This is a genomic window from Micromonospora gifhornensis, assembly GCF_016863515.1.
Classification (GTDB): Bacteria; Actinomycetota; Actinomycetes; order Mycobacteriales; family Micromonosporaceae; genus Micromonospora; species Micromonospora gifhornensis.
In genome coordinates this window covers 1-113,843 of the sequence record NZ_BOPA01000021.1, presented here as the reverse complement: position 1 = coordinate 113,843, position 113,843 = coordinate 1, and the positions used below count along the sequence as shown (strand labels likewise).

103 protein-coding genes, 1 tRNA gene and 2 pseudogenes (1 of these 106 running past the window's edge) are annotated in these 113,843 nt (G+C 70.5%); 62 read left to right on the top strand and 44 right to left on the bottom strand.

Annotated elements, in window-relative coordinates:
• The 5 genes from Vgi01_RS16265 to Vgi01_RS16245 all read left to right on the top strand — a co-directional run.
• Positions 1 to 948, top strand: the 3' portion of a protein-coding gene (locus Vgi01_RS16265) for a diacylglycerol/lipid kinase family protein (RefSeq protein ID WP_204291558.1). Its footprint begins 69 nt before the window's first position; only the last 948 of its 1,017 coding nucleotides appear in the window; its start codon lies off the left edge, out of view; its stop codon occupies positions 946 to 948.
• 39 nt (positions 949 to 987) lie between these two features.
• Positions 988 to 2,004 carry a YihY/virulence factor BrkB family protein gene (locus Vgi01_RS16260; protein WP_102660816.1) on the top strand — a complete coding sequence of 339 codons (1,017 nt, stop codon included), beginning with the start codon at positions 988 to 990 and terminating at the stop codon, positions 2,002 to 2,004.
• Positions 2,005 to 2,090: 86 nt separating this feature from the next.
• Positions 2,091 to 3,581, top strand: coding sequence for a phosphatase PAP2 family protein (locus Vgi01_RS16255; protein ID WP_204291557.1), 1,491 nt, complete (start codon positions 2,091 to 2,093; stop codon positions 3,579 to 3,581).
• A gap of 6 nt (positions 3,582 to 3,587) precedes the next feature.
• Complete coding sequence (locus Vgi01_RS16250) at positions 3,588 to 4,334, top strand: endonuclease/exonuclease/phosphatase family protein (protein WP_239089005.1); 747 nt, start codon at positions 3,588 to 3,590, stop codon at positions 4,332 to 4,334.
• 185 nt (positions 4,335 to 4,519) lie between these two features.
• Positions 4,520 to 4,900: a hypothetical protein gene (locus Vgi01_RS16245; RefSeq protein WP_204291556.1), complete on the top strand. Its 381-nt coding sequence runs from the start codon at positions 4,520 to 4,522 to the stop codon at positions 4,898 to 4,900.
• A gap of 211 nt (positions 4,901 to 5,111) precedes the next feature.
• Here the strand turns inward: Vgi01_RS16245 and Vgi01_RS16240 are convergent, their stop codons facing one another.
• Positions 5,112 to 5,969, bottom strand: a complete 858-nt coding sequence (locus Vgi01_RS16240; RefSeq protein ID WP_204291555.1) for an alpha/beta fold hydrolase — start codon at positions 5,967 to 5,969, stop codon at positions 5,112 to 5,114.
• Positions 5,966 to 6,928: a TIGR03557 family F420-dependent LLM class oxidoreductase gene (locus Vgi01_RS16235; protein ID WP_204291554.1), complete on the bottom strand. Its 963-nt coding sequence runs from the start codon at positions 6,926 to 6,928 to the stop codon at positions 5,966 to 5,968. The genes Vgi01_RS16240 and Vgi01_RS16235 overlap by 4 nt, the downstream gene beginning before the upstream one ends.
• Before the next feature lie 359 nt (positions 6,929 to 7,287).
• On the opposite strand from Vgi01_RS16235, the gene Vgi01_RS16230 reads away from it, so the two are divergent.
• The 3 genes and pseudogenes from Vgi01_RS16230 (at position 7,288) to Vgi01_RS16220 (ending at position 10,660) form a co-directional block, all read left to right on the top strand.
• The gene (locus tag Vgi01_RS16230; protein ID WP_204291553.1) at positions 7,288 to 8,664 is read left to right on the top strand and encodes a cellulase family glycosylhydrolase; all 1,377 of its coding nucleotides are present in this window, start codon (positions 7,288 to 7,290) and stop codon (positions 8,662 to 8,664) included.
• A 99-nt stretch (positions 8,665 to 8,763) separates the two neighbouring features.
• Positions 8,764 to 9,093 (top strand): annotated as a pseudogene (locus tag Vgi01_RS30690) (P-loop nucleotide/nucleoside kinase family protein); the annotation flags it as partial.
• A 358-nt stretch (positions 9,094 to 9,451) separates the two neighbouring features.
• A complete protein-coding gene (locus Vgi01_RS16220) occupies positions 9,452 to 10,660 on the top strand; it encodes a sporulation protein (protein WP_204291552.1) in 1,209 nt (402 codons plus the stop codon).
• Between the two features lie 149 nt (positions 10,661 to 10,809).
• On the opposite strand, the gene Vgi01_RS16215 is transcribed toward Vgi01_RS16220, so the two are convergent.
• On the bottom strand, positions 10,810 to 11,184 hold the full coding sequence (locus Vgi01_RS16215; protein WP_102657319.1) for a hypothetical protein: 375 nt from the start codon (positions 11,182 to 11,184) through the stop codon (positions 10,810 to 10,812).
• A gap of 320 nt (positions 11,185 to 11,504) precedes the next feature.
• On the opposite strand from Vgi01_RS16215, the gene Vgi01_RS16210 reads away from it, so the two are divergent.
• The gene (locus Vgi01_RS16210) at positions 11,505 to 11,906 is read left to right on the top strand and encodes a hypothetical protein (RefSeq protein WP_102657318.1); all 402 of its coding nucleotides are present in this window, start codon (positions 11,505 to 11,507) and stop codon (positions 11,904 to 11,906) included.
• Positions 11,907 to 12,000: 94 nt separating this feature from the next.
• Here Vgi01_RS16210 and Vgi01_RS16205 read toward each other — a convergent pair whose 3' ends face one another.
• The 3 genes and pseudogenes from Vgi01_RS16205 to Vgi01_RS16195 all read right to left on the bottom strand — a co-directional run bounded on the left by Vgi01_RS16205 (position 12,001) and on the right by Vgi01_RS16195 (position 16,934).
• Entirely contained in the window at positions 12,001 to 14,289 is a 2,289-nt protein-coding gene (locus Vgi01_RS16205) for a HelD family protein (protein WP_505843462.1), read from the bottom strand.
• A 1,062-nt stretch (positions 14,290 to 15,351) separates the two neighbouring features.
• Positions 15,352 to 16,404: pseudogene (locus Vgi01_RS31615) on the bottom strand (tetratricopeptide repeat protein); the annotation flags it as partial.
• 68 nt (positions 16,405 to 16,472) lie between these two features.
• On the bottom strand, positions 16,473 to 16,934 hold the full coding sequence (locus Vgi01_RS16195; RefSeq protein WP_102657335.1) for a MarR family winged helix-turn-helix transcriptional regulator: 462 nt from the start codon (positions 16,932 to 16,934) through the stop codon (positions 16,473 to 16,475).
• 49 nt (positions 16,935 to 16,983) lie between these two features.
• On the opposite strand from Vgi01_RS16195, the gene Vgi01_RS16190 reads away from it, so the two are divergent.
• Both Vgi01_RS16190 and Vgi01_RS16185 read left to right on the top strand, forming a co-directional pair.
• Positions 16,984 to 17,505 (top strand): VOC family protein, encoded by a 522-nt coding sequence (locus Vgi01_RS16190; RefSeq protein ID WP_102657315.1) that lies wholly within the window; start codon positions 16,984 to 16,986, stop codon positions 17,503 to 17,505.
• 65 nt (positions 17,506 to 17,570) lie between these two features.
• Positions 17,571 to 18,431: a hypothetical protein gene (locus Vgi01_RS16185; RefSeq protein ID WP_204291550.1), complete on the top strand. Its 861-nt coding sequence runs from the start codon at positions 17,571 to 17,573 to the stop codon at positions 18,429 to 18,431.
• Here Vgi01_RS16185 and Vgi01_RS16180 read toward each other — a convergent pair.
• Complete coding sequence (locus tag Vgi01_RS16180; RefSeq protein WP_102657313.1) at positions 18,406 to 18,909, bottom strand: potassium channel family protein; 504 nt, start codon at positions 18,907 to 18,909, stop codon at positions 18,406 to 18,408. The genes Vgi01_RS16185 and Vgi01_RS16180 overlap by 26 nt on opposite strands.
• Before the next feature lie 121 nt (positions 18,910 to 19,030).
• Positions 19,031 to 19,210, bottom strand: coding sequence for a DUF4236 domain-containing protein (locus Vgi01_RS16175; protein WP_013732429.1), 180 nt, complete (start codon positions 19,208 to 19,210; stop codon positions 19,031 to 19,033).
• Between the two features lie 245 nt (positions 19,211 to 19,455).
• Between Vgi01_RS16175 and Vgi01_RS16170 the strand changes: the two genes are divergently transcribed.
• A complete protein-coding gene (locus Vgi01_RS16170; protein WP_102657312.1) occupies positions 19,456 to 20,082 on the top strand; it encodes a flavin reductase family protein in 627 nt (208 codons plus the stop codon).
• Positions 20,083 to 20,095: 13 nt separating this feature from the next.
• Here Vgi01_RS16170 and Vgi01_RS16165 read toward each other — a convergent pair whose 3' ends face one another.
• Together Vgi01_RS16165 and Vgi01_RS16160 are read right to left on the bottom strand one after the other, a co-directional pair.
• Positions 20,096 to 20,551 (bottom strand): RrF2 family transcriptional regulator, encoded by a 456-nt coding sequence (locus Vgi01_RS16165; protein WP_102657311.1) that lies wholly within the window; start codon positions 20,549 to 20,551, stop codon positions 20,096 to 20,098.
• Positions 20,552 to 20,611: 60 nt separating this feature from the next.
• Positions 20,612 to 21,502, bottom strand: a complete 891-nt coding sequence (locus Vgi01_RS16160) for a helix-turn-helix domain-containing protein (RefSeq protein WP_102657310.1) — start codon at positions 21,500 to 21,502, stop codon at positions 20,612 to 20,614.
• A 190-nt stretch (positions 21,503 to 21,692) separates the two neighbouring features.
• Here Vgi01_RS16160 and Vgi01_RS16155 point away from each other — a divergent pair, with 190 nt between their 5' ends.
• Entirely contained in the window at positions 21,693 to 22,469 is a 777-nt protein-coding gene (locus tag Vgi01_RS16155) for a glucose 1-dehydrogenase (RefSeq protein ID WP_102657334.1), read from the top strand.
• A 122-nt stretch (positions 22,470 to 22,591) separates the two neighbouring features.
• Here Vgi01_RS16155 and Vgi01_RS16150 read toward each other — a convergent pair whose 3' ends face one another.
• Positions 22,592 to 23,023 carry an SsgA family sporulation/cell division regulator gene (locus Vgi01_RS16150; RefSeq protein WP_007457244.1) on the bottom strand — a complete coding sequence of 144 codons (432 nt, stop codon included), beginning with the start codon at positions 23,021 to 23,023 and terminating at the stop codon, positions 22,592 to 22,594.
• A gap of 300 nt (positions 23,024 to 23,323) precedes the next feature.
• Between Vgi01_RS16150 and Vgi01_RS31420 the strand changes: the two genes are divergently transcribed.
• Positions 23,324 to 23,998, top strand: coding sequence for a TIGR02611 family protein (locus Vgi01_RS31420; protein WP_373306970.1), 675 nt, complete (start codon positions 23,324 to 23,326; stop codon positions 23,996 to 23,998).
• A gap of 50 nt (positions 23,999 to 24,048) precedes the next feature.
• Positions 24,049 to 24,120: transfer RNA gene (locus tag Vgi01_RS16140), tRNA-Val, on the top strand.
• 75 nt (positions 24,121 to 24,195) lie between these two features.
• Here Vgi01_RS16140 and Vgi01_RS16135 read toward each other — a convergent pair.
• Genes Vgi01_RS16135 through Vgi01_RS16125 form a run of 3 tightly spaced genes read right to left on the bottom strand, consistent with a single transcriptional unit; the run spans position 24,196 to position 27,154 of the window.
• On the bottom strand, positions 24,196 to 25,416 hold the full coding sequence (locus tag Vgi01_RS16135; RefSeq protein WP_204291549.1) for a tyrosine-type recombinase/integrase: 1,221 nt from the start codon (positions 25,414 to 25,416) through the stop codon (positions 24,196 to 24,198).
• On the bottom strand, positions 25,416 to 25,613 hold the full coding sequence (locus tag Vgi01_RS16130; RefSeq protein WP_204004290.1) for an excisionase family DNA-binding protein: 198 nt from the start codon (positions 25,611 to 25,613) through the stop codon (positions 25,416 to 25,418). Before Vgi01_RS16130 ends, Vgi01_RS16135 begins: the two co-directional genes overlap by 1 nt.
• Complete coding sequence (locus tag Vgi01_RS16125; RefSeq protein WP_204291548.1) at positions 25,610 to 27,154, bottom strand: replication initiator; 1,545 nt, start codon at positions 27,152 to 27,154, stop codon at positions 25,610 to 25,612. The genes Vgi01_RS16130 and Vgi01_RS16125 overlap by 4 nt, the downstream gene beginning before the upstream one ends.
• Positions 27,155 to 28,255: 1,101 nt before the next feature.
• On the opposite strand from Vgi01_RS16125, the gene Vgi01_RS16120 reads away from it, so the two are divergent.
• Positions 28,256 to 28,489, top strand: coding sequence for a hypothetical protein (locus Vgi01_RS16120; protein WP_102657307.1), 234 nt, complete (start codon positions 28,256 to 28,258; stop codon positions 28,487 to 28,489).
• 701 nt (positions 28,490 to 29,190) lie between these two features.
• On the opposite strand, the gene Vgi01_RS16115 is transcribed toward Vgi01_RS16120, so the two are convergent.
• The 8 genes from Vgi01_RS16115 to Vgi01_RS16075 form a co-directional block, all read right to left on the bottom strand.
• Positions 29,191 to 29,841, bottom strand: coding sequence for a hypothetical protein (locus Vgi01_RS16115; RefSeq protein WP_204291547.1), 651 nt, complete (start codon positions 29,839 to 29,841; stop codon positions 29,191 to 29,193).
• 414 nt (positions 29,842 to 30,255) lie between these two features.
• Complete coding sequence (locus Vgi01_RS16110) at positions 30,256 to 30,471, bottom strand: winged helix-turn-helix domain-containing protein (RefSeq protein ID WP_239089004.1); 216 nt, start codon at positions 30,469 to 30,471, stop codon at positions 30,256 to 30,258.
• A 949-nt stretch (positions 30,472 to 31,420) separates the two neighbouring features.
• Entirely contained in the window at positions 31,421 to 31,804 is a 384-nt protein-coding gene (locus Vgi01_RS16105; protein ID WP_102657301.1) for a hypothetical protein, read from the bottom strand.
• Positions 31,805 to 31,991: 187 nt separating this feature from the next.
• Positions 31,992 to 32,387, bottom strand: a complete 396-nt coding sequence (locus tag Vgi01_RS16100) for a hypothetical protein (RefSeq protein WP_204291545.1) — start codon at positions 32,385 to 32,387, stop codon at positions 31,992 to 31,994.
• Positions 32,388 to 32,594: 207 nt separating this feature from the next.
• Complete coding sequence (locus tag Vgi01_RS30685; protein ID WP_239089003.1) at positions 32,595 to 33,758, bottom strand: polysaccharide deacetylase family protein; 1,164 nt, start codon at positions 33,756 to 33,758, stop codon at positions 32,595 to 32,597.
• 500 nt (positions 33,759 to 34,258) lie between these two features.
• Entirely contained in the window at positions 34,259 to 34,573 is a 315-nt protein-coding gene (locus tag Vgi01_RS16085) for an AzlD domain-containing protein (protein WP_102657292.1), read from the bottom strand.
• Positions 34,570 to 35,367, bottom strand: a complete 798-nt coding sequence (locus tag Vgi01_RS16080) for an AzlC family ABC transporter permease (protein WP_204291544.1) — start codon at positions 35,365 to 35,367, stop codon at positions 34,570 to 34,572. The genes Vgi01_RS16085 and Vgi01_RS16080 overlap by 4 nt, the downstream gene beginning before the upstream one ends.
• Positions 35,364 to 36,098 (bottom strand): PIG-L deacetylase family protein, encoded by a 735-nt coding sequence (locus Vgi01_RS16075; protein WP_204291543.1) that lies wholly within the window; start codon positions 36,096 to 36,098, stop codon positions 35,364 to 35,366. The genes Vgi01_RS16080 and Vgi01_RS16075 overlap by 4 nt, the downstream gene beginning before the upstream one ends.
• Positions 36,099 to 36,190: 92 nt before the next feature.
• Here Vgi01_RS16075 and Vgi01_RS16070 point away from each other — a divergent pair, with 92 nt between their 5' ends.
• From Vgi01_RS16070 to Vgi01_RS16055, 4 genes are read left to right on the top strand one after another with little or no spacing between them, the layout of a single operon-like run.
• Positions 36,191 to 36,886 carry an OsmC family protein gene (locus Vgi01_RS16070; RefSeq protein WP_239089002.1) on the top strand — a complete coding sequence of 232 codons (696 nt, stop codon included), beginning with the start codon at positions 36,191 to 36,193 and terminating at the stop codon, positions 36,884 to 36,886.
• A gap of 3 nt (positions 36,887 to 36,889) precedes the next feature.
• Positions 36,890 to 38,101, top strand: a complete 1,212-nt coding sequence (locus Vgi01_RS16065) for an NAD(P)-binding domain-containing protein (RefSeq protein WP_204291542.1) — start codon at positions 36,890 to 36,892, stop codon at positions 38,099 to 38,101.
• Positions 38,102 to 38,124: 23 nt separating this feature from the next.
• Positions 38,125 to 39,285: an NAD(P)/FAD-dependent oxidoreductase gene (locus Vgi01_RS16060; protein WP_204291541.1), complete on the top strand. Its 1,161-nt coding sequence runs from the start codon at positions 38,125 to 38,127 to the stop codon at positions 39,283 to 39,285.
• Positions 39,282 to 42,389, top strand: coding sequence for an ATP-binding protein (locus tag Vgi01_RS16055; protein WP_204291540.1), 3,108 nt, complete (start codon positions 39,282 to 39,284; stop codon positions 42,387 to 42,389). The genes Vgi01_RS16060 and Vgi01_RS16055 overlap by 4 nt, the downstream gene beginning before the upstream one ends.
• A 38-nt stretch (positions 42,390 to 42,427) precedes the next feature.
• Here the strand turns inward: Vgi01_RS16055 and Vgi01_RS16050 are convergent, their stop codons facing one another.
• Positions 42,428 to 43,123, bottom strand: a complete 696-nt coding sequence (locus Vgi01_RS16050; protein ID WP_102657286.1) for an Ntn hydrolase family protein — start codon at positions 43,121 to 43,123, stop codon at positions 42,428 to 42,430.
• A gap of 143 nt (positions 43,124 to 43,266) precedes the next feature.
• Positions 43,267 to 43,779 (bottom strand): SMI1/KNR4 family protein, encoded by a 513-nt coding sequence (locus Vgi01_RS16045; protein ID WP_239089001.1) that lies wholly within the window; start codon positions 43,777 to 43,779, stop codon positions 43,267 to 43,269.
• A gap of 176 nt (positions 43,780 to 43,955) precedes the next feature.
• Here Vgi01_RS16045 and Vgi01_RS16040 point away from each other — a divergent pair, with 176 nt between their 5' ends.
• Positions 43,956 to 45,044: a hypothetical protein gene (locus Vgi01_RS16040; RefSeq protein WP_102657284.1), complete on the top strand. Its 1,089-nt coding sequence runs from the start codon at positions 43,956 to 43,958 to the stop codon at positions 45,042 to 45,044.
• A 113-nt stretch (positions 45,045 to 45,157) separates the two neighbouring features.
• On the opposite strand, the gene Vgi01_RS16035 is transcribed toward Vgi01_RS16040, so the two are convergent.
• Positions 45,158 to 45,937, bottom strand: coding sequence for an HAD family hydrolase (locus Vgi01_RS16035; RefSeq protein WP_102657283.1), 780 nt, complete (start codon positions 45,935 to 45,937; stop codon positions 45,158 to 45,160).
• A gap of 121 nt (positions 45,938 to 46,058) precedes the next feature.
• Positions 46,059 to 49,184 (bottom strand): S8 family serine peptidase, encoded by a 3,126-nt coding sequence (locus tag Vgi01_RS31155; RefSeq protein ID WP_275409923.1) that lies wholly within the window; start codon positions 49,182 to 49,184, stop codon positions 46,059 to 46,061.
• A gap of 433 nt (positions 49,185 to 49,617) precedes the next feature.
• On the opposite strand from Vgi01_RS31155, the gene Vgi01_RS16025 reads away from it, so the two are divergent.
• Entirely contained in the window at positions 49,618 to 50,745 is a 1,128-nt protein-coding gene (locus tag Vgi01_RS16025) for an LLM class flavin-dependent oxidoreductase (protein ID WP_204291539.1), read from the top strand.
• 15 nt (positions 50,746 to 50,760) lie between these two features.
• On the top strand, positions 50,761 to 52,284 hold the full coding sequence (locus tag Vgi01_RS16020) for a GMC family oxidoreductase (protein WP_204291538.1): 1,524 nt from the start codon (positions 50,761 to 50,763) through the stop codon (positions 52,282 to 52,284).
• A gap of 546 nt (positions 52,285 to 52,830) precedes the next feature.
• Here Vgi01_RS16020 and Vgi01_RS16015 read toward each other — a convergent pair.
• Positions 52,831 to 53,304 carry a MarR family winged helix-turn-helix transcriptional regulator gene (locus tag Vgi01_RS16015; RefSeq protein ID WP_204291537.1) on the bottom strand — a complete coding sequence of 158 codons (474 nt, stop codon included), beginning with the start codon at positions 53,302 to 53,304 and terminating at the stop codon, positions 52,831 to 52,833.
• Between the two features lie 31 nt (positions 53,305 to 53,335).
• Here Vgi01_RS16015 and Vgi01_RS16010 point away from each other — a divergent pair, with 31 nt between their 5' ends.
• From Vgi01_RS16010 to Vgi01_RS15995, 4 genes are all read left to right on the top strand, one after another.
• The gene (locus tag Vgi01_RS16010) at positions 53,336 to 54,400 is read left to right on the top strand and encodes a bifunctional NAD(P)H-dependent oxidoreductase/GNAT family N-acetyltransferase (RefSeq protein WP_275409922.1); all 1,065 of its coding nucleotides are present in this window, start codon (positions 53,336 to 53,338) and stop codon (positions 54,398 to 54,400) included.
• Positions 54,401 to 54,502: 102 nt separating this feature from the next.
• Complete coding sequence (locus Vgi01_RS16005; protein ID WP_204291536.1) at positions 54,503 to 55,411, top strand: NADP-dependent oxidoreductase; 909 nt, start codon at positions 54,503 to 54,505, stop codon at positions 55,409 to 55,411.
• Positions 55,408 to 56,310, top strand: coding sequence for an LLM class flavin-dependent oxidoreductase (locus Vgi01_RS16000; protein WP_102657276.1), 903 nt, complete (start codon positions 55,408 to 55,410; stop codon positions 56,308 to 56,310). The genes Vgi01_RS16005 and Vgi01_RS16000 overlap by 4 nt, the downstream gene beginning before the upstream one ends.
• A 36-nt stretch (positions 56,311 to 56,346) precedes the next feature.
• On the top strand, positions 56,347 to 56,544 hold the full coding sequence (locus Vgi01_RS15995) for a helix-hairpin-helix domain-containing protein (RefSeq protein WP_204291535.1): 198 nt from the start codon (positions 56,347 to 56,349) through the stop codon (positions 56,542 to 56,544).
• A gap of 48 nt (positions 56,545 to 56,592) precedes the next feature.
• Here Vgi01_RS15995 and Vgi01_RS15990 read toward each other — a convergent pair whose 3' ends face one another.
• Positions 56,593 to 56,859, bottom strand: coding sequence for a helix-turn-helix domain-containing protein (locus Vgi01_RS15990; protein ID WP_102657274.1), 267 nt, complete (start codon positions 56,857 to 56,859; stop codon positions 56,593 to 56,595).
• A 73-nt stretch (positions 56,860 to 56,932) separates the two neighbouring features.
• On the opposite strand from Vgi01_RS15990, the gene map reads away from it, so the two are divergent.
• The 12 genes from map to Vgi01_RS15930 all read left to right on the top strand — a co-directional run bounded on the left by map (position 56,933) and on the right by Vgi01_RS15930 (position 68,162).
• The gene (map, locus tag Vgi01_RS15985) at positions 56,933 to 57,712 is read left to right on the top strand and encodes a type I methionyl aminopeptidase (RefSeq protein WP_102657273.1); all 780 of its coding nucleotides are present in this window, start codon (positions 56,933 to 56,935) and stop codon (positions 57,710 to 57,712) included.
• Between the two features lie 95 nt (positions 57,713 to 57,807).
• Positions 57,808 to 59,223, top strand: coding sequence for a sugar porter family MFS transporter (locus Vgi01_RS15980; protein ID WP_239088999.1), 1,416 nt, complete (start codon positions 57,808 to 57,810; stop codon positions 59,221 to 59,223).
• A 187-nt stretch (positions 59,224 to 59,410) separates the two neighbouring features.
• Complete coding sequence (locus tag Vgi01_RS15975; protein WP_013732461.1) at positions 59,411 to 59,713, top strand: urease subunit gamma; 303 nt, start codon at positions 59,411 to 59,413, stop codon at positions 59,711 to 59,713.
• Between the two features lie 32 nt (positions 59,714 to 59,745).
• Positions 59,746 to 60,204: an urease subunit beta gene (locus tag Vgi01_RS15970; protein ID WP_013732462.1), complete on the top strand. Its 459-nt coding sequence runs from the start codon at positions 59,746 to 59,748 to the stop codon at positions 60,202 to 60,204.
• A 38-nt stretch (positions 60,205 to 60,242) separates the two neighbouring features.
• Positions 60,243 to 61,961: an urease subunit alpha gene (locus Vgi01_RS15965; protein ID WP_204291534.1), complete on the top strand. Its 1,719-nt coding sequence runs from the start codon at positions 60,243 to 60,245 to the stop codon at positions 61,959 to 61,961.
• Between the two features lie 47 nt (positions 61,962 to 62,008).
• Positions 62,009 to 62,572: an urease accessory protein UreE gene (locus Vgi01_RS15960; RefSeq protein WP_102657270.1), complete on the top strand. Its 564-nt coding sequence runs from the start codon at positions 62,009 to 62,011 to the stop codon at positions 62,570 to 62,572.
• 20 nt (positions 62,573 to 62,592) lie between these two features.
• On the top strand, positions 62,593 to 63,270 hold the full coding sequence (locus tag Vgi01_RS15955; protein WP_239089011.1) for an urease accessory protein UreF: 678 nt from the start codon (positions 62,593 to 62,595) through the stop codon (positions 63,268 to 63,270).
• Between the two features lie 25 nt (positions 63,271 to 63,295).
• On the top strand, positions 63,296 to 63,925 hold the full coding sequence (gene ureG, locus Vgi01_RS15950) for an urease accessory protein UreG (RefSeq protein WP_204291532.1): 630 nt from the start codon (positions 63,296 to 63,298) through the stop codon (positions 63,923 to 63,925).
• The gene (locus Vgi01_RS15945; RefSeq protein WP_204291531.1) at positions 63,922 to 64,842 is read left to right on the top strand and encodes an urease accessory protein UreD; all 921 of its coding nucleotides are present in this window, start codon (positions 63,922 to 63,924) and stop codon (positions 64,840 to 64,842) included. The genes ureG and Vgi01_RS15945 overlap by 4 nt, the downstream gene beginning before the upstream one ends.
• Positions 64,843 to 64,859: 17 nt before the next feature.
• Positions 64,860 to 65,885 carry an urea transporter gene (yut, locus tag Vgi01_RS15940; RefSeq protein WP_102657266.1) on the top strand — a complete coding sequence of 342 codons (1,026 nt, stop codon included), beginning with the start codon at positions 64,860 to 64,862 and terminating at the stop codon, positions 65,883 to 65,885.
• A gap of 27 nt (positions 65,886 to 65,912) precedes the next feature.
• Positions 65,913 to 67,559 carry an ammonium transporter gene (locus tag Vgi01_RS15935; RefSeq protein ID WP_239088997.1) on the top strand — a complete coding sequence of 549 codons (1,647 nt, stop codon included), beginning with the start codon at positions 65,913 to 65,915 and terminating at the stop codon, positions 67,557 to 67,559.
• A 57-nt stretch (positions 67,560 to 67,616) separates the two neighbouring features.
• Positions 67,617 to 68,162: a GrpB family protein gene (locus Vgi01_RS15930; protein ID WP_102657265.1), complete on the top strand. Its 546-nt coding sequence runs from the start codon at positions 67,617 to 67,619 to the stop codon at positions 68,160 to 68,162.
• Positions 68,163 to 68,166: 4 nt separating this feature from the next.
• On the opposite strand, the gene Vgi01_RS15925 is transcribed toward Vgi01_RS15930, so the two are convergent.
• Entirely contained in the window at positions 68,167 to 68,583 is a 417-nt protein-coding gene (locus Vgi01_RS15925; RefSeq protein WP_102657264.1) for a cold shock domain-containing protein, read from the bottom strand.
• A gap of 135 nt (positions 68,584 to 68,718) precedes the next feature.
• Between Vgi01_RS15925 and Vgi01_RS15920 the strand changes: the two genes are divergently transcribed.
• Positions 68,719 to 68,841, top strand: coding sequence for a 50S ribosomal protein L36 (locus Vgi01_RS15920; protein WP_091591861.1), 123 nt, complete (start codon positions 68,719 to 68,721; stop codon positions 68,839 to 68,841).
• Positions 68,842 to 68,923: 82 nt separating this feature from the next.
• Complete coding sequence (locus tag Vgi01_RS15915) at positions 68,924 to 69,445, top strand: hypothetical protein (protein WP_204291530.1); 522 nt, start codon at positions 68,924 to 68,926, stop codon at positions 69,443 to 69,445.
• A gap of 28 nt (positions 69,446 to 69,473) precedes the next feature.
• On the opposite strand, the gene Vgi01_RS15910 is transcribed toward Vgi01_RS15915, so the two are convergent.
• The 4 genes from Vgi01_RS15910 to Vgi01_RS15895 form a co-directional block, all read right to left on the bottom strand.
• Positions 69,474 to 70,856 (bottom strand): rhodanese-like domain-containing protein, encoded by a 1,383-nt coding sequence (locus Vgi01_RS15910; RefSeq protein ID WP_204291529.1) that lies wholly within the window; start codon positions 70,854 to 70,856, stop codon positions 69,474 to 69,476.
• Between the two features lie 117 nt (positions 70,857 to 70,973).
• Entirely contained in the window at positions 70,974 to 71,399 is a 426-nt protein-coding gene (locus Vgi01_RS30665) for a carbonic anhydrase (RefSeq protein WP_233196708.1), read from the bottom strand.
• Positions 71,396 to 73,177: a SulP family inorganic anion transporter gene (locus Vgi01_RS15900; RefSeq protein ID WP_204291528.1), complete on the bottom strand. Its 1,782-nt coding sequence runs from the start codon at positions 73,175 to 73,177 to the stop codon at positions 71,396 to 71,398. The genes Vgi01_RS30665 and Vgi01_RS15900 overlap by 4 nt, the downstream gene beginning before the upstream one ends.
• A complete protein-coding gene (locus tag Vgi01_RS15895) occupies positions 73,174 to 73,764 on the bottom strand; it encodes a rhodanese-like domain-containing protein (protein ID WP_102657260.1) in 591 nt (196 codons plus the stop codon). Before Vgi01_RS15895 ends, Vgi01_RS15900 begins: the two co-directional genes overlap by 4 nt.
• Positions 73,765 to 73,931: 167 nt before the next feature.
• Here Vgi01_RS15895 and Vgi01_RS15890 point away from each other — a divergent pair, with 167 nt between their 5' ends.
• Complete coding sequence (locus Vgi01_RS15890) at positions 73,932 to 74,198, top strand: metal-sensitive transcriptional regulator (RefSeq protein ID WP_102657259.1); 267 nt, start codon at positions 73,932 to 73,934, stop codon at positions 74,196 to 74,198.
• Between the two features lie 38 nt (positions 74,199 to 74,236).
• Here Vgi01_RS15890 and Vgi01_RS15885 read toward each other — a convergent pair whose 3' ends face one another.
• Both Vgi01_RS15885 and Vgi01_RS15880 read right to left on the bottom strand, forming a co-directional pair.
• Positions 74,237 to 74,800: a GNAT family N-acetyltransferase gene (locus Vgi01_RS15885; RefSeq protein ID WP_204291527.1), complete on the bottom strand. Its 564-nt coding sequence runs from the start codon at positions 74,798 to 74,800 to the stop codon at positions 74,237 to 74,239.
• A gap of 96 nt (positions 74,801 to 74,896) precedes the next feature.
• Positions 74,897 to 80,359: an ATP-binding protein gene (locus Vgi01_RS15880; RefSeq protein ID WP_204291526.1), complete on the bottom strand. Its 5,463-nt coding sequence runs from the start codon at positions 80,357 to 80,359 to the stop codon at positions 74,897 to 74,899.
• 276 nt (positions 80,360 to 80,635) lie between these two features.
• Here Vgi01_RS15880 and Vgi01_RS15875 point away from each other — a divergent pair, with 276 nt between their 5' ends.
• The 5 genes from Vgi01_RS15875 to Vgi01_RS15855 all read left to right on the top strand — a co-directional run bounded on the left by Vgi01_RS15875 (position 80,636) and on the right by Vgi01_RS15855 (position 86,310).
• Entirely contained in the window at positions 80,636 to 81,082 is a 447-nt protein-coding gene (locus Vgi01_RS15875) for a helix-turn-helix transcriptional regulator (protein ID WP_102657256.1), read from the top strand.
• A gap of 37 nt (positions 81,083 to 81,119) precedes the next feature.
• Positions 81,120 to 83,504, top strand: coding sequence for an ATP-binding cassette domain-containing protein (locus Vgi01_RS15870; RefSeq protein ID WP_204291525.1), 2,385 nt, complete (start codon positions 81,120 to 81,122; stop codon positions 83,502 to 83,504).
• A gap of 58 nt (positions 83,505 to 83,562) precedes the next feature.
• The gene (locus tag Vgi01_RS15865) at positions 83,563 to 83,973 is read left to right on the top strand and encodes a VOC family protein (protein ID WP_102657329.1); all 411 of its coding nucleotides are present in this window, start codon (positions 83,563 to 83,565) and stop codon (positions 83,971 to 83,973) included.
• 116 nt (positions 83,974 to 84,089) lie between these two features.
• Entirely contained in the window at positions 84,090 to 84,617 is a 528-nt protein-coding gene (locus Vgi01_RS15860) for a hypothetical protein (protein WP_204291524.1), read from the top strand.
• 109 nt (positions 84,618 to 84,726) lie between these two features.
• Entirely contained in the window at positions 84,727 to 86,310 is a 1,584-nt protein-coding gene (locus Vgi01_RS15855; RefSeq protein ID WP_204291523.1) for a GGDEF domain-containing protein, read from the top strand.
• A 45-nt stretch (positions 86,311 to 86,355) separates the two neighbouring features.
• Here Vgi01_RS15855 and Vgi01_RS15850 read toward each other — a convergent pair whose 3' ends face one another.
• Together Vgi01_RS15850 and Vgi01_RS15845 are read right to left on the bottom strand one after the other, a co-directional pair.
• Complete coding sequence (locus tag Vgi01_RS15850; protein WP_102657252.1) at positions 86,356 to 86,922, bottom strand: nucleosidase; 567 nt, start codon at positions 86,920 to 86,922, stop codon at positions 86,356 to 86,358.
• A 59-nt stretch (positions 86,923 to 86,981) separates the two neighbouring features.
• Entirely contained in the window at positions 86,982 to 88,319 is a 1,338-nt protein-coding gene (locus tag Vgi01_RS15845; protein WP_204291522.1) for a glycoside hydrolase family 18 protein, read from the bottom strand.
• A gap of 209 nt (positions 88,320 to 88,528) precedes the next feature.
• Here Vgi01_RS15845 and Vgi01_RS15840 point away from each other — a divergent pair, with 209 nt between their 5' ends.
• The 10 genes from Vgi01_RS15840 (at position 88,529) to Vgi01_RS15795 (ending at position 97,702) form a co-directional block, all read left to right on the top strand.
• Entirely contained in the window at positions 88,529 to 89,296 is a 768-nt protein-coding gene (locus Vgi01_RS15840; RefSeq protein WP_204291521.1) for a (Fe-S)-binding protein, read from the top strand.
• 17 nt (positions 89,297 to 89,313) lie between these two features.
• A complete protein-coding gene (locus tag Vgi01_RS15835) occupies positions 89,314 to 90,723 on the top strand; it encodes a lactate utilization protein B (RefSeq protein ID WP_204291623.1) in 1,410 nt (469 codons plus the stop codon).
• Positions 90,720 to 91,322: a LutC/YkgG family protein gene (locus Vgi01_RS15830; protein WP_204291520.1), complete on the top strand. Its 603-nt coding sequence runs from the start codon at positions 90,720 to 90,722 to the stop codon at positions 91,320 to 91,322. The genes Vgi01_RS15835 and Vgi01_RS15830 overlap by 4 nt, the downstream gene beginning before the upstream one ends.
• Before the next feature lie 246 nt (positions 91,323 to 91,568).
• A complete protein-coding gene (locus Vgi01_RS15825; RefSeq protein ID WP_204291519.1) occupies positions 91,569 to 92,309 on the top strand; it encodes a cellulose binding domain-containing protein in 741 nt (246 codons plus the stop codon).
• 68 nt (positions 92,310 to 92,377) lie between these two features.
• Entirely contained in the window at positions 92,378 to 93,274 is an 897-nt protein-coding gene (locus Vgi01_RS15820; RefSeq protein ID WP_102657248.1) for a bile acid:sodium symporter family protein, read from the top strand.
• A gap of 175 nt (positions 93,275 to 93,449) precedes the next feature.
• Positions 93,450 to 94,823: an FAD-dependent monooxygenase family protein gene (locus tag Vgi01_RS15815; RefSeq protein ID WP_204291518.1), complete on the top strand. Its 1,374-nt coding sequence runs from the start codon at positions 93,450 to 93,452 to the stop codon at positions 94,821 to 94,823.
• 81 nt (positions 94,824 to 94,904) lie between these two features.
• A complete protein-coding gene (locus Vgi01_RS15810; protein WP_102657326.1) occupies positions 94,905 to 95,225 on the top strand; it encodes a DMT family transporter in 321 nt (106 codons plus the stop codon).
• Positions 95,226 to 95,375: 150 nt separating this feature from the next.
• Positions 95,376 to 96,290 (top strand): cation diffusion facilitator family transporter, encoded by a 915-nt coding sequence (locus Vgi01_RS15805; RefSeq protein WP_204291517.1) that lies wholly within the window; start codon positions 95,376 to 95,378, stop codon positions 96,288 to 96,290.
• A 138-nt stretch (positions 96,291 to 96,428) separates the two neighbouring features.
• Positions 96,429 to 97,085, top strand: coding sequence for a DsbA family protein (locus tag Vgi01_RS15800; protein ID WP_102657246.1), 657 nt, complete (start codon positions 96,429 to 96,431; stop codon positions 97,083 to 97,085).
• Positions 97,082 to 97,702, top strand: coding sequence for a vitamin K epoxide reductase family protein (locus Vgi01_RS15795; RefSeq protein WP_102657245.1), 621 nt, complete (start codon positions 97,082 to 97,084; stop codon positions 97,700 to 97,702). Before Vgi01_RS15800 ends, Vgi01_RS15795 begins: the two co-directional genes overlap by 4 nt.
• A 30-nt stretch (positions 97,703 to 97,732) precedes the next feature.
• Here Vgi01_RS15795 and Vgi01_RS15790 read toward each other — a convergent pair whose 3' ends face one another.
• The 3 genes from Vgi01_RS15790 to Vgi01_RS15780 all read right to left on the bottom strand — a co-directional run bounded on the left by Vgi01_RS15790 (position 97,733) and on the right by Vgi01_RS15780 (position 101,023).
• Positions 97,733 to 98,338, bottom strand: coding sequence for a DedA family protein (locus Vgi01_RS15790; protein WP_102657244.1), 606 nt, complete (start codon positions 98,336 to 98,338; stop codon positions 97,733 to 97,735).
• Between the two features lie 112 nt (positions 98,339 to 98,450).
• On the bottom strand, positions 98,451 to 98,831 hold the full coding sequence (locus Vgi01_RS15785; protein WP_102657243.1) for a YccF domain-containing protein: 381 nt from the start codon (positions 98,829 to 98,831) through the stop codon (positions 98,451 to 98,453).
• A 92-nt stretch (positions 98,832 to 98,923) separates the two neighbouring features.
• Complete coding sequence (locus Vgi01_RS15780) at positions 98,924 to 101,023, bottom strand: cellulase family glycosylhydrolase (RefSeq protein ID WP_204291516.1); 2,100 nt, start codon at positions 101,021 to 101,023, stop codon at positions 98,924 to 98,926.
• 244 nt (positions 101,024 to 101,267) lie between these two features.
• Between Vgi01_RS15780 and Vgi01_RS15775 the strand changes: the two genes are divergently transcribed.
• On the top strand, positions 101,268 to 102,461 hold the full coding sequence (locus Vgi01_RS15775; protein ID WP_102657241.1) for an FUSC family protein: 1,194 nt from the start codon (positions 101,268 to 101,270) through the stop codon (positions 102,459 to 102,461).
• Positions 102,462 to 102,492: 31 nt separating this feature from the next.
• Here the strand turns inward: Vgi01_RS15775 and Vgi01_RS15770 are convergent, their stop codons facing one another.
• The 4 genes from Vgi01_RS15770 to Vgi01_RS15755 all read right to left on the bottom strand — a co-directional run bounded on the left by Vgi01_RS15770 (position 102,493) and on the right by Vgi01_RS15755 (position 108,268).
• Positions 102,493 to 103,026, bottom strand: a complete 534-nt coding sequence (locus tag Vgi01_RS15770; RefSeq protein ID WP_233196706.1) for a DUF3558 family protein — start codon at positions 103,024 to 103,026, stop codon at positions 102,493 to 102,495.
• Between the two features lie 21 nt (positions 103,027 to 103,047).
• Positions 103,048 to 103,572: a hypothetical protein gene (locus Vgi01_RS15765; RefSeq protein ID WP_146017483.1), complete on the bottom strand. Its 525-nt coding sequence runs from the start codon at positions 103,570 to 103,572 to the stop codon at positions 103,048 to 103,050.
• Between the two features lie 112 nt (positions 103,573 to 103,684).
• Entirely contained in the window at positions 103,685 to 106,453 is a 2,769-nt protein-coding gene (locus tag Vgi01_RS15760; RefSeq protein WP_204291515.1) for a helix-turn-helix transcriptional regulator, read from the bottom strand.
• A gap of 132 nt (positions 106,454 to 106,585) precedes the next feature.
• Positions 106,586 to 108,268 (bottom strand): hypothetical protein, encoded by a 1,683-nt coding sequence (locus tag Vgi01_RS15755; RefSeq protein WP_204291514.1) that lies wholly within the window; start codon positions 108,266 to 108,268, stop codon positions 106,586 to 106,588.
• A 292-nt stretch (positions 108,269 to 108,560) separates the two neighbouring features.
• Here Vgi01_RS15755 and Vgi01_RS15750 point away from each other — a divergent pair, with 292 nt between their 5' ends.
• Genes Vgi01_RS15750 through Vgi01_RS15735 form a run of 4 tightly spaced genes read left to right on the top strand, consistent with a single transcriptional unit; the run spans position 108,561 to position 113,536 of the window.
• A complete protein-coding gene (locus Vgi01_RS15750; RefSeq protein WP_204291513.1) occupies positions 108,561 to 109,394 on the top strand; it encodes an ABC transporter ATP-binding protein in 834 nt (277 codons plus the stop codon).
• Positions 109,395 to 109,427: 33 nt separating this feature from the next.
• Complete coding sequence (locus Vgi01_RS15745) at positions 109,428 to 110,414, top strand: ABC transporter substrate-binding protein (RefSeq protein WP_204291512.1); 987 nt, start codon at positions 109,428 to 109,430, stop codon at positions 110,412 to 110,414.
• Complete coding sequence (locus Vgi01_RS15740) at positions 110,411 to 112,519, top strand: iron ABC transporter permease (RefSeq protein WP_239088996.1); 2,109 nt, start codon at positions 110,411 to 110,413, stop codon at positions 112,517 to 112,519. Before Vgi01_RS15745 ends, Vgi01_RS15740 begins: the two co-directional genes overlap by 4 nt.
• Positions 112,520 to 112,552: 33 nt before the next feature.
• Complete coding sequence (locus tag Vgi01_RS15735; protein ID WP_204291621.1) at positions 112,553 to 113,536, top strand: siderophore-interacting protein; 984 nt, start codon at positions 112,553 to 112,555, stop codon at positions 113,534 to 113,536.
• Positions 113,537 to 113,843 lie beyond the last annotated feature (307 nt).

The window sequence follows — 113,843 nt, the reverse complement described above, 5'->3', positions numbered from 1 at the left end:
CCGGTCAAGGTGGACGACCTCGACGCGCTGCGCCACACCGTGGAGGACACCCTCGCCACGGCCGGCTGGCCGGCACCGCTGTGGTACGAGACCACCATCGACGACCCCGGCCGGGGCCAGACCGAGCAGGCCGTCGCCGCCGGCGTCGACGTCGTCTTCGCCTGCGGCGGAGACGGCACCGTACGGGCGTGTATCAGCGCGCTTGTCGGCACCGAGGTGGCGCTCGCCGTGCTGCCGCAGGGCACCGGCAACCTGCTCGCCGCCAACCTGGGACTCTCCACCGACCTGGCCGCCGGGCTGGCGGTCGCCGTGGAACGCGGTCGGCGGCTGCTCGACGTCGGTGAGGTGGACGGGCAGCACTTCGCGGTGATGGCGGGCATGGGCTTCGACGCGCAGATGCTCGCCGCCACCAGCGAGACCACCAAACGACGGATCGGCTGGCCGGCGTACGTGGTGGGAGCGGTGCGACACCTGCGGGACCGGCCGATGCGGGTGTCGATCCGGCTGGACGACCAGCCGCCGCTGACCCGTCGGGCCCGTTCGGTGCTGGTCGCCAACGTCGGTCGGCTCCAGGGTGGGGTCACCCTGCTCACCGAGGCCGCACCCGACGACGGCTACTTCGACATCGCCGTGCTCAGCCCGCGTACGCTGCGGCACTGGCTCGCCCTCGGCTGGGGGGTGCTGCGCCGCCGCGACCGGGTGCCCCGGATGGAGGAGTTCCGGGCCCGGCGGGTCGAGATCACCAGCAACCGGGCCCAACCCCGCGAACTCGACGGTGACCTGATCGAACCGGGGACCACCCTGCAGGCGCAGATCCACCGGCGCGCGTTGTGGCTGTGCGTACCCCGGCCCGAGCAGGCCCCCGACCTCACCGACGACGCTGAAGCCGCTGCCGAGCGAGGTGAACAGCTCGTCGAGAGAAGTGGTACCAGTGAGCGCGAGGAGTGAGCTTGCGAGCCCCGCAGTCGCGAACGAAAGGCGACTCCGGTGAGTAGTACCAAGTTGGTGCCGGAGACCCGGCTGATGTCCGACGAGCAGCTCTGCGCCGACCACGCCTGGCAGACGTTGCGCCGGGAGGGCGGCTGGCACCTGCTGCGGGACGCCTTCACCCGGTTCCGCTACGGCGACGGGTTCAGCCACTCCCGGGCCTTCGCGTTCCAGCTCTGCCTGGCCGTGGTGCCGTTCCTTATCGCGTTGACCGGGCTGATCGCGGAGCTGGGTGCGGCCGAGGGCGGTGAGGTGGTCGCCGACACCGTCCTGGCGTTGACGCCGGGTGCCAGTGAGCAGGTGGTCGCCGAGCTGCTCGGTGACGGCGAGGGTGCCGGTGCCGAGCGGGCCGAGGACATCGGCGAGGTGGCCCTGACCCTGGGTCTGATGACCGGGCTGGTGGCGTTGACGAGCACCATGGCGCAGATCGAACGCGGCGCCAACCGGATCTACGGCGTCGAACGGGACCGGCCGGCGCTGCGCAAGTACGTACGGGCTGCCGTGCTCGCCGTGACCGCCGGTCTGCCGGCGCTGGCCGGCTTCCTGATCCTGGTCGGCGGTGGGCCGATGGGTGACTCGGTGCAGCGGCACTACGCCTGGGGCGACGTGGCCGCCGTCGGCTGGGACGTCATCCGTTGGCCGCTGAGCCTCGGGCTGACCGTGCTCGCCGTCGCGGTGTTGTTCCGGCATGCGCCCCGACGCCATCAGCCCGGCCTGTCCTGGCTGTTCTTCGGCGCTGGTATCGCCACCGTGCTGTGGTGGCTGGCCAGCCTGCTGCTCGCCGGGTACGTCCGGTTCAGTGCGGACTTCGGGCAGACCTACGGTGCGCTCACCGGAATCATGGCGCTGCTGCTCTGGGCCAACCTCACCGGCATGGCGCTGTTCGGTGGTCTCGCGTTCGCGGCCCAGTTGGAGGCGGTACGCATCGGCGTACCGGAGCCCGCCCAGCCGGACCTGTGGCAGCCGGAGGCACAACGCGACGACCTGCTCGACACCGGCGAGATGACCGCCCTGTAGCCCGAACGAGCCGACCCGCCGACGCGGCGGGTGTACGCGACACATCGACCGGGTACAGCGGCACGCCAGAGGCGAAGGAGGCTGCCGTGGGCGCGGTCAAGGACGTACTGCGTCGACCCCTGGGACACTTCACCGAACGTACGCTCGCCGGCCTGGCGCTCGTACTCGGTGCCGGGGTCGGTTTCGGGTTGGTGCTGGTGCTGGTCCGCGTGCAGTGGTCGCCGCTGTACGACGTCGACCACGGTGTGGCGCAGTGGCTCAACGCTCGGGTCTCGCCGATCGGCCCGCTGGTCACGGTGCTCAACGCGATCACCGATCTGGGTGGTCGAGCGGTCATCGTCTGGCTGGTCACCGTCGCCGTGGTGGGGTTGCTGATCCGGCGGCAGGGCCGGCTCGCCGTCTTCGTGATCGTCACCGGTGCCGGCGCGCTGATCCTCGACCCGGCCCTCAAGACCCTGGTGGACCGGTTGCGGCCCGAGGTGGCGACGCCGATCAGCTCGTACGCCGGCCAGAGCTTCCCCAGCGGCCACGCGCTCGGGTCGATGGTGGCCTATGGTGCGTTGCTGCTGGTCTTCCTGCCGGCGATGGCCCCGCGCTGGCGGAAGTTGGCGATGGTCGTGGTCGGTGTCGTGGTCTTCCTCATCGGTTTCACCCGGGTCGCGCTCGGCGTGCACTTCCTTTCCGACGTGATCGGCGCGTGGCTGCTCGGCGCGGCCTGGCTCGGCGTCACCGCGTACGCCTTCCGCCTGTGGCGGGTGGAGCGGGGCCGTCCGGCCGTGCCGTTGACCGAAGGGCTGGAACCGGAGGCGGCACACGAGGTGGCGCCCGCGCCGGACGAGGAGAAGTTGCTGCCGCACGCCCGAGCCGGCATCGCCGAGATCATCGTCGGTTGGGTGCTGGTCTTCGGCGCGCTGTATGCCTTCGGCACGTTCGTCAGCTACCACGCCAAGGGCACCTTCTTCGCCACCTGGGACGAGGTGGTGCCGACCTGGTTCGCCGCCCGGCAGACCCCGGCGCTGAACGACCTGAGCTGGTGGTGGAGCAAGGCCGGCGACACCCACGCGATTCTGCTCATCTCGATGATCTTCTGCCCGCTGGTGCTGGCCATCTGGCGGCGCTGGCGGCCGGTGCTGTTCGTGGCGCTGACCATGTTCGGCGAACTGACCCTCTTCCTCGCCTCCGCCGCCGCGGTGGACCGTCCGCGCCCACCGGTGGAGAACCTGGACGGGCCGATGCCGACCTCGTCCTTCCCGTCCGGCCACATCGCGGCCACCCTGTGCCTGTGGGTCGCCATCGCGGTCATCGTCTTCCCGCGCACCGACAGGTGGTGGCGGTGGCTGTTCGTGGCGCTGGCGGTGGTGCTGCCGGTCGGCGTGGCGGTCTCCCGGATGTACCGGGGCATGCACCACCCGACCGACTTCATGGGCGCCATCATGCTCACCGGCCTGTGGATCGGGCTGCTGTACTGGGTGCTGCGACCCAACGCCGACGTCTACGAAGGCAACCAGCCGACAATCGAATCCGAGGACGTCGACACCCTCGACGACGAGTTGGCCAGGGCCGGTCGGGCGGACTGATCCGCCGTGCTGCGCGTGCTCACCTGGAACGTCCGCAACGGCGGCCGGGACTCCGGTGGACCGGATCGACGCGACGCGCTGCTGCGGGTGATCGCGCAGGCCCGCCCCGACGTGCTCGCCCTGCAGGAGTTGCGGGGGCTGGACGTGACCGCCTTCGCCGCCCGGCTGGGCCTGCGGCCCTACGTGGCGGGCAGTTGGTTCGGGCAGCCGGTCGCGGTGCTGGTCCGGTCGACCTGGCCGGTGCTGACCGCCGCACCGGTCCGCCGCCCGTTCCACCACGGCGCGCAACGGGTGACGATCGGCACCGACGCCGGCCCGTTGACCGTGCTGAGCACCCACTTCTACCCGTACACCGGTCGACGTCGTCTGATCGAAGCCGGCTGGGCGGCCGCCGCGCTGCGCCGGGCCCGCGACGGCCTGGCGCTGCTCGCCGGTGACCTGAACACCCTCGACCCGTACGCCGACCACGCCGAGCAGATCGCCCGGCTGCCGGTGGCGTACCGTCGCCGTCACCTGCGCCGCGACGGTCGGACCCCGGACACCCGCGCGGTGGCCCGACTGCTCGCCACCGGCCTGGTCGACCTGGGCGCGAACGCCGGTCCGACCGTGCCCACCGGCTACGGCGGCGCCGAGTTCTCCGACATGCGCCTGGACTACCTGCTCGCCACCCCCGCCCTGGCCACCCGCCTGCTGACTGTCGAAGTGCTCCGCACCCCCACACCCACCAGGCCTCCGACCACCACCCCCTCCTGACCACCCTCTCCCTCACCCCCACCTCCACCTGACCCCGCGCCCCGCCCTTGCTCTCGCCCTTGTTGATCAAGAGGTTTTGGTCTCCTGGGCGGCCTGTCGTGACCAAAACCTCTTGATCAACTCGGGCTGTGGCAGAGGCTGGTCTGGTTGCCGCTGACCTGGCTGTGGCAGGGCCTGGTCTGGCTGTGGCACCACGTGTTGTGGCCCCCGCTGCGTTGGTGCGGGTGTGGGTGCCGGTGACCTGGCTGGTACGGGTGCTCACCCCGGCCCTGCAGCAGGTGGGCCGGTGGCTGGTGGTCGTGGGCGAGCACCTGGGCGCCGCGCTGTCCTGGGCCTGGTGGGCCTCCGGCCGGATCCTGTGGTGGTGCTGGGCGCTGACCCTGCGTCCACTCTGGCTGGCGACCCGCTGGCTGTGGCGCAACACGGTGGTGCCGGTGGGCCGGGCGATCCGCGCCGTCTGGCGATTCACCGTCGTGGCGCCGGCCCGCTGGCTGCGGACCAGCGTCCTGGAGCCGGTCGGGCGGGAGATCCGCGAGACCCTGTTCGCCCTCGGCCTGCTCCGCTGACCGGCGGTCGCCCGACCGGATCCGCGCAGAGCAGTCGCTCGACCGGATCCGCGCAGGACGGCCGCCCGACCAGGTTGGGCAGGACGGTCAGAGGACCAGGTTGATCAGGACGGTCAGCACGATCGAGGCGACGATCGAAACGAGGATCATCAGAAGGCAGCCGAGGCCGCCACCGGCGGGTCGGATCTCCGTGTTGCCGATACGCATGGGTTCACCTGTTCGTCAGTGTGTCGAGTCGGTCGTGGACGCGGTCGTCGAGCAGCGCCCGAACGGCGTCGGCGACCTGGCGGGGGGCGGTGCTGGCGACGTTGTGTGCCGCGCCCGGCACCGAGACCGTACGGACCTGGGGTACCAGGGCAGCTGCCCGGTCCCGCCAGGCCGGCGGCGCGATCGGATCCCGGGCGCCGGTGAGCACCAGGGTGGGGACGGTGAGTCGGGTCAGGTCGTCCTCGATCCGGTTGCGGACCGAGCGCGAGAGGGTGGCCCACACGCGCGGCGGGCGGGCGTCGGCGAGGTCACGTACCAGGACCGGGGCCTGCCACAGCGCCTCCCGGGGCAGGTCGAGCAGCAGGCGACGGAGCTGGCCGGTCCGGGACCGGGCCCGCGGATCGCTCGTCGGCCCGGCCAGCACCAGGGCGCGTACCGCGTGTCGATGGCGTACGGCGAGGGCGGCGGCGACCTCCGCGCCGAACGAGTGCCCGAACACGCACACCGGCGGCAGCCGGTACGCGGCCAGCAGCGCGGCCAGGTGGTCGGCGTGCCGAGGTACGTCATACGCCTCGGCGGGGTGGGCGCTGAGCCCGAAGCCGGGCAGGTCCGGCGCGTACACCGGGTGGTGGTCGGACAGCGCCACGGCCAGCGGGGTGAGGTAGCGGTGCGACACGGCCAGCCCGTGCACCAGCACGATCGGCGTGCCGGGCGGTGCGTCGACGCTGCGTCGGACGTGGGTGCGGATGCCGTCGACGTGTCGCCACTGACTGGTCAGCCCGGCCGCGTCGGCCGGTGCGGCGAGCGCGAGCCGCAGCAGGGCCCGGCTCGCCGTGCCCCGACCCGCTGACCCGGTGCTCACAGGTCGCGCAGGCGGGGCAGCAGCTGCTCCTGCGCCCAGTCGAGGAACATCGGCTGACTGTCGCCGCCGACCTGGACCAGCGCCACGTGCGTGAACCCGGCGTCGACGAACTTCTTGAACGCCTCGACGTGCTTGTCCACGTCCGGCCCGCAGGAGATGCCGGCCGCCACGTCCTCCTCCCGGACGCTGCAGGTGGCCGCCTCGAAGGCGTCGTTGTCGGGCAGGTCGGTGTTGACCTTCCAGCCCAGCCCGAACCAGCGGAACTGATCGTGGGCGATCTTGCGGCACTCCGCCTCGTCCGGGCCGTAGCAGATGGCCACCTGCCCGTAGCGGGGTCGTCCGGCACCACCGGCCTGCTCGTACATCTCGACCAGGCGCGCCTCCGGGTCGGTCGCGACCATGGCGTCGCCGTACTCGGCGGCGAGGGTGGCCGACTGTCGGCCGGAGGCGGCCACCGCCATCGGCACCGGAGCGTCGGGCCGGTCCCAGATGTAGGCGTCCGGCACATCGTAGTGATTGCCGGAGAAGGTCAACGTCTCACCGTTGAGCAGCGGGCGGATGATCTGCAACGCCTCCTCGAACATCTCGTGCCGCTGCTGCACGTGCGGCCAGGCGCCGACGACGTGCTCGTTGAGGTTCTCCCCGGCGCCCAGACCGAGAGTGAACCGGCCGTCGGAGAGCACCCCGATGGTGGCGGCCTTCTGCGCCACGACGGCCGGGTGGTAGCGGCGGATCGGGCAGGTCACGAAGGACATCAGCTCCGCGCGGGAGGTGGCGTGGGCGACCGCACCGAGCACCGACCAGGCGTACGGGGAGTGGCCCTGTGACTCCAGCCAGGGGTAGTAGTGGTCAGAGGTGACGATGTGGTCGAAACCGGCCGCCTCGGCCCGTACCGCGTAGTCGACCAGTTCCTTCGGGCCTGCCTGCTCACCCATCAGGGTGTAGCCGATGTTGACCATGGTGTCTCCTTCCGGGCCGGGTGGCCCGTTCCGGATACCCCGGTCCGCACGTGTCAACCCTCGCCGATGCTTGACGCCTACCGGCCCCCTGCCTACCGTTGACCTGAACCGGTTCAGGTGCTGACCTGCCGCGTGCCCTGTGGTGGGGATGGCCGCCCCCGTGACAGCTCGGTCCTGTACGCAGTCACGGGGGCGGCGCGGTTCGCAATGCGTACTGAACCGGTTGCTTTCCACCGATCCATCGGCCTACGCTGATGTCTGCCTCGCCGGGCCCTGCTTCCGCGGCTGTCGGGCTGCAGCCGCCACCCGTCACTCATCACCCCCTGGGCACGGGGGAGAAACCTCATGCGAGGAAGACCATGAGAAAGCTATTCGCGGGCGTCGGCGCCATCCTGCTGGCGACGGTCGCCGCAGTGTTCGCCTTCGGCCCGTCGGCGCAGGCGGCCTCCGGCTTCACGGTCAGCGGCGGCAAGCTCTACGACGCCAACGGCAACGAGTTCATCATGCGCGGGGTCAACCACGCGCACACCTGGTACACCCACCAGACCAGTTCCTTCGCCAACATCAAGGCACTCGGTGCGAACACCGTCCGGGTCGTGCTCTCCAGCGGCGACCGGTGGACCCGCAACAGCGCCGAGGACGTGACGAACGTGATCGGGCTCTGCAAGGCCCACCGGCTGATCTGCGTGCTGGAGGTGCACGACACCACCGGCTACGGCGAGCAGAGCGGCGCGGTCAGCCTCGACCGCGCGGTCGACTACTGGCTCAGCATCGCCAGCGCGCTCAACGGCCAGGAACGGTTCGTCATCGTCAACATCGGCAACGAGCCGTACGGCAACCAGAACTACTCGTCCTGGGCCACCGACACGAGCAACGCGATCCGGCGACTGCGCACCGCGGGCCTGACCCACACCATCATGGTGGACGGCCCGAACTGGGGTCAGGACTGGTCCTTCACCATGCGCGACGCCGCCCCGACGGTGTTCGACGCCGACCCGGCCCGCAACATCGTCTTCTCCATCCACATGTACGGCGTCTTCGACACCGCCGCCGAGATCAGCGACTACCTGGGCCGGTTCCGCAGCCGGCAACTGCCGATCGTGGTCGGCGAGTTCGGCCACTACCACTCCGACGGTGACCCCGACGAGGACGCCATCCTGTCGTACACCCAGGCCAACGGGATCGGATGGCTGGGCTGGTCGTGGAGCGGCAACGGCGGTGGCGTCGAATACCTCGACATGGCCACGAACTTCGACCCGAACCAGCTGACCACCTGGGGACAGCGGTTGTTCAACGGCACCAACGGCATCCGGCAGACCTCGCGGCAGGCAAGCGTCTACGACTCGCTCCCGCCGCCGACCACGCCCCCGCCCACGACCACCCCGCCCACCTCGCCCCCGCCGACCACGCCCCCGCCGGTCACCCCGTCGCCGGGCGCCGGCTGCACCGCCACGTACGCGATCACCAACCAGTGGCAGGGCGGTTTCCAGGGCGATGTACGGGTGACCGCCGGGCTCAACGCCATCAACGGCTGGACGGTGCGGTGGACGTACGCCAACGGCCAGTCGGTGACCCAGTCGTGGAACGCCACGGTCAGCACCAGCGGCTCGACGGTGACCGCCCGTAACGTCGACTACAACGGCCGGCTCGGTGCCGGTGCCAGCACCAGCTTCGGCTTCATCGGCGGCTGGGCCGGTACCAACTCCGTACCCACGGTGACCTGCACCGCGAGCTGACGACCCCGGTGGCCGGGTCCGGGAGGACCCGGCCACCGGCGGGGTTGCTCCCGACACCGCAACACCGCCGAGCACCGCGCCCGGTGGGGCTATAACGACATGATGGGCACAACCCCGACCCTTGTCGTCGTCAGCGGGCCGCCCGCGGCCGGCAAGACGACACTTGCTCACCTGCTCGCTCGGCGGATCGGCTGTCCCGCGATCTGCCGAGACGAGATCAAGGAAGGCATGGTCCACGCCACCGGCGATGTCACGGCGGCACCTGTCGACGAGCTGAGCCTGCGGACCCTGCCCACCTTCTTCACGGTGCTTGAGGTGCTGCTGACCGCGGGCGTCACTACGGTCGCCGAGGCAGCATTCCAGGACCGCCTCTGGCGCCCCCACCTGGAGCCGCTGATGGGGATCGCCGACGTCCGGGTGGTGCACTGCCGGGTCGCCGCGCAGACCGCCTTCGATCGTGTCCGGCGACGGCAGGACGAGAATCCGATCCGGCGGGCCCATGCCGACGCCACTCTCGGCGACGACCAGCTGACCCATGCCGTCGGCCACCACGGCTTCCAGCCGGTCCGGCTCGACGTGCCCCCAGATCGAGGTGGAGACCAGCGACGGCTACCGCCCCGGACTCGACGAAATCGTCGCCTTCGTTGGCGCCGGACGCTGAACACCGACCGCTTTTGCTGTGTGTCGTGCCGGTTTTCAGCGACCTCACAGCGGCAGTCGATAGGGTGCCAGCGTCAGCGTCCGCTCCTCAAGGGAGACCGGGCACCAGACCCCAGCGGGAGTACCGATGGTCTTCAAGAAGATGTTGAGCGCGCTCGGGGTGGGCGGCCCCAGTGTGGACACCGTCCTGGCCAATCCGCATACCCGGCCAGGGCAGCCCCTCGACGGCCAGGTCAACCTGACAGGCGGGGAAGCCCCGGCGAACATCGAGCACATCGCCGTCGGTCTGGTCACCCGGGTCGAGATCGAGAGCGGCGACAGCGAGTACGCCGGGGTCATGGAGTTCCACCGGCACCCGATCAGCGGCGCGTTCCAGCTGGCCCCCAAGCAGCAGCTCTCCATCCCGTTCCAGCTGGTGGTGCCCTGGGAAACCCCCATCACCGACGTGTACGGCCAGCGTCTGCGCGGCATGACGATGGGGCTGCGCACCGAGCTGTCCATCGCCCGTGCGGTCGACAAGGGCGACCTCGACCAGGTCAGCGTGCACCCGCTGCCGGTGCACGAGCGCATCCTGGAGGCGTTCCTCCAGCTCGGCTTCCGGTTCAAGTCGGCCGACCTGGAGCGTGGTCGCATCCACGGCGTACAGCAGACGTTGCCGTTCTACCAGGAGATCGAGTTCTTCGCCGCGCCGCAGTACGCGCAGACCATCAACGAGCTGGAGCTGACCTTCGTCACCAACCCGCACGGCGTGGACGTGGTGCTGGAGTGCGACAAGCGCGGCGGCTTCCTCAACCCGGGTCACGACGTCTTCGGCCGGTACCAGGTCTCGCACGCCGAGGCCGACCGGCCGGACTGGGTGCAGGTCGTCGACGGCTGGCTGGGTGAGACGGTCGGACGGTACGGCAGCATGCGCAGCCAGCACTTCGCTGCGCCCGGGTACGGCCCGCCGCAGGGTTACGGTCCGCAGCCGGGCTACGGCGGCGCGCCCGGCTACCCGCCGCAGGGTGTGCCACCGCAGGGGTACCCGCCGCAGGGCTACCCGGCCCCGCACGCTGCCCAGGGTTACCCGCAGCAGGGCTACCCGCAGCAGGGTTACGGTGCTCCGCCCGGATACGGCCCGCCCAACAAGTACGGCCACCCGCAGCAGCATCACCGCAGCGGCCCCGGCATGGGCGGGATCGTCGCGGGCGCGGCGCTCGGCGCCATGGGCGGCATGGTGGCCGGTCACATGATCGGCAACGCCCTGGAGGGTGGCGAGGAAGAGATCGCCGAGGCCGCCGGTGACTTCGGTGGCGAGGACTTCGGCGGCGACTTCGGCGGCTTCGAGGAGTTCTAGGAGCCGACGGCCTCCCGGTCGAGCCGGGGTGCAGATCAGGCGACAGTGGACGGTGGCCCTCCGGGATCATTCCCGGAGGGCCACCGTGCGTCATGCTCGGGGCTCAACGCCCGCTGGGGCTGTCTGCTACGCCCGCTGGGGCTTCCCGATCAACGCCCCCGCTTACGCTCCTCGGCCGAACGCTTGGGGCTACCGGCCTTGGCCAGGCCACGGCTACCCAGGTAACCCAGGGTCAGCAGGGTGATGAAGAACCACGCCTGGCCCGGGTTGTTCAGGTTCAGGCCGTTGGCCGTCGTGCCTCGCCAGAACGCTGCGATCACCACAGCAGCCACGGCCGCCGCGTAGATCCAGAATTCCGTCGTCAGGAACGACTGCTTGGTCTCCGTACCGGGTGCCTGCGCCGGCTCCCGATGACCGTCGTACGCCGGCATCTGCCGGGTGGGCATGTCCTGCATGGCCTGACGATGCTGTACGTCCTGCGCCGGACGGTTCATCGGCCTGGTGGATGCAGCCTGCGTGCTCATCTGTCCTCCTCAGGATGCGATGAGTCCTGCGATCCCTCGCCCCGCTACCGCGTTTCGGCCACGGCACGGTTCGCGTACTGGCGGGGGCACGACGGGTCTACCCGGTGGCTCGACAGCAGTAACCCCGGATCCGCCGGCCAGACCCGTCCGGTGTCCACCTGTGGCCGGCACCGCGCCGACTCCGCCGAATGTCCGGTCCCGCCTCGCGTCACCTGTCCTGCCGGTCGGGTGTGAAGGCTGTTCGAGCAGCGGGTCCGGGGTTTGTCCGGGCGGTCGCCGGGCACGCTTCAGGGATCGACACGTGAGCGAGGTGATGGATCATGCGTGAGGACGACCTGCGACAGGACGCTGCCCGTCGGGCCGAGGAGCGGCTCACCGCCGGCGTGTACGGCGAGGGTGCGCTGGACGAGGTGACGGTGCCGCCCACCGACGTGAACAGTGCCATCCAGCGCGATGACCCGGACGATCCGGCGAAGGTGCCGATCGACCCCAACGTGTTGCGTGACGGCGGTCCGACCCGCGGACAGGGTGCGATCACCACCACCGGAGGTACGGCCGGTCCGGCGAGCGTACGTCGGGTGGCCCGCCAACCGGAGCGCCACCGGGGCAAGGTGGCCCCGACCACCACGGGTGACGCCACCACCGGTGGCATGAGCACGCCACGCGGAGGCTCCACAAGCGACCAGTCGACCCCCGCCACCCACGTCGGCAACTTCGACTGACCCACCCGCCCCACCCACCCCGCCCCCCGGTACTGATCATGAGGCGGCGACGTGAAGATCGCGCCACCTCATGATCGACCGAGGGTGGGGTGGGTCAGGGGGTAGGAGTGAGGGTGGTGAGGTGCTGGGTGGCCCGGGTGAGGGCCACGTAGAGGTCGCTGCGGCCTCGGGGAGACTCGGCGACGATCTGGTCGGGGTCGACCACGATGACCGAGTCGAATTCGAGGCCTTTGGCTTCGGCGACGGTCAGGATGACCACCCGGCTCTCCAGGTCGGGTTGTTCGCCGACGGTGGCTTCGGGAAGCGCCGTGGTCACCGTCGCGCCGAGGTCGTCGACGCGGGCGACCGGCACGATCACGCCGAGGCGTCCGTCGGTGAGTGCGGCGGCCTCCGCCGTGACGATCTCGACCAACTCCGCCGGCAGCCGGTCGGCCGGAGCGCGGCGAGCGACAGGCGTACGGCCGCTGGAGCGTACGGCGCGGGGTGGTTGCAGGGTCGGGTCGATCTCGGCCAGCACCTCCGCCGCGACCGCCATGATCTCGGCCGGGGTGCGGTAGCTGACGGTCAGCTCCGTCAGCCGCCACCTGTCGGCCACGTAGGGCGCCAACGCCTGCGCCCACGACGGGGTCCCGGCCAGCGCGCCGGTCTGCGCCACGTCACCGACGATGGTCATCGACCGGCTCGGGCAGCGGCGCATCAGCAGCCGCCACGCCATCGGGCTGAGTTCCTGCGCCTCGTCGACGATCACGTGGCCGAACGCCCAGGACCGGTCGGCCGCCGCCCGCTGCGCGGTGGTCAGCCGGTCGGCTTCCTCCTGACGTTCCAGCAGTTGGTCGGCGTCGAGCAGGTCGGTCACGCCGAGGATCTCGCCACCGTCGGCCTCGTCCTCCACGTCGATCGACCGGGAGCCCCGGGCGATCTCCAGCACGCCCTCGGCGTACTCGCGTTGCAGGGCGCGCAGGCGTTCCCGGCGGGCGGCGGCGGCCCGGTCGTCCTCGCCGAGCAGCTCCGCCGCCTCATCCAGCAGCGGCACGTCCGCCGGAGTCCAGCCGCCCGGTTCGCGGTGCAGCGCGGCCCGCTCGTCCGCGGTGAGCATCGGCGCGGCGGTGGCGATCCGGTCGGTGTCGGCGTACAGGTCGGCGAGCAGGCGTTGCGGGGTGAGCACCGGCCACAGCTCGTCGAGGGTGGCGCGTACCTCGGGCTCCTCGCGTAGTTCCCGGCGGATCTCGGCGAGGTCCCCTTCCTCGAGCAGGTTCTCCCCGCCCAGCGGGTCGGTGCCGATGCGTTCGGCGACCTGGTCGGCCAGCGCGTGGATGATCTCGATGTCGAAGACGGCGCGGGCCAGGTTGTGCGGCCGGCCGCTGCGGCGGGCCCGGTCCCGGGCCGCCTGCACGGTCGCCGGGTCGAGCACCAGGATCTCCCGCTGCGGCAGTTCGATCTCCAGCGGTTCGTCGGGCACCCGCTGCCGGTCGCGTACCGCGTTGGTCAGGACCTCGACCATCACCGGCCGGCCCTTCACGGCCGCGGTGGTGGCCGGCTCCGCACGCCGCGCGTTCACCCCGGGGAACAGATCGGCCTGGGTACGCAGCAGCACGCCCGTCTCGGCCAGCGCGGGCAGCACCTGGGAGATGTAGTGCAGGAAGGTGAGGTTCGGGCCGACCAGCAGGACGCCGCGGGTCGACAGTTCCCGCCGGTGGGTGTAGAGCAGGTACGCCGCCCGGTGCAGCGCCACCGCCGTCTTGCCGGTGCCGGGGCCACCCTGCACCACCATCACCCCGGGCAGGTCGGCGCGGATGATGCGGTCCTGCTCGGCCTGGATGGTCTCGACGATGTCGCGCATCCGCCCGGTACGACCGGCGTTCAACGCGGCAAGCAGCGACGCCTCGCCGGTCAACTCCTCGTGGGCGGTGGGGGAGGCGGTGTTCAGGTCGAGCACCTCGTCGTTGAGGCCGATCACCTTGCGTTGCCGGGTCCGCAGGTGCCGCCGTCGCCGGATGCCCTGCGGGTTGGCGGCGGTGGCGAGGTAGAAGGCGCGGGCGGCCGGGGCGCGCCAGTCCATCAGCAGTGGATCGTAGTCACCGTCGGTGTCGAAAATGCCGATCCGGCCGATGTAGTGGCGTGCGCCGTCGTCGGTGTCCAGCCGGCCGAAACACAGACCGTTCTCCACCGCCGAGAACTGCTCGACCTGGTCGGCGTACATCCGTACCGCGCTGTCGCGTTGGGATCGGGCCTGCAATGTGCCACCGGTCAGCCGCAGTTCCTCGGTCAGCCGCTGCGACGCCTGCTCCCGTAGGGCGTCCAGGCGCTGGTAGAGCATCGAGACGTACTCCTGCTCGCGGCCGATCTCGTCGTCGGACGGCGAACCGTCGGAGTGCCTTGACAATCCGTCTCCCAATTGGCTAGTCTCCGAGATAGGAACGGCTTTTATCGCCGTTCTTTTTTGTTGCCTGAACGGATAAAGATACCGCGCCGGGCACCGACGAAACCAGTCGGCGGGTGGCCGTCACACCCTCGCGTGCGCGGCCACGGCCGGTGACCGTCAGCTACGGTCGGTGCAGACCTGCTCCGAGCGGGCCACCACGTCGGTGGACCAGGCGACCGCCACCGTGAAGCAGTAGTCGAGGCTGCGGTTCAACCCGTACACCACGAAGCTGTCGGTGCCGGCGGGCAGATCGGCGAACGGGCTGGGCGGCTGCCCCGCCCGGCCTCCGGAGACGATCACCGGCCCCTCGCTGCCGGCCGGGTATTCCCAACTCAACGTCACGCTGTCCCGGTTGTCGCGCAACGCGAGCCCGGTGGGCGGGGCACCGGGGGAGATGGAAGCCTGCGGTGCGGTGGTGGCCGGCGCACTGCCCGGGACGCCGCTGGTGGCGGGCGCGCCCGGGTCGGTGCCGCTGTCGAGCCGGGACATCCCGGCGATGACGGCGGCGGTCCCGAGCAGCACCACGGCCACCCCGGCGGCCACGATCGGCACCATCCGGTTGGGCTGGCGCGGGGTCGGCGGGGCGGCGCGGCGCACCGGCACCGGGAGCAGCCGCGACGGCGGCCCGGACTGCGGCGGCTCGTCGACCCGACGCAGCCGGTAGACCCCGGGTGCCTGCGGCGCGGGCCCGGTCAGGCCCACCACGCTCGGCGGGACCGAGGTGCTCCGGTCGGCGTACGGGTCGGCCGGCCCCGCCGTCCGCCCGCTCTCGTCGGCATACGGATCCGCCGCGGCATACGAGTCCCGCTCGGTGCGGTACGGGTCCGGTGCGGCATACAAGTCCGGTGCGGCGTAGGGATCCCGGTCGGTGTACGGGTCCGCGGCGGTGTCCGGGTACGGGTCGGCATACGGGTCCCGGGCGGTGTCCGCGTACGCATCGGCGTACGCGTCCCGGTCGGTGCCGGGGTACGGGTCGGGGTGCTGGTCGGTGGTCGGTGGCGTCCACCAGTCGTCCGGTGGACCGGCCGGGCCCTCGGCGGGCTGGCGTGGCGTGGGGACCGGCGAGGCTGCGCCGGCAGGTGGTGGGCTCCCCGGGTGGTACCCGTGGCTGGGGTGGTAGCCCTCGACGGGGTGCTGTTCCTCGACCGAAGGGTGGGACGTCGCCGGATCCTGCTGCGCCGGCCACCCCGAGTCGTCAGCGGGCCAGGCCGGACCGTCGGCGGGCGGACCGTCAGTGGGCCACACCGGACCGTCGGCGGGCGGGGCGGTGGCGGGCTCCGGTGGGTCGACCGGCCACTGTGGTGTCGGTGGGGTGTCGCCCGGCGGTGGGGTGCGGGCGGCCGGCACGACCGGGTCCTCGTTGCTGACCGGCGGGTTGTCGGCGCAGACGTGATCCGGGTTGGCCGCGGCGCGGGCCAGGGCCGCCACCTGTGCGGTCAGCGGGTCGTCCGGGGCCAGGTGCTGGCGGCTCAACTCGCGGGCGAGAGCGAGGTTGTCGTGTGCCTCGCTGAACTGCCCGCAGTCGCGTTGCATGGAGCCGAGCCGGGCCAGCATCTTGATTCCGCTCGGGTGGCCGTCGCCGTATACCTCGCGGTGCAGTTCCCAGGCGTCCTGCAGGCGGTCGCGGGCGACCTGGCACTGGCCGCGGGCGTACTCCACGGTCGCCAGGTCGGCGTGCGCGGCCAGCACCCGCAGTGACTCGGGGCCGTCGGTCGCGGTGAGTTCGATGATGACTTCCTGGTAGAGCCGCGCGGCTCGGGACCAGCTGCCGACCCGATGCAGCACCGCGGCGAGGGTCGCGGCGGCGGCGACCGTACGCGGGTCTGAGCGGCCGTGCAGACCGGTGGTGGCGGCGTACGCGAAGGCGGCCCAGCCTCGGGCCGAGTGTGGTTCGCCGAGCGCGACCAGGACGCGGGCATGCAGGCTCGCCGCCTCGGCCAGCTCGGGTGTGGCGTGGGCCGGGCGCGGGTCAGCGCCGGTCAACGCGTCGGCGAGCAGCCGTTGGGCGCCGGCGAGGTCGCCGGCGGAGACCAGGTCGTGAGCCTGATCAGTCAGTTCACCGAAGCCGGAAGGCACGCCCCATCGTGCTCATCCGACGACGTTATGTACAAGTCCCGCGCCGTAGCGGTTCGGTCAGGATCCGGTCATGGCTGGTTCAGGTGATCGGTCAGCGCCTCGCTGATGCGCCGCAGCTGGTCCACCTGAGCTGGGCTGAGTGCGTCGAAGAGGTGTCGGCGTACGCCTTCGACGTGGCCGGGCGCGGCGGCGGCCAGGGTGGCGAAACCGTCGTCGGTGAGCCAGGCGATCTGCCCACGTCGGTCGGTTGGGCAGTCCTCGCGGCGCACCCAGCCGGCCGCTTCGAGCCGGGTCACCGCGTGGGACAGCCGGCTGCGGGAGGAGCCGGTGACGTCGGCCAGTTCGCTCATCCGCAGCCGACGCTCGGGTGCCTCGGAGAGCCGGACCAGGATCTCGTAGTAGGCGTGCGGCATCCCGGCGTCGCGTTGCAGTTCACGGTCGAGGGTGTCCATCAACGCCCGGGAGGCGGCCAGGAACGCACGCCAGGTGCGCTGCTCGTCCGGATCAAGCCAGCGGGTCATGACCGCCATCATAGTCGAGGTAGTTGAACGCTCAATCAAATCGCGCTAATGTCATGGCATGGGAATCCACCGCCTCAACCACGCCGTGCTCTACGTGAGCGATCTTGACCGCAGCGTCGCGTTCTACCGCGACGTGCTGGGCTTCCGACTGGTCCCGATGACCCCGAAGGGCTTCAGCGGCGCCGCCTTCCTCCAGGCGCCCGGTTCCACAAACGATCACGATCTCGGCCTGTTCGCCCTCGGCGCGCAGGCCCGCCCCTCGACTGCCGGCCGCACCACCGTCGGCCTGTACCACCTGGCCTGGGAGGTGGACACCCTCGACGAACTGGCCGAGACCGCCCGCCGGCTGACCGCAGCGGACGCCCTCGTCGGTGCCTCCGACCACGGCACCACCAAGAGCCTCTACGGCCGGGACCCCGACGGACTGGAGTTCGAGATCGTGTGGCTGGTGCCCGCCGACCGGCTCGACGACGCCGCGCTCGCCGCCCGCACCCGCATCGGCCGGCTCGACCTGTCCGCCGAGATCGCCCGCTACGGCGGCACCACCCGCGGCGGTGTCGGCATCTCGGTCCCCGTCTGACCGCATCACGCCCCTCAGTGGCCCCTGACCGGCCGCAGCCGGGTTCGGTGGGGTAGAACGGGAGGGTGGTGGGTCTGCGGGTCTGGGAGCGGTATCTGGGTGGGTGGTTGACCGGGGCGTGCCAGCGCGCCCGGCGGGCCACCCTCGCCATCGTGTACGCCGGGGACGACGCCCGCCCGGCCGAGATCGCGCTGCGGGTGATCGGCGAGCACGGCGACCGGCTGCGCGGCTGCCGGCTCTCCGTGCTGGTGCTGGCCGACGGCACCGAAGACCTGCCGGCCCGCCTCGGTGCCGTCGAGGCCCAGCTGCCGCCACAGGTGGCGGTGCACCTGATGCCGGGTGCTCCCGGTGCTCCCGGTCGACTGTCGGTGGCGCTGCGGGCGGCCGGTGCCGCCGGTGCCCCGGTCCTGTCCTACCTGGGCACCGGGGGAGCGCTGGACCCGGCGGCGCTCTCCGCCGCCGCGACCGGCCGGCCCGCCGAGGCGCTGGTGTTCTCCGGCGCGGGCACGTCGCTGCGGCCGGCCCTGGCCGACGCCGGGTTCCCGCTGGTGACCGAGGTGGAATTGGTCGACACCGCAGGGCGGATCGGGTTCGGCACCGGCTCGGACCGCAACCTGGAGGCGCTCAAGGAGGCGGTGTGGGCGACCGGGGCGGCGCTGCGTGACCCGGTCGGCGCGCCGCTGCGGGCCGACCTGCCGGTGGACGTCGCGCCGCTGGCCGGTGTGCTGCTTGCCGAACTGGTCCGGCACGGCCCGCGTACGGTCACCGAACTGCGCCGGCACACGGTCACCGACACCGCCTACCGGGCGACGGACGCGGTCCGGGCGTTGACCGGACTGCTCGACACGGGGCAGGTGAGCCGCGATCCGCAGCAGGGCCGCCTCGGCGGCGACGTGCTGGTCACGGCCGTCCGGTCAACTGCCTGACCACCAGGGACACCCCGGTGGCGATCACCCCGATGCTGAACAGCATCTGCACGATGACCAGCCCTCGGGCCAGTTGACCCTCGGCGTGCACGTCGCCGTAGCCGACGGTGGTCAACGTGGTCAGCGCGAAGTAGAGCGCGTCGATCCGGGTTTCCAGGTCGACGAACTGTGCCGGGGCGGCCCGGGCCACGACGAAGTCGGCGAGGGCGAAGGCGAGCAGCCCGGCGACCAGGGCTATCGCCAGGTGCGCCAGCGACCGGGCCTCCCGGGCCGGCCCGGCGACGAGTTGGCGACGCACCTGGCTGGTCACCAGCCAGGCCACCGCGCCCACCATCGACAGGGTGAGGCCGAGGCGTACGCCGATCCGCGCGGTGTTGAGGTCGGGCTCCACCGGTATGACGAAGTAGGTCACCAGCAGCAGGGCACAGGCCAGCCCGGCCCGCCGAAACTCCTTCGGATGGTCCGGTTTCTGTGGCATCTCTCCATTGTCTGATTTGGCCTGTCGCGCATCGGGTCGATCGGTCATTTCCCCTGCCGGGACATGGAGTCCCGACAGGAAAGCGGGGCACCTGACCGGTGCCCCGCTCAACCTCGGAACCTCACGCCTGGGACTTGTCCTGTTTCCAGGACAGCGGGCCGGGTAGGTCAACCCTGTGCGCCTTGGCCCGCGAGTTCCAGGACCATCGTCCGAGCTTGATGCTCCAGGACGAGAAGCCGTTCTGGGTGAAGTTCAGGATCAGCGGCCCGAACTTCTTGCGCTTGCGGAACATCAGACCCATTGCGGGCCTCCCTTCGTCGCGTCCCCTGCGCGCTCGAAGATGCCCGTAACGCCCACGCGGCAAACGCCGCTCATCTCCAGTGGAGGCCGTCGCCTCACCACAACCCGAATATCCCATTTATCAGATGGGTTTTGCCAAGCAGTAAATGCTGCTTGGATCGATGTTGTGGGGAGCTGGCGGCATCTGTCTCACATTTTGATGGTGCCGGGAGCTCGCTCGATCTCGCGCACCGGAGAGGACCCCTCATGCAACACCCCGCACCTCTGCGCGCCAGCAACACCATCCTGCCGCGGCGCGACATCGACACCGGCGTGAGCACCGCCGGGCGGGACCGCGTCGACCAGTTGCGACCGGTGGACCGGGATCTGTTCGACCGGCTGCGGCAGCAGCAGGTCGGCACGGTCACCGTGGTCACCGCGATGGCCCGGAACAGTCGGTCCGCCTGCCTGGGCGGCCTCGGCGCGACACCACGAGCCGGCTTCACCACGACCAGCTTCACCACCGTGTCGCTGGACCCGCCACGGGTGTCGTTCAGCCACGACACCGCCGCGCCCAGCGCGCCGGTGCTGGACCGGGCCGAGCACGTCGCCGTACATCTGCTCGCCGCCAACCAGACCGAAGCGGCGACCGTCTTCGCCACACCCGGCATCGACCCGTTCGCCGCGTACCCCTACTGGGAGGCCGGCCCGTTCGGGCTGCCGCTGCTGACCGGCGTGCTGGGCCGACTGCTCTGCCGGGTGGTGCACCGGATTCCCGTCGGCGACCACACGCTTGTCGTCGCCGAGCCGCTGGCGCTCTCCGTCGGTGTCGACGGAGACCCACTGCTGCACCGGCCCGGCGGCTACGTCACGGCGGCGCCGGCCATCGGGTGACGGCGGCGGCGGATCAGCGAGGCTCCCAGGCGTCGGGTTGGGTGGTCAGCCGTCGCACGTGGGCGGGCAACCGCCCACCGAGCACGTCCGCCAGGCTCACCTCGTCGACCACCCGGCGCAGTGAGGCACGGACGGCCACCCAGAAGCCGGGCAGGTGCTGCGCCACACCCTCGTAGCTGGTCTCCTCGGGACGCAGACCCCGTACGCCGGCCAGCGGCCCCTCCACCGCCCGCAGCACCGCGCCGACGGTCACCTCCCGGGGCGGCCGGGCCAGGGCGTAGCCGCCCTCCGCCCCGCGCTGGGCGCGGACGACACCGGCCCGACGCAGGTCGGCCAGCACCGCCTCCAGGAACTTGCGCGGCATGTCCTGCTCCGCGGAGATGGTCTGGGTGGACAGCAGTGCCGGGTACGCGGCCGCCAGGCTCAGCGCCGCCCGTACCGCATAGTCGCCACGCGCGGAGATCTGCACCCTGCCATCATGCCCAATCCGTCCCGCCGGCAGCGCCGCCGGGCCGGTCGAACTCGTTCGTCACCCCTGATGACTGTCGCTCCGGGCGTCGACCGGGGTACGCGGACGGACCATCGGACCCGGTCCGCGTTGGTCGCGGGCGGCGCGGAACGAGCCCGGACTGACCCCGACCTCGCGGGTGAAGAACCGACCGAAGTTGGTCGGCTCGGTGAAGCCGAGCTGTCGACCGATCTGCGCGATCGGCTCGTCGGTGGCTGCGAGCAGCCGACCGGCCTGAAGCGCCACCCGCTCGTCGAGCACCTGTTTCGCGCTACGCCCGGTCACCGCCAGGCAGGCCCGGGTGAGCGTACGCACCGAGCAGCCGAGCCGGTCGGCGTAATCCTCGACCCGACGGCTGTGCGCGAACCCGATCTCGACCTCGCGCCGGAAACGCTGGAAGGTGACCTCCTCCGGACGCGACGGCCGCCAGTCGCCGTTCGGCAGCATGCTCAACCGCAGCAGCAGCACGGTCAGTTGATGGCGCAGCAGGCTCCGACCGGCCGGAGTGTCCCGGTGCCGGCGGGCGTCCACGGTCAACTGGCTCACCTCGTTGATGACCGCGTCCTCGTCCTCCCCGGCGAGCTGGAACCAGGCCGGCCCGTCGTCGTCGGCGACGTCCAACCCGTGCAGCGCCTCCGGGTGCCAGCGGATGACAGTGGCGTCCAGGTCGGGCAGGGCACAGCGCAGCACCTGGCCGGGGCGTACCCGCAGCAGCGTGCCGGGCCGACACGGCAGCGGACGGAAGTCGACCTCGGCGTACCCGTGACCGCTGGTCGCCAGCACGATCAGCTCCCGGTCGAGCAGCATCGGCCGGCGCCACCGTGGGTCGGGCGCGAGACTGCAGAGCGTGACCGTTTCGATCTCGCCGGAGGGATCGAGCCGGGCGGGGGAGAGGTGACCGGGAGCGACCATCACCAGCGACGTTAGCCCGACAGCCAGCGGTATGCATCTTCTCCGGCCCGCGCGTCCGCGTCTCCGCGCCGGCTTGTCGCGGCCGGACGCGACGACTAGGTTCCGATCGATAGCGATCCGGCCGCGGTGCTGCTCGCGCGGGCCCGGGTCGCCGATCCCGGCCGGCAGGCCGGCCTGCGAGAGGATGGGCATGACCGATCTGTTCTCGGTCCACGGCAAGACGGTCCTGGTCACCGGCGGGACGCGGGGGATCGGGCTGATGATCGCCCGAGGCTTCGTCGAGGCCGGCGCACGCGTGATCATTTCGTCCCGTAAGGCGGAGGCCTGCGCGGCGGTGGCCGAGGAACTGTCCGCGTACGGCAGGTGCGAGGCGATCCCCGCCGACCTGAGTCGCGACGAGGCCGCCCAGGCGCTCGCCGAGACGGTACGCGAGCGGGTCGACACCCTCGACGTGCTTGTCAACAACGCCGGCGCGACGTGGGGCGCACCGCTGGAGGAGTACCCGGAGAGCGCGTTCGACAAGCTCTGGGCGATCAACGTCAAGGCCGTCTTCCGGCTGACCACCGCACTGCTGCCGGTGCTGCGGGCCGCCGCCACCGACGACGACCCGGCCCGCGTGATCAACATCGGCTCGGTCGACGGTCTGCGGGTGCCGTCGATGGAGGTGTACGCCTACTCGGCGACCAAGGCGGCGGTGCACATGCTGACCCGCAGCCTGGCCCACCAGCTGGCCGGCGAGCGGATCACCGTCAACGCGATCGCGCCCGGCCCGTTCGAGAGCAGGATGATGGCGTTCGCGCTTGACGACCCGGGGTCACGGGCCGCCATCGAGTCGCAGGTGCCACTGGGACGAATCGGTCGACCCGAGGACATGGCGGGCACCGCGATCTACCTGGCGTCGCGGGCCGGCGCCTACCTGACCGGTGCGGTGATCCCTGTCGACGGGGGCATCACCACGCACGGCTGAGCCGGCGACCGGGCGGGGGATCCGGGTCGCGTGGACGATGGCGGGAGGCTGCCCGCGTACCGTCGGACATGCTGGGGCCGCGCGGACCCCGAAGGTCTGCGCGGCCCTGGCGTGGGTCGTGGTCAGCGCCCGGCGAGCAGCCGGTTGACCGCGGTGTCGACGTCCAGGTGCTCGGCCTCGCGACCGCGCGGGACGACGACGTAGGTGCGTCGCAGGAACCGCACCAGCACGCTGCGCGGCACCTCGAACAGGGCGTTGCCGTCCGGCGACGACAGCGCCAGCGCGACGAAGTCGCCGCGCGGAGTGGCCCATGGCCAGACCCGGACGTCGCCGATGCCGGCCGGTTCGTCGAGCCCGGTGACCAACAGCTCGCGGGCGAACGACCAACTCACCGCCTCGCCGCCGGCCGATTCGGCATGGAACAGGACATGGACCGCATACGGGTCAGCAGGGTCGTAGCGCAGACTGGCACGCACCGGCAAGGCGGTGGCGTCAGGCGCGACTAGCCTTAGCGACGTCTCGACCTCAACGGTCGTCGGTCGGATGACACTCATGGACGTTCTCCCCCCGGCACCGCGTGCGGAACGCGCGTGTCCCGCTTTTCCCATACTCAGCCGCTACTCCTGGCTACGCTCCGCCATACGCTGACTTCACCCAGTGGTGGGAAGGGGGTCGGAAAGGCCACGAGAATGTGAAAATTCATCTAGGATTTCCGGTTCTGCCCAGTGCGTAGATCCCGCCCGGCATCGGGTGGTTCAGTCGTCGACTTACTCCGGTAACGTCCAGTCGGCCGTTACAGTGACGGGCCCGCGCCACACTAGGTGGTGAAATGGCCGCTGAGTGATCCTGAGTGGATCCCACGGCACGGCGGATCCGTCGATCGTCGCGATCCGCGAGACGAACAGCGGGGGTACGGGGTGCCAGAAAAGCAGGAGGGCCAGCGCGGCCGGTCAACAGCCGAACGCCGACCGACAGGCAGCGACCGCAGCCGCCGCAATTCACGCCGCCCCGCCAACGGGCAAGCTCCCGCCCGACGGGGTAACCACCCCCTCATGCAGGATGAGCGAGTGCAGGCGAGCCGGGCCGTACGGCGCGAGAGGAGGGGAGTCACCATGCCGGAACGACGTGACCCACCCCGCTGGCGCCGTCGGATATCCACCACTCTCGCACTGATCCGATCCAACCCCACCGGCCGACTCGCCCTGCGGGTCATCATCGGGGTGCTCGGCGCCCTCGTCGTCGCCGTCGGCATCCTGCTCATCCCGCTACCCGGCCCCGGCTGGCTGATCGTGATCGCCGGCCTCGGCATCTGGGCCGTCGAGTTCCACTGGGCCAAACGCCTGCTCACCTTCACCCGCCGCCACGTCCACGGCTGGGCCAACTGGGTGAAGCGACAATCACTGGCCGTACGCTTCCTGCTCGGCGCGGTCGGCATCGTCTTCGTCGGCGCGGTGGCCCTGATCTCGATCAAACTCAGCCTGGACATCGACGTGATCGCCCAGGTCATGCACTACTTCGCGACGCACTGACCCCGGGTTCGCGGTCCGGTCGCACGATCGGGTAGAGTCATCCGCGCTGAGGGCGATTAGCTCAGCGGGAGAGCGCTTCGTTCACACCGAAGAGGTCACTGGTTCGATCCCAGTATCGCCCACGCAGCTCAGGCCACTTCCCGGCTCCGGGAGGTGGCCTTTCTGCTGCCCGTACAGCAGCGAAGTACAGCAGCTCGTCATCGGGTCAGGGATTCGCCGAGGCGCTTGAGCGCGTCCCGGGTCGCCTGCGAGGACACCTGCGTGTAGATCTCCATCGTCACGGAGAAGCGGGCGTGCCGGAGGATCTGCATGGCGACTCGCGGGTGGACGTCGAGGTCGGCCAGGAGGGTGGCGCAGGTCCGCCGCGCGTCGTGGACGGTGATCGGCTTGACTGCCGCCTTGTCGCAGCGGGTCTGCCAGGAGCGTTGGAAGTTGCGCGGCTCGATGGGCGTGCCGTAGCGGGTGGTGAACACCAGGTCGTTGTCGTGCCACGCCTTACCGGCCGCCGCTCGTGCCTCGTCGCGTTGGTGCTTGCGAAGCCGGAGTGCGGTCAGGCAGATGTCGGGCAGCGGGAGGGTGGCGTCGGACGCCTGGGTCTTGGTGTCGCGGTGCAGGAGCTTCCCGCGTACGCGTTGCAGCTGGCGACCTATGGTCAGCTCTCCGGCGTCGAGGTCGACGTCGGCCCAGGTGAGACCGAGGGCTTCGCCTTTGCGCAGGCCGGTGACGAGGACCAGGGCGTACGCGGCGTAGAGCGGATCGGCGGCGGCGCGAGCCGATTCGAGGAAGCGGCGTGCCTCGTCGCTGGACCAGGACTTGCCGCGGCGACGGCGGACGGTGGCCAGGGTGACCGGCACGGCCGGGTTGCGGGTGATGAGGTCTTCGGCCTGGGCGTGGGTGAGGGCGGCGCGAAGTGCGGCGCGGATGTCGCTGACCGTGCGCGTCGACGGGACCGCCTGGCAGCACCGGCCGACCGCGCAGCAGCGCCGCTTCTCCTGACGGCGGGCGGCGTCCTTGCCCTGGGCGCAGCACTGGCAGGTACGGGCCACCTGGTTCAGCCAGGTCTGCACATCGCGCGCCTGGAGCCGGTCGAGCCGCTTGGCCCCGAGGCCGGGGACGATGTGACGGCGGACGAACGTCTCGTAGGTGGCGAAGGTCAGCGGCGCCCGGTTCGGCTCGATGATCTCGGTCAGCCAGTAGGCGAGGAAACTGCCGACAGTCGGCACACTTGTCGCCACCGGTCCGGCCTTGGCCTGCTGGTGCAGTTTGATCCACTTGTCGTGGACGGCGTCGCGGGTCCTGCCGTAGACGTACTTGCGGGTGCGTTTCCCGTCCGGCTTGGTGACCCAGACGTACGCGGCGAAGCCGTTGCGGTACGGGAAGATCGAGCCTTCCCCGTTGGCGCGGGCGCGGGCGGGCATCAGGCGGCCTCCTGCCGTTCGACCTGCTCGCGGATGTAGTCGTCGACCCATTCGGGGAGGATGCGGCGGTACTTGCCGTCCTTGATGGAACGCAGTTCACCGGTGGCGATCTTCATCTTGACCTTGGAGATGCCGAAGCCGAGCAGGACAGCGACCTCGGCAGGGGAGTACCAGCGCGGGGTGAGGGATCGGGTCACGCCGCCACCCCCGACCACATCTCGTGGGCGAGTTCCTCCCGGCCGACGCGGCTGCGTTCCCGGCGCTCGGCGGCGGCGGTGTTGGCGAGCAGGGCGTCCCCGTCGGTCAGCCACCCGGAGCCGACGAAGGCCAGGGTGCCGACGGTGACAGAGCCGTCATCGGCGCGGCGGTAGGTGGCGCGGGTGTCGCGGAGCAGCCCGAAGGTGACCGAGTACCGGCGGGCCTTGGTGAGGAAGTGACCGCCGTACCCGAGCATGTGCGCCCACCGTCGCAGCCCGGCGTAGGGATGGGGTGTGGTGTCAAGGTCGCCTTGACGGTCTTCGGCCTGGGCGGCGGTGTCGCTGGTGCGGTGCCGGGTGGGGCGGCCGAGTCGCCAGCAGGCGTCGATGAGCCGGGCCAGGTGGTCGCCCTCCGGGTCGGCGTAGGCGTCGACGGTGTCCGGGGTGAGCCGGGTGGAGCAGTGGCCGGTGACCTCGGTGGCCTTGGTGGCGTACTTGGCCAGGTAGGCGGCCACCCTGGCGTCGGTCACGTCCCCGTCGCCGGTGCCGATGCGGCGCGCGTCGACCTGCTCGCCCCAGGCGATCGACCAGCCCTGCGGCCGGTCGGGATGCGGCGGGGTGGCGAAGGTAATCTGCCCGGCGGCGGCGTGCACGGCGGCAACGAGGTCGTCCACGGTGATCCCGGCCGGCGGCGGGACCAGGGCGTGCCGGTCACCGGGATCGACCCCGTCGAGACGCAGCAGGACGTGGAAGTGCACCGCGCCCCGGCGCTGCATCTCGGCAACCTTCCCGTGTGACACCCGCACCGGCGGCACCCGCCGAACCCGGCCGGAGTCGGTGACGACCTCCACCCTCGGGATTCCGTGTCGGCGGCAGAGGGCGGCAAGGTACCGCTCGACGGCCTGCTTGGTGCGTCGCCACAGCTCACCCGCGAAGACGTTCCAGACGACCTGGTGATCGTGGTCGTAGCAGTCCAGGCAGAGCGGCCGACCGAGCTGCGGATCGGCGGAGTCGTGACGGGCGAAGCAGACCCCGGGCCGCCCGTGCGGGCAGGTGACAGCATCACGGCGGGCATGGCAGGGGGCCGGTCGGCAGTCGCAGCGCCGTCGGTCGGCACAGGTGTGCCGGGGTACGTGCCGGTGGTGGACCGGGCCGAACGACGGCGCGGTGAAGGTGGCGAAGACGACCGGGTGCCGGGCCACCGAGACGGGGACCGTTTTGCCGCCGGTGAGACCGCAGCGGACGACCTGGAAGGCGTCACCGGCGTAGACCCAGGAGCAGTCCGGGCACTGGGCGGCACGCCGGTTGCCGCACGCCTTGTAGAGCACCCGATCGGGCAGCTCGTCGGTGTGCTGCTCGGCCAGGACCCGTCCGGTGTCCCGGTCGACGGCGGTCATGGTGCCGGTCAGCCGGATCGGACGGGCACAACCTCCGGCGGTACGGGTGTGCTCCAACCAGCCGAAGTAGTCGGGGGTGGCGGCCCGGTGCAGGGCCTGGGCGTCACGCCCGGCGGCGACGCCGGGACGGTGCAGGGTGGACACGGTCTCTCCTCAGAGCGGGTGGCAGGGACGGGCGACGAATCGCCACCGGTCGTCGGAACGCTGTCCGTCGGTGGTGTTCGTGGTGTCTCCTGGCACCGCCGTGGAGGGCGGCTGACGCCGGAGGGCGGATGAGGCTGACCGCCGTTGAGGTGTGGTCCTTCCGGTTGCCGTGCTGGGTGAGGCCAGGACGGGTGGGGTGCCTGAAGGTCGGCATCCGGCGGGTTGCCGCAGGCGAGCCCCACCCGTCGAAGAGAGCGAATCCGGGCCATCGTGACGGCGGGAAGACCGTGCTGGGCCACTCAGCGGATTCCGGGCCGACATCGCGGCCAGCGTGATCGAGAACCGGCGGGATGTGGCCCGCATCAGCGGCAGGAAGACCGCTCAGCATCTCCGAGGTCGAACCCAGCGATCCGGCAGGAAGGCCGCACTGGCGTGCTCGACGATCGCCAGAGTAGCACCGGGTACCGACTCGTCAACCCGTCGTGAACCTCGGTGCCGAACGGGTCCGGAGCGGCTACCTGCCGGGGTGGGAGGACTTTCTGTACGTCTATCAAGGCGGCCCTGAACGGGCCGCACGCGCCGCCGCCTGGGCGCGCGTCCGTCGCTCCGCTGGCGCTCCGACTCCGGCCACGCAACACGCCCGGCGGCTGGCGCGGAGAGCGGGAAGCCCGGGGGGGCCGCCGCAGACGGGACGGGTGTGGAAGTGGTAGAGATTCGTCGCCGGCAGCCGGCCGCGCCGCGCCGGGGCGACGCGGCGCAGGGGAGGGCACGCCGGGTCCGCGTGGCAGGTCGCGGCGGGCGGAGCGGTTGCGGTTACTGCGCCTCCGGCGGGGGCGCAACGACTCCAGGATGGCCGGGGCTCCGTCTGCGGGTCACGGTCCGTGGGTGGTTGCGCGGGCCATCCCGCCAGCCGACGACCCGGGCGAGCCGAGCAGACCACCGCCCGACCCGCCAGCGTCCGACCGTGCGTCAAGGTCCGCTTGACGTGGCGGGCCGGGCGGTGGCCCGCTCCCCAGACGGGCGGGTCGGCGGCAGACGGGATGGCTTGGAGGGGCGCAAGCGGTGAAGCAGATCCACGGTGGAGGCCGGTAAGATCGTTTGATGAGTCAGTACGCCTACGCCCAGCTCTTCACGTACTCCAAGGACGGCTTCCGCACGGCGGCGTTCATTGGGCCGGACGGCCGACAGGAGGAGTGGACTGCCGAGAGCTACGACACCGTTCACCTCAACAAGGCCGCCGACGACGGATGGCGCGTCATCAGCGTGCAGGCCAACGAGTCGGACAACTCCACCTACCTGCTGGAGAAGCAGGTCCGCTCGCGGCCGGGGTTCTGAGGCACACGCCCGGAGGGTGACCAACTGAGTGACTACGGCGACGAACGGCAGCGGACGTCTACGGACTCTGACGGAACGTCGCCGCAGCTACGTCACAATCGCGGGCCAGGTCCCCGGTTGCTGGTCATTCCTTCGGGACGAAGCAGCGGGCGAGGGCGGAGCCCACGCTGATCATGCGGGTTGGCCATGTCGGAGAAATCGGATCGGCCCCGCCTTGGCCACCGCCACGGCTCTCCACACACTGTCACCGTGCTGGCCACATCAAATGTAATGATCGTGAAAGGAGCTGCGGATGTCGACTGCGGCTCCTTTCGCGATCATTAGTGATGCCTTTGTCGTTCCCGGTCGACCAATCGATTAGCTCGCCGGCACCACTGTCGTGTCGATTTGCGGGAGCGATCCGGCTGGAAGCAGCACAAACACCATGATCACGGACGCAGCGAACAGCACGAGGCTGAGCGATAGCGTCACGAGGTGGAGGGCTCGATGGTCTTTGGACGCCCTAGCCCCCCGGGCACTTGCAATGGCCGCAACTAACGATACTGGCACTGCGATTACAAAGTTGACCACCAGCGTTACCGTAGCTGCGAGAACTAACGCGACACTGAGGAGCTCACCCGAACTCCACCCTGCGTTTCGTTCGACCGGCAAATCCATCGTAACCGGGCCCCCTGCTCTGGCTCACCAGGTGCTGGCAACTATTAGAGGACAGAGCATACCCGATCGCCGCTGGCCGTACCAGAAGCTGTACCCTTGGCGCGCAGGCAGTGCTCGGGATGGCTCACATCCCAGCCGCCAACGCCGAGGATGAAACGGTGCTTCGCCCAGCCGCGTCCCTGGTTGCTAATTACCTGAGCGCCTGAGGACTTGACGCCGTCATAACGCCAACCGATGGTCTTGGTCTCGCCATCTGCCTCGTGAATGCGCACGGACGTGACGGTGCTGCCTGACGCGCACCAATAAATGTTCGTCCAGAAGGTGTAGAGGGTGTTGCCGGCAGCGGCTTGCGCTCCGTCCCTTGTCCTTCCATACCAGCACCCCGTGGCAAGCGCATCGAACACCTCGTCTGCGCTTTGCCCATTGGCAGCGGCGTTACGCGCGACTGCATCGGCGGGTTCGATCTCCACTGAAAGGGTGGAGGTGACGGGGATCATCACGTGGTCGAAGGCAGCCCGCTCGGTAGGCGACAACCCACGGTAGAATGCTTCCGGATCGCTAGCGTTGAACACCCGCGTCACGACGTCCTCGGCACTGCTGACGCCAGCGTCGACGGCAGGTGCCGGATGGGCGACACCCAACACGATGGCAGTCATGGCCGAAACGGCGATGCCATACCTTCGGATGGCGGACATAATGTTCTTGCTCCTCAAAACTCCTCCTCGAGAGGGCGGATCGGGGGAGCGACGTGGTTGCGGCGTTGCTGCGCCGCAACCACACCCCGCTTTTGTCGGGTCAGCTTAGCGTTACATCGATGGGGCCACAAGATCCGGAACTGGCACAGAACGATCAAGTTCGCCTCCCGACGCCCCGATCTGTTCTGGCTGGTGGATCCACCGGTCCGTAGCTTGCCGCTGAACCCTTCCTAAACCGTGTGCGGCAGCGGCACCGACAGCAGCGCTGACAGCAACCGGCCGGGACGAGGGCAGCCGCCGGCGGCCAATCACGGACAGCCGCCCGAGGTCGCAGACGTGGACGGACCCGGCCGGACAGAGCGCCCAGAACTTACAAGCGAGGGGTCCATGCCGAGCAGGTTGGGTGTAGAAGGCTTACTCGGCGACGAAGACGCCTACGCCTGGCAAGGTCTCGGTCATTCCCTTGATCCGTAGTACCTGCATGGCGCGGTCGATCACCGGCTCGGTGACCTCGTAGTGCTTGATCAGCTCTCGGCGGCTGGGCAGCTTGGAGCCCGGTGGGAACTCGCCGGATGCGATGCGTGCGGCGAGGTCGTCGGCGATCTGCTCGTATCGGTAACGCGGTGGCACTTGGTTCTCCTCGGTTGGCAACACGAGTAGACCACCTACGTCAGCCCTTGACTACCCAACGCTACCCGTGGGAGGTTGGCGAGGAGGTCGATTCCCTCGGTTGGCGCTGTTGGACCGTCCTCGCCGACGTGGATGTCCGGCGCATCCCCCGCGTTCGGGCATCCACGTCTTCAAGCGGCTACGGCACAAGGAGGTGGCAGTGCTCCCTTCGACAGGGCCGAGAGGAACGATCATGGGCCGGGCGAGCAACGAGCCGGGCAATCGGGTCTCCTACGACGAGTACGTCCTAGCCGTCGCGCTGACCCTCGCCCGCCGACATCGGCCAGTGTGGTCCTGGCAGCGCTGGCGGCGCATCTGCCGCTGCGGAGCCGAACTGCCGTGTCGTGCGCGACATCGCATTCCGATCAATCGTGGTCACTGGCCTGGGGAGGGTGAGCAGTGACCGGCGGGCCGGAACGGACGATCCTCGCGGTACACGTGCGGGGGCTCGACGGCTTGTGTGTCGGTTGCCGGGTGTGGTGGTCGCGGCTGGTGCCGTACCCGTGCTGGCAGGTGGAGTGGGCGACCAGTCGGCAGGCTCGCGCGAGCGTGGCCCGGTTTCTCGGCGGTGTGCGGTGACCACCCACGGCCCGGTCATGCCGATCTGGAGCTGCGGCGGCTGCGACCTTCCCTGGCCGTGCCCGACGCGGCGGCGGGAGCTGCGCGCGGAGTACGCGGGCGCGCCGGTGTCTCTGGCTCTCTACCTCGGCGTCTGTCTCGTGCAGGCCGCCGAGGACATGCCCTGGGCACCGGCCGGTGCGTTGCACCGTCGGTTCATCGGCTGGGCGAGGCAGTCACCGGAAGTACAGCAGCGAAGTACAGCAACTGTGCCAGCCGAACTCGACCGGGACGAGCGTCACCAGGCCCGATGACCTCGTATCAAGCCCGATCCGACCGGCCTGCCGAGAGTTCACACCGAAGGGGTCCGGGCCTGCCGCGCCGCGAGGTACTTGCCGACTGCGAACCCGAGCGCCGCGCTGACGCAAGCGGGGATGGCGGCGAGGACCAGGACGAGGGCGTCCCCGGCGACGCTGTGGTAGGGCGAGTTCAGCCATGTGCCGGCGTAGAAGGCAGCCAGAAGCAGCACCAGCGCCGGCACAGCCCAACTTCCGTGGATCCGCCGGCCCAATACCAAGCCGACCAGCAGGCCAGCAACGCTGAGGCCGACAGCCATGACAAGGAGAGCGGCAGGGGCGCGTTGAACCGAGCCGCCAGCACCAGCCGCAAACCACCCCGCAGGCACGCCGAGCCCAACCGCCAGGATGCCTGCCCACAAGCGGCTGTCGAGTCGCATAACCGGACCGTAGCAACATGCGGAGAGTTGCCCGCCGGCTCGCTACGTGCCCGCAAGGCCGGTCAACAAGGGTCGCCAACAGCGCCTACCATCGCCGGTCCGTAGGCGCGTGGGCGGAGAGCCGACCTGGTTACCAGCACCGCCGTAAGGGCGTGCCCGAGAGCCAAGGCACCTTTCCAACTGCCGGTCAGGGCTGGTGCTGGGCTCGTCTGGCCAACACGAAGTCCGCATAGTCCTCCCCGGCAACCCCGTGGTTGACCCACCGCTCCGGGGAGGCCCCAGTGTCCCGCTCCGCCAGCTCCAACGCTTCGGCCGGGTCTTGAACGTGGCCGATCACGCGGCCATAGCCCGTGTCGTCTTCGTATTGGGGGTCGAGGGGCGGGAACATGCAGAGATCGTGGTCGTGCTCGTCGTCCAGGTCCTGTACGTCATGGACGGACACGTTGTAGCCGTCCTGCCAGGGCCAGACCGAGACCCAGCGGATGCCTCGGACGCCCGCCAGCGTGATGGGTCCGACGAACTGCTCAACTTCCTTCATGCGACCGAGCGCGCCGAGGACGAACGACCGGGTGAGGTAACGCACGCCCGGAGGCTATCCCGAATGCCCAGGAGTCGAGCTGGGTGACAACCGGGGCGCACAGCTACGGACTTCCACGGCCGCCTGCTGGTGTGCCGAGCGGGCGGGCCCGACGTGAGGTCGAGCCCGCCCGGTTTTGGTCCGGTTCTCCGGTGTTGGCCTAGCCCGCCAGGCTGTCGTCCTGACCGCCGGCGAACAGTGGATCAGCGATGGTCATCGTGCGACGAGGCTGAATCGCTGGTTGGTGCCGCCGTGGCAGTCGTAGAGCTGGATCTGTGCTCCGTTGGCGGTGCTCCAGGCGTCCAGGCAGCGTCCGGACTGGACGTTGCTGATGGTGCCGTTGGAGTTGACGTTCCATTGCTGGTTGCCTTGGCCGTGGCAGGCGTAGATCTGGACGGCGGCGCCGTTGCCGGAGCCTGCTGCGTCGAGGCACATGTTGCCGTACACCCGAAGTTGTTTGTCTGAGGTGTAGGTCCAGGCTTGGTTGGTCTGTCCGTGGCAGTCGTAGAGCTGTACCCGGGTGCCGTTGTTCTGGGAGGCGTTGGGTACGTCGATGCATCGACCCGACTGGCTGCCGACGATCTGGCTGGCGGAGCCGGAGGGCGGAGGCGTGGTCGGCGGCGGAGTGGTCGGCGGGGGAGTGGTGGGGGGCGGAGTGTCGTCCGGCGCCACCGCTCGGCCGGTGCTCGGTGAGATCATGCCGGTACAGAGGTTGCGGCTGGTCAGGTTTGCCATGATCTGCGGAATCGCGTTGCGGGTGTTCTGAATGCCGTCGTGCATCAGGATCACCTGGCCGGCCTGGAGACGGCTGGCGTTGGAGACGATCTGGCTGACGCTGGCGCCGTTCCAGTCCTGGGAGTCGACGTCCCAGATCACCTGACGCAGGCCGAGCGACGAGGCGACCGACTGGAGGGTCGAGTTGGTCTCCCCGTAGGGCGGGCGGAACAACTGCGGCCGGACGCCGGTCGCCGACTGGATCGCTGCGTTGGTCTGGGAGAGGTCCGACTGCATCTGGCTCTGGTTCATCGAGGTCATGTGCGCGTGGTTCCAACTGTGGTTGGCCACCCACATGCCCGCGTCGACCTGGGCCCGCGCGGCGGACGGGTTGCTCTGCACAGTCTGCCCGACGTTGAACATGGTCGCCCGTGCGCCGTTCGCGCGAAGCACGGACAGCAGTGCGCTGGTACTGCTGTTCGGCCCGTCATCGAAGGTGAGGGCGACGTACCCGTTGCAGACGGCGGCGCTGGACGGAGTGGCGGCGACCGCGAGACCGACGGCACTCAGCGCCACGGTGGAGGCGAGCGCGGTCAACCGGACGGCGAGACGCGATTTTCGGGGGGCGGACGGACGGCGGGAGCCGCCGATACTGGCGTACATGTGCAGGTCCTCCTTGGGACGGATGGCACCTGACGACGCATGGTTTTAATCGACAGGGCTTGATGCCATCGCGCTCGGAGTATTGCAACGGCGTTTCGAACACGTCAATGTTTTCCGGAAGTTTTCCGGAAGTTCCGGAAAGGGCTGGCTGGTCGACCGCGACCGCCCAGGCTGGCGCGCGTACGGACATTGCGACCTGTGCGCAGGCCCTGAGACCATGTGTCTGTGTCTCGGAGCAGCCTTGCCCTGATCATCGGCGGCTTCATGGCGATCACGGCCACCGTAATTTGCTGCTGTGCTCCCCTCCCCCTCCTTATGCAACCGCAGCCTCCCTGGGACGACGTCGGCGCTCAACAGTCAGACTGGGACAGGGTCGTGACGTGGCTTATCGCGGCCGGTAGCGCCCTCCTGCTTGGCGCGTATCCCCTCTTGGCCTACGGCCTTGTCGAGTGGCGGGCGAAGCGTCGAGCGTCGCGGGCGGCGCAGCAGCGTCGGTGAGGTCACATCAGCGCGTCGGCGAGCCAGTAGGTGGGCATTCCCGCGAGCATCGCCACGTAGGGCTTGCCTGTTCCTGCGGTTCCCGCGACGGCCGCGACAACAGCAAGGACGACGGGTGTGGCTGCGGAAAGTCCGGGTGCGGAAACCACCAACACGGTGAGGCTGGCTGCGGCGAGGGCGGCGAAGGCTGCTGGTGCGACCATCTCGGCGCACGCTTCCAGTCGCGGAGGGAGGATCAGCCGGTCGGTCAACGTCATGCAGATTCGCATCGCGTAACTGCCGATGCCGGCGACGAGGATGACGAGCCAGGGGTTCATAGCGGGTGCTCCTGTGTGGATGGAGCCGGCGTGGCGGTCGGGCCTGGGCGGTCCTTGAGCGACGTGAGGTATCCGGCTGCGAGTCCCGCGGTGATGCCGACGACGATGCCGAGGTTCAGCGGCGCGGCGATGCACGCGCCCGCCACGACGCTGCTGACCACGACGGCACGACGGGTTGCTCGCTGACGCAGACTCGGTACGACCTGGCCGACGAGGTAGAGCGGCATGAGCAGTTCCAGGCGAAGACCCTCGGGAACGCTGGCCCCGACGACCGCGCCGACGCCGAGCGCGGTCAGCCAGCCCACCCACAGTAGGACGGCTGCGCCTGAGTAGAAGGCGTGCGATGACCGTAGATCTCCCAAGCCCCCGTCAGGGGTCAGCCGCTGGCCGCCTTGGCGGGCTGCCGCAAGCACCCACCGGTGGTGCTCGTAGCGGCGTATGCCGACGACGAAGGACGGGTCGATGAGCAGGTAAGCGGCGAGCAGCCGCCACCACAGCGGCGTCCCGCGCCAGTATCGGGCGAGCGCCGCCGAGTAGAGCACAAGTCGCAGGTTGATGACGAGTACGGTCGCGATCACCGTGGCTGCGGCCGCTCCGCTGTCCAGCAGTTGGATCGCGGCGATCTGGGCGCTGCCGCCGTAGATCGCCGGCCCGGTGAACCAGCCGACCGCCGAAGGGAGACTCGCCTGCCCTGCGGTGACGCCGATGATGAGGCCGAACGGCGCCACCGCGACCAGCCACGGCAGCATGCTTCGCATTCCCGCGGCGACATCCCGCCCCTGCTGGAGTCTCATCTGGCTGCGGGGCTGTCCGGGACCGGCGTCGCCTCCACGAACGATTCCTGACTGACCCACCGGGTGTAGCGGGAAAGGCCCATCAGTGTGATCAGTCCGCTCGTCTGGGACGCCTGTTCGGTGAGGGCACGGAGCTTGCGGGCGAGCGTTCTGTCGTCCAGCACGAGTTCCACGGCGAGTTGGTCGTGATCCACCGCGAGCGGATATCCGTCCTGGAAGATGGAGAAATCGCGGTGGACGTCACTCCACCTGTGCGCCCAGTCGTGGCTGACGGCAGCGTGCAGCAGCCGGGTGCCGGCAGGAGCGGTCCGGCGGAATGCGCTCTCGACCCAGGCTGACACCGCCTGATGGTCCGGGTGCCCCGTGTGACCATCCGGACCGAAGGTCACGATCGTGTCGGGCCGGATCTCGTCGATCAGCTCGGACAGCCGGGCGACCGGCTCGGCTGGGGCAACGTTTGCGCATTCGCCGTCGGAGTAGCCCAGCCAATGGTGCTTCGTGACGCCGAGCACCCGCAGGCTGCGCGTCAACTCGTCCTGGCGGATCTCCGCCAGTCGATCCGGTGGCCATGTCAACGGGTCGGGCGTGCCGCGTTCACCCCGGGTGGCGGTGACGCAGACGACCTCCGAGCCGGCGTCACGGGCCATCGCCATCAGACCGGCCGACAGGTACGCCTCGTCGTCGGGGTGTGCCCAGATTCCCAGTATCGAGCCCAGCTCATCGACGTTCATCACGCACTCCAAGATTGAGAATGGTGCTCCAGCAAGCGGCTTGAGAAGGTACGAGCCGCACCTTCCCGCAACCTTCCCGACGTCCCGACCGGGTGATCAAAGAGTTGGGAAGGTTGTGGGAAGGCGGGGTTCGTAGCTTTCCCGGCGTTGCCTGCTCCGGTTGTCACCGCGACGAAGTCGGGGTCCGGAAACGGGCGACCCAGGGGAGAAGGACTGTGGGTACGACTGCGAAGCGCATTCCGCTCAACGGCGTTGACACGCCGACCCTCTTTGCCACGCTCGATGCAGTGCGGAGCCAGCCGGAGCTGGCGGAGTTCCAGTTCCGGGCGGTCAACCGGTGGGTCAGTGGCACCCACAACCGCAGCGAGATCCAGGGCTTCTACGGCGCCGGTCAGGAGGACGCGAGCCGCACCGAGCCGTTCACCTACGATTCGGACCACCCGAAGGTGCTGGTGGGCGGGGGAAACGGTCCCGCGCCGGTGGAGTATCTGCTGCACGCGATCGCGTCGTGTCTCACGTCGGGCCTGGCGAACATCGCGGCGGCCCGCGGGGTGAAGCTGAACTGGGTTGAGGCGATCGTCGTCGGCGACATCAACCTGCTCGGCATTCTCGGCATGTCCGAGGAGGTACGTAACGGGTACCAGGGGATTTCGGTGAGCTTCCGGATTTCCGGGGACGCCCCGGACGACGTCCTGCGGGGGTTGATCGAGCAGTCACGTCGCCGTTCGGCTGTCTACGACGTGTTCACCAACGGCGTACCGGTCGCCATCGACGTGACAACCGAGTAACCCGTGCCGACCACCGATACGGTCATCATCGGTGCGGGCCACGCGGGGCTGGCGGTGAGTCACTGCCTCACCGGGTACGGCATCGAGCATGTCGTACTCGAACGCGGCCAGGTGGCGCAGCGGTGGCGGTCGGGCCGGTGGGACTCATGCCGGCTACTGACGCCGAACTGGCTCTCCCGGTTGCCCGGCTGGTCCTACCAGGGCGACGACCCCGACGGGTTCATGTCTGCTGCGAGTTTCGCTGACCACCTGTCCGCGTACGCCAGGATCAGCCGGGCGCCGGTGCGGGAGAACACCACTGTCATCGGGGTTCGGGGTGACGGTGAGAGTTATCTGGTGTCCACCGACGCGGGCACGTGGCGGACGCGCTGCGTCGTCATCGCCACCGGGTACCACTCCCGGTCGCTGGTGCCGGCGCTGGCTGGCGGGTTCTCGCCGACGATCACTCAGATCGGCGCGGCCGCCTACCGGAATCCCACACAGTTGCCCGTCGGTGGCGTCCTCGTGGTGGGGGCGTCGTCGACCGGGGTGCAGATCGCCGATGAGCTGGCCCGGTCCGGCCGTGAGGTGACCCTGGCGGTCGGCGAGCACACACGGATGCCGCGGCGGTACGGCGGCCGGGACGTGTTGTGCTGGCTGGATCGCCTCGGGAGCCTGGACCGCACTCTCGACGAGATGCCCGACCCGCACCGCGCCCGCCGGGAGCCGTCGTTTCAGCTCGCGGCCGGCCGGGCGCTCGATCTGGGCGTGCTGAGGGATCGTGGAGTTCACCTGGCCGGCCGTCTGGTTCGAGTGGACGGAGGGCAGCGGGCGGTCTTCGCGGACGATCTCCAGGACACGACGACGCGGGCCGAGAACCGGTTGCGCCGGGTGTTGGGCGCGATCGATCGGTACGCCGGTTTCACCCACGCGGCCGACGTCCCGTCCCTTGTCATCGACGGCGGGGTACGACAGGTGACCGGTCTGAGTTCCGTGGTGTGGGCCACCGGGTTCCGACCCGACTACCCGTGGCTGCAGGTACCGGTGCTGGACAGCGCCGGTCACCTGCGGCACCGACGCGGGATCACCGAGGCGCCGGGGCTCTTCGCGGTCGGATTGCGGTTTCAGCACCGACGCAACGCCACTCTGGTCGACGGCGCCCGGCACGACGCGGCATATCTCGCCGAGCAGATCGCCGTGCGGCTCCGCCACCGCAACACCAATGTCGCCACGTAGCTATTCAAGTAGGGGAGGTCGGCGTGACGGAGGACTACGACGTGGTCGTCGTCGGGGCCAGGCCGGCGGGTGCCGCGACGGCACTGCTGCTGGCACAGCAGGGTCTGCGGGTGTTGGTGTTGGAGCGGGCGAAGCCCGGCGCCGACACACTCTCGACGCATGCCCTGATGCGGGCGGGCGTCGCCCAACTCACCCGGTGGGGTCTGCTGGATTCCATCGTGGCGGCCGGCACGCCTGCGGTACGGCGCACCCGCTTCCACTATCCGGGTGAGCAGGTCACAGTGTCGATCAAGCCTGCTGCCGGCGTGGAGGCGCTCTACGCCCCTCGCCGTACGGTTCTGGACCGGCTTCTCGCCGAAGCCGCCGAGAACGCCGGCGCGACAGTTCGGTACGGCGTCACCGTCACCGGCCTGGAGCGTGACCGGTCCGGGCGAATCATTGCCGTCGTGGGGCACGACCACTCGTCGGCGCCGGTGCGCGTGCGATCCTGGCTGACCGTCGGCGCCGACGGTGCCGGGTCGACCGTGGCTCGCCTGGTGGGGGCACCGAACATGCGGGTCGGAAGCGCCAGCAGCGCGATCGTCTATGGCTACTGGGACGGGCTCGGGGTCACCGACTACGAGTGGTTCTACCGACCGGGTGCAACGGCAGGAATGATTCCCACAAACGACGGCAAGGTGTGTGTCTTCGCCGGAACCAGCGCCCAGAGGTTCAATCAGGAGGTGGGTGGGGACCTGCGGGGTTCGTACCTGCGACTGCTCGCCGAAGCGACCGGTCCGGCGGCCGCCGGGCGGCTGCCCGAGTCGCTCGCGCCGCAACGGCTGCACGGGTTCCCTGGGCGTCTTGGACACCTGCGGCAGGCCCACGGGCCGGGATGGGCGCTGGTAGGGGACGCCGGTCAGTTCATCGACCCGTTGAGCACGAATGGGATAACCGATGCGTTGCGTGACGCAGAACTGCTTTCACGGCAGGTCGAATCGATTGTGTCCGGTGCTGGGGAGAATGAGGCGCTGGCCGCATACCAGACGGAACGGGATCGGCTGGCGACACCAATTTTTGACGTCGTCAATGAACTCGCCGGCTACCGGTGGGACGTGCCAACGGTACGTGAGTTGCTGCTGCGACTGAATTCCGCTTTCAGCGCCGAGGTGGAGGCGCTGACCGGCGTTACCCTTAAACGGTGAGAAATCGCGTCCAGGTACGCCTTCTTGGTGGATTCGGGGTGACGGTCGACACGGTCGCGGTGCCGGACACGGCCTGGACCCGACGCCAGCCGATCACGCTTGTCAAACTGTTGGCGCTCGCGCCGAACCGACAACTCCACCGTGAGCAGGCCATCGCGGCACTCTGGCCGGATTCCACAGTCGAAGAGGCGGCACCCCGGCTGCACAAGGCTGCCCACTACGCCCGCCGGGTCCTCGGCCCCGACAGTGTGGTCCTTCACCGGGAGTTGATCTCGCTCTTCCCGAACGCCGGGACCGAGGTCCGCATCGACGCGGTCGAGTTCGATGATCTTGCTTCGGAGGCGCTGAAACACGAGGACGCCGCGGCGGCCGGCCGGGCCGTCGACGCGTACGGCGGTGATCTTCTACCGGAGGACCGTTACGAGGAGTGGGCCCAGGGGTACCGTGAGCGACTGCGCCGCACGTACCTCGAGGTGTGTCGGCTCGCCGGGCGGTGGAGCGATCTGGTGGCAGCAGACCCGACCGACGTACGCGTCGGTGTGGCACTGATGCGTGAGCGTGCCGCGTCGGGCGACCATCACAGTGCGCTGCGCGTGTTCGAGCGTCTCGACCGGGCCCGTCAGCTCGAACTCGGTGCGACGCCCGACGCGGAGGCGCTGGCGTTGCGCGAGGCGCTGATCGGCCCGACCTCGCCGCGGGCCGCAAGCCAGTCCCTGGTCGGGAGGAGGCGGGAACGAGTCGAGTTGGAGCGGGTGATCGAGGAAGCCGCAACGGGACACGGCCGTGTGGTCCTCCTCGCCGGCGCAGCCGGCATGGGCAAGTCCACCCTCGCCGCATGGCTGCGCGAGCGGGTCGTCGCCCGTGGCTGGCGTACCGGTCAAGGTGTTGTCTCGGCGGTCGAAGGCGCCTGGCCCTTCGCTCCGGTGTTGGAGGCGCTTGCCGACCTAGCCCGCCGCCATCCCACCCTGCTCGACGGCCTCAACGACCGCTACCGGGCCGATATCGACCGGGCATTGTCCGGGGAGGTCGGGAACTGGGCCGGCCAGAACGCCACGCAGCGGTTGTTCATCGCGGTGGCCCAACTGGCACGCCTCGCGGCAGCCGGGCCCGGTCTGCTGCTCATCGTCGAGGACGTCCACGACGCGGACGAAGGCACCATGCGGCTACTGCGCTACCTGGTCCGCACCTGCCGGGACGAACGGCTGGTGCTCCTGCTCACCCACCGACGTCAGCCGACCACAGACGCCTTCGAGCGGATCCGCAACAGCCTGCTCGGCCGGTCCGGCGCGCTCGACCTCGCGCTGCCGTCACTGACCCAGTCGGAGACCGCCGCGCTCGTCGCCGCGCAGGCACCGCACCTGCCCGACGAAGTCGTGGAACACATCTGGTCGATTTCTGGTGGAGTCCCGTTCACGGTCAGCGAGCTGGCCCGCTCGGCCGTCGACGGAGAACTTCGCGCACCCGCCGAGGCGGTGCTCGGCTCGCTGGACCCACCCACCCGTGCGGCGCTGGAACGCGTGGCGCTCATGGGCTCCACCTTCGACACCGACGGGTTCATCGCGATGAGCGATCTGCCCGAGGAACAGGCGTTCGACTGCCTGGACGCCGCCCTGGCCGTCCTGGTCATCGAGCGGACCCTGACCGGCTTCCGGTTTCGCCATCCGCTCATCCGCGAGGCCCTGCTGGACGCGGTTCCGCCGCACCGGCGTCCGGCCCTGCACCGGTCCTGCGCGCGCCGCCTGATCGAGTTCGGCGCGTCACCGGCACGCGTCGGCCACCATCTGATCGCCGCAGGTGACACCGATGCCGCTGTGCCTTTCGTGCTGCGCGCCGCGCAGACCGAGGTGGCGGTCGGCGCCTTCCGAGACGCCCTGTCCCTGGTGGAGTCGATTCTCGGCGCGGCCCGCGACGAGGACCTGGTAGCGGCCCTGACCCTGCGAGCCGACGCGCTCGCCGCGATCGGCGACGTCGCAGCACTCGCCGCCTACCGTGAGGCGCTCGCGGTGGCCGACCAACGGCAGGCTCGAGTGCTGCGGGCAAGGATGGGCCAGCTCGCGGTGGTGTCCGGGGACACCGACACGGCAGCGGCGATCCTGGACGGTCTGGAGCCCGACGGCGGGCCGGACGATTCGGCCGTCCTCCTCGCCCACGGTGCTCTCGCCTACTTCACCGGTGACATCGAGGGTGCCAGGGCGGCGGTCGCCGATTCGCTCCGCGCCGATCCGGCACAAGGCTCCGCCCTGCTCCAGTCGAATCTGGTCGCCCTGCGCGGATTGATCACGCACACCCGTGGTGAATGGAACCACACGCTGCGCGCAGAGCTGATGCGTACCCGCGACGACCCCGGGCTGGCCACCACCGTCTCCGACGCGCACCTCTGCGTCGCCGAATATCTGCTCTACGGGCCCACACCCTACGAGGACGTCATCGATCTCGCTCAAGGCCTGCGCCGTACCGCCCAGTCCTCCGGCGTTCTCCGGGCTGTCGCCTTCGCCAGAGCACTGGCCGGCGAGGCGGAACTACTCGCCGGCAATCTCGACGAAGCCGAGCGCGAACTCAGCACGGCCGTCGAGCTGCACCGCGAGATCGGCGCCACCGCCGGCGAGGCCCACTCGTTGCAGCGGCTCGCGGAGCTGCACCTCACCCGCGGTCATCAGTCCACCGCGACGCGGCTACTTCGTCGAGCCCTTCCCCTGGCGCGTGCCTCAGTGCTCGCCCCCCACCTGATTCAACGGATCTACGGCACGACGGTGGCCGCAGCGGACTCGCCGGAGGCCGCCCGGACGGCCATCGACGCGGCGAAGGCCGCCATGGCCCAGACCGACTCCTGCGAGTTCTGCGCCATCATGTTCGAGGTGCCTGCGGCCATCACCTGCGTCCGCATCGGCGACCTGGACGCGGCGCGGACGTTTCTCGCGGCTGCGGAACGGTCAAGCACCCTCTGGGAGGGTACGGCGTGGCAGGCCGCCACGCTGGAAGCCCGCGCGCGTCTCCTGGCAGCCGAAGGCGACACGGAGCAGGCACGGCAACTGCGCCACCGCGCGGCAGACATTTTCGACGATGTCGCACACCCACTGGACGCGGCCCGTTGCCGCGCCGGCTGATCCCGGTGCCTCGCGGGAGCCGCCGATCATCGACGGCGTCAGTCGAACAGTCGGTCGAGCGCTTCCTGTTCGAGGTCGCACCAGCGTTGGACGTCTTTCAACGCCTTGACGATTTCCTTCTCTTCGAGGTGGTGGGCGCCCTCCTCGCGGATGCACGCAATGCTGAACGGCCTGCCGACCGACGGTGAGGTCCGCTCCAGAGCCTCCAGCACCCGTGCCACTCCCACCACGCCGTACTCGGCGGTGCGGGTGGTCATCCGGAAGTGGGACAGCAGCGCGCCGGCCTGCTGGGCCATGGGTGCGCCGGAGCCGATGGCGTGGAAGCCCACATCCTCGTAGCGGCCGATGAGCCCGTTGGGGTTGATCTCCACGATCCACGGCCCGCCCTGGCTGTAGCCGGCCGCGAGCAGGTACGCCGACACCCCGCCGCCGCTGCCCTCGCCGGGCACGTCCGGAATGTAGTTCTGGTAGTGCTTCTTGAAGACGGGCAGGACGCGCTCCTGCAACTCGTCCCCGATGTCGGGTGCTTCGAGGATGGCGGTGGCCGACTCCTCGAGGAGGGGGCGCAGGTCGTTGAGTACTCCGCGTGCGCCGCTGCCGCCCCAGGCGGCGCAGGTGCCCAGTGGGTGCAGCTTCTGGGCGGGGAAGCTCAGACCGCGGCCGCTCTCGGTGATCTGGGAGTCCGCGCCGATCACCACCCCGTCGCTGCAGACAACGGCGAGTACGACGGTCATGGGGTCCTCCTGGCAGGGGTGAGGGGTTGGGCGCGAGGTACCCGGCCGTCCGTCTGCCTACACCCCGAGTTGCAGCCAGACGCCGACGCGCTCGGTGACCCTGTGGCGCCCACCGAGGGCGTGCTGGTCCTGCAGCCACGAGGTCATGGTGTCGGATCCGCCCGGACCTCCGCTTCGAGTTCGGATTCGTCGACGAGGCCGGCCACGAAGGTTTCGAAGTCGGGGGCGAGGACCGTGATCCGGTAGTTCCACTCCTGGTCGACGTGTACGACGGCCGGCTCGCCGGCCGAACGGTAGTCGAGGGCGATCATGTCGTGGCCCGCCGACGGGCAGTCGGCGATGTAGACGCCGATGTCGGGGTAGCCCCATTCCGCGACCCAGAACGCGCTGCCGAACTCGCCGCACAAGCTGAAACGAGCAGTTCGACCGATCGCGGCGAGCATGTCCACGCCGACGTGGTCTTCCGCCCATGAGGTCGGGCTGGGTGCAGGGTGGGCGGTACGGGCGAGCGAGCCGCCGTTGTGCCGACGGGCCAGATCGACGTACGCGGTGGGCAGTTGCCGCCCAAGCTGCGCCTGCACCGACCGCAGGACCTCGTCGGTGAGCGGGTCTTCCAGCGGGCCGGCTCCGTCGAAGACGGCTTCGGGATCGAGCACCGGTCGATGGTAGTCGGTGGAAACAGCGCTTCTGTTCAGGAGTCGCGATTACCGACTTTGATACATGCCGGAGGTGATTGTTTCACGGCACCGAAACATTGGCGCTGCTGATTGTGACCCAGTCGTTACAGCTCGCACACTCCTGTGCGTCATGTTCCGGTCGAACGGAGGAACACATGCGTCTCCGATCACTCGTCAGCACAGCGCTGGCTGCGGTCCTGGCCGCCGCCGGCGCACTCATGCCGACGGCACCTGCCGCAGCCGCCACCGCTGACCGTTGGGGGTTCGCCTACGTCAACAACCCCACCGTGCCGGCCTGGACCGTGCTCGACACCACCCGGCAGTGGGGCAGCTGGAAGACGGCATTCCCGACCGCCTGGGCCCAGGGTGCCAAGCTTGCACCTGGCCGGTTCCAGGTCCGCTTTCCGCAGGTAGGCGCCGGTCCGCGGGGCGTGCCGCACGTGACCCCGGTGAACCGGAGCGGGCATTACTGCGAGGTGGTCCGCTGGGGCCAGTCCGGTGCCGACCAGATCGTTGAGGTGCAGTGCCACCGGCCCGGCGGCGCACCCGACGACACTCCGTTCACCGTGCTCTGGACCACCAGCTCGGGCGTGTTGCCGGCCGGCAACTCCTATGCGTACGTGCAGTGGGCTAGCGGCGCGTTGACGCAGTCGTACAACTCCACGGGCATGGCGAACGCGGCCGGGGCGTTCGGCGTCGGCCAGTACGCGGTGCGGCTGCCCGGGGTGGGGCTGCCCGACCTGCTCGCCGGCAACGTGCAGGTCACCGCCGTGCATCCGAACGCCAATCCCCGCCGATGCAAGGTCAACTCCTGGGGCCCGGTCAGCACCTACGTGCAGGTGGAGGTCTTCTGCTACGACCAGGCCGGCGCGTTCACCAACACCGACTTCGTCCTCTCGTACCACCGCCGACGGTCGGTGGTCGGCTCCTTCGGCCCGCCGAACTACATCGGATACCTGGGTACCGCCGTCGGCGGACCGACCAACGACAACTCGATGGCCGGTGTCGGTGCCAACACGGTGGTGCCGCTGGCGCCCACCGGCCGCTTTCTGGCGACCTTCCCGCAGCTCGGTGTCAGGGAGACGCACGCCCAGGTCGTGGCGCAGGGGCCGGGCAGCAACTACTGCCACCTCACCCAACCCTGGTCGTACACCACTGACGCCGAGGTCGACGTGATCTGCTTCGACAACGCCGGCATGGTCACCCCGCACCGTTTCCTGGCCACCTTCACGTCCCGGGTCTGACGGCGGGGCAGCGTCGGCGGTGGCCCCGGGGCAGGCCGCCGCCGACGCTGCGGCGTCCGGTTCCGCACCATCGCCGAGGTGTCGGCGCCTGGCGGGGCCGAGTAGACCCATCGTCACGTTCGGGCCGACGCTTCCCCTGTCGTTCCCCGGCTCTGGTGCAGCAGGGTGAGCAGGCCGTGGCCGTCGTCGATGCGGGCGTCCGGTCGCAGCTGGGGGTGCGGTGGTTCGTGGTCGGTGCGAGGGGAACGCATGAGGATCGCGGCAGCGGCACCGGCACGTCGGGCGCAGGCGACGTCGCGGTGCACGGTGTCGCCGATGAACCAGCACTCTCCGATCGGTACGCCCATGGCGTCGGCGGCCAACCAGGCCAGCCGCGGGTTGGGTTTACGGAGTCCGGCTTCGTCGCTGTAGAACTCGGCGGCGAACAGGTCGGACAATCCGGCGGCCGCGAGGAAGTCGCGATGCGCGGCCCCGCAGAGCGCGTTGCTGACCACGGCCATCGGCAGACCCGCAGCCGCCGCGGCGTGCAACGCCTCCGGGATCCCAGGGCGGACCTGCCAATCCGATCGCCAGGCCCAGGCGTACGCCAGTGGGGTCGCCGCCTCCTCGACCGCCGTGCGGGCCGGCGCGGGCCAGGAGTGGGTGACGAAGTCCGCCCACACCCGGGCGTGGGGCAGTTCGATGGGATCGTCGAGGTGGCCGCTGTCGTCGCGCCACCTGGCGTACGCCCTGCTGCCCTCGGTCAAATCGGTGATGATCTGCGCGACCGCCACGGTGTCGCCGACCAGGTCGGCCAGCCGCCGGACCAGGTCCGGTGGAGCCGGTGACTGTCGCGGAGCGTCGGCCAGGACGCCACCGAAGTCCAACAGAAGCGCACGAGGCGATCGCAGCATGCCACCATCCTGGCGTACGCAGGACAGAGAAGCTGCGCTCGACGCAACCGATGAAGGCGGGGGCACGGTCCTTGACGGTGGTGGGGCGGTGCGCTCGGCACCGCCCCACCCCTGCTGATGGTTACGGCCAGAAACTCTGTCGGGTGTAGACGAGGTTGCCGGGGACCGGCGTGCCGTTGACGCGGTACTCGGTGTACGCCCAGACGTCGCCCTCGGCCAGCGGCTTGTTCGGCTCCAGCGTGAAGAACACGCTTTCGCCGCGCTGCGAGGTGGAGGGCAGGGTCAAGGTGGCATCCGAGTACGTGGCGTTACGGCTGATGATGGCGTGGCGCAGTTCGAAGTCGACGACCGGGCCACCGGGTATCTGCGCGAACACGTACGCGGTGTAGCGGCCGGGCTCGGGCATGAACTTGTACGCCTGCTCCGCGCTGGTCCAGGAGCCGCTGCTGCGGTGGATCAGCGTGTCGCCCTTGTACAGGTAGAGGTCCAGGTTGGTGTTCGGGTTGGTGGTGTCGGTCTGCACGATGATGCCGGCGGTGTTCGCCGGCACGGTGAAGTCGACCTTCTTCACTCCGGTGGCGTTCGGGTCGAAGACACCGCCGACGACCCCGGCCGGCATCGAGTACGACGCGCGCCGCATCGGCGTGTAACCGGTGCTGCGGCCGGCGAGTGGCCCGGTGAACCCGGGCTGGAAGAAGCCGAAGGCACCGTTGGTGATCCGACCGAACTCCTCCCCGTCGTCACCGTACGACCGGGGGGTGATGCCCCACGGACGGGCGGCGACCGGGATCCGGGCGCTGTGGGCCTTGCCGCGCCAGGTGATCGACCCGGTCACGTAGCGGTCCCAGGGTGCGCTGCCGCGGCTCAGCGTGATGGTCACCGCGGCGGATTGACCGGGTGCCAGGGTCACCGATGCCGGTGACACGGTGACCTTCATGCCGGGCAGGCCGGAGACCGAGGACCGGTAGGTCTCGCGGGTCTTGCCCACGTTGGTCAGGGTGCGGGTGAGGCGTACCGGGCGGGTCCCGTCGTACTCGCGCAGCGAGATGGCGGGCAGGTTGAGTTCGCTGCCGTCGGGTTCGGCCGTTTCGCTGAACTCGATCAGTTCTGCCGCCGTCGGCTCGATGACCAGTCCCGGGTCGGTGGCCCGGGCCAGGTCGACCAGGCCGCTGCCCTGGTCGAGGGGGCTGCTGGTGCCGACGGTGTCGGTGGCGGTGGTGCGTAGCGCGGAGGCGACCGCGCCGGGCGACCAGTCCGGGTGCGTGGCGCGCAGGATCGCTGCGGCTCCGGCCACGTACGGTGAGGCCATCGAGGTGCCGGAGTACGCGTCGTACTCCCGTCCGAAGTTCCCCGGCGGTGCGACCGCGGCGATGATGTTCGAACCGGGCGCGACCAGGTCCGGCTTGAGTACGCCGGTGGCCACGCGGTTCGGGCCGGTGGAGGAGAAGTCCGCGACGCTGGGTAGGCCGGGGAGGCTGGACCCGTCACCGCCGGTGTGCAGTGACGCCGTCGCCGTGGTGGGGTGGCGCATCAGATAGTTGAACAGCTTGCCGGCCTGTTGTGCGGTCGGCAGGGAGATCACCGGGAAGTTGAAGATGGAGTTGATCCGGTAGTTGCCCGCCGGATCGAAGAGCACCATCGCCACCCCGCCCTTGGCCTTGATCTCGGCGGCGGCGCCGAAGATGTCGTACATGGCGCAAGCGACCACTTTGCCCTTGATCTTGGCGGGGTCGAGGCTGCCGGGATCGCAGTACGAGGCTCCCAGGTTCAGCGAGCCGGCCTGCTCGCCGAAGACCATGGGCCGCGGGCCGCCACCGGGCATGGCGTCCAGCGAGCTGCCGACCAGCTTCGTGCCGTCGTGCAGCTTGATGGTGGCCTCGTCGAGCTTCGTCACCGCAGCGCCGACCGTGGTCACCCAGGGCGACGCGTTGCTGATCGCTCCGCTCACGATGCCGGTGTTGCCCGCCGATGCCGCGACGAAGACGCCGGCCAGCGAGGCGTTGAGCAGGGCGACGCCGATGGGGGTGTTGGCCTCCCAGTCACCGAACTCGGTGCCGATCGAGAGGTTGAGCACCTGCACGCCGTCGGCGATCGCCGCGTCGATTCCGGCGATGATGTCGGCGTCGTAGCCCGCACCGGCCCAGAGCACCTTGTAGACGGCGATCTGGGCGTCCGGTGCCACGCCGGAGACGGGACCGAAGCGCTGGCCGTCGATCGTCACGCTCGACAGGGGGAGACCGGCCACGGTGGAGGCGACGTGCGTTCCGTGCCCGCTCATGTCGCGCGGAGACAGCATCTCGCCCTCGGGTACCGAACCTCGGATGGCGACCCACGCGTCGGCGAAGTACCGGGCACCGACGATCTTGCCGTTGCAGTGCTCGGCCACGAAGGCCACGCCGGTCTGGCAGGTGCCCCGCCAGGTCGAGGGGGCGGCCATCCGCTTGGCGAACGACGGGCTCTCCGGCCAGATGCCGGTGTCCAGGACGCCGATCACCATGCCCGCGCCCGTGCCAGGGCCGGGCTTGACCGGCGGACCGGGCTTGCCGGGCTTGGTCGGCGGGCCGGGCTTGCCGGGCTTGGTCGGCGGGCCGGGTTTGCCGGGCTTGGTCGGCGGGCCGGCGGCGCCGGTCGCCTCCGGCTGGTCCGCGTCGGCCGGGGTGCCGGACGGCGGGGTGGCGAGGGCGGCCGGCGTCAACGGCGTACGGGTGCCGAGCGCCTGCGAGGCGGTGACGGCCCGGACCCGCTTGTCCGCGCGCAACGTGCTCACCTGCTGGGCGGTCAGTCGTGCCGAGAACCCGTTGAAGGCGGTGGTGTAGACCGCGCTGACCTGGATCCCGGCGGCGGTGGCGACGGCGGTCCGCTGCGAGTCGAGGTGCTTGCGGTACGCCCGCGACGGCGCCGAGGTCGTGTCGATTGGGTCGCCTGCTTCAGGGCGGGTGCGGGCCAGACCTGACACACCACCGGCGTACCTGGTCAAGGGCTCCTCGGCCAGTTCGACGATGTACAGGCCGGTGCCGGCCTCGTCCACGGCCGCCTGCGGGCCGGTCTCCCGGCTGTCACCGGGCCGACGGTCGGCCCCGCCGGCCAGAGTGGCCGTCCGGTCGGCGGTGAAGTAGCCGTTGCCGTCATCCCTCGGCTCTGCGGGTGCCGCCGATCCGGGGACACCTGTGACGCCGATGACCAGGGCGAAGAGCAGCGCTGGTAACGCCAGTCTTCGGCACCTGTTCCTGCTCGTGCTGTTAGCCACGAGGCTCCTTTCAATGCTCCTTTATGGAGCTCCAACGATTGGTCGCGACCCGCCTGCGGGCAGCGTCCTCACCCAAGTGGTGAATGGTTAATCGACTGTTCGACATTTGTTAAGGTTCATTACTGAGGCGAAGATCACAATTCGCTCCGTCACTGAACCTTCACCCGGTCGGGCGCGCATCGACGCAGCTCGGCGGGGTGGTGTTCCTCGTGGTCGCCAGAGGGCCGAGGCCCGGCGGTGGAGGTTCTCGCGCGCTCGATCCGCTCATGCCCGGTGCAGCCCACCGGCGGCAGCGGTGTGTCGAGGGCGACATATGTTGTAACACCGAATATCTGTCCGGCATAACTTGTTTGGAGAAGCAGGATGACCTGAGGAGGAAGAGCGATGACCAACCACGCCGTAGTCGCCCGGCAGGCCGGAGAGAAGGTCGACGATGTCGTTTGAGATCGGGCTGATCACGTTCGGGGAGCTCACCGCCGACCCGGCCACCGGCCGGCTGCCTGAGCCGCGCCAGCACCTGCGGAGTCTCGTCGAGCTCGCCCGGGTCGCCGACCAGGGCGGCCTGGACGTTCTGGGCGTGGGGGAGCACCACCGCTCGGACTTCGTGGCGACGGCGCCGCCGATGGTGCTGGCGGCGATGGCCGAACACACCAGTCGACTCCGTTTGACCAGCGCCGTCACCGTGCTCGGCTCCGAGGACCCGGTCCGCGTCTGGGAACAGTTCGCCACCCTGGACCTGCTCTCCGGTGGCCGTGCCGAGATCATCGCCGGCCGCGGGTCGTACACCGAGTCCTTTCCACTGTTCGGCTACGACCTCGCCGATTACGCGGAGCTGTTCCGGGAGAAGCTCGACCTGCTGCTGCGGATCCGTGAGACCAACCCGCTCAGCTGGTCGGGCGGGCGCTTCCGCGCGCCGCTACAGGAGGCCGACATCGCACCCCGGTCCCTGCAGGACGAACTGCCGGTCTGGGTCGGTGTCGGCGGAACCCCGGCCTCCGCCGCCCAGACCGGTGCCCGTGGGCTGCCCATGATGCTCGGCGTCCTGCTCGGCACCGTCGACGGTCACGCCGGCATCACCGAGCTGTACCGACGCGCAGCCGAACAGGCCGGTCACGACCCGGCCACCCTGCGGGTCGGGGTCGGCGTGCAGGGCTACGTCGGCAGCACCAGCCAGGAGGCGCGGCGGACGATGTACCCGTACTTCACCGCCGGATTCCGCGACAACAACCACAAGCGGGGTCAGGGATTCGTGCTCACGCCCGAGAAGTTCGACGCCTTCACCGGCCCACGGGGAGCCCTCGTCGTCGGTAGCGCCCAGGAGGTCATCGACAAGGTCGCGGCCTACCACGAGGCGTACGGGATCAGCCGGTTGCTGCTGCACATCGGCTTCGGCGGGATGCCGCAGGGGCAACTGCTCGCGTCGGTGGAGCGGCTGGCCACCGAGGTCGCCCCAGTTCTCCGCCGGGAGCTCACCGTCCCGGCGACCACCTACCCCGGCACGACGGGCGGACACGGGACGACCGTGACGCCCGGATCGAGTGCCGAACCGATCAACAACTGACCAGACGGGGGAACAGTGACAAACATCGACAGCAGTGACGTGGTCGTCGTCGGTGCCGGCACGGCCGGCTCGGTGGTCGTCCGGCGGCTCATCGACGCGGGACATCGCGTCACCGTCCTGGAGGCCGGCCCGACGGACGGACGGCCCGAGATCGGCAGCCCGTTCGGGGCGGGAGCCCTGTTCGCCAGTGAGGTGGACTGGAAGCTGTCCACAGTGCCGCAGGCGCACGCCAACAACCGCGTTCTCTACCAGCCTCGCGGCCGGAGTCTCGGCGGCAGCACGATCCTCAACGGCATGCTGTACGTCCGCGGCGCGCGAAGCGACTACGACGCGTGGGCCGCCGCCGGTGCCACCGGTTGGTCGTGGCGGGAGGTCGAACCGTACTTCCGTCGGATCGAGAACTACGACGGACCGGGCCGGGCCGGCCGAGGCACCGACGGGCCGCTGCGGGTGCACCACAACACCGACCCGGACCCGCTCGTGACCGCCTTCGTCGACGCGGCTGTTCAGGCCGGACACCCCTACAACGACGACTACAACGCCGAGGACAGCCGGGGCGCGAGCTACGCGCAGGCCACCCTTCACCGGGGGGAGCGGGTGACCGCATGGCGGGCGTACGCGCAACCGGTCGCCGATTCCGCGTCGCTGCGGGTCATCACCGACGCGTTGGTGACGAGGATCGTCATCGAGAACGGCCGGGCGGTCGGCGTCGAGTACGTCCGCGACGGCCAGCGGCGCGTCATCCGGGCCGAGAAGGAGGTCGTGCTCTCCGCCGGTGTCTTCGGCACCCCGCACCTTCTCATGCTCTCCGGCATCGGTGCCCCCGAGCACCTACGCCAGCACGGCATCGAGGTGGTGCGGGAGTTGCCCGGCGTCGGGCGGAACCTCCGCGACCACGTGGGTAGCCCCATGGTGTGGGAGAGCCGTCTCGACGTTCCGGCGCCCCGGATGACCGGCATCGAGGCGCAGCTGATCACCGATTCGGCGGACACCGGGACGATCCAGCCCGACCGCCAGGCGGTCTTCATCTCCTTCGTCTACTCCACCATCACGGAGAACCTGCCGGACCGGGGATTCACCGCCCTGGCCCTGCTGCTGCACCCGCACAGTCAGGGCGAGGTGCGGCTGCGCTCCGCGGACCCCGCCGACGCGCCGCTGATCGACCCCGGCATCCTGTCCGACCGCCGCGACCTGGACGCGCTGGTCGACCATCTCGAATCACTGCGGGATGTCGCCCGGCAGCCGGCGCTCGACACGTGGATCAAATCCGAGGTCTATCCCGGGCCCGACCGCATGAGCCGCGGCGAGCTCCGCGACTACGTGAGGGCGTCGGTGGACAGCGGCCAGCACCAGGTGGGTACGGCACGCATCGGCACCGACCCGCTGGCCGTCGTCGATCCTCAGCTCGTCGTGCACGGCGTGGCAGGGCTGCGGATCGCCGACGCCTCGGTCATGCCCGTCACGCCCGCCGGCAACACCGCCGCACCGACCCTCATGATCGGGGAGCGGGCGGCCGATCTGATCCTGGACAACCGCTGATCCGAGAGCAGGCTCGCGGCAGTGTCCAGTTCGGACTGTAACGCGTCGATATTGACGAGCGCGACCATTCAGCGCATTACCTGCTGTTCTGTGCTCGGTTGTTGGCAAGGGGAACTGATGTGCCCTTGACGGACTGAGAAAAGAACGTGCGCTGCGTGTGTCGATCGTGAAGGCATGCGCGTACGCTGATTCACCATCACGCGGTCCCTAATTCTAGGAGGTGATCACGGTGAAGGGTGACGTTCGTGGAGTGGCCAACGCGGTCTGACGGTCAGTGAACCGGCGTCAGCGACAAGGAATTGCCTCTTGTCGCTGACGCACCGAGAGTCCTAGCCGGCAGCATCATGCTCTTGAGCTGCTGACACTCGCTGCCGGCTAGGCGCCTCGACCCGCTTGCGGACCGCGTGAATTCGATCTCCGCGGTCTGTCGAATAGCATTACGGCTCATCGACAACGAGCCAATCAGTGGCATTCTGATCCGAAGAGAGGACTGGTTCGGGCGTTCGTCATTCCGTGCCACGGGAATGTCATTATCGCCGCGCCCGATCAGCTGTCGGCTGTGGGTTCTTCCAGCTTCCGGGCGATCCGTTCGATGGCGCTGAAGTCTTCCGCGTCGAGTCGGTCGATGAAATGACGTCGTACCGACTCGACGTGGGTCGGTGCGGCCTCTTCGAGAGCGGCCAGACCCTGGGCGGTGAGGGTGAGCAGGCAGCCGCGACCGTCGTTCGGGTCGGGGGTGCGTCGCAGCAGACCGCGAGCCTCCATCCGGGTGGCGTGCCGGGACAGACGACTGCGTGACCAGCCCATCTTGTCGGCCTGCTCGCCCAGGCCGCTTGTGTGGTCGGGTCGCTCCGAGAGGGTGCTCAGCACCTCGTAGTCGGGTTCGGAGAGCCCGATCGCCGCGAGATCACCGGTGGTGCCGGTCGAGACGGCGACCATCACCCGCCGGTACGCCCGCCACGCCCGCTCCTCGTCCGGATTCAACCAGCGTACGGGCTTCGCTGCCGGCTTCGTTGACATGTAATCAATCTAGCACCTACGATTCGTTTCCATGTCAACGAGATCGATTCGTGTTCTTGCCCTGGTGTGCAGCACCCGCCCCGGCGCCCTCGGCCCGGTCGTCGGGCAGTGGCTTGTCGAAACGCTCACCCCACGGGCTGCGGGGCTCGGCGTCGAGCTCGTACCGGTCGCCATCGGCGACCTGAACCTGCCGTTCCTGGACGAGGAGGAGCATCCGGCGTCGGGCAGCTACCGGCACGAGCACACGCTGCGCTGGAGCGAGACCGTCGACGCTGCGGACGGCTTCATCGCAATCACCCCGGAGTACAACTACGGGATGCCGGCGACCCTGAAGAACGCGCTGGACTACCTCAGTCGCGAATGGGCGTGGAAGCCGTTCGGGTTCGTCAGCTACGGCCACACCTCGGCCGGCACCCGGGCGGTCCAGCACGCCAAGCAGGTGGTCACCACGTTGCGCCTGGTCCCGCTCGGTGCCACCGTCGCGATCCGTATCGGCGCGGCAATGCAGGACGGGCGACTGCGGCCCGACGCCGCCCACCACGCGGCGGGTGTCGGCCTGCTGGAGGAACTGGTCCGGGTCGCGCACGCGCTGCGGCCGATGCGGGAACGCGCGCACGTCGGATCCAGCCCCGGTCCGCTGCCTGGTTCCTACGCCAGACGACTGACGGCCGACGACGCGGGCCAGGTGACGGTGCTCCAGCGGTGCTGCTGGGTGGACGAGGCCCTCGCCAACGACACAATGGACATACCGGCCCTGCACGAGTCGCCGGAGCAGGTGCGAGAGTGGCTGACCAGTTGGCACGCCACCGGCCTGTGGCGGGACGGCCGACTACTGGGCATGGTGCGGTCCCGCCGCGTCGACACCGACTGGCACGTGGGCCGGCTCGCTGTCGCTCCTGACCTGCGCGGCCAGGGGCTGGGCCGGTGGCTGCTGCGGACCGCCGAAGCCGCCGCCGATCCCGACTGCCGTCGCATGGTGCTGTTCACCGGGGCGAGGAGCCAGCGCAACATCGACCTCTACCACAGCGAGGGGTACCGACAGGTGTCGCTCGCCAGCCCGGACGGCACCACCTGCCTGGCCAAGCCGGCAGCCTGAGGAATCGCTGCCGCGCCCCCGGTCGGCGATCGTCTCTTGACCTCACCTGTGGTTGAGGTTTGAGACTGGCTCCTGCGGCGACGGATCACGGGGAGGCCACACATGAAGGCAGTGGTGTTCAGACAGGTCGGCGGGCCAGAGGTGCTGGAGTGGGCTGAGGTCGAGACGCCGCAGGCGGGCCCCGGCCAGGTCCGGGTGAGTGTGCGGGCGGCCGGCGTGCAGCCCATCGACTGCGCGGTACGCGCCGGGTCTACGCCCGACTGGGCGCGGGCCCCACTGCCCGCGGTGCCGGGCAACGAGTTCACCGGAGTGGTCGATCAGGTTGGTGACGGGGTCGACGGCGTCGCCGTCGGTGACGAGGTGCTGGGCTTCGGCTTCATGAACGCCGCGGCCGAGTTCATCGTGGTACCCGCCGACCAGGTGACCGCCAAGCCGGCCGCCATGCCCTGGGAGGTCGCCGGAGGGTTCAGCGGCGCGGCCCAGACCGCGCACATCGCCCTCGAACAGATCCGGCCCGCGTACGGCGAAACCCTGCTCGTGCACGGCGCGGCCGGTGCCGTCGGCGCGGTGGCGGTGCAACTCGCGCTGCGGGCCGGAGCCCGTGTGGTGGGCACGGCCGGTGCTGCCAACCAGGACTATCTGCGTACCCTCGGCGCGGTGCCTGTGGTCTACGGCCCTGACCTGGTCGACCGTCTCCGCGGCCTGTTGCCGGACGGCGCCGATCTGGTGCTCGACGGTGCCGGCGGTGAGGCGCTCACCGCGTCCCTGGCCCTCTGCGCCGACCGCTCCCGGATCCTCACCCTGACCGAGCACGCCCGCGCTGCCGACCTCGGCATCCGGACCACCCCGAACCTGCGTTCCGCTGCCCGCCTCGCTGCTCTCGCCGCCCTCTATGCCACAGGTGACCTGCGCTTCCCTGTCCGTCGGACCTATCCGATGGCGAAGGCCGCCGACGCCCATCGGGAGGTGGAGACCGGCCACGGCCGGGGCAAGGTGGTCCTGGTCCGATGAAGGTCGGCGTGATCCTGCCCTCGCTGACCATCCAACGGCGAGACTCCCTCGACCTTGCCGCCGCCGCCCGCCACGCGGAGGACGCTGGTCTGGACAGCGTGTGGCACGGCGATCATCTCGCCGTCGGGATGCCCACCGTGGACTGCACGATCGCCCTGGCCGTCGCCGCGACCGCCACCGCCCGCATCCGGATCGGCGCGAGCGTCTTCATTCCCGCGATCCGCCCGTTGGTGTGGGCCGCGAAGCAGGTGGCGAGCCTGCAACTGGTCTCCGGCAACCGGCTCCTGCTCGGTGTCGGCTCCGGTGGTGGTGCCGCCCAGTGGGCGGCGGCGGGTGTCGCCTTCCGCGAGCGCGGCCCGCGTACCGACACCGCGCTGCGGCTGCTACCCGGACTGTTGGCGGGCGAGTCGGTGACCATGCCGGACGGGAGCGCGGTCACCCTCTCGCCCGGTGTCGAGGTTCCGCCGCTGTGGGTGGGCAACGCCTCGACGCTGGCGATCGACCGGGCAGCCCGGCTGGGCGACGGCTGGTTCCCGTCACTGATCACTCCCACGGCACTGGCGCAGGGCCGGGAGCGACTCAATGCGGTGGCCGCCGCTGCCGGCCGACCGGTGCCGACGGTGACCATCGGTGCCACCGGTGCGTTGGGCGACGCCCCGGGCACGCCCTCCCGTACAGAGTTGGCGGCAGGGCTGGCCGGCGCGTACCGGCACACCGCCCGCGACGCCGAGGAGCTTCCCGTCACCGGTGGGCCGGACGAGGCCGCCGCACGCCTCGCGGAGTACGCCGCCCACGGCGCGAACCATGTGGTCATCGGATTGTCCGGCCCGGACTGGCGGGCACAGGTCGATCTCCTCGCCGAGGTTCGCCGCCGGTTACCAGGACCGGGTGACGAGTGATTCGCGGGTTTTGTCCGCCAGCTTAGGATCAAGGACATGAATTCCGATCTCGACACCCTGCCGAAGATCAGTGCGCCGGCGACGCGGGCGCTGCACAACGCCGGCTACACGACGCTGCGCGATCTCGTCGGGGTGTCGCGCGCCGAGTTGGCCGAGCTGCATGGCATGGGACCGAAGGCACTCGGGATCATCGAGAGTGCGCTTGAGGAGCACAACCTGACTCTCGGTAGGTGACGCAAGGTCTGGCATGACGTGCCGGCGGGCTCACCGGTTCAACGGGGTTCAGGACGCCCGACGGGTCGGCATGTCGGCCAGCCAGACGTCCGCCAGCTCGTTGAGCGGCACGTCGAGGGCCTGGCTGAGGCAGACCACCGTGCCGAACGCCGGTGCGGGCAGGCGACCGGCCTCGATCTTGCGCAGGGTCTCGGGGGAGATGCCGGCTGCCAGGGCCACCTCGACGAGGCTGCGGCCGGCGCGCGCGGCCCGCAGCGCCGTTCCGAGGCGCTGGCCCGCCGCGATCTGTTCGGCGGTGAGCGGTTGGCGAACCATGCCAGCAGGATAGTCCGCCGACGCCCCGACCCGTCATGGTATAAAAATACCGCTTCATCGAGGGGGGGTTGTCGTGATCGAGTTGAAGTCCGCCGAGGAGATCGGCCGGATGGCGGTGACCGGCCAGTTCGTCGGCGAACTGCTCGCCGAGTTGCGCACTGTCGCCGCAGTCGGCGTCAACCTGATGGACCTCGAACACCATGCCCGTCGCCGCATCGCCGAACGCGGCGCCGAATCCTGCTACTGGGACTACGCTCCCTCGTTCGGTCGGGGGCCGTTCCGCAACGTGCTGTGCCTGTCGGTAAACGACGCGGTGCTGCACGGCCTGCCCCACGACTACGTGTTGCGCGACGGCGACCTGCTCAGCATTGACATGGCGGTCGGCATCGACGGTTGGGTCGCCGACTCGGCGCTCTCCTTCGTCGTCGGCACACCCGACCCGGCCGACCTGAGGCTGATCGAGGCCACCGAGGTCGCACTGGAGGCCGCCATCGCCGCCGCCCAGCCCGGTGGTCGCCTCGGTGACATCTCCGCCGCGATCGGCGAGGTCGCCGAGGCGTACGGCTACGGGGTCAACGCCGAGTTCGGCGGACATGGCATCGGCCGCACCATGCACGAGGCCCCGCACGTGGCCAACAACGGCCGTCCCCGCCGCGGGCTGAAGCTCGACCCCGGCCTGACCCTGGCCATCGAGCCTTGGTTCTGCCGCTCCACGGACAAGATCAGGTACGACAGCGACGGCTGGACGATCCGCTCCGCCGACGGCTCCCGCACCGCCCACTCCGAACACACCGTCGCCATCACCGACGCCGGCCCGCAGGTGCTGACCCGGCGGCCCGCGCCCGGTCACTGACAGGGACTTTTCCGTCCAGATCCGTAAACCTCTCATTCTTGCTACAAAAGGGATGAGGTGGTGATTCCGGGCGGAAGAGGTGACCGTGACAGCGGGTGACAGCGCGGCCGGTCGAACCAAGCCCCCCAGACGCAATTTCGTGGCGATCATCGCGATCGTCGTGCTGTCCCGGTGCCTTCTTCGGCTACAACCAGGGCGTCATCAGCGGAACCCTGAGCGACATCCGTCAGGCCTTCCACGCGGACACCTTCGCCGTCGAGGCGGCGGCGAGCTGGGTGACGATCGGCGCGTTGGTCGGTGCGTTGGTCGGTGGTCATCTCGCGGACCGGATAGGTCGGCGGGGCGCCCTGTGGGTCGCCGCCGCCACGTACATCCTCGGCACGGTCGTCCAGGCTGCCGCGCCGAGCATCGCCGTACTGTCCGGTGCGCGGCTGGTGCTCGGCGTGGGTATCGGGGTGGCGTCGGTCGCCGGGCCGATGTTCGCGGCCGAGGCCGCCCCCGAGCGGATCCGGGGCGGGCTGGTGGCGGTCTACCAGCTCTCGATCACCGCCGCGATCTTCATCGGCTACCTCGCCGACGAGTTGTTCACCCGATCCGGGTCGTGGCGCTATCTGCTGGGCGCCGCGGTGCTGCTGGGCGTGGCCCTGATCCTGATCACCGTCGTGATACCGGACTCCGCGATCTGGTACCTGCGCCGGGGCGACCGGGATCGGGCGCAGCGTTCGTTGGCGCGTACGGTGCCGCAGGCGAAGGTGCAGTCCCGGCTCCAGGACATGGAGCAGAGCCTGCGGGGCAGGCGGGCGAGCTGGCGGGAACTGCTGTCCGCGCAGTGGCGGCGGCCGTTGGCTCTCGGCATCGGGCTGGCGCTGTTCCAGCAGATGACAGGCATCAACGGCATCATCTACTACGCGGACTCGATCTTCGCGGCGGCGGGATTCCGGACGGCCGAGGCGCAACTGTCCGCCACGACGTGGGCGATCGGCGCCGTCAACACCGTCTTCGCCGTGGTGGCCGTCGGTCTGCTGGACCGGGTCGGCCGACGTCCCCTGCTGCTGGTGGGGCTGTTGGGCATGGCCGCCGCGCTGGTCATGGTGAGTGTGAGCTTCCTGAAGCTCGGCTCCGGGCGGTCGGGAACCGAGACGCCGGGGCTGCCCGACGCGGGTGTCTTCCTGCTGTCCGGGGTGATCCTGTTCATCGCCTTCTACGCCATGACGATCGGCCCGGCGACCTGGACCATCATCAACGAGATCTATCCCGGCCCCATCCGGGGACGGTGCGTCGCCATCGCCTCGGCGACCCACTGGGGCGCCGAGTACGTGATCACGCAGTTCTTCCTGAGCCTGCTCGACGCGCTCGGCCGGGCCGGTGTGTTCGCGCTCTTCGCCGGGCTGTGCGCGCTCGGGTTCGTGTTCGTCTGGCGGTACCTGCCCGAGACCAGGGGCAAGACGCTGGAACAGATCCAGGACATGTGGGCCGCCGGCGGCAGGGCCCACGGTCACCGAAAGCCTTAAATCCTGTCTCTCGGATCAAACCACCGCAAACCGGTCTAACTAGTCCTACAGTCGGACGTGGCATTCGGTAGGTCGATGAGCGGGAACGCCAGACGCGGCAGCAGGGTGGCTCGGCGCGAACCCGTACCGACGGGTCCGCCCAACCGGCCGGCGACGCCATCCGGCGACTGCTGAGAAGGATCAGGAAATGCATCTCACTCCGAGAGAATTCGACAAGCTCACCATCCTCTCGTTGGCGATGGTGGCCAATGCCCGGCGGGCGAAGGGTCTGAAGCTCAACCATCCCGAGTCGGTGGCGGTGATCTGCGCCGCGGCCCTGGAGGGCGCCCGCGAGGGCAAGACCGTCGAAGAGGTCATGAACGACGCACGCACCGTGCTCAAGGCCGACGACGTGATGCCCGGCGTGGGGGACATGATCCCGATGCTCCAGGTCGAGGCGGTGTTCACCGACGGATCCCGGCTGATCACCATCCACTCGCCCATTCAATGAGGCGCTCCCTTTCGTGACAGAGCGAGGCAGAAATGGCGAAACAACATCCGGGACCGAACTCCAAGCACCTGCGCCCGATCGGTGGATACAAGCTCAGCGACCAGCCGTTGGAGCTCAACGCCGGCCGTCCGGTGATCGAAGTCGTCGTGCACAACACCGGTGACCGGCCCATCCAGGTCGGCTCCCACTTCCACTTCTTCGAGGCGAACCGGTACCTCGAATTCGATCGACCGGCCGCCTTCGGCAAACGACTCAACATCCCGGCGACCACGTCGATCCGGTTCGAGCCGGGTGACCGCAAGACCGTGCAACTGATCCCGTTCGGTGGTCTGCAACGCGTGTACGGGTTCAACGGCCTGGTCCAGGGCTGGACCGGCGACGACCCGACGCCGCCGGACTACCGACCGGATCGTGCCGAGTCGCTGCACAACGCCAGGACACGCGGCTTCAAGTTCAGCGCGCAGGACCAGGGCGACAACAAGAAGCAGTAGGCGCCGACGAGCGCGTACGGAACCTGGAGCGGAAGAGAATGAGTCAGATTTCGCGGCAAGAATATGCCGGGATGTACGGCCCCACCACGGGCGACCAGATCCGGTTGGCCGACACCGACCTCTACATCGAGATCGAGAAGGACCTGCGGGTCCTCGGCGACGAGGTCATGTACGGCGGCGGCAAGACCCTGCGCGACGGCATGGGCAGCAGCAGCCAGGCCACCAACGCCGAGGGGGTGGTCGACCTGGTGATCACCAACGTCACCATCGTGGACGCGCTGCTCGGCGTGATCAAAGCCGATGTCGGCATCAAGGACGGCAGGATCGCCGGGATCGGCAAGGCCGGCAATCCGAACATCATGGACGGGGTGACCCCCGGCCTGGTGACCGGACCGGGAACCGACGCCATCTCCGGCGAACACCTGATCCTGACCGCCGGCGGCATCGACGCCCACGTCCACCTGGTCACGCCGTTCCAGGTGCAGACGGCGCTCAGCAACGGGGTGACCACCCTCTGGGGTGGCGGCACCGGCCCCACCGACAGCACCAACGGCGTCACCATCACGCCGGGCCCGTGGAACATCCACAACATGATGCGGGCCTTCGAGAACCTGCCGATCAACATCGGCCTGCTGGGCAAGGGCAACAGCAGCGGTCGCGCGCCGCTGGTGGAGCAGATCATGGCCGGGGTGCCGAGCTTCAAGATCCACGAGGACTGGGGCGCGCCTCCGGCGGTGATCCGCTCGTGCCTGGCCGTCGCCGACGAGTTCGACGTACAGGTCAGCATCCACACCGACACCCTCAACGAGAGCGGTTACATCGAGGACTCGATCGCCGCCTTCGAGGGCCGGACCATCCACACCTTCCACACCGAGGGCGCCGGCGGCGGCCACGCACCGGACATCATCAAGGTGGCCGGTCAGATGAACGTGCTGCCCGGCTCGACCACGCCCACCGTGCCGTACGGCATCAACAGCCAGTCCGAGCTGTACGACATGATCATGGTCTGTCACAACTTCAACCCGAAGGTCCCCTCCGACGTGGCCTTCGTGGAGAGCCGCATCCGCACCGAGACCATCGCGGCCGAGGACGTGTTGCTCGACGAGGGCGTCATCTCGATGATGCAGAGCGACTCGCAGGCCATGGGCCGGGTGGGGGAGACCTGGCTGCGCACCATCCAGCTCGCCGGCCAGATGAAGAACGTCCGCGGCAAGCTCGCCGAGGACTCGTCGAGCAACGACAACTTCCGAGTGCTGCGCTACGTCGCCAAGATGACCATCAACCCGGCCATCACCCAGGGCGTCTCCCACGTCATCGGATCGGTGACCCCGGGCAAGCTGGCCGACCTCGTGCTCTGGGAGCCCGCCTTCTTCGGGGTGAAGCCCAAGATGGTGCTCAAGGGCGGGATGATCGCCTGGTCGATCATGGGCGACCCGAACGCCTCGCTGCCCACGCCGCAGCCGGTCTACTACCGACCCTCGTTCGGCGCGACCGGGACCCAGGTCGCCAAGAACTGCGTCACCTTCGTCTCCAAGGCCGCCCACGAGAACGGCATCGGCGAACAGCTGGGCCTGCAACGGCAGGTCATGCCGGTCTACCAGTGCCGCAACCTGACCAAGCGGGACATGGTGCGCAACGACCGGACCCCGAAGCTCGAGGTCGACCCGGAGACCTTCGCGGTGAAGATGGACGGCGTCCACGCGACCGTGCCGGCGGCCAAGAACCTCCCGATGAGCCAGCTCTACTTCTTCAGCTGACGCGTACGCGGTACCGCCCGCGTGCGGATCGCGTGAAAGGACGACACATGATCGTGGAAGCGGTGCTCGGCAACGTGGCCGAGCCGGACTGGACCGAGCGGCTGAGCCAGGCCAAGGTCGACGACCTGGTCCTCGACCAGTGGGAGGCCCAGAAGAGTCGGCTGCGCAAGGCGACGAGCCTCGGCACCGAACTCGCGCTCTCCCTGTCCCGGGGCGTACGCCTGCGCGACGGCGACATTCTTGCCTGGGACGAACTCACCGCGACGGCGGTGGTGGCCCGCATCGCGCTCGGCGAGGTGATGGTCGTGCACCTGGACAAGTTGCACGGCGAATCCCTGGACATGGTGATCCGCTCGGCAGTGGAACTCGGTCACGCCATCGGCAACCAGCACTGGCCGGCCGTGGTGAAGGGCACCGAGATGTACGTGCCGCTGACCGTGGACCGCAAGGTCATGGATTCGGTGATGCGGACCCACTCGTTCACCGGCATCACGCACGAGTTCATCGCCGGTACGGAGGTCATCGCCTACCTCGCCCCGCACGAGTCGCGGCGGTTGTTCGGCGGAGCGGACTCCACCCCGCACACGCACCTGCCCGCCGAGCTCAACTGAAGGAGCCTCTTGTGCCCAGCATGGCCGAGGCGCTGCGGCTGCTCCAGTTCGGCGACTCGGTGTTCCCCGTCGGCGCCTTCTCCTTCTCCAACGGTCTGGAGATGGCCGTGCAGCACGGGACCGTGCACGACCGGAGCAGCCTGCAGGAGTACGTCCGGACGATCACCCGGCTCGCCGCGACGGGCGACGGGGTCGGCGTACTCGTCGGGCACCGCGGCGCGGCCCTCGGCGACCTCGACCAGATCCGGCGGGCGGACGAGGCCGTCCACCTCCGCAAGATCAACGAAGAAATGCGCACCATGTCGGTACGCATGGGTCGCAAGCTCGCCGAGGCGGCCAACCGGGTCATCGGTGAGTCTCTGCTCAAGAAGCGGGCCAGCGAGAGCGACAACCTCGTTCCGGTGACCTATCCGGTGGCACTCGGCGTGCTCTTCGCCGAACTCGGCGTCGACGAGCAGGGCGCCTTCGCAGCCCACCAGTACGGTGCGGCGTCGATGGTGTTGAGCGCGGCGATCCGGCTGCTGCGGGTGGACCACCTCGACGCACAGTCGATCCTGTTCGCGGTCAACGAGCGGGTCGACGACGACTACCAGGACATTCGCGGCGCCACCCTCGACGACATGCAGGGCTTCGCCCCGCACCTGGACATCCTCGCCGCCGCACACCAGCACGCGCACGTCCGCATGTTCATGAGTTGAACCGTTCGAGAAGGGTCGAGCAGAGATGAAGTCAGCAAGCCGTATCGGCGTGGGTGGCCCGGTGGGCAGCGGCAAGACCGCCATCATCGAGACCGTCGTGCCCCGCCTGGTGGAACAGGGACTGCGCATCCTGGTCATCACCAACGACGTGGTCACCACCGAGGACGCCAAGCACGTCCGGCGCGCGTTGACCGGGGTGCTGGTCGAGGAGCGCATCGTCGGCGTGGAAACCGGCGCCTGCCCGCACACCGCCGTCCGCGAGGACCCGAGCATGAACCTGGCGGCGGTGGAGGACATGGAGGCGAAGTTCCCCGACAGCGACGTGGTGCTGATCGAGAGCGGCGGCGACAACCTCACCCTGACCTTCAGTCCCGCGCTTGTCGACTACTTCATCTACGTGATCGACGTCGCGGCCGGCGACAAGATCCCGCGCAAGAACGGTCCGGGGATCTCCAAGTCCGACATCCTCGTGATCAACAAGACCGACCTGGCGCCGTACGTCGACGCCGACCTGGACGTGATGGCCCGCGACGCGGAGCTGATGCGCAACGGCAAGCCGTTCGTCTTCACCAACTGCAAGACCGGTGAGGGCATCGACGAGCTGGTCGACCTGGTGCGTCGCAACGTGCTGTTCGACGCCGAAGTGCTGGCATGACCGTATCCCTGGATCTGGTCCGGGAACTCGCGCCGTACCAGGATCAGCCGGCTCAGCTACCCGCTGCCGCGAACGGCAAGGTCGGGATGCTGCGGCTGGGCTTCGAACGGCGCGGCGACCGGACCATCCTGCGCGACCTCTACCGGCAGTCGCCGTTGCTGGTGCAGCGGGCGCTGTACTGGGACGAGGAGATGCCCGGCCTGCCGTGCGTGATGATCCTGACCACCTCCGGCGGGGTACTCCAGGGTGACCGGCTGTCCATGGACGTCGACCTGGGCCCGGAGGCGCAGGCGCACCTGGTCACCCAGTCCGCCACCAAGATCCAGGAGATGGACGCCAACTACGGCACCCAGCAGCAGAACATCACCCTCGCTGACGACGCCTACCTGGAGTTCCTGCCGGAGCCGGTGATCCCGTTCCGGCGCAGCCGGTTCGTCTCGCACACCCGGGTACGGCTGCCGACCAGCGCCACCCTGCTCTACGCCGAGGTGCTCCAACCCGGTCGCAAGTACTACCGCGACGGGGAACTCTTCGCCTACGACCTGTTCTCCTCCCAACTGCGGGCGGAGCGGCCCGACGGGCGGGGACTGTTCGTGGAGAAGTTCGTCATCTCGCCCGGCCAGTTCCCGGTCGACCGGATCGCGATGATGGACCGCTTCCACGTCTTCGGCAACGTCATGCTGCTGACCGACACCGACCGGGCCGCGCGCGTCTACGAACGGACCGCCACCCCCGTCTGGGACGAGCAGACCCCACTGGCCAGCGCGGTCAGCCGACTGCCCAACGACGCGGGTCTGGTCTTCAAGGTCCTCGGCCAGGAGACCGAGCCGGTCCGGGCGGCGGTCCGGGCGTTCTGCACCGCCGCCCGCGAAGAGGTGGTCGGCTGCACCTTCCCACCCGCCTTCAGCTGGCGCTGATCGGACAGGAGACCGATGTGACGGCGATCGCGCGGCGCTGGGACGGGTTGGCCGACCGCAACCCGCTCGTCCAGTTCATCGATGCATGCCTGCGGGGACCGGCTCAGGTGGTGTTCCAGAACAATCCCCTGACCGGCGTGGTCATCCTCATCGCGGTCGCCTGGGGCGCGTTCGACAGCGGGCAGCCCCGGATCTTCGGTGGTGGCGTGCTCGGGCTGGTCGTCGGCACCGCGACCGCGCTGGCACTCCAGGTCGACCGGGCCTCCTGGCGGAAGGGGCTGTTCGGTTTCAGCCCCTTCCTGACCGGCATCGCCGTGCCGACGTTCCTGGACCAACGACCCCTGATGTGGCTCTACCTGGTGCTCGGCGCCGCGGGCACCACTGTGGTGACGCTCGCCCTCAACGCCGTGTTCAAACGGTGGGGTCTGACCGCGTTCACCTTTCCCTTCGTGCTCACCACCTGGGTGCTGCTGCTGGCCGCGTACCAGTTCGACAGGTTCACCGTGCTGACCCAGTTGACGCCGAAGTTCCCCGGCGAGGGAACGCTGACCGGCGGGCACTTCAACTGGGACCTGGTGCCGATCTTCCTGCGCGGAATCTCCCAGGTCTTCCTGATCAACAGTTGGGTCAGCGGCCTGCTGATCATCATCGCGCTGCTGATCAACTCCCGTTGGTCGGCGGTCTTCGCCATCGTCGGCGCGGTCGGCGCGACGCTGCTCGCGCTCTGGTTCGGTGCCGACGGCACGAGCCTCGACAAGGGACTGTTCGGCTTCAACGCCGTACTGACCGCGATCGCCGTGGGTGCGGTGCTGCACCGGCCGGGCCTGCTGGTGACCGGCTACACCCTGTTCGGGATCGCGTTGACGCTGTTCATCCAGATGGCGATGGCCTCCGTGCTGACCCCGCTGGGCATCCCGGTGCTGACCGGCCCGTTCAACGTCGCCACCTGGCTGCTGTTGCTGCCCGACCGGCATTTCGCGCCGGTGCCCAATCACGAGCGGGTCAAAGAGACCGTCGTGTCGTCCGTACGGCGTTCGGTCTGAGCGACCGTACGCAGAAAGGGGCAGGTCGTGTCCGCTGATGTCGCCGTGAATCCGGGCGACACCGCCTGGGTGCTGGTCTGCACCGGGCTGGTGCTGTTCATGACGCCCGGCCTGGCCGTCTTCTACGGCGGGATGGTGCGCAGCCGCAACGTGCTGGCCATGCTCCAGCAGAACATGATCGCCCTCGGGGTGGTCAGCCTGACCTGGGTGTTCGTCGGCTACACGATCGCCTTCGGCGACGACGCCGGCAGCGGCCTGTTCGGCAACCTCGAACTGTTCGGACTGACCGATCTGAAGGTGCCACCCGCCCCGCACCTGCACGTGGTCGACGCCCGGATCACCATTCCGGCACTGGCCTTCGTCGCGTACCAGATGATGTTCGCGGTGATCACACCCGCGCTGGTCACCGGGGCCACCGCGGGCCGGTTGAAGTTCGGCGGCTGGGTGCTGTTCCTGGCGATCTGGTCCATCGTGGTCTACGCGCCGATCGCGCACTGGCTCTGGCATCCCGGTGGCTGGTTGGCGAAGCTCGGCACCCAGGACTGGGCCGGCGGAATGGTCGTGCACGCCAGTGCCGGCGCGGCGGTCGTCGCCGTGCTGCTGGTCGTCGGTCGACGCAGGAACTGGCCGCACGCGGCGGCACCACCCAACTCCATCCCGCTGACCATCCTCGGCGCCGGGATCCTCTGGTTCGGCTGGTTCGGCTTCAACGGCGGCGACGGGCTCCAGGCCAACGGGGTTGCCGCCCAGGCGGTACTCAACACCCATCTCGCCGCCGCCGCCGGGATGCTCGTCTGGCTGCTTGTGGAACGACTCTCCGACGGCCACAGCACGGTGGTCGGCGGGGTGTCGGGGGCGGTCGCGGGACTCGCGACGGTCACCCCGACCGCCGGGTACGTCAACACGCTCTCCGCCATCGCGATCGGTGCGATCGCCGGCCTGGTCTGCCACTTCGCGCTGCGCCTGAAGTATCTGCTGCGGCTCGACGACGCGCTCGACGTGCTCGCGGTGCATTTCGTCGGCGGCATGCTCGGCTCGCTGCTGCTCGGCCTGTTCGGCGACAACGGCATCAACCCGCTCGGCCGCGACGGTCTCTTCCTCGGCGGTGGCGGTGGTCTGCTGTGGGACCAACTCGTCGGGGTGGTCAGCGTGGTGGCCTTCTCGTTCGTGCTGACCTGGCTGATCGCCGCCGGAATCCAGGCGGCGATCGGCCTGCGGGTGGCCGGCAAGGACCAGGACCGGCTCGACCAGGCGCAGCAGGGCACCGACGCCTACCACCTGGGCGGCGTGACGAGCCTGGCCGCGCCGGGCGGACCACAGCGACGGCCCAGGCCGGGCGGTGCCGGTGCGGCCCCGATGCCGGCCGGGCATCCGGTCAAGCTGGTCAGCGCGCTGCTCGACCCGTCCCGGGTGTCCGACAGCGGGACGCTGCGCGAGGAACTGCTCGGTGCCGGCGCGATCTCGCTTACCGTCTCCGACACCACGGCGGCGACCGAGGGGACGGTACGCCAGGTGCTGCCGCGCGGCTACTTGCAGGAGCAGCCACTGCTGGCGCGCCTACGGCTCGACGTGCTGGTGCCCGCGGAAGCCGAGCAGGCCGTCGTCGACCTGCTCTCCCGCTACGAGCCGCGCCTGGTCTGGGCGTCCGACGTGGCACCGGTGGTGGTCACGTAGCCGCGACGGACGGCCCTGGTCGCCCCGGCGGCGGTGCATCGCTGGCATGATGAAGCGGTGTCCAGCGCGGTGGAGATCGTCGACTACCAGCCCGCCTGGGGTGTGGACTTCACCGAGTTGGGCCGGGCGCTGCGCCTCGCGCTCGGCGACGGTGCGCAGCGGATCGACCACATCGGTTCCACCGCCGTACCGGGCCTGGCCGCGAAGCCCGTCATCGACATCCAGATCTCCGTACTCACGTTGGAGCCGGTCGACGATTTCCGACTGCCGCTGGAGCAGCTGGGTTACGTCTACCGAGCCGACAATCCGGAGCGCACGAAACGCTACTTCCGGGAACCGCCGGGTCGCCGTCGCACGCATGTGCACGTACGACAGCTCGGTAGTTTCTCGCAGCAGCTGCCACTGCTGTTTCGCGACTATCTGCGAGCCCATCCCGCTGCGGCCGCCGAGTACGCCACGGTGAAGCGCCGGTACGCCCAACAGTTCCGGCACGATCGGCAGGCGTATGTGGAGGCCAAGGATCCGTTCGTCTGGCAGATCGTTCGGCGTGCCGACGGGTGGGCGCAGCGGATCGGTTGGACGCCCGGACCGAGCGACGCCTGACCGGTCAGCCGTCGACCCAGCCGTGGGCGCGGCTGAACTCGGCGAACCGCTCCCGTACCGCGATGATCTGGGCGCCGGTCAACGACGGTGAGCAGCGCAGCAGCACTTCCGTCACCGCGGTGGTGAACTCGGTGGGGGACAGGACGTCGCACAACTCGTCGTCGCCCTCGACGCGCGGGCGCAGCCGCCGTTCGCCACCGACCGCCGCCGGCTCCGCCTCGATGATCCGCACCGACGCGGCCTTCAGGCCACGGTCGCTGTCCACGGCCTCGAACTCGACAGGTAGGCCGACCCGCACCAGATGGCGGTGCTCGCCGAAGTCGTTGGCGTGGACGAAGACGTCCTCCCCGCCGGCGGACGGTGCGATGAACCCGTAGCCGCGAACCTCGTCAAACCGGATTATCTTTCCCACTTCAGCCACAACAACCCCACCCGTACTCGACACCCACTCACCAGGTCGCGCCCTCCCCGGCAGGTTATCCGGTTCGGGTGCGGCGGGGGAATCCCGCAGGTCGAGGAGGCGTTCCCCCAGGCATTCGAACCGAGGAGGGACACCATGAAGGTACGCAGCTCCCTGCGCTCGCTGAAGCAGAAGCCGGGTTCGGTGGTGGTACGCCGCCGGGGCCGGGTGGTCGTGGTGAACCGCGCCAACCCGCAGTGGAAGAGCCGTCAGGGCTGATCGCACCCCGGCGGTGATGTTCGACGGCGATGTCCGGCAAATCGGACGGCCGGACATTGACAGCCGGAACTAGTCTCGCGACATGTCAGCTTCGGGGCGCGAACCGCACGCGGCGACCAATCTCGTCTGGGCCCCCGACGACGTGCGCGTCGGCATCGAGCAACAGGTCCAGCCGCAGCAGAGCCTGCCGGGGCGGGCCGGGCGGGCAGCGACGACGGCGTTCATCTTCGTCGCGCTGCCCGCTTTCGTCGTCTTCACCGCCACGACCCTCGTCGCGCCGTCGGTGACCGACGACGCCGGCGTCGGCCGGGTCGCCCTCTGGGCCGGGCAGGTGGCCGTGCTGCTCGCGACCGGCGCGGCAGTGGGTGCCTTGCGTACCCGTGCCGACCGGCCGGAACCACCCACCACCTGGTCGATCGTGCGACGTCTCGGGTGGCACCTGCTGTCCACCGGCGCCTGCACCGCCCTGGTGCTGGCGCTGCACGGGCTCGCCGTCGGCCAGATCCTCACGTTGGCGCTGCTGCTCGGCGGCGTGCTGCACCTGGTGCCGCTGGTCGTGGCGCGGCTGCTGACCAGGGCGGCCGGTCGGGGCCGGGCGGTGTAGCGACCCGGCCCCCGAACCGACCACATCCTCAGCGCGCGGCCGCGTGCAGTGACTGCCAGGCGGCGTACCCGCCGAGCAGATCGGAGACGTCGACCCGGCCGGCGCTGCGCAGCAGGCTGGCCGCGACCGAGGACCGGTAGCCACCGGCGCAGTGCACGACGATCGGCCGCTCGGTCGGTACCTCGTCGAGGCGGCGGGTCAACTCGGCCAGGGGGATGTGCAGCGAGCCCTCGACGGCACCCTGCTCGCGTTCGCCCGCGTTGCGCACGTCGAGCACCACGGGCGGCTCGGGGCGTTCCCGCGCCTCGCGCAGCTCGGTGGCGGTGACCCGGCTGGCCCGGGTCATCTCGGCGATCATCTCCAGGAAGGCGGCCTCCGGCTCGCGGAGGTAGCCGAGCACCTGGTCGAACCCGATCCGGGCGAGGCGTACGACGATCTCCTCCTCGCGGTCCTGCGGCGCCACCACCAGCACCCGGTGCTGCGGGGAGAGGACGCTGCCGGCGGTCTCGGCGAACCGTCCGTCCGCCGGGATGTTGATCGCACCCCGCAGGTGGCCGGTGGCGAACTCCTGGGGGTCGCGGGTGTCGACGACCACCGCGCCCTCGGCGTGGGCCTGGGCGAACTGCGCCGCGGTGAGCGGACGGGCGGCCCGCTGCGGGTCGAACAGTTCGCGGGCCTTGCGGTTGAGCACGGCGTCGAAGGCGAAGTAGCCGGGTGCGGCCGGTTGCCCGCCGGTGACCAGGGCGACGAACTGCTCCTCGCTCATCGGCGCGCAGGCGTAGTTGGTGCGGCGCTGCTCACCGATGGTGGACTGCCGCTCGGTGGACAGGTTCTTGCCGCAGGCGGAACCGGCACCGTGGGCCGGGAAGACGCGCACCTCGTCGGGCAGGCCCATCAGCTTGCGCTGGACGCTGTCGTAGAGCATCCGGCCCAGCTCGTCGGCGGTCACGCCGAGCGAGGCGAGCAGGTCGGGGCGGCCGACGTCACCGATGAACAGTGCGTCGCCGGTCAGCACCCCGTACGGCACCGGGTCGTCGGCGTGCTCGCGGACCAGGATGCTGATCGACTCCGGGGTGTGGCCCGGGGTCTCCATGATCTCCAGGGTCACCTCGCCGAGGCTGATCCGTTCCCCGTCGCGTAGCTTGCGGATCGGGTACTCGGTCTCGGCCCGGTGGCCGTAGCCGATCCAGGCGCCGGTGGCCGCCGCCACCTCCAGGTGGCCGGCGAGGAAGTCGGCGTGGAAGTGGGTGTTGATCACCCCGTCGATGGTCAGGCCGCGGGCCCGGGCGTCGGCGAGGTACTCGTCGATGTCCCGGCGCGGGTCGACAAGCACGGCACGCTTGGTGCTCTCGTCGGCGATCAGGTACGACGCCTGGGACAGACAGTCCAGGTAGTACTGGGTGAACAGCATTTTTGCCAGCTCCTTCACAGTGATGGCGGCTGATGTACCGCTCCAAATGTATACCCCGGGGGGTATGCGAACGACAGTCGTGACCAACGCAACTTCGGGCAGCCCGGAGGGGTCGCGCTACGCCGCCGGCCGGGGCGCGGGCGACACCTCGGCGACGAGTTCGGGATCCCAGCAGCGCTCCCCGCACTGACCGGCGTGCACCGCGAGGATCCGGGTGTCGGGCAACCGTCGCGCGAGTCGGGCCACACTCCGGCGGAGCTGGTCGCGATGCTCCTCGACGGACACCGGATTGCCCGCGCAGTCGGCGTGCCCGGCGATGACGAGCGTGCCGCTGCCATGAGCCTGCTGCGACACCGCCACCTTCTCCAGCACGGCGGTCAGCCGCTGCTCGCCGGTCGCGGCCAGCACCGCCTCAGGTCCCGGCTCCGTGATCGTGTCGAGGTAGTCGACGTCGAGGTGTCGTCGTACCCACTCGTCGAGCGGACGCTGGATGCGCCCGTCGATGCAGGTGACCATCGTGGCGAACCGCTGTGGCGTGCTCATCGCACCTCCCGGGTGTCATCCGTGCTGCTGCCGGCCATCGCGAACGTGGCCCGGTCCCCGTCCGCTGCGAAGGCTGCGGTGCCCTCGGCCGCCGCCAGGGCGGTGGGGATGTCGGGGTGCACGTGACCCGCGTCGCGTACCGACCGCCACACGCCGGCGCGATCGAGCAGATCGCGGACCGGTCCCCGGACGGTGGCCAGGTGCAGCACCACGTCGTGCCCGGCGAGTCGTTCGCGCAGCTCCGCCATGGCGGTCGCGCCGTCGGTGTCGATGTCGGTGATCGCACTGGCGTCCAACACGATGGCCACCAGTCCGGCGCGTTGTCCGGCCATGGTGAGCAACTGGTCGGACAGCCGTTGAGCGTTGGCGAAGTAGAGCGGGCCGTCGACCCGTACGACCGCGAACCGTGGGTCGGTGAGCAGGCCGGGGAACCGCTGCACGTTGCGGTACCGGTCGGTGTCCGGCACCCGACCGAGTTCGGCGGTGTGCGGCCGGGCGGAGCGCCACACGAAGACCCCGAGGCTGAACGCCACGCCCGCGGCGAGCCCCGGCTCGACCCCGACAAGCAGGGTGACCAGGAAGGTCAGGGCCAGCGCCAGACCGTCGGCACGACGTACCCGCCAGGTGGTGGCCGCACCCTTGCGGTCCACCAGGCCCAGCACGGCGACCACCACGATCGCGGCGAGCACCGCCCGAGGCAGGTGGTGGAAGGCAGGCGTCAGCACCAGCGCGGTGACCGCCACCATCGCCGCGGTCACCAGCGTCGCCACCGGCGTACGAGCGCCGGCGGAGAAGTTGACCGCGCTGCGGGACAGCCCGCCGGCCACCGGGAACGCCTGGAACAACCCGGCCGACAGGTTGGCCGCGCCCACCGCCACCAGTTCCCGGTCCGGGCCGACCTGCTGGCGGGACTTCGCGGCGAGCGTCTTGGCCACCGCGATGCCCTCCAGGTACGCCACCAGCGCGATGGCGATCGCCGCCGGCAGGAGTGCCTGGACGTCCTGGCCGGACAGGGTCGGCAGCGCGGGCACCGGCAGGCCCGCCGGCACGTACGAGAGGATCTTGACGCCTCGGTCGCCGAACGAGAACGCGGCGCTGACCGCGGTGACGCCGGCGACCACCAGCAGCGCGCCGGGCAGCCGTGGTGCGTAGCGGCGCAGCAGCACCAGCGCGGCGACGCTGACCAGCGACACGAGGATGGTCAGGCCGTGTGCGGTGGTGGCCGCGCCCCACAACGCCGCGACGATCTCGGGGAAGGTCTCCGCGCGGCCCATGTTCAGCCCGAACAGGTCCTTGACCTGGCTGGCGGCGATGACGATCGCGGCTGCCGAGGTGAACCCCGACAGCACCGGATGGGACATGAAGTTGACAAGCACCCCGAGACGCAGCACCCCGAGCAGCACCTGGATGCCGCCGACCAGCAGGGCGAGCAGAGCGGCAAGCGCGGCGTACCGGGCCGGGTCACCGTCGGCCCGACCGGCCAGCGCCGCGCTTGTCATCAGTGCGGTGATGGCCACCGGGCCGACGGCGAGGGAGCCGGAGGTGCCCAGCAGGGCGTAGACCACCAACGGCACGATCGAGGCGTACAGGCCGGTCACCGGTGGCATTCCGGCCAGGGTGGCGTACGCCATGCTCTGCGGCACCAACATGACGGCCACGGTCAGACCGGCCACCAGGTCGTGGCGCAGGATCTTCCGGTCGTAGTGGCGCAACCACCCCACCAACGGCACCACTCGGGCCAGGCCCGAGCGGTCCTGGATCGGATAGGGCGAGCTCATGCCCGCAGCCCCGGTGCGCGCAGCCGGGCGAGGGAGGCGTCGACGTCACAGGCGGCACCCCTGTTGTACGGCAGCTTGGACAGCATCATGCCCATGGCGCAGGTGTTGCTCAGCGCGGCGAAGGTCAGGCCGGCCCCGATGAAACCGGCCACGAACCGCGCCGCCGGCACCCAGATGCTGATCACGATCGACAGCAGGACGATGGCACCGGCCACCAGGCGCACCTGGCGCTCCAGGCCCCACCGCTCACGGCCCCGCTCGACCGGGCCGCCCGCGGTGATCCAGGCGTTCATTCCGCCGGTGACCACGGTGGCCGCGGGCAGCCCGGCGTTGACAAGCTTGGTGCACGCCTGAGTGGCCCGGGCGCCGGACTGGCAGATCAGCAGCATCCGGCCACCTGCGTCGTCGACGATCCGCCCCAGGTGCGCGTCGACCTGGTCCAGCGGCAGGTTGATCGAGCCGGGCACGTGAGCGCTGTCGTATTCCCCGGGTGTGCGCACGTCCACGATCAACGTGTCGGGGTTGTTGGCGATCAGGGCGCGGGCGGTGGCGACGTCGACAGTGCGGGAAGCATTCGTGGCACTCATCTGGCTACTCCTTGACGATCCGTGGACATGGATACCCCCAGGGGTATCTGAATCGAGTATGTCCGAGCAGGTCAGCGACGGCAAACCGACGAAGACCACCGATGGGCGCAGGTCGGGCGTATACCCCCGGGTGTACCGTGGATTAGGGCCGATCGAGAGGGGGGAACATGCAGGTCGACGAGAATGCGGTCGATGACGTGATCAAGCGACTGCGCCGTGCCGAGGGGCAGATCCGAGGCGTCATCGGCATGCTCGAAGACGGGCGGGACTGCTCAGAGGTGGTGACTCAGCTCGCCGCCGTGTCGCGGGCCCTGGACCGCGCCGGCTTCAAGATCATTGCCAGTGGTCTCCAGCAGTGCGTCACCGCCGCACCGGGCGAGGAACGCAAGGCCAACCTCGACCAGATGGAGAAGCTCTTCCTGTCGCTGGCCTGACCGATCCGGTTGCCGGGCTCAGCCGGCAGTCGGGCTGATCACTGGCGCATCACCCAGATCGGCAGGGGCTCGTCGATCTGGCGTACGACCTGCCACCCGGCCCGGCGATAGAACTCGACGTTGGCCGGGTTGCTGGTCTCCAGGATCGCGGGCAGGCCGTCGGCGGCGGCCCGCCGCAACCCGGCCGCCATCACCGCCCGCCCCAGCCCACGCCCGGCGCTGTCCGGGCGGGTCCCCAGCACACCCAGGTACCAGAACGGCTCGGCCGGCAGGGCGGCGCGCACCGCGTCGTCGTAGGCGCGGGTGCGGGCCAGCGCGTCGGCGGGCAGGTGCGTTTCGAGCAGGTCGGTCGAGGCGGGATCACCGCCGGAGGGCGGCTGCCAGACCGCGGTCGAGGCGCCCGGCCCGATCGTCCAGACCGTGCCCAGCCCGACCCGCTTGTCGAAGAGATTGCCGAAGAACACGGCGGCGAAGCGCGGGTAGTCCTGCGGGTCGGGGAAGAGATGACGCAGCACCGGGTCGTCCGCGAACGCGGCGACGAGAGCGCTGACCACCTGCGGGCGATCCGCCGCAGTGGCGGTCAGGACCTCGGTCGACGACACAGGGTCGCACTTTAGCCGCCCCCACCGATGTCGGTGGGGGCGGCTGTCGTCGGCTCTGGTGAGGCCGGCGCGAGAGCCGGCCCCGCCACGAGCGACCTACCGCAGGTGCGTCTCGATGGCCTCGATGATGCGGGGGCGCAACTCGGCCGCGCGGATGACGGCGTCGACGGAACCGACCTCGACCGCGCGGTGGATGTTGTGCACCCGGTCGAACTCGGCGGCCACCTCACCGAGCTTCTCCGCCCGCACCGACGAGCGCAGCTCGTCGAGTTCCGCGGTCAGCTCCGCACGGTCGGTGCCGGCGGCGGCGGCGACCCGGGCCTGCATGTCCCGTACCCGGGCATCGGCGGCGGTGCGGGCGTCGACGTCGCGGGAGAACACCACGGCGGCAGCCGGGGCGCCGCCCAGCACCGAGGCGAACGAGCCCTCCAGCGCCAGCACCGTCATGTTCGGGTTCAACGCCTTGGAGAAGACCACGAACGCGCCACCGTGGTACCGCGAGATCACGCAGAACACGATGGGCCCACGGAAGTTGACGATCGCCCGGCCGATCTCGGCGCCGTACTCCAGTTGCAGCTTGCGCATCGACTCCGGCGAGCCGTCGAAGCCGGACAGGTTGGCCAGCACCACAAGCGGCCGGTTGCCGCTGGCCGCGTTGATCGCCCGCGCGGCCTTCTTCGACGACCGGGGGAACAGGGTGCCGGCCGTGTAGGTGTCCGGGCCGTCGGTGGGCGGGAAGCCGTGCCGGGGCACCGACCGCGACTCGATACCGAGCAGACACACCGGGATGCCGCCGAGGTGGACGTCCTGCACCACCGCGGTTTCCGCGTCGGCCATCCCCGCCCACCGCTCCAGGACCGGGTGGTCCTGGTCGGACAGGGCCCGCATCACCGTACGGATGTCGAACGGCTTCTTGCGGTCCGGGTTGGCCTCGGCGGAGAAGATCTCGCCGACCGTGGTGAAGTCGCTGCCGGCCACCGAGTGCGGGAAGTTCGAGATGTCCCGGTCGGTCGGGTCGGTGGTCTCCGTACGCCGAGGCGCCGCCTCACCCGGCACGACGTACGTGTGGTCGTAGTGCGCCATCAGCACGTCCCGCGCGGCGGGCAGGTTCGGCGCCCAGTACTGCGCCTGCCCGTTCGGGCCCATCACCCGGTCGTAGCCGCCGATGCCGAAGTTGTCCTCCGCGGAGACGCCACCGGAGAAGTCCAGCGACTGCTTGCCGGTGAGCACCATCGCCGAATCCGGCGTCATCACCAGCACACCCTTGGTGTGCATCAGCATCGTGGCCTCGGCGTTCCAGTACGGTTGCGCACCGACGTTGATGCCGGCCACCACGATGTTGATCTCGCCGCCGTCCTGGGTGAACTCGACGATCCGCTTGAGCGCCGCCGCCACCCAGTCCATGTTCTCGGTGCCCGAGGTCATCGAGATCCGGGCACCGGCGGACAGCGCGTACCACTCCAGCGGCACCTGCATCCGCTCGGCCAGGTCCAGCGCGGCGATCACCCGGCGGCACTCCGGCTCCGACAACGCGCCCAGCGCCTTCGTCGGGTCGCCGAGCAGGATCACCCGGCTGATGCCCTGCGGGTGCCGGGCGGTCTTCGTGCTGACCACACCCGCGACGATCGCCGCGCTGTTGCGGCCCTTCGGCCGGTCCACCGGCACGAGCGTGTGGGTCTCGTCGAGGTCGTACTCGACGAAGTCGCCGAGCAGCCGGGTCAGCTCGTACGGGTAGACGGTGTTGCGGCTGCTGGCCCGCAGCACCTTCAGCCGGTAGTCGTCGAGCGGCTCGATCGCGTCGATCGGCGGCTCACCGACGGTCAGCTCCGCACCACCCGTGGCGTCGAAGGTGATCCGGATCCCGACCTTGGTCAGCTGACCGGTGGCGCGGTCGCGCTGCCGCGCGATGAACAGGATCTCCTCCAGCCCGGCGCCCGCCGTCGTCGGGCGTACCCGACCGGCGATCATCTCCATCTCGGCGCGGGTCAGGCCGCTCGGCGGCCACACGTAGATCACGATGCGGTTGGTGTTGAAGCGGGTCTTCGACGGTTGCAGGGCCCGGGCCCGACGGATCGAGTCGAGGCAGGCCGCCACCGCGTCCTCGGTGGTCGGCAGCGCGACCAGTCGACCGTCGTGGTCGCGCAGCTCGGTCAGGTCGCGTACCTGCGCGAACGCGACGAGCCGGTCGTCGGACGGGTTCTCCCGGGCCACGCACTGGAACAGGTAGACCTCCTCGTCCGCCGACGGCAGCCGGGTCAGGTCGAACTTGCGCAGCCGCTCCAACTGCATCCGCTGCGCGATGTACGGGTGCAGGCCGCGGATCAACCGCTCCTCGGCCATCCCGGTGCTCGCCGGACGGAACGTGAAGTGGTGGTGCATGACCGCCCCGCCGCTGCCCGCCACGGTGGCGGTGAGCCGGCGTACCTGCGGTGGCAACGGCTGCGCGTTGATCACCGCAAGCAGTGCCGCCGCCATCGCGTCGAAGTCCTCCGGCTGGTTCTCCCAGGCCAGGTAGATGTCGGCGTTGACGGCCTCCTCGTCGGCGGCCAGTTCGGCGAGCCCGCGCAGCGCGTCGCCCAGCGCGTCGAAGCCGACCGCGGCGGAGACCAACGACGAGTCGGCCCGCTCGGCGACCACGAAGGCGCAGCCACCCACCTCGTGGGCGCGTACGCCGATGAGCTGCTTGTTGCCGTAGTACCGGCGGGTCAGCACCTCCAGCATCACCGTGTTGTCGAGGTGGTCGCGCAGCAGACGCTGGCCGAGCAGGCGGACCAGCGGCTCGGTGCTGCGGACCATCGCGGCGATCCGGTCGGCCCGGTCCGGCGCGTCCGGGTGGGCGTCCAGGTGACGCAGGTGCTTGCGGACCTCCGCGTAGACGCGGGCCCGGTTGCGACGCAGCAGCGGTTGGGCGAACCAGGCGAAGACCACTCCCCGGGCGAGGTCGGCGATCACCGGGAAGCGGACCTGCGTGGCGGCCAGCAGTCGCTCCAGGGCCAGACCGATCGGCTCGCGCAGCGACTCCTCCGGCGGCGGCTCCTGAAGCCACGCGCGCAGCAACGCCGTGACGACGGCGGCGTCGGCGGCGGCCCGCTGCTGGGCGAGGAAGATCCGGAAGACGGCGGATTCGAGATCGCCGCAACGGTCCAGTTCGGTCACGCCGTAGTGGGCGAGGGCCCGGGCCAGCTTGCCCTGGAAGGTGGCCGGCAGGCCGGCCCGCTCCACGTCGAGGCTCTGCAGGTAGGTGTGGAAGTACTCCCGGTCGCTGTGCACGTGGGCGCTGCCGCCGTCCTCGCCGGTGGGACGGTTGCGGCTCAGCTCGGCGAGGTCGGCGAAGACGTTGAGCAGGTCCATCTCCTCGGCCAGCGGCCGGTGACCGTCCTCGGTGGCCTCCTGCCGGGCGACCAGGTAGTCGTCGAGCACCCGCCGGTCGTTGTGCGGGTCGACGTCGAAGCCGAGCAGCAGACCACGCAGATCCTCCTGGCCGCGTCGGGCGCGAGCCAGCGCCGGGACCTGCCCGGGGGCGGTCGGCAGATCCAGTTCGACGGCAGGGCCGGCCGTCTCGGCACCGGGCTCGGCGTCGTCGTCGGCGATCGGGTCCAGCCGCAGCAGCGGCGCGCCCGCCTCCACCTGACTGCCCACCGAGACCGCGCACTCCTTGAGCCGCGCCCGGAACGGCGCCCGCAGCACCGTCTCCATCTTCATGGCTTCCAGCACCAGCACCGGCGCGCCCGCCTCGACCTCCGCGCCCACCGCCAACGGGGTGGCGACGACAAGCGCGGGCATGGGTGCCCGGAGCACGCCGCCCTCGTCCCGGCTGACCCGGTGCGTCACCCCGTCCACCTCGACCAGGTGGATCGGCCCGTGCGTGGCGGTGAGCAGGCGGTGCTGAGCGCCGTTGACGACGATCTGCCCGGTGTGTCTGTCGAAACGGTCGAGTTCGACGTCCGCGGTACGGACCTCGCCGCCGGCCTCGATCCCGACGCGGAACCGGTGCGCACCGGTACGCGCCACCCGCATGCGGTAGCCGACGCCGCGCAGCTTGAGGTCCAACGGTCGGCCGCCGACGTGCTGCACCTGCGGGCGTCCGCCGGCCGCCGTGGCCAGCAGCCGGTGCCGCTCGCCGCTTTCCTCTTCCTCGTACGCCTCGATGGCGGCGGCGGCCAGGGCGACGGCGGAGTGCCGGTGCCCGACGAGCCCACCGGCACCACGGACCCGGTCGATCCAGCCGGTGTCCGCGCTGGCGTCGATCACCTCGGGCTGGTCGAGCAGGTCGAGCACGAAGCTCTTGTTCGTCGCGCCACCCTCGATGATCACCGTGGTCTCGGCCATCGCCCGACGGAGTCGACCGAGCGCCTCGTCGCGGTCCCGACCGTAGGCGATGATCTTCGCGATCATCGAGTCGAAGTCGGCGGGGATGGTGTCACCCTCGCTGATGCCGGTGTCCACCCGGATGCCCGGCCCGGCGGGCAGGTCCAGCCGGGCAACCCGGCCGGGGGAGGGGGCGAAATCGCGGTCGGGATCCTCGGCGTTGAGCCGGGCCTCGATGGCGTGCCCCCGCTCGACGGGCGCCTCGCCCTCCAGCCGTCGACCCGCCGCCACCCACAGCTGTGCCTTCACCAGGTCGAAGCCGGTGGTGGACTCGGTGATCGGGTGCTCGACCTGGAGCCGGGTGTTGACCTCCAGGAAGGCGAACAGCCGGTCACCGGGGTGGTAGAGGAACTCGACGGTCGCCGCTCCCCGGTAGCCGACGGCCAGCGCCAGCCGCTCGGCCGACGCCTTGAGCTCGGCGGCCTGCTCCGTGCTGAGGACCGGCGAGGCCGACTCCTCGATGATCTTCTGGTTGCGCCGCTGCACCGAGCAGTCGCGTACGCCCAGCGCCCAGGCGGTGCCCTGACCGTCGGCGATCACCTGGACCTCGACGTGCCGGGCGCCGGTGACCAGGCGCTCCAGGAAGACCACGCCGCTGCCGAAGGCCCGCGCCGCCTCCTGGCTGGTGCGCTCGTACGCGTCGGCCAGCTCGGCCTCGCTGGTGATCACCCGGATGCCGCGCCCGCCACCGCCGGCGGTCGCCTTGAGCATCAGCGGGTAGCCGATCTCGGCAGCCGCGGCCCGCGCGGCGTTGAGGTTCTCCACCGCGCCCCGGCTCCACGGCGCGACCGGCACACCGACCTGCTCGGCGAGCAGCTTCGCACCGATCTTGTCGCCGAGTTGGCGCATCGCCTCCGGGCTCGGACCGATGAAGGTGACACCGATCTTCTCGCACAACTCCGCGAAGGCCGGATCCTCGGCGACGAAGCCCCAACCGACCCACGCCGCGTCGGCCCCGGTCGCCACCAGGGCGCGCTCCAGGGTCGCCAGGTTGAGGTATGGCCGCGCGGAGGCGGGGCCGAGATCGTAGGCCAGGTCCGCCTCGCGTACGAATGTGGCGGTGCGGTCGACGTCGGTATAGAGGGCGACGGTCTCGATCCGTGTCCCGGTCTGCGCAGCCAGTTCTCGGGCCGCGTGAATGAGCCGCATGGCGGCCTCACCACGGTTGACGATGGCGATACGGCTGAACACCCGACCGACCCCTCCGGTAGACCTGTGACGTACGGTGCGCCGAGGATGGCAGCCCCGGCAGTGAACACTGTTCTGCCTGAGAGCGGGCAGCGCCATGCCGTAACCGCCCAACCCTGCGCGGCCCGGTTGTAGGAACCACACAAAACCTTTTGGTGTCTTCGCCTCACCTGCGCGATCCGGTTCTTGACCCCTCGCCACCGGCCGGCATGAAGACGACACGGCGGGGCCGTCGCCGGAAGTGGGCAACTGTCGGTGCGCCGTGGCACGATTCCGCGGGTGACCAGCAGAGCCTCGGCCGAGCAGCTACGGGACCTGGCTCGGCTGCGTCGGGTCCGGGACCGGATCGATCGTGAGTACGCTCAGCCGCTCGACGTCGAGGCGCTCGCCCGTGGGGTGAACATGTCGGCCGGTCACCTCAGCCGCCAGTTCCGGCTCGCCTACGGCGAGTCGCCGTACTCCTATCTGATGACCCGGCGCATCGAGCGGGCGATGGCGCTGCTGCGTCGCGGCGACCTCAGCGTCACCGACGTCTGTTTCGCGGTCGGTTGTGGCTCGTTGGGCACGTTCAGCACCAGGTTCACCGAGTTGGTCGGCGTGCCGCCGAGCGCCTACCGGCGTCAGGCGCTCGCCGGCGCCGCCGAGCTGCCCGCGTGCGTGTCGAAGCAGGTGACCCGGCCGATCAGGATTCGAGAAGCGTCGGCGGGCCGGCCGCAGCTAGCGTGACCGGCGCACACGAACGCTTACGGGGATGGAGAGATCGATGAGCAGGACCACGAGCGCCGACGCCCCGTCGTCGCACGTCGCCGACAGCCATGACCTGATCCGGGTGCACGGCGCACGGGAGAACAACCTCAAGGACGTCAGCATCGAGATCCCCAAGCGTCGGCTGACGTTGTTCACCGGGGTCTCCGGCTCGGGCAAGAGTTCGCTGGTGTTCGGCACGATCGCCGCCGAGTCGCAACGGCTGATCAACGAGACGTACAGCGCCTTCGTCCAGGGGTTCATGCCGACCCTGGCGCGCCCCGAGGTCGACGTGCTCGACGGGCTGACCACCGCGATCATCGTCGACCAGGAACGGCTGGGCGCGAACGTCCGCTCGACGGTCGGCACGGTCACCGACGCCAACGCCATGCTGCGGATCCTGTTCAGCCGGCTCGGTCAGCCGCACATCGGCTCGCCGCAGGCGTTCTCCTTCAACGTGGCGTCGATAAGCGGCGCGGGTGCAGTCACCATCGAGCGCGGCGGCACCACGACCAAGGAGCGGCGCAGCTTCACCGTCACCGGCGGCATGTGCCCCCGCTGCGAGGGAATGGGCCGGATCAGCGACTTCGACCTGTCCGCGCTCTACGACGACAGCAAGTCGATCAACGAGGGCGCCCTGACCATCCCCGGCTACAGCGTCGACGGCTGGTACGGCCGGATCTTCGGCGGCAGCGGCTTCTTCGACCCGGACAAGCCGATCCGCAAGTTCACCAAGCGCGAGCTGAACGACCTGCTCTACAAGGAACCGACCAAGATCAAGGTCGACAACGTCAACGTGACGTACGAGGGTCTGATCCCGCGTATCCAGAAGTCCTTCCTGTCCAAGGACCGGGAGGCGATGCAGCCGCACATCCGCGCCTTCGTCGACCGGGCGATCACCTTCGGCACCTGCCCCGACTGCGGCGGCACCCGGCTCAGCGAGCTGGCCCGGTCCTCGAAGATCGACGGACGCAACATCGCCGACCTCTGCGCGATGCAGATCAGCGACCTGGCCGAATGGGTCCGGTCGCTGGACGAGCCGTCGGTGGCACCGCTGCTGACCTCGCTCGGGCACACCCTCGACTCGTTCGTGGAGATCGGCCTCGGTTACCTCTCCCTCGACCGGCCGTCGGGCACCCTCTCCGGTGGCGAGGCGCAACGCACCAAGATGATCCGGCACCTCGGGTCGTCGCTCACCGACGTCACCTACGTCTTCGACGAGCCGACCGTCGGGCTGCACCCGCACGACATCGCCCGGATGAACGACCTGCTGCTGCGGCTGCGGGACAAGGGCAACACGGTGCTCGTGGTCGAGCACAAGCCGGAGACCATCGCGATCGCCGACCACGTCGTCGACCTCGGCCCCGGCGCGGGTACGGCCGGCGGCTCGGTCTGCTTCGAGGGCACCGTCGAGGGTCTGCGGGCCAGCGGCACCCTCACCGGTCGGCACCTCGACGACCGGGCCAGCCTCAAGGAGAGCGTACGGACCCCCACCGGCGCGCTGGAGGTCCGTGGCGCGGCGACGCACAACCTGCGCGACGTCGACGTGGACATCCCGCTCGGCGTGCTGGTCGTGGTGACCGGGGTGGCCGGCTCGGGCAAGAGTTCCCTGATCCACGGGTCGGTGTCCGGGCGCGACGGCGTGGTGGCCGTCGACCAGACGCCGATCCGCGGCTCGCGGCGCAGCAACCCGGCCACGTACACCGGGCTGCTCGAACCGATCCGCAAGGCGTTCGCCAAGGCCAACGGGGTGAAACCGGCGTTGTTCAGCGCCAACTCCGAGGGCGCCTGCCCGACCTGCAACGGCGCCGGCGTCATCTACACCGACCTGGCCATGATGGCCGGGGTCGCCACCACCTGCGAGGACTGCGAGGGCAAGCGGTTCCAGCCCGCGGTGCTGGAATACCACCTCGGCGGGCGGAACATCAGCGAGGTGCTGGCCATGTCCGTCACCGAGGCCGAGGCGTTCTTCGGCACCGGCGAGGCCCGTACCCCGGCCGCGCACGCCATCCTGGCCCGGCTGGCCGACGTCGGGCTCGGCTACCTCAGCCTCGGCCAGCCCCTCACCACTCTCTCCGGTGGTGAACGGCAGCGGCTCAAGTTGGCCACCCACATGGCCGAGAAGGGGGGCGTCTACGTGCTCGACGAGCCGACCAGCGGCCTGCACCTGGCCGACGTCGAGCACCTGCTCGGGCTGCTCGACCGGCTTGTCGACGCCGGCAAGTCGGTGATCGTCATCGAGCACCACCAGGCGGTCATGGCGCACGCCGACTGGATCATCGACCTCGGTCCCGGCGCCGGCCACGACGGCGGCCGGGTCGTCTTCGAGGGCACCCCCGCCGATCTCGTCGCCACCCGCTCCACCGTCACCGGTGAGCACCTGGCCGGCTATGTCGGCCGGTGAGGCAGGTGGTCAGGAATCGAGAAGCCGCACCGGTCCGGGCGCGATTAGCGTGACCAGCATGAACATCACCATCAACGCGAGCTTCCTGCCGCACACCGACCCGGAGGCGGCACTGACCTTCTACCGCGACGTCCTCGGCTTCGAGGTCCGCCTCGACGTGGGGCACGGTGGGATGCGCTGGATCACCGTCGGTCCGCCCGGGCAGCCCGACACCTCCATCGTCCTGACGCCGCCGGCGGTCGATCCCGGCATCACCGCCGAGGAACGTGCCACCATCGCCGAGATGATGGCCAAGGGCACCTACGCCGGCATCCTGTTGGCCACCCCGGAGCTGGACAAGACCTTCGACCGGCTGCAGGCCGCCGACGTCGAGGTGGTCCAGGAGCCGACCGACCAGCCGTACGGGCGACGCGACTGCGCCGTACGCGACCCCGCCGGCAACCTCGTCCGCATCCAACAGGTGCCCTGAACCCACCGCAGCCGTCGTTGTGGCAGTGGAGCTGGTCCGCATCATCGGGTGCCGACCAACTCCACTGCCACAACCAGTGGGCGGGGTGGGAATGGGGGAGTGGTTAGGCTGCGGGGGTGGGCGAGGAGGGGCAGTGGCTGGCGGAGCGGGTCGACCGGCTCGTCTTCACCGATCTGACCACTGACCAGGTCACCGCGCTGTTGGTCGACACCGTGGCCGACTGGGCGCAGGGGCGCGGCTGGCGGGTCTACCGGCGGGCGCCGAGCGTGCTGCCGCTGCCGCCGCCGATGTCCGCCCAGCAGTCGGTGCTCGACGTGGCCTGTGCCCGCCCCGACGGGCCACCGGTCGTCGTCGAGATCGACCACGGCACGCGCCGCCGCACCTGGGAGAAGCTGCTCGCCGAGGCGGAAGCCGGACGGATACCGCTCTGGCTGCGATGGGGCACCGGCCGCTTCACCCCACCGCCGCCACCGATCCAGATGGTGACCTGCGAGGTGACCGCCCGGCCGGATCCGACCGGACGAGGCCGGGTGCACAGCCGGCTGCCCCGGGCCGAGAAGCAGCCACCGGCCCACTCCGCGGTACGGCTCGGTGAGCCCGCCGCCGTCGAACTGCCGTTGCCACCGCCCCCGTCACCGGAATGACAACTGTCGCGCCTGGACGGTCCCCAGTTGTCGATGTCGGTGGCTCCCCGAACTGAGGCCGTTGCCGTACCATCGGGCTGATTTCCTACCTGGCCGGTGCGGAGGCCGCATGGACGAGGTGACCCTCGGGGCGCTCCGCCTCCTTGAGGAGGCGCAGGCCGGCGGGGCGGCGCAGGTGTTGACCGCCGCCGAGTCGGCGCTCCGCGAACCCACCGGGCAGATCGGCGACGGCCCGGCGGCGATGCACTTCGCCCGCGTGGTGGCCCTGACCCGCCTGGGTGACCTGCGGGCCGCGATCGACGCCGCCGACCTGATGCTGGCCGCCGCCGACCGTGAGGGCAGCGCCGGCTGGCGATCCTGTGCGCTGTCGCTGCGGGCGACCCGGCGGCTTCGCCTGGGCGGTCAGGACATCGCCGAGTACGACATCGAAGCGGTGCTCCGCGACCTCGTCAGCGCGGAAACCGCCCTGCTGGCCGACGAACCCAACCCGGTGATCACGGGCAACGCGCACACCGGGATCGCGATCGGCTACGCCCAGCTTCGCCTCTACGAACTGGCCGTACCCCAGTTCGAGGCGGCCTACCAGGCGACCCGGCACGCGTCCTATCCGGACAACGGCAACCGGGCGATGTGGCTGTGCAACCTCGCCGAACTCAACCTGATCTGGGCGTTGGAGCTGTACCAGGTCGGTCGGATCGCCGAGGCGGAACGGCACAGCGCCGCCGCGCAGGAGTACGCGACGCGGGCGGTCGCCGAGGCGTCCGGCCCCAAGGCGGAGGTGTGGCGGCTCTCGGCCCTGCTGTACGAGGCGTGCTCCCGCGCCGACCGGCAGGACCCGGCCGGTGCGGCCGTCGACATCCCCCGCTACACCAACCTGCTGCGCATCCACGGCCTGCCCGAACAGCATCAGGAGATCCTGCTGTGCCGGCCCTTCCACGCCGTCGCGCTGCGCCGGTCCGGGCGACCCGAGGAGGCGCTGCGCGTCATCGAGGAGGCCGTCGCCCTGCTGTCACCCGAGACCGACTGCCTGATCTCGGCGGCGGTGCACCGTACCCACGCGGTGCTGCTGGCGGCGACCGGCTCGGCCGGTGCGCGGCCCGGGCTCACCTACGGCGACACCCTCGCCGAGTTGCTGTGGCGGCAACGGCATCACTGGCTGCACACCGCGATGACGATGCAGTCGTACGACGCGCTGCGGTGGCAGCACGAGCAGGCCGAGCGGGCGGCGCGGACCGATCCGCTGACGGGTGTGGCGAACCGTCGTGGTCTCGACAAGTTCCTGCGTGACCTGGCCCGTCCCGACGCCGCCGACCACCCCGTGGCGGTGCTGGCCGTGGACATCGACAGGTTCAAGCACATAAACGATTCGCTCGGCCATTCCACCGGCGACGACGTGCTGCGGGCGGTGGCGCAGCTGCTCACGACGAACGTACGGCAGGGCGACTTCGTGGCGCGGTTGGGCGGGGACGAGTTCGTCGCCATCCTGCCGGGCGCGGACGCCACGCTGGCCCGGCTGGTGGCGCAGCGGACCGTGGAGGCCGTCGCCGGCCTGACCGCCTGGCCGGCGCAGGTGAGCGTCGGGGTCGCCCACGGCCCGGCGTACTGCCTGGACCAGGCGATCAGCCACGCCGACAGCGCGATGTACGCGGCCAAGCGGGCGGGCGGCAACCAGGCCAGCTGCCTGGCGCTCTGACCGGCCCGGGTCGCGTTCCGGTGGCGTCGGCCGCCGCCGGGTGGCTCAGAGGTGGTCGCGGACCCAGTCGGCGAGCAGCCGGGCGCAGTGGTCCACCGACTCCTGCCAGGTACGCGCCGCCCCGTCGCCGGCCTCGTCGCTGACCTGCTTGATCAGACGGACCGGTACGCCGAACCGCTGGGCGGTCGAGGCGACCGCGTAGCCCTCCATGTCGACCAGGTGGGCGCGGGTGGCCAGGGCGGCGCGGGCGGTGTCGTCGGCGATGAACTGGTCGCCGGTGGCGAGCACCGGACCGTCGCCGAGGGCCAGCGGCGCGCCGACGGACTGACCGGTCAACCGGCGGAGGAAGTCGGTGTCCAGGTCGTGTTGCAGGACGCTGCCCACCTCGTGGGTGCCGGCCCAGCCGGGATGCAGTGCGCCGGCGGTGCCGAGGTTGATCACCGCCGCGGGCAGCGGTGTGCGGGCCAGGGTCGCCGCGACGGCGGAGGCCGCGTTGACCTTGCCCATGCCGGTGAGCAGCACCGGCAGGCGCGCATCGAGGTGGGCGGCCTCCTCCGCGAGGGCCAGCACGAGCAGCGGGCGATCAGGGCTGACCGTTCCTCGAAGATCCATCGGGCGATGGTAGCCGGAGACCGGGGTCGGCCAGCGATGCCGGCCGGCCCCGGTGACGGCTACCGCGTCGTCAGTCCGAGGCTGATCGTCCTGGTCAGGGTGGCGTTGTCGTCGTCGCCGTCCAGCGACCAGATCATCGCCCCGCCCAGGCCGGTCCGCCGGATGTACAGCGTCTTCTGCAGCACCACCGCCGGATCGTCGTACGTCCAGAAGGTCGTACCGTCGAACAGCCAGGCGTGCCCGGCGCGCAGGTCGCGGTGCACGGCGAAGCCCTTGCCGGTCAGGGTCTTCAGCTGCTTGTAGTCCTCGTAGCCGGCGCCGTGCACGGCCGGTGCGGGCCCGGTGGCGGGCTGGAACAGGCCGTTGCCGCCGCCGGTGACGCCGGTCCAGCCCTGACCGTAGTAGGGGATGCCGAGGACCAGCTTGGCCCGGGGCGCGCCGCGGGCGAGCCAGCCGTCGACGGCCACCTCGACGGAGAAGTCCGGGCTGCCCGGAGCGCCGCGCGGCACCCGCAGCGCCGACTGCTGGTTGGTCACCGTCTCCCAGGTGCCGTGGAAGTCGTAACCCTGCACCGTGGCGAAGTCCAGGTACTTGAAGATCTTGCGGCCCTCGTACCCGGCGTCCATGGTCGCCGGGTTGGCCGGCAGGAACGCGGTGAGCGGGTGGTGCCTGCGGGTCGTGCGACCGTAGGCGTCGAGTTGCCGGCGGAACTCGGCGAGCAGTTTGGTGAAGTTCTCCCGGTCCTCCGGGCGGATCACGTTGCCCGGTTCGCCGGGCCAGTTCGGCCATTCCCAGTCGAGGTCGATGCCGTCGAACACTCCGGCGGCGGCACCCGGTCCGCCGCTGCCGCCGTCGAGGATCGGCAGGTTGCCCTTGAGGTAGAGGTCGATGCAGGAGGCCACGAACGCCTTGCGGCTCGCGTCGGTGCGGGCGGCGTTGGAGAAGTACGTCGACCAGCTCCAGCCGCCCAGCGAGATCAGCACCTTGAGGTCGGGGTGCTTGGCCTTGAGCTTGGCCAGCTGGCCGAAGTTGCCGTTGAGTGGCTCGCCCCAGGCGTCGGCGACGCCGTCGACGCTCTCCTCGGCCGGTACCGGCCGCTGGTAGTCGGCCCAGGCGTCGCCCTCGCCCGGTCCACCGTCGACGAAGCAGCGACCGTCCTCGCTGACGTTGCCGAAGGCGTAGTTGATGTGGGTGAGCCGGGCGGCCGCACCCGAGGTGTCGAGCTTCTTGACCGGGAAGGCCCGGCCGTAGATGCCCCACTGGGTGAAGTAGCCGACCCGGTGGTACCCGGTACGGCGGTGCTCGCCCGCGCTGGCGGTGCTCGGCGGCGCGGCGGTGATCAGCAGGGTGGTCAGGGCGACGAGGGCGGTGAGGCGGCGGTGGCGGAACGGTCGCATCGGCACTCCCACGAGGGATGAAGCGAAATCAGTAAAGAGACCTTCCTGATTGATGAAGCTAGGCGGATCATCGCCTGCGGTCAATAGCCGTCCCGGCCGCACCGTCACGCGGAGCCGCCTCGCTCGCCTGGCGGCGGTCGGTGCGGCAGACTCATGGAGATCGCGCGGCCGCACCGCCGCGCTGCCGGTCACCCGGCGGGAGGTGGGAGATGCGCATCGCGCTGTTCGTGACCTGCCTGGCCGACACCGTGTTCCCCGAGGCGGCGAAGGCCACGGTACGGCTGCTGGAGCGGCTCGGTCACGAGGTGGTCTTCCCGGCCGAGCAGACCTGCTGCGGGCAGATGCACGTCAACACCGGCTACCAACGCGAGGCGCTGCCGTTGATCCGTCGACACGTACGGACCTTCGATCCGTACGACGTGATCGTGGCCCCGTCGGGGTCGTGTGTCGGGTCGGTGCGCCACCAGCACCCGCTGGTGGCTCGACGAGCGGGTGACGACCGGTTGGCCGGCCGGGTTGAGGACGTGGCGGCGCGGACGTACGAGCTGTCGGAACTGCTTGTCGACGTGCTCGGGGTGACCGACGTGGGCGCCTACTACCCGCACCGGGTCACCTACCACCCGACCTGCCACTCGTTGAGGATGCTGCGGGTCGGGGACCGGCCGCTGCGACTGCTGCGCGCGGTACGCGGTCTGGACCTGGTCGAGCTGCCGGACGCCGAGCAGTGCTGCGGATTCGGGGGGACCTTCGCGGTGAAGAACGCCGACACCTCGACGGCGATGCTCGCCGACAAGATGCGTCACGTGCTGTCCACCCGGGCGGACGTCTGCACCGCGAGCGACGCCTCGTGCCTGATGCACCTCGGCGGCGGCCTGTCCCGGCTGCGTACCGGGGTCCGGACGGTGCACCTCGCCGAGATCCTGGCCGCCACCGAGCGCAGCGCGATCACCGGTGAGCGCACGGCGGTGCGGCCGTGACCCACACCTTCCTCGGCATGCCGTCGACCGCGCCGCCCGGCGTGGGGCACCTGCGCGGCACGGAGCCGTTCCCGAGCGCGGCCCGGCGCAGCCTCGCCGACCCGCAGCTGCGGCGTAACCTCGGGCACGCCACCGCGACCATCCGGGCCAGATCGGCCGGGATGATCGCCGAGGTGCCGGACTGGCAGCAGTTGCGCGAGGCCGGCCGGGCGATCAAGACCGACGTCATGGCCCGTCTGCCGGAACTGTTGGAGCAGCTTGAGGCGCGGGTGACCGAGGCCGGTGCGGTGGTGCACTGGGCTGCCGACGCCACCGAGGCCAACCGGATCGTCACCGACCTGGTGCGGGCCACCGGCAGCGAGCGGGTGATCAAGGTCAAGTCGATGGTCACCCAGGAGATCGGGCTCAACGAGGCACTGGTCGCCGCCGGGATCGCGCCGGTGGAGACCGACCTGGCCGAGTTGATCGTCCAACTCGGTGACGACCGCCCGAGCCACATCCTGGTCCCGGCCATCCACCGCAACCGGGCCGAGATCCGGGAGATCTTCCTGCGGGCCATGCCCGGCGTGGATCCCGGGCTGACCGACGAGCCGGCCGCCCTGGCCGCCGCCGCCCGCAACTACCTGCGGCAGACGTTCCTCACCACGAAGGTGGCCGTCTCCGGGGCCAACTTCGCCGTGGCGCAGACCGGCACCCTCGCGGTGGTGGAGTCCGAGGGCAACGGACGGATGTGTCTCACCCTGCCGGAGACGCTGATCACCGTGATGGGCATCGAGAAGGTGGTGCCGACCTGGCAGGACCTGGAGGTGTTCCTGCAACTGCTGCCCCGCGCGTCGACGGGGGAGCGGATGAACCCGTACACCTCGATGTGGACGGGCGTGACGCCGGGTGACGGGCCGCAGGCGTTCCACTTGGTGCTGCTGGACAACGGGCGCAGCGCCGTACTGGCCGACCCGACCGGTCGCCAGGCGCTGCACTGCATCCGCTGCTCGGCCTGCCTGAACGTCTGCCCGGTGTACGAGCGCACCGGCGGACACGCCTACGGGTCGGTCTACCCGGGGCCGATCGGGGCGGTGCTGTCCCCGCAACTGACCGGGGTGGCCGACAACGCGTCGCTGCCGTACGCCTCGTCGCTCTGCGGCGCCTGCTACGACGCGTGCCCGGTGAAGATCAACATCCCGGAGTTGCTTGTGCAGTTGCGGGACCAGGCGCCCCACCCGCGTGCCGAGGCTGCGGCGATGGCGGCGGCCGCGTACACGATGGACCATCCGCGGCTGTACGAGGCGGCGCAACGGGCCGTACGGCTGAGCCGGCTCGCCGGGCGGCGTGGGTGCGCGCTGCCACCGCCCCTGGACGGCTGGACCGCAAGTCGTGATCTGCCCGACCCGCCGGCGCAGACGTTCCGCCAGTGGTGGGCCGGGCGATGAGCTCCCGGGACCTGCTGCTCGGCCGGTTACGCGCCGCCCTCGCCGCCGGCGGCCCGCAAGTCCCCGTCGAGGTGCCCCGGGACTACCGGCACGGCGGCCCGCTCGACCTGGACCGGTTCGTGGCACGGCTGATCGACTACCGGGCCCAGGTGCACCGGGTGAGTGAGGACGCCGTCGCCGACACGATCGCCGCGATCCTGCCGGCGGGAGCGACAGTCGTCGTACCGCCGGGGTTGCCGTCGGGCTGGTTGCCGTCGACGGTGACCGTCCGACCCGACCACGACCTCGACAATGGACGGATCGCGGCGGCGGACGCGGTCGTCACCGCTGCGGCGGTCGCCGTCGCCGAGACCGGCACGGTCGTCCTCGACGGCTCGCCCGACCAGGGGCGGCGCGTGCTCAGCCTGCTGCCGGACCGGCACGTCTGCGTGCTGCGGACGGCCCAGGTGGTGGCGACCGTGCCCGAGGCGCTCGCCCGGCTCACCCCGCAACGGCCGCTGACCTGGATCAGCGGTCCGTCGGCCACGAGCGACATCGAACTCAGCCGGGTGGAGGGCGTGCACGGGCCACGCACTCTGCACGTCGTCCTGTTGCCCTGATCCGGCGACCATGCGGCCGGCGCAAGGCCCGTTCGGTCGATGGCCGTCTCCGGTCGGGCCCCGGATCTTCGTCACGACAACCGTTGTATCGACGATCGTCGACTGAAAGACTTGGTGCGGATCGCGTGGGGAGCCGCGCGATTCGTTACAGGGCAAGGGGACGCACGGGAAAACCCCGTGCCGGGCCGTCCTCCTCCAGTAGGAACAACCGGCCGCCGCGAGCGGTGGCCGACTCGGGAGGTACGGATGAAACGCGAGTTCGGCGTGGTGCTGGCCACCGCGACCCTGACCCTGGCCGCCGGGCTCGTCACGCCCGCCGTCGCGCAGACCGCACCCGTGGCGACCCCGACGCCGTCGCCGACCCCGGTCTGCCCACCGGTGCTGCCGATCAACGCCATGGTGACCGGGACGACCGCCACCAGCGTGTCCATCACCTACAGCGCGTTCGTCGTCCCGCCCTGCGGCTACGACCCGCCGATCACGTTCCATTTGTTCGGCAGCCACGACGACGCCATCGACTGGCAGAACCCGATCGCCCAGGGCACCTCGGGACCGGAACGCTCCGGCACGGTCACCATCGACGGGTTGACCCCGGGCACCGAGTACTGGTTCCGGATCAGCGACGCGCACGGCGTACGGGACCGGTACGTCATCGGCGGGCCGGCGCGGACCGGGCTGCCGGCACCGTGCACCGCGACCGCCACCGTCGACAGTGGATGGGGAAGCGGCTTTGTCGCCACGGTCACCGTCCGCAACACCGGTGCCGACCAGCTCAACGGATGGCGCGTGCGCCTGAGCTGGCCCGGCGGCGGCAGCGTCCAGTCGATCTGGAACGCGGTGGTGGAGACGACGTCGACCGAGGTGACGGCGCGGCACGCCGAGTACAACCGCGTCCTGGCACCGAGTGCGTCGACGACCTTCGGTCTGCTGGCCGCGACCAGCAGCGTGCCGACGGGGCTCACGCTCAGCTGCGAGCGGTGGTCCTGACAACTGCCGCAGTATCCGGCCACACGGATGATGGTGAATGCGTTACCGGGTGGTAACGATGTTGTGTCATGGACTCCGCCCTGACCCTGATCGGACTACCCATCGCCCTCGGCGTCATCATGCTCGGTCTGGGTCTCGGCCTGACCGTCGCCGACTTCCGCCGGGTGGCCCACCATCCGAAGGCCGCCGTGATCGCGCTGGCCTGCCAGGTGCTGCTGCTGCCGGCGCTCTGCTTCGGCCTGGTGCTCGCCTTCGGTCTGCCGCCGGAACTGGCCGTCGGGATGATGCTGCTCGCAGCATCGCCCGGCGGCACCACGGCCAACCTCTACAGCCACCTCTTCGGCGGGCACGTCGCGCTCAACATCACGTTGACCGCCATCAACTCGGTGCTCGCCGTGTTCACCCTGCCGATCGTGGTCAACCTGTCGGCGGCGTACTTCCTCGGCGACGCGCGCAGCATCGGTCTCCAGTTCGACAAGGTGCTCCAGGTCTTCGCCATCGTGCTCGTCCCGGTCGCCATCGGCATGCTGGTCCGCGCCTGGGTTCCCCGCGTCGCCGAGAGCCTGAACCGCCCGGTGCGCATCCTGTCCGTCGTCGTGCTCGTCGCGGTGATCGCCGGTGCCGTGATCGGTGAGCGGGACAACCTGGCCGACTACTTCGTCTCGGTCGGTCTCGCCGTGCTCGCGTTCAACCTGGTGAGCCTCGGGATCGGCTACGGAGTGCCCCGGCTGGCCGGCACCGACCGCGCTGCCGCCAAGGCGGCCGGATTCGAGATCGGCATCCACAACAGCACGCTGGCCATCACGATCGCGCTCAGCCCGGCGTTGCTCAACAGCAGCCAGATGGCGATCCCGGCAGCCGTCTACGGCGTCGTCATGTTCTTCACCGCCGCCGCCTTCGGCTATCTGGTGAATCGCGTCGGCACCCGGACCAGCACCTCTGCAAGCGGTGCCACCGCCGTTTGAGGTAGGCGACTGTCGTGACGCTGACAGTCCGCGGGGCTACGGGTGACGCCCCGTGCGGGTACAACGATCGTTGAACGTTCATGCCATCACCCGCTTCCGCCGTTCTGTCGCTGCCGTGACGCCACGGCAGGCCGTGCGCGGGCAGCACCGTCCCGGACCCCTCTTTGGAGAGCCCATGTCCCTCTCTCCGGCCCAGGTCTTCGCCACGTTGAACGCGGTGCGACCTCTCGACCAGCCGTCGCCGTTCATCGACAAGGCCGTCGTGCTCGGCGGCAGTGTCGCCGGTCTGCTGGCCGCGCGGGCGTTGGCGGAGCACGCGCACAGCGTCGTCGTCATCGATCGGGACAACCTGCACGTCCCGGGCCACCGGCCCGGCGTTCCGCAGGGGACGCAACTGCATGCCCTGCTGCCGGGCGGCTTCCTGCAACTCGAGCGGCTCTTCCCCGGGTTCGGCAGGCAGGCCGTGGCCAAGGGAGCGATCGAGGCGCCGCCCGAGGCCCGCCGCTCCTACCTCGACGGGCGGTTGAAGATCGTCGTGCCGGACGACGCCGACAGTCTGGCCGGCAGCCGGCCGCTGTTGGAAGGGCTGATCCGGCAGCAGGTCCTGCGGTTGCCAAACGTCAAGACGATCACCGCCCGCGCCACCGGTCTGGTCTTCGACGGCGTCGTCACCACCGGGGTCCGCTACGAGGCCGGTGGCGCTTCCGGCACGGAGAACGCGGATCTCGTGGTGGACGCCATGGGCCGGTCGAGCCGGCTCTCCGACTGGCTGGAGCAGGCGGGCTGGGAACGGCCCGAGATGCGGCGGATGAGCGTGCACCTCAACTACGCCACCGCGCTGTTCCGGCGGCGGGAGGACAAGCCGCAGCACACCGTCGTGCTGGCGCTGAACAGCCCGCGGACCTCGGCGGCGGTGGCCGGGGCGGCGTTCTTCGCCATCGAAGACGGCAGGTGGATGGCGATGATGGCCGGGTACGCGGACAATCGTCCGGGCCGTACGCCCGAGGACTTCGTTCGCCGGCTGCGCGAGTTCCCGCCCGAGTTCCACGAGGTCGCCGACAGCGAACTGCTCGGCGATGTGCAGACCTACCGCCACGCCGACAGCCGGCGGCGGGACTTCCACAGGCTGAGCCGCTTCCCCGCCGGGCTGGTCCCGGTCGGCGACGCCGTCGCGTCCTTCAACCCGGTGTACGGGCAGGGCATCACGGCGGCTGCCCTGCACGCCGCCTGCCTGTCGACGTACCTGCGCACCGGGCCGGATCTGCGGCAGCCGGCCCGCGAGTTCCTGGCCCTGCAGCAGGTCGTGGTCGACGCCGCGTGGTCGATGTCGACCTCCGCCGACCTGGCCCTGCCGCACGTCGACGGTCCGTACCCGCGTGGCTACCGGTTCTCCCGCTGGGTCAGCCGGCAGATCGTCGACGCGACGATCACGGACATCGCCACCGCCCGCCGGTTCAACGACGTGGTGTCCCTGTGCGAGCACCCGAACTCGCTGGCCAGGCCCGGGGTCATCCTGGGTGCGCTGCGGGCGAACCTGCGGGCCCGGTGACGAGGCGCGCCGCTGGTGTTCGCCGCGCCCGACCGGCACAGTGACAGCCGTCGGCTCAACCGCAGTGGAACGGAGTGCATGGTGGCGTACGTTTTCCTGCTGCTCGCTATCGCCGCCGAGGTCACCGGCACGAGCCTGCTCAAGGCCACCGAGGGATTCACCCGCCTGTGGCCGACGCTCGGGCTGGCCGTGGCCTACCTGACGGCGTTCGCGCTGCTCGCCCAGGCGGTGAAGGGCATCGAAGTCGGTGTCGCGTACGCCCTGTGGTCGGGGTTGGGCACCGCGGCGATCGTGGCCATCGGCGCGACAGTGCTCGGTGAGCCGCTGACCGTCACCAAGGTGGTCGGGGTCGGTCTGATCATCGCCGGCGTCGTCCTGCTCAACCTGCGCGGCGCGCACTGACGTCCCGGCGTGACCATGCTGGTCACGCCGGGGCCGGCCCCGCAGCAATTTGCGCGAACCGCGGTACCGGCCGCCCACCGACCACTAAAGTTGCACTTATTGCAATGCCCGCATATGTTGATCGCCGACGGCTGGGCGGGAGGTCGCACGATGGGTGCCGGGCACGACCACGGGCAGCAGGTGCTGCGCGCCGGAGAGAAGCACCGTGGGCGGTTGTGGGCGGCTTTCGCCCTGCTTGCCGTCTTCATGGTGGTGGAGGCGGTCGGAGCATGGGTGACCGGCTCGCTGGCGCTGCTGTCGGACGCCGGGCACATGTTCACCGACGTGCTCGGCATCGGCATGGCCCTCGCCGCGATCACCGCGGCCAGCAAGGCCTCCCGCGACGGCCAACGCACCTTCGGGCTGTACCGGATGGAGGTGCTGGCGGCACTGGCCAACGCGGTGCTGCTGTTCGGGGTCGCCGTCTACGTGGTGGTCGAGGCGGTACGCCGGTTCGACGAACCGCCGGAGGTGCTGGTCGGCCCGATGCTGATCGTCGCCGTGGCGGGTCTGGTCGCCAACGTCGTGGCGTTCCTGCTGCTGCGCTCCGGCTCCAAGGAGAGCCTCAACGTGCGCGGGGCGTACCTGGAGGTCCTCGGTGACCTGCTCGCCTCGGTCGGCGTGATCGTCGCCGCCGTGGTGATCGCGGTGACCGACTGGTGGTACGCCGACCCGATCGTCGCCGTGGCGGTGGGCGCGTTCATCCTGCCCCGCACCTACAAGCTGGGCCGGGCCGCCCTGCGGGTGCTCGTCCAGGCCGCGCCGCCACACGTGGACATCGCCGAGGTACGGGCCGGACTGCGCGCCCTCGACGGCGTCGCCGACGTGCACGACCTGCACGTGTGGACCCTGACCTCGGGCATGGAGGTGGCCTCGGCGCACCTGAAGCTGACGGCCGGGGCGGACCTGGGCCGGGTGCTCAGCAGCGCCCGGCAGATCCTGCACGACCGCTTCGCCATCGAGCACGCCACCCTCCAGGTGGAGCCGCAGGACGCCGAAGACGTGTGCCACGGCGCGCACTGGTGACATCCGGGCGGAGCCACGACCGCCCGGTGCGGGGCCGGCGGCGCGGGCTGTCACGCAGCTGAGGCGCGTGGTTTTCAGGAAGCTGACAGGAAACCCGGCCAGCATGGGGCGCACCCGCACCGAAAGGCTGGCTCCGGCATGACGAGGAATACGCGACTGACCCTGGCGATGATCCTGGTGCTCATCCTCGCCATGATCGTTGTGATCGCCGTGAACCGGAACACCAACCGGCCCGCCGCCAGCGGCGCGCCGGTCGACCCGGCCGTGCTGGTCCGCGACGACAGCCACCGGCTCAGCACGGCGGCCGACGGCAAGGTCACCCTGGTGGAGTTCCTCGACTTCGAGTGCGAGGCATGTGGCGCGGTCTACCCGTCGATCACCGAGATCCTGGACACCTACCAGGACCGGATCACCTTCGTGGTGCGGTACTTCCCGATCGCCAGCCACCCCAACGCCGACCTGGCCGCCCGCGCCGCGCAGGCCGCCGCTGAGCAGGGCCGGTTCCCCGAGATGTACGCCACGCTGTTCGAGAACCAGGCGCAGTGGGGACACCAGAGCACCGCGCAGACCGACAGGTTCGTCGGGTACGCCCGCGATCTCGGCCTGGACGTGGACCGTTTCCGGCAGGACCTGGAGGCTCCGGCCACCGCCCAACGGGTGGCCGCAGATCGGGCCGACGGTGAGACCGTCGGGGTGCGGGGCACTCCCACCTTCTTCCTCAACGGCCGGGAGCTGACCGGAGTCCGTACCCAGTCGGACATGGTCGCCGCCATCGACGCCGCGCTCGCCCAGTGACCGCCACCGTCGCCCGCCGTCCCGAGACGCCGCAGGCCGGATTCGTCGCCCGGGTCACCGCCTGGGTCCTGGCCGTCGGCGGCGGCATCGGACTGCTCGCCGCGGGCACCCTGACCGTCGAGAAGATCAACCTGTTGGCCGATGCCGACTACGTGCCCACCTGCAGCATCAACCCGATCCTGTCCTGCGGCTCGGTGATGACCACGCCGCAGGCCGCCGCCTTCGGCATTCCCAACCCACTGCTCGGCATCGCCGGCTTCGCCGTGGTCACCACGCTCGGCGTCCTGCTGCTGGCCCGGGTGCGGCTGCCCGGCTGGTGCTGGCTGGGCCTGCAGGCCGGGGCCACCCTCGGCGTCGTCTTCGTGCACTGGCTCATCTACCAGAGCCTCTACGTGATCTCGGCGCTGTGCCCGTACTGCATGGTGGTCTGGGTCGTCACCATCGCGATCTTCCTTTACACCAGCCTGCGTAACCTCGGCGCGGTCGCGCCGACGTCGCCGCTGGCCCGGCTCTCCGGTCTCGCCGGCTATCACAGCCTCATCCTGGTCGCCTGGTACGTGCTGATCATGCTGGCCATCCTGGTCCGCTTCTGGGACTACTGGTCCACCCTCTGGTGAGCCCGCCCGCCTGACAATGGGTGGGCTCGGTCAGTGCGCCCGCCGGCGGTGCCGCCAGAACGCCAGCAGGGCGAGCACCACGATCACGGCGAGCAGCGTGTACGTGCCGATGCCCAGTTCCCGCTCCAGATAGCGGTAGGAGGCCGAGCCGAGGTAACCGAGCGTCGCCACCGCCACCGCCCAGAGGAGCCCGCCGGTGACGTTGGCCCAGCCGAACGTGCTGCGCCGCATGCCGCTGGCACCGGACACCAGCGGCACCAGCACCCGCAGCACGGCCACCCACCGGCCGATCACCACCGCCACAGCTCCTCGGTCGGCGACCAGGCGTCGGGCCCGGTTCAGGTCGAGGCGACGACGGAGCACGGCCGGCGCGCGGGCCAGCACCCCGGGCCCGTACCGGCGGCCCAGCAGGTAGCCGACCTGGTCGCCGAGGCAGGCCCCGACGGCCGCGGCGACGATCACCGCCCACAGCGGCAACCCACTGAGGTGAGCCACCACGCCGCCGACAAGCACGACGGTCTCACCGGGTATGAGCAGCCCCAGCAGCGTCGAGGACTCCAGCGCGGGCAGCAGGAACACCAGAGCCAGCACGACCAACGGCGGCAGCGCGGCGATCCCCGCCAGTACCCGGTCCATCTGCTGATTCTGGCGCTTCGCGACGGCCCGGCGGGCAGGCGAACCGGGAAACCGCTCGGGTCGTCGGGAAACCAGCGGCCCCGGCTCCGTGCGACGGCTGTGTCGTTCGGGCCTACGGCGCGGGGACGACCTCCTGGCCCAGCGGCCAGATCGCGGCCGGGACGAGCTTGAAGTTGGCCACCCCGAACGGGATGCCGATGACGGTGAGGCAGAGGCTGACGCCGGCGACGATGTGGGACAGGGCGAGCCACCACCCGGCGAGCACGACCCAGATGACGTTGGCGACGCCGGAGGCGACACCGACGCCGGGCTTGGGGACCAGGGTGCGGCCGAAGGGCCACAGCGAGTACGACGCCAGCCGCAGCGACGCCACCCCGAAGGGGATGGTGACGACGAGGACGAAGCAGATCAGAGCGGCGATGCCGTAGCCGATCGCCAGCACGAGCCCGCCGCCGAAGATGAGCCAGAGCACGTTCAGTACGAATCGGATCATGAACCAATCATGACCGGTGCGCGCCACCGACCCCGGGGGAGGGCCGGGCACCCCACAGGGGGCGGCCGGGGAGGCCGGTGGCGCGCGGCGGGTCAGCCGGCCTGGCCGGTGACGCTGGTGCCCGACTTCGTGACGCGGTAGGTCACCTGGGCACCGCTCCAGAAGTGGAAGGTGAGGGTGACCGGGCTGCCGTCGCGTACCTCACCGAAGAAGGTGTCGGTCAGGGTGATCCGGTTGCCGGTGTAGTCGGGGGAGAAGGTGACGTCGAACTCCTTGAACGACGTCCAGTCGTGCGGTCCGGCGTTGCTGCCGTCGGCGTACCGCGCCTCCATGGTGGCGAGCTGGTCGCCGCGGAACTGGGTCGCAATGGCGAAGGAGGCGGTCGTGCCGGTGGCGTTGGACAACACCGGCGGGTCGTGGCTGATCACGTCGATCCGCCACGGTACGCCGGCCGAGAAGCGCGCCTGGAGGGTGGCGTTGACGCCGTACGCCCGGTTGCCGACCAGTCGGGTCAACGCGCTGGCGGTCAGCGTCAGCTGGTTGCCGGAGACGGTGTAGTCGGTGCCCCGGACCAGCTCGGTGCTGCCCTGACGCAGACCGGAGAAGGTGGTGCCGTTGAGGTTGAGGGTCAGCGTCCTGGCGGTGATCGAGCCGGTACGCGGCACGTACACCTGGTCGGAGGAGGCGGTGCCGGAGCGGGTCGTCCAGCTCGACTTGATCTGGTTGATCAGCTCCGCGTCCCGCCAGACGAAGGTGGTCCGGTTGAAGTGCTGGCCGTTGTCCCACAGCTGGGTGGTGAGCTGTCGGTGCCGGGCGTAGTAGCCGAAGTACTCGAAGAACTTCAGCTTCTCGCCCTGCTGGATGGTGCCGGTGTGCCGGTCGAAGCCGAGCAGGCCGTACTCGCCGATGACCACCGGGATGCCTCGGGTGACGAAGGCGTTGTAGACCCGGTCGAAGGCGTCGACGAGGTCCTGCTGGGTGGTGGCGTCGAAGCGGGTGCCGCCGGCGACGTTCACGCTGAACGGCCAGTAGCCGTAGAAGTGCACGGTGGCGATCAGGTTGCGGTCGTTGAGCTGGTTGATCGTCGTGGTCAGCTCGTTGATCCGGGCCTGCTCGGAGGAGGTGTGCAGGGTCGGCAGGACCAGCATCCGGGTGGCGTTGTTGCCACCGGAGGCGCGCACGATCCGGTGGAAGTTGACGTTCAGCTCGTGCAGCAGCTGCGCGTTCTGGGCGTCACCGGAGCTGTTGGCGAACTGCGGCTCGTTGACGCTCTCGAAGTGCAGCTTCGGTGAGGCGTCCCGGAACGCCGCGGCGATCTGGGTCCAGAGCGCGTTGTACCGGTTGAGCACGGTCGTCCGGTTGGTCGGCATCTCGTGGATCCACTGCCACGAGTCGTGGTGCAGGTTGATCATCACGTAGAAGCCGTCGTCCAGGGCCCAGCCGACGACCTCCTTGATCCGGTTCAGCCAGGCCGGGTCGATGGTGTACGACGGCGCCGGACCGTGCCGGTTGCTCCAGGTGACCGGGATCCGGATGCTGTTGAACCCCTGCGCCCGGATGGCGTCCAACTGGGCCTCGGTGACCCGCGGGTTGCCCCACGCGGTCTCGTCGTCACCGACGGAGTCGAAGGTGTTGCCGAGGTTCCAGCCCGGCTGCATCGCGGCCACGTAGGCCATCGCGTCACCGGTCGGCGGCGGGGTCGTCGGCGGCGGGTCGGTCGGCGGCGGCGTGGTCGGGGGAGGGGTGGTCGGGCCGACGCTGCCGGTGCAGGTGACCCCGTTGAGCGCGAACGAGGTGGGGGCCGTGTTGCTGCCCGACCACGAGCCGTTGAAGCCGAACGACACCGTCTGGTTGGTGCCGAGCGTCGCGTTGTAGCTGACGTTGGCGGCGGTGACGTCGTTTCCGGCGGAGGTGACGGTGGCGTTCCACGCCTGCGTCACCCGTTGACCGGAGGGGAAGGTCCAGGTCAGCCGCCAGCCGTTGAGCGGGTCGCCGAGATTGGTCAGGTCGACGTTCGCGGTGAAACCGCCCGGCCACTGGCTCGGCGCGGAGTAGACCACCCGGCAGCCGGCCGCCGCGTGGGCGGCGCCCGCGCTGACCAACCCGACCCCGGCCAGCAGGGCGGCGACCCCGGCGCCGACCACGCCCAGTCGCCATCGTGTCCTTCGTAGTGTGCCGCGCAGCCCGGCCATGACGCTCCTCGTGTGGTGATGGTGTCGACGGGTGGCTGGCCGCGTGTCACCGGACCGCCGGCAACATCCGGCCGGCTCGCACAATAAGTTGGGATCATGAACTTTGTCAATCGACGTACCGCGATGTAAAGGGCTTCTGTGCAGGTGGCACGGCAGTTCGCAATTCGGCCGTGTCGCCTGGATGTGCGACGCGTTCGGGAACAGGCGGTGTGAATGAGCGTGGCCCGTCGGGGTAGTCGGCCGCGTGGCGGCGGGCGAGCGGATCGGGAGCTGGGCGCGTGGCGCCGCCGGCTCGGCGAGGGACCGGGTCGCGGGCACGGTTGCCGCACTCAGCGTCCGGGCCGACTGGCGGGAGCGGCGACGGACCCTGGAGCTGTACGCGATCCTCGCCGTGCAGGCGGGGGTGGCCGCCGCGCTCGCCTGGTGGGTGGCGCACAACCTGCTGCACCATCCGTCACCGGTATTCGCCCCCACCGCCGCCGTCGGCACCATCGCCGCGGCCATCGGCCGACGCACCCGGCGTACCGTCGAACTGCTGCTCGGCGTGCTGGCCGGGCTGCTGGTCGGCGACGCCCTGATCGCGGTCATCGGCACCGGCCCCTGGCAGACCGGCACCGTGGTCACCCTGGCCATCCTGCTCGCGCTGAGCCTGAGCCGGGGCGGACAGGTGGTCACCCAGGCCGGCGGCACCGCCGTGCTGATCGCCACGCTGGCACCGGTGCAGCGCGGACTGGAGGTGCCCCGCATCGTCGACGCCGTGATCGGCGGGGTGACCGCCGTGGTGGTGGTCGCCGTCCTGCCGGTCAACCCGGTACGGATCATCCAGCGGGCGGCGCGTCCGCTCTTCGCTGCCCTGATCCAGCACCTGCACGACGCCGCGGAGGGCATCTCCCACGGTGACTACCCGGCCGTGGCACATGCCCGGGACGCCCTGGGCGGCCTGGACCCGCAGCTCAAACTGCTCAACGACGCGGTCTCCGGAGCCGGGGAGGCGGTGGCCATCTCACCGGCGCGGTGGCACCGGCGCAGCGAGTTCGAGCACTACGAACGCGGCACCCGCTACCTCGCCCTGGCCATCCGAGGCGGCCAGGAGATGCTGCGCCGGGCGGCCACCGCGATCCGCGACGACGAGCCGGTGCCACCCGGGCTGGCCGCCGCCGTGCACTACTTCGGTGACGCCCTCGCGCTGCTCCAGGTCGAGGCGGAGAGCGGGCGTCACACCGACCGGTCCGAACAGCTGATCCTCAAGGCGGTGGACCGGGCCGCCGAGGCGTACGCCGAAGGGGTCGGCTTCTCCGGCAGCGTGGTGGTGGCGCAGATCCGTACCGTCGCCACCGACCTGCTGCGCAGCCTCGGCTGTGACGAAGAGGAAGCCAGCGGCGTGATCCGGAAACGCTTCGACGCGCAGCACGAGACCACCGAGAGTGACCCGACGTGACCGACCGCCCGGCGTGACCGACCGGGGCGGATCAGAGCCGGCCGGCGACCGTCCGCGCCAACTCGGTCAGCCGCTCGTCGTACTTGGCCATGTCGTCGGTGCGGACCAGCCGGATGGCCACCCAGACCCCGGAGACGTTGACGAAGACCATCCCCTCCTCGAGGTACGCCTCGTCCCCGATGCCGGACAGCGTCTCGAACTCGTGCTTCAGGTCGCGGTCGATGTCCAGGATCTTCTTCGCCCCGTCGCCGACGTGCACCTCGACCTGCGCCACCGGCCCCGAGACGGGCCCGGTGAACCAGCAGGTCTCCCCGCTCGGCAGCGGGTCATCCAGCGGCGTACCGGCCAGCTTCTCGGCATCCTCCTTCGAGACCAGCGCGCAGGCGTCGACCGGCGCCGCGGCGGGGGGCTCCGGTGCCTCGGTGGCCTCGGTCGGTGGCGCGGGCTCCGACGGCTGCGCCGGTGCCGGCGGTGCCGCCGCAGGCTCCGTACCGCCGCAGGCGGCCAGGACGGTGAGAACGGTGGCCGCCGCGGCGAGTCGGGCGACGGAGGTCAGGTGCCGCACGGTGTCTCCTTCGTCGGGGCTTCAGTTCGGCAGGGCGTCGGCCAGCTTGCGCATCGCCTGGGCATATCCGTCGGGCTCAGCGCCGAGACGCTGGAAGCTGCTCAGCGTCACGGTGAAGCTGCCCGCCCCGTTGATCACCACCGCTTCCGCCTCGATGTCCTTCACCGCCAGGTAGCTCTTGTCGCCGACGCCGAGGTCGGTCACCGACTGGTAGATCTGGTCGGCCTGCTGGCGCTGGTAGTCGTAGGTCATCTCACCGGCGACCCGCGACGCGGTGGTCACGGTGAGCAGGGCGATGCCGTCACCGAAGCTGCAGTTGCCCTTGTCGTCGAGTTGCTGGCCGACGATCCCGGTGACCTGCTCGGCGGTGAAGGGGCAGGCCGGCCGGACCGCGTCGGCACCGTCGACGGGCAGGTCGAGATCGGCGTCCGAACCGGCATCCGACCCGGCGTCCGGACCGGCGCCCCGTGTCGCCGGTTCGCTGTCGCCGCAGCCGGTCAGTGCCAGCGCCGTCGCGAGCAGCACAGGCAGAATCAGTCGTCGCACCGGTCCGTTCCCCCTCCTCCGCCCGGCCGGCAGCGCTGCGCATCAGCACCTGCGACAGTCGGGGTGCACTCGACGGTACGGCCGCCCCCCGGGGAAGGAATCCGGTGTTTCCCTAGCCTTTGTGGCCGCCGGCCGATACCGCGTCGGCGCTGACCCGGGCCAGTGCCGCGTTGAGTTCGGCCCGTCGGGAGATGCCCAGCTTGCGGTACACGCGGGACAGGTTCGTCTCCACCGTCTTGGGGCTGACGAACAGTTCGTCGGCGATGGCGCGGCTGGTCCGTCCGAGCGCGGCGAGCCGCGCCACCCGCTCCTCGGTGGCGGTCAACGCCGACGGCGCCGGGGGCCGCCCACCCAGCCGGGCCGCCTCCGCCCGGGCCCGCGCGGCGAACGCCGCCGCGCCCAGCGCGTCGAATTCGGCCGCTGCAGCCGTGAGCGCCTCCCGAGCCGGGCGTTTACGGCGCAGCCGCCGATGCACCACTCCGGCGACCAGCAGGCAGCGGGCCCGATCCAGGGGCAGCACGTGCGGCGCCACCGCCGCGCGGGCGGCGGCGAGGTCGTCGAGGGCGGCCGACGGGTCCCCGCCCTCGGCGCTGTCCAGCAGGGCACGACTGCGGGCCAGGCCCAGCAGCGTCCACGGTCGCGGCAGGCGGCGGTGCCGTTCGGTCAGCCGGTGCAGGGCGACGCGGGCGGTGGCGAGATCACCGGCGGCCACGCACGCTTCGATCCAGTCCGGCTCGAAGCGCTGCGCCAACGGCTCGGCCAGCCCCATCCGGTCCACCAACGCGGCCAGCCGACCGTAACCGACCGCCGCGTCGGCGACCCGGCCGGCGCAGAGCGCGACGAACGCGCCGAGTTGCAGGTGGATCCGGCGGCACCAGTCGTCGTCGAGGTCCTCGCCCAGGCGTACGCCCGCCTCCGCCACCTGCGCCGCCGCGTCGAGCCGCCCCCGCAGGGCGTCGAGCAGCCCGGTCAGCCAGGTCTCCGCGGTCAACTCGGTGCCCAGCAGCTCACCGAGGTCACGGGCCGCCGCGATGTGCCGTTGCGCCATCGACCAGCGTCCGGCGAGCAGTTCGGTCTCACCGAGATGCTTGAGCAGTTCGTACTGGGAGGGTTCGTCACCGCGCGCCGCCGCCCGGTCCAACAGCCGGGTCAGCCGATCCCGGGCCCGGTCGGGATCGTCGATCCCCTTCCACCAGACCGCCGGGATGGTGCCCGCCAACCAGGACGGTTCCGGCCCTTCCATGGCCAGTGCCCGGTCGAGCAACTCGGTGCGGGGTGGCGCACCGGCGCGTACCTCGCTGTTGAACAGGTGCAGCAGCGCCGCGGCCAGCAGTTCCCGGTCCCCACCCGGGCCGCTGAGCAGGGCGATGGCCGACTCCGCGTGGGTACGCGCCGGGTCCGGCAGGTCGACGAAGAGGGCCAGGTGGGCGTGGATCCGGCCGGCGAGCAGGGAATCGGGCTGCGTGGCGGCCAGGGCCCGCCCGGCGGCCGCCAGCGCGGTGCCGCCCGGCTCGTCGGCGCTCCATGCGACCACGGCGCGCAGCAGCAGCGCCTCGGCGCGGACGTGACCCGTGAAGCTGGCGGCCACCTCATCGGCGGCCGTCCGGGCACCCGGATGGTCGCCACAGTCGAACCGGCACCGGGCCGCCGCCAGCAGCCGCTGCCCCAGGGTGGGGCGGTCGTCGGCCGGGGTGAGCCGCGCGGCTGCCTCGTAGAGGTTCGCCGCCGCGTCCGGCGCACCTCGGGTGTGTTGCCGCACGGCGGCTGCGGCGAGGGCGTCGGCCACCACCGGATCGGCCCCGGTGGTGCAGGCGGCCAGCTGGCGTACCCGTTCGTCGGGGTCGGCGACCACCCCGGCCAGCCTGCGGTGCAGCCCTCGGCGGACACCGGGCGGAATGCCGGCCCGCACCGCCGCCGCGTACACCGGATGGGTGAACTCCACCCGGGCCGGTGTCACCGCCAGCAGCCCGGCCTCCTCGGCGGCGTCGAACGCGCGTGGCCCCACGCCCGCCGCCGTGAGGTCGCGCAGCAGGGGGACGCTGAGCAGCGCCGCGAGCCGGACGGCGTCGCGGCACCGGGCCGGCAGTTCGGCGAGCACGTCGGCGAGGAGTTGATGCATGGACGAGGCGACAGGTAGCTCCTGTGCCGGCTCCGGTGGCTTCGGCAGCCGCTGCACCGCGCGGGCCACCTCGATGGCGACAAGCGGATTGCCGCCGGCTTCCCGGGCGATGCGGGCCAGCAGCGGACGGTCGAGACCGGCACCGACCCGCTCGCGCAGGACATGATGCAGCGCGTTCACACCCAGCGGCGTCACCTCCAGCCGAGTCAGCCGGCCGGCACCCGCGTCGAGCCCGAGCGGGGCCGCCGGCACCGCCGGCCCGCTCGCGCTGCGACTGCTGACCAGGGTGGCCGGTCCCGGGCCGACCCGGCGCAGGGCGAACCGCAGGGCACGTTCGCTCGGCCGGTCGAGCCAGGGCGCGTCGTCCACGGCCAGCAGCACCGGCCGGCCCGAGGCGAGCGCCGCCTCCAGCAGCGACCGGGTGGCCGCCCCGATCACGCGTTCGTCGATCGTCTCGTCGCTGTCGCCGGTGACCAGGACCGTCTCGGCGGCGATGCGCTGCGGACGCGGCAGCTCCGCCGCCAGGTCGGCAAGCGGGCGGAGCAGGTCGGCGAGGGCGGCGAAGGGGAGTTCGGCCTCGCATTCGGTCGGCGCGCAGGAGAGCACGAGCCAACCCGACCGGGCCGCCTCGGCGGTCAGCGCCCGCAACAGCGCGGTCTTGCCGATGCCGGCGGGGCCTTCCAGCAGCACCTGCCCCGGCTCGCCCAGCGAGCGCCAGGCCTGGTCGAATACCTCGTCCCGGCCGACGAGCGCACGCCGCATGGGGCGATTCTGGCACCGTGCACCGCCGGTGACCATCGTGCGGACGCCTGACGCGCCGAGCACGTTCAGCGGTGCCGGAGGCGCGAAACGCCCGGCCCCACGCTCCACAGTGGCGTAGGGCCGGGCTGGTGATCAGTGTGTCGACGGCTGCGGCGCGCGATCGGCCGCGTCGTCCTCCTGGTCCTCGGGCTGCCCGGCGAACCAGTTGATGCCCGCCGGACCGCCGGCGAGCGCCGCCTCGGCCCGCGCCAGCGCGGCGGTCGGCATCGGTACGGTCGGCCCGAGGTGCGCCTGCCCTGCCCGTTCGCCCTCGACGGCCGGTTCGCTGCCGCCGGGTGCCTCCAGGCTTGGCGGGGCCGGGCGGGTCTCAGCAGCCGGGCCCGTCGTCGGCTGGCCGTCGGCCCCGGCGCCACCCGCGGTCGCCTCGCGGGCACCGCGTTCGGCCGTGGCGTCGCGCACGATCGGCTCGGACTCCGGTGCCGGGGTCGGCGGGCGGTGCCCGGTGCGGGCACCGACCATCGGATACTCGGCGGTCTCGCCACCACCGGCCGCAGCGGCCATCACGGCTGCGGCGGCGAGGTCGGCGACCCGCTTGGCCTCCCGCTGCACCCGCGCCCGGGTCTCCTTGGCGTGCCGTTCGGCGGCCTCGACGGCCCGGCGCACCTCGTCCAGTCGCTGGCTCTCCGCGGCGAGATCCCGGACAGTCTCCTCCAGCTGTTGCCGCAGCCCGGTCAGCTCGGCCTCGGTGGCCTCCTTGCCCTGCCGCGTCTCGTCGAGCTGCCGGCGGGCGGTGTCCAGCTCCTCCCGCACCCCGGCCAACGCGTCCTGCTGCTCGCCGATCTCCAGCTGCACGGCGTGCAGGTGCTCCTCGGCGGCTGCGGCCTGATCGTCGCTGTGCCTGCGGACCTCGGCGGCCTGCTCGTCGGCGCGCTTGCGGATCTCCGCGGAGTACTGCTGGGCGTCCGCGATCATCGAGCTGACCCGCTGCTCGGCGGCGCTGCGTTGGGCGGCCAGCTCGCGTTCGACGGTGGCGCGCTGCTCGGTCAGATCCTCCTCGGCCGCGGCGCGCCGCTCGGCCAGCTCCTCCTCGACGGCCGTTCGCCGTTGGGCCAGCTCCTGCTGGCTCTTCGACCGGGCCGCCTGGATCTCCTGGTGGATCTGGGTACGCGCGGAGGTGGTCAACGCCTCCGCCGCCGCGCGGGCCTGCTCCACCTGCTGGCGGCACTGTTCCCCGATGCGGTGGGCCTCCTGCTGGGCGCGCTCGTGTGCGGCCTCGCCGTCGGCGCGCAGCTTGTCGGCCCGCTCCCGGCTCTCCGCCAGCTCGGCATCGGCGGCCGCCCGGAGTTCCTCGTACTTCTTGTCGTGCTCGGCGCGGCGGGCGGCGAGTTCCTCTTCGAGGTCGGCAAGCGCCTTGACGGTGCGTTCCCGGGCGTTGGCGAGGGTCTTCTCCGCCTCCGCCTGGAGCTTGTTGGCCCGCTGAGTGTGCGTGTCGATGATCGCCGCGGCCTGCTTCTCCGCGAGGTCCAGGATCTGGCCGACCATCGGGCCCACATCCTGGAAGGTCGCCTTGTCCAATTGCGCCGGTCGCTGCCGCAGATCGGCGACCTCGGCCTGGGCCGCCTGGAGTTTGGCGGTCAGCTCCCGAGCGCGCCCCAGGGCCCGGTCCCGCTCGGCCGAGACCGTGCTGAGTTGACCGTCCAACTGCTCCACATAGCGGTCGACCTGCTTTCTCTCGTAACCGCGCAGGGTCACCTCGAAGGTCGGCCGTGAGGCCAGGTCGTCGCGGATGGCGTACGGCTCCTCGCCGATGGACATGCCTCATCCTCCGTACGATCGCGGATCGGCGCACCGGCGACCCGGCGGCGATGACGCGCAACGCTACCGCCGCTCGTGTCGATCTGTCGTCCCACCCCGGTACGTTTTCGCGTTCCCCGAGGGGCGGTTTCGCAGGTGTGGGCAGCGAGGGTTGCCGAGTGTGTCCGGCCGGCGACCGAAGGGGGTCGGAGTCGGTCGGCGGCATCGATGTTCTCCGACCGGGACAGGGCCCCGCGGGACGTGAAGGGGGTCCGCGTCTTGACACGAAGTTAGGTTAGGTTAACCTAACCGCATGTCGAGCGGACTGGCGTCGAACGACGCTGACCAGCGCCTACGCGGCGTCGACCTCTGCCTGGGATATCACGGTACGGCAGTGGTTCACGGCGCCTCGATCGGGCTACGTGCCGGAAAGGTGACCGCCCTCGTCGGCCCGAACGGTAGCGGCAAGTCCACCCTGCTGCGCGCGTTGGCCCGGCTGCACCCGATCGACACCGGCAGAGTGGTCTGCGCCGACGGGATCGCCGCGGCCAGCCTGCCGGCCAAGGAGTTCGCCCGCCGGGTCACCCTGCTCGCCCAGAGCCGACCGGTGCCCAACGGCGTCACCGTCCGTGACGTGGTCGGCTACGGCCGCCACCCCTACCGGGGCCGCTGGCGCACCGACGACCCCGAGGGCCCGGCCGCGATCGCCCGCGCGATGGCGGTCACCGGGGTGACCGCGATGGCCGACCGGCCCGTCGACGAACTCTCCGGCGGCGAACTCCAGCGGGTCTGGCTGGCCACCTGCCTGGCCCAGGACACCGCGGTGCTGCTGCTCGACGAACCCACCACCTTCCTCGACCTGCGCTACCAGATCGAGATCCTCGACCTGATGCGCGACCTGGCCGACGAGCACGGCGTCGCGGTCGGCGTGGTGCTGCACGACCTCAACCAGGCCGCCGCGGTGGCCGACGAGGTGGTCCTGCTGCACAACGGCCGGATCCGTGCCACCGGCACCCCGGCGCAGGTCTTCACCGAGACCGACCTGACCGAGACGTACGGCATCCGCATCGAGGTCGCCACCGATCCCCTCACCGGTCTGGTGACCACCCGCCCCGTGGGACGTCACCTGACCCGAATCCCGGTCTGAACCCGGACCGGTCCTGCAACGAGAAAGAACACCATGTTCCGTACCCGTGTCACCGCCCTGGTCGCCGCCACCGCCACCGCGCTGCTGCTGGCCGCCTGCGGCACCACCGAGAACACCGCCGAGCCCGCACCCTCCGCCTCCGCCGCCGGCGGACCGGTCACCGTGACCGACAGCCGCGGCAAGGAGATCAAGCTCGACAGCCCCGCCACCAAGGTCGTCGGCCTGGAGTGGGGCGAGGTCGAGATGCTGGTCAGCCTCGGCGTCATGCCGGTCGGTGTCGCCGACCCCAAGGGCTACGCCACCTGGGTGACCGCCGCCAAGCTCGACCCCGCGGTCAAGGACGTCGGCACCCGCGGCGAACCCAGCGTCGACTCGATCGTCGCCCTCGCCCCCGACCTGGTGGTCGTCTCCGACGGTCGCGGCGCCGCCCTGCTGGACCAGCTGGAGAAGTACGTCCCCGTGCTGGTGACCAAGAGCAGCGACGCCACCGACAACGTGGGCCGGATGCGCGCCGACCTCAACATGATCGCCAAGGCGGTCGGCAAGACCGCCGAGGCGGAGAAGCTGCTCGCCGACTTCGACGCCGCCCTGGCCGACGGCAAGAAGAAGATCGCCGACGCCGGTGCCGCCGGCAAGCCGTTCGCCATCGCCGACGGCTGGAAGGAAGGCAGCACCGTCAGCATCCGGATGTTCGGCCAGGGTGCCTTCGTCTCCCAGCTCGGCATCCAGCTCGGCCTCACCAACGCCTGGACCGGCAAGGTCGACGAGGTGTGGGGCCTGGGGCAGACCGACGTCGAGGGCCTGACCGGGCTCAAGAGCCCCGACCTGCACTTCTTCTACAACGCCTCGGACGGCACCGACGTCTTCGCCGACGGCCTCGCCGACAACGCGATCTGGAAGTCGCTGCCCTTCGTCAAGCAGGGCAACCTGCACCGGATGCCGGACGGCATCTGGACCTTCGGCGGGCCGCTCTCCGCCAAGCAGTACATCGACCAGTTCGTCAACACCTACGCGGTGTGACCGAGCTGTCCGCGCCTCCGCGTTCGGAGTCGGCCCTCGGGCCGGCTCCGGCCGGACGCCTCCCCGGTACCCGCATCGTCGGGGCCTTCATCGCGGCCACCGCGCTGGCGCTCGTGGTCGCCGTCGTACACCTCACCCAGGGCACCTCCGCCGTGGGCGCGCTCGACCTGCTGCGCCTGCTCACCGGCGGTGACGACGAAACCGTACGGGTGCTCGTCGCCTCCCGGATGCCCCGGTTGCTCGCCGGGCTGACCATCGGTGTCGCGCTCGGCTTCGCCGGTGCGGCCCTGCAGTCCATCGCCCGCAACCCGCTGGCCTCGCCGGACACCCTCGCCGTCAACGCGGGCGCCCACCTGACCATCGTCTCGGTCGCCGCGTTCGGCATCGCGCTGCCCGCGTTGCCCGCCGGCGGGCTCGCCTTCTGTGGCGGCCTCGCGGCGGCGGGACTGGTGATGGCGATGTCCTCCGGCGGGCAGGCCGGCACCACCCGGCTGATCCTCGCCGGCTCGGCCACCGCACTGGCGCTCAGCTCGGTGTCCATGCTGCTGCTCCTGCTCTTCGAACAGGCCACCATCGGCCTGTTCGCCTGGGGCAACGGTTCGCTGGTGCAGAGCGACCTGAACGCGCTCACCCAGCTCGCCCCGATCATCGGCCTCGCCATCGTGGCGCTGATGCTGCTCGGCCACCGCCTCGACATCCTCGCCCTCGGCGACGACACCGCCTCCGTGCTCGGTCTCGACGTGCGGCGTACCCGGCTGATCGTCACTGTGCTGGCCGTCCTGCTCTCCGCCGCGGCGGTCACCCTCACCGGGCCGGTCGGATTCGTCGGCCTCTGCGCGCCGGTGATCGTCCGGCTGCTCGGGCCGCTGGTGCCCGGCGTACACCGTCACCGGGTGCTGCTGCCGCTCTCCGGCATCGCCGGAATGGTCATCGTGCTCGGCTCCGACGTGCTGCTGCGGGCCGCGATGGGTGCCCAGGCCGGTGTCGACATCCCCACCGGCGTGGTGACCACCCTGCTCGGCGCGGCCATCCTGATCTGGCTGGCCCGACGGCACCGCGACGCCGGCCCCACACGCCGACCGCCGGGCGGTCACGCCGCCGTCCGCTCGGCCGCCTTCCACCGCACCGTCGTCGTCGTGGTGGCCACGGTCGCCACCGTCGGGGTGGTGGTCGGCATGCTGGCCGGGGACACCTGGGTGCTCCTCGGTGACCTGGTCAACTGGGTCAACGGCAACACCGGGCCGGCGTACACCTTCGTGCTTGACCAGCGATGGCCTCGCGTCGCCGCCGCCCTGCTGGCCGGCGCGGCGCTGGCGGTGGCCGGCACCACCGTGCAGGCGGTCTGCCGCAACCCGCTGGCCGAGCCCGGCATCCTCGGCATCACCGCCGGCGCCGGACTGGGCGCGGTGTCGCTCATCACCTTCGTGCCGCTGGCCAGCGTCTGGGCCGTCTCCGGAATGGCCGGGCTCGGCGCGATGCTCGCCTTCGCCCTGGTCTACGGCGTGGCCTGGCGCGGTGGGCTCAGCTCCGATCGGCTGGTGCTGATCGGGTTCGGGGCGTGGCAGGGCGGCATGGCCCTGATCACCTTCCTGATCGTCTCCCGCGACCCGTGGAACACCGGCAAGGCGTTGACCTGGATGTCCGGCTCCACCTACGGCCGCACCGCCACCCAGGTGCTGCCGGTGGCGATCGCGCTGCTGGTGCTCACCCCGGCCGTGGTCGCCGCCCGCCGCGAGTTGGACCTGATGGCGTTGGACGACGACACCCCCCGCGTGCTCGGAGTCCGGCTGGAACGCACCCGACTGGTCGCGCTCGGCGCGGCGGCGCTGCTCACCGCCACCGCGGTCTCCGCCGTCGGCGTGATCGGGTTCGTCGGTCTGGTCGCCCCGCACGCCGCCCGCGCCCTGGTCGGCGGTCGACACGCCCGGGTGCTCCCGGTCGCCGCGCTGCTGGGCGCGGCCCTGGTCAGCGTCGCCGACACCCTCGGCCGCACCGTGATCGCCCCGGCACAGATCCCCGCCGGTCTGGTCACCGCCCTGATCGGCACCCCGTACTTCGTCTGGCTGCTGTGGCGCTCGCGTGCCTCAGCCCCTCAGTCCCGGTAACCGGTCCGCGTGGCCCGCACCCTGGAAGGCAGCATGACCAACACCCTGCCCGTCGCACCGTGGCGGTTGTTCTCCGTCGAGATCCGCGCGGTACGCCGGCTCAGCCCGTCCTTCGTCCGGGTCACCTTCACCGGCCCGGACCTGGACCGCTTCGCCGACAACGGCTACGACCAGCGGATCAAGCTGGCCCTGCCGCTGCCCGGTCAGCGGGCGGTCTACCTGCCGCAGGGCCCCGACTGGTACGCGCAGTGGCGGGCGCTGCCGGAGCACCAGCGCAACCCGATCCGCACCTACACCGCGCGAGCGGTCCGGCCGCACCTGCACGAACTCGACGTCGACCTGGTGCTGCACGGCGACGGTGGCCCGGCGAGCCGGTGGGCGCAGCAGGTCCGCCCCGGCGACGAGATCGCCATCGCCGGGCCGGACGCCGGCTACGAGGGCGACCACGGTGGACTGGAGTTCCGCCCGCCGTCGACCGGGTGCCTGCTGCTGGCCGGGGACGAGACGGCGGTCCCGGCGATCAGCGGCATCTGCGAGCGGCTGCCGCTGGACGCCTGCGGCCGGGTGCTGCTGGAGGTTCCCGACGCGGCGGACGTCCTGCCGCTGGTCGCGCCCCCCGGCGTCGAGGTCATCTGGCTGCCCCGCAACGGCGCACCGCACGGTGACCGGCTGATCGGCGCCGTCGCCGACGCGGCCTGTGACCTGCTCGCCGCGTCAGGCGGTGGCCAGCACCAGCAGCCCACCCCACAGCCGGGCGTGCCCGTAGCCGTCGCCGGGGCGATGGCCGGCGCCGGGACGGCCGACGGTCCGACGGTCGACGACGTGGACGTGGACACCACGATCCTCTGGGAGGTCCCCGACGTACCGCCGTCTGCCCCGCTCTACGCCTGGCTGGCCGGGGAGGCGGGCGTCATCCGTACCCTGCGCCGCCACCTGGTCTCCGACTGCGCCCTCGACCGTCGCGCCGTTGCCTTCATGGGCTACTGGCGCCAAGGCCGCCCCGACCCCACCTCCTAACCCCCACCCACCCCACCCCCACGCCCCCTGCCTCCCTCCCTCCCCACGCACCCCTGTCTCCCCGTCGATCTTGCACTTCCCGTCCCCGCAAATCAGTCCTAAGTAGGGCAGATATGCGACCGAAAGTGCAAGATCGCGGGGCGAGAGCGGTCCACCCCGTCCCGCTCAGCGAGTCCCGCCGATCTTGCAGTCTTGGTCGCCGATAAGCGCCTTACGCCCTCTTTGCCCTGACGAAAAGTGCAAGATCGACGGGGAGGGGTGGGGGGTGCGGGGTGGCGGGGAGAGGTGGGAGGGCGGAGAAGGGGGG

What these genes read in the sequence shown, in the direction of transcription:
- Vgi01_RS16005 (WP_204291536.1), top strand. Translation starts at nt 54,503, where the DNA reads ATGAAGGCAGTGGTGTTCAGACAGGTCGGCGGGCCAGAGGTGCTGGAG.
- Vgi01_RS15830 (WP_204291520.1), top strand. Translation starts at nt 90,720, where the DNA reads ATGAGCTCCCGGGACCTGCTGCTCGGCCGGTTACGCGCCGCCCTCGCC.
- Vgi01_RS16085 (WP_102657292.1), bottom strand. Translation starts at nt 34,573, where the DNA reads ATGAACCCCTGGCTCGTCATCCTCGTCGCCGGCATCGGCAGTTACGCG.
- Vgi01_RS15955 (WP_239089011.1), top strand. Translation starts at nt 62,593, where the DNA reads ATGGCCGAGGCGCTGCGGCTGCTCCAGTTCGGCGACTCGGTGTTCCCC.
- Vgi01_RS15800 (WP_102657246.1), top strand. Translation starts at nt 96,429, where the DNA reads ATGACGAGGAATACGCGACTGACCCTGGCGATGATCCTGGTGCTCATC.
- Vgi01_RS16015 (WP_204291537.1), bottom strand. Translation starts at nt 53,304, where the DNA reads ATGTCAACGAAGCCGGCAGCGAAGCCCGTACGCTGGTTGAATCCGGAC.
- Vgi01_RS15975 (WP_013732461.1), top strand. Translation starts at nt 59,411, where the DNA reads ATGCATCTCACTCCGAGAGAATTCGACAAGCTCACCATCCTCTCGTTG.
- Vgi01_RS15865 (WP_102657329.1), top strand. Translation starts at nt 83,563, where the DNA reads ATGAACATCACCATCAACGCGAGCTTCCTGCCGCACACCGACCCGGAG.
- Vgi01_RS15805 (WP_204291517.1), top strand. Translation starts at nt 95,376, where the DNA reads ATGGGTGCCGGGCACGACCACGGGCAGCAGGTGCTGCGCGCCGGAGAG.
- Vgi01_RS15825 (WP_204291519.1), top strand. Translation starts at nt 91,569, where the DNA reads ATGAAACGCGAGTTCGGCGTGGTGCTGGCCACCGCGACCCTGACCCTG.
- Vgi01_RS15790 (WP_102657244.1), bottom strand. Translation starts at nt 98,338, where the DNA reads ATGGACCGGGTACTGGCGGGGATCGCCGCGCTGCCGCCGTTGGTCGTG.
- Vgi01_RS16150 (WP_007457244.1), bottom strand. Translation starts at nt 23,023, where the DNA reads ATGAGTGTCATCCGACCGACGACCGTTGAGGTCGAGACGTCGCTAAGG.
- Vgi01_RS16220 (WP_204291552.1), top strand. Translation starts at nt 9,452, where the DNA reads ATGGTCTTCAAGAAGATGTTGAGCGCGCTCGGGGTGGGCGGCCCCAGT.
- Vgi01_RS16105 (WP_102657301.1), bottom strand. Translation starts at nt 31,804, where the DNA reads ATGCGACTCGACAGCCGCTTGTGGGCAGGCATCCTGGCGGTTGGGCTC.
- Vgi01_RS16235 (WP_204291554.1), bottom strand. Translation starts at nt 6,928, where the DNA reads ATGGTCAACATCGGCTACACCCTGATGGGTGAGCAGGCAGGCCCGAAG.
- Vgi01_RS15920 (WP_091591861.1), top strand. Translation starts at nt 68,719, where the DNA reads ATGAAGGTACGCAGCTCCCTGCGCTCGCTGAAGCAGAAGCCGGGTTCG.
- Vgi01_RS16075 (WP_204291543.1), bottom strand. Translation starts at nt 36,098, where the DNA reads ATGAACGTCGATGAGCTGGGCTCGATACTGGGAATCTGGGCACACCCC.
- Vgi01_RS16080 (WP_204291544.1), bottom strand. Translation starts at nt 35,367, where the DNA reads ATGAGACTCCAGCAGGGGCGGGATGTCGCCGCGGGAATGCGAAGCATG.
- Vgi01_RS30665 (WP_233196708.1), bottom strand. Translation starts at nt 71,399, where the DNA reads ATGAGCACGCCACAGCGGTTCGCCACGATGGTCACCTGCATCGACGGG.
- Vgi01_RS16155 (WP_102657334.1), top strand. Translation starts at nt 21,693, where the DNA reads ATGACCGATCTGTTCTCGGTCCACGGCAAGACGGTCCTGGTCACCGGC.
- Vgi01_RS15780 (WP_204291516.1), bottom strand. Translation starts at nt 101,023, where the DNA reads ATGGCCGGGCTGCGCGGCACACTACGAAGGACACGATGGCGACTGGGC.
- Vgi01_RS15915 (WP_204291530.1), top strand. Translation starts at nt 68,924, where the DNA reads ATGTCAGCTTCGGGGCGCGAACCGCACGCGGCGACCAATCTCGTCTGG.
- Vgi01_RS15835 (WP_204291623.1), top strand. Translation starts at nt 89,314, where the DNA reads ATGCCGTCGACCGCGCCGCCCGGCGTGGGGCACCTGCGCGGCACGGAG.
- Vgi01_RS16195 (WP_102657335.1), bottom strand. Translation starts at nt 16,934, where the DNA reads ATGGCGGTCATGACCCGCTGGCTTGATCCGGACGAGCAGCGCACCTGG.
- Vgi01_RS15815 (WP_204291518.1), top strand. Translation starts at nt 93,450, where the DNA reads ATGTCCCTCTCTCCGGCCCAGGTCTTCGCCACGTTGAACGCGGTGCGA.
- Vgi01_RS15840 (WP_204291521.1), top strand. Translation starts at nt 88,529, where the DNA reads ATGCGCATCGCGCTGTTCGTGACCTGCCTGGCCGACACCGTGTTCCCC.
- Vgi01_RS16160 (WP_102657310.1), bottom strand. Translation starts at nt 21,502, where the DNA reads ATGGTCGCTCCCGGTCACCTCTCCCCCGCCCGGCTCGATCCCTCCGGC.
- Vgi01_RS15750 (WP_204291513.1), top strand. Translation starts at nt 108,561, where the DNA reads ATGTCGAGCGGACTGGCGTCGAACGACGCTGACCAGCGCCTACGCGGC.
- Vgi01_RS16035 (WP_102657283.1), bottom strand. Translation starts at nt 45,937, where the DNA reads ATGCTGCGATCGCCTCGTGCGCTTCTGTTGGACTTCGGTGGCGTCCTG.
- Vgi01_RS15960 (WP_102657270.1), top strand. Translation starts at nt 62,009, where the DNA reads ATGATCGTGGAAGCGGTGCTCGGCAACGTGGCCGAGCCGGACTGGACC.
- Vgi01_RS16050 (WP_102657286.1), bottom strand. Translation starts at nt 43,123, where the DNA reads ATGACCGTCGTACTCGCCGTTGTCTGCAGCGACGGGGTGGTGATCGGC.
- Vgi01_RS15910 (WP_204291529.1), bottom strand. Translation starts at nt 70,856, where the DNA reads ATGCTGTTCACCCAGTACTACCTGGACTGTCTGTCCCAGGCGTCGTAC.
- Vgi01_RS16210 (WP_102657318.1), top strand. Translation starts at nt 11,505, where the DNA reads ATGCGTGAGGACGACCTGCGACAGGACGCTGCCCGTCGGGCCGAGGAG.
- Vgi01_RS16115 (WP_204291547.1), bottom strand. Translation starts at nt 29,841, where the DNA reads ATGTCCGCCATCCGAAGGTATGGCATCGCCGTTTCGGCCATGACTGCC.
- Vgi01_RS16040 (WP_102657284.1), top strand. Translation starts at nt 43,956, where the DNA reads ATGCGTCTCCGATCACTCGTCAGCACAGCGCTGGCTGCGGTCCTGGCC.
- Vgi01_RS15845 (WP_204291522.1), bottom strand. Translation starts at nt 88,319, where the DNA reads ATGCGACCGTTCCGCCACCGCCGCCTCACCGCCCTCGTCGCCCTGACC.
- Vgi01_RS15945 (WP_204291531.1), top strand. Translation starts at nt 63,922, where the DNA reads ATGACCGTATCCCTGGATCTGGTCCGGGAACTCGCGCCGTACCAGGAT.
- Vgi01_RS16135 (WP_204291549.1), bottom strand. Translation starts at nt 25,416, where the DNA reads ATGCCCGCCCGCGCCCGCGCCAACGGGGAAGGCTCGATCTTCCCGTAC.
- Vgi01_RS16000 (WP_102657276.1), top strand. Translation starts at nt 55,408, where the DNA reads ATGAAGGTCGGCGTGATCCTGCCCTCGCTGACCATCCAACGGCGAGAC.
- Vgi01_RS16215 (WP_102657319.1), bottom strand. Translation starts at nt 11,184, where the DNA reads ATGAGCACGCAGGCTGCATCCACCAGGCCGATGAACCGTCCGGCGCAG.
- Vgi01_RS16025 (WP_204291539.1), top strand. Translation starts at nt 49,618, where the DNA reads ATGTCGTTTGAGATCGGGCTGATCACGTTCGGGGAGCTCACCGCCGAC.
- Vgi01_RS15870 (WP_204291525.1), top strand. Translation starts at nt 81,120, where the DNA reads ATGAGCAGGACCACGAGCGCCGACGCCCCGTCGTCGCACGTCGCCGAC.
- Vgi01_RS15970 (WP_013732462.1), top strand. Translation starts at nt 59,746, where the DNA reads ATGGCGAAACAACATCCGGGACCGAACTCCAAGCACCTGCGCCCGATC.
- Vgi01_RS15890 (WP_102657259.1), top strand. Translation starts at nt 73,932, where the DNA reads ATGCAGGTCGACGAGAATGCGGTCGATGACGTGATCAAGCGACTGCGC.
- Vgi01_RS15995 (WP_204291535.1), top strand. Translation starts at nt 56,347, where the DNA reads ATGAATTCCGATCTCGACACCCTGCCGAAGATCAGTGCGCCGGCGACG.
- Vgi01_RS15850 (WP_102657252.1), bottom strand. Translation starts at nt 86,922, where the DNA reads ATGGATCTTCGAGGAACGGTCAGCCCTGATCGCCCGCTGCTCGTGCTG.
- ureG (WP_204291532.1), top strand. Translation starts at nt 63,296, where the DNA reads ATGAAGTCAGCAAGCCGTATCGGCGTGGGTGGCCCGGTGGGCAGCGGC.
- Vgi01_RS15965 (WP_204291534.1), top strand. Translation starts at nt 60,243, where the DNA reads ATGAGTCAGATTTCGCGGCAAGAATATGCCGGGATGTACGGCCCCACC.
- Vgi01_RS15895 (WP_102657260.1), bottom strand. Translation starts at nt 73,764, where the DNA reads ATGAGTGCCACGAATGCTTCCCGCACTGTCGACGTCGCCACCGCCCGC.
- Vgi01_RS15745 (WP_204291512.1), top strand. Translation starts at nt 109,428, where the DNA reads ATGTTCCGTACCCGTGTCACCGCCCTGGTCGCCGCCACCGCCACCGCG.
- Vgi01_RS15760 (WP_204291515.1), bottom strand. Translation starts at nt 106,453, where the DNA reads ATGCGGCGTGCGCTCGTCGGCCGGGACGAGGTATTCGACCAGGCCTGG.
- Vgi01_RS16190 (WP_102657315.1), top strand. Translation starts at nt 16,984, where the DNA reads ATGGGAATCCACCGCCTCAACCACGCCGTGCTCTACGTGAGCGATCTT.
- Vgi01_RS15855 (WP_204291523.1), top strand. Translation starts at nt 84,727, where the DNA reads ATGGACGAGGTGACCCTCGGGGCGCTCCGCCTCCTTGAGGAGGCGCAG.
- Vgi01_RS30685 (WP_239089003.1), bottom strand. Translation starts at nt 33,758, where the DNA reads ATGTACGCCAGTATCGGCGGCTCCCGCCGTCCGTCCGCCCCCCGAAAA.
- Vgi01_RS15820 (WP_102657248.1), top strand. Translation starts at nt 92,378, where the DNA reads ATGGACTCCGCCCTGACCCTGATCGGACTACCCATCGCCCTCGGCGTC.
- Vgi01_RS16170 (WP_102657312.1), top strand. Translation starts at nt 19,456, where the DNA reads ATGCAACACCCCGCACCTCTGCGCGCCAGCAACACCATCCTGCCGCGG.
- Vgi01_RS15785 (WP_102657243.1), bottom strand. Translation starts at nt 98,831, where the DNA reads ATGATCCGATTCGTACTGAACGTGCTCTGGCTCATCTTCGGCGGCGGG.
- Vgi01_RS16180 (WP_102657313.1), bottom strand. Translation starts at nt 18,909, where the DNA reads ATGCCACAGAAACCGGACCATCCGAAGGAGTTTCGGCGGGCCGGGCTG.
- Vgi01_RS15990 (WP_102657274.1), bottom strand. Translation starts at nt 56,859, where the DNA reads ATGGTTCGCCAACCGCTCACCGCCGAACAGATCGCGGCGGGCCAGCGC.
- Vgi01_RS16010 (WP_275409922.1), top strand. Translation starts at nt 53,336, where the DNA reads ATGTCAACGAGATCGATTCGTGTTCTTGCCCTGGTGTGCAGCACCCGC.
- Vgi01_RS16120 (WP_102657307.1), top strand. Translation starts at nt 28,256, where the DNA reads ATGAGTCAGTACGCCTACGCCCAGCTCTTCACGTACTCCAAGGACGGC.
- Vgi01_RS15755 (WP_204291514.1), bottom strand. Translation starts at nt 108,268, where the DNA reads ATGTCCATCGGCGAGGAGCCGTACGCCATCCGCGACGACCTGGCCTCA.
- Vgi01_RS16230 (WP_204291553.1), top strand. Translation starts at nt 7,288, where the DNA reads ATGAGAAAGCTATTCGCGGGCGTCGGCGCCATCCTGCTGGCGACGGTC.
- Vgi01_RS16175 (WP_013732429.1), bottom strand. Translation starts at nt 19,210, where the DNA reads ATGGGTCTGATGTTCCGCAAGCGCAAGAAGTTCGGGCCGCTGATCCTG.
- Vgi01_RS15735 (WP_204291621.1), top strand. Translation starts at nt 112,553, where the DNA reads ATGACCAACACCCTGCCCGTCGCACCGTGGCGGTTGTTCTCCGTCGAG.
- Vgi01_RS15900 (WP_204291528.1), bottom strand. Translation starts at nt 73,177, where the DNA reads ATGAGCTCGCCCTATCCGATCCAGGACCGCTCGGGCCTGGCCCGAGTG.